General features: G+C 48.6%; 108 protein-coding genes, 1 pseudogene and 3 riboswitches (2 of these 112 cut by a window edge). Of the genes and pseudogenes, 82 read left to right on the top strand and 27 right to left on the bottom strand.

Annotated features, from left to right (window positions below):
• The 3 genes in view from MKY41_RS12455 to MKY41_RS12445 are tightly spaced (at most 31 nt apart) and all read right to left on the bottom strand, a layout consistent with a single transcriptional unit that may run on beyond the window.
• On the bottom strand, positions 1-452 hold the 5' portion of the coding sequence (locus MKY41_RS12455; RefSeq protein WP_340745316.1) for an ABC transporter ATP-binding protein. The gene continues 325 nt to the left of window position 1, outside the view; the window shows 452 of its 777 coding nt (coding positions 1-452); it begins with the start codon at positions 450-452; its stop codon lies off the left edge, out of view.
• Positions 449-1537: a FecCD family ABC transporter permease gene (locus MKY41_RS12450; protein ID WP_340745315.1), complete on the bottom strand. Its 1089-nt coding sequence runs from the start codon at positions 1535-1537 to the stop codon at positions 449-451. The genes MKY41_RS12455 and MKY41_RS12450 overlap by 4 nt, the downstream gene beginning before the upstream one ends.
• 31 nt (positions 1538-1568) lie before the next feature.
• Positions 1569-2522 carry an ABC transporter substrate-binding protein gene (locus MKY41_RS12445; RefSeq protein ID WP_340745314.1) on the bottom strand — a complete coding sequence of 318 codons (954 nt, stop codon included), beginning with the start codon at positions 2520-2522 and terminating at the stop codon, positions 1569-1571.
• A gap of 272 nt (positions 2523-2794) precedes the next feature.
• A riboswitch (cobalamin riboswitch) is annotated at positions 2795-2976 on the bottom strand.
• 128 nt (positions 2977-3104) lie between these two features.
• Positions 3105-3289: riboswitch (cobalamin riboswitch) on the top strand.
• Positions 3290-3945: 656 nt separating this feature from the next.
• Here MKY41_RS12445 and ltrA (MKY41_RS12440) point away from each other — a divergent pair.
• From ltrA (MKY41_RS12440) to MKY41_RS12410, 7 genes are all read left to right on the top strand, one after another.
• Positions 3946-5232 (top strand): group II intron reverse transcriptase/maturase, encoded by a 1287-nt coding sequence (gene ltrA, locus MKY41_RS12440; RefSeq protein WP_445683318.1) that lies wholly within the window; start codon positions 3946-3948, stop codon positions 5230-5232.
• A gap of 599 nt (positions 5233-5831) precedes the next feature.
• Positions 5832-7118 carry a group II intron reverse transcriptase/maturase gene (gene ltrA, locus MKY41_RS12435; RefSeq protein ID WP_445683318.1) on the top strand — a complete coding sequence of 429 codons (1287 nt, stop codon included), beginning with the start codon at positions 5832-5834 and terminating at the stop codon, positions 7116-7118.
• Positions 7119-7522: 404 nt separating this feature from the next.
• Positions 7523-8656 (top strand): ABC transporter substrate-binding protein, encoded by a 1134-nt coding sequence (locus MKY41_RS12430; RefSeq protein WP_340745313.1) that lies wholly within the window; start codon positions 7523-7525, stop codon positions 8654-8656.
• 3 nt (positions 8657-8659) lie between these two features.
• Entirely contained in the window at positions 8660-9718 is a 1059-nt protein-coding gene (locus MKY41_RS12425) for a FecCD family ABC transporter permease (RefSeq protein ID WP_340745312.1), read from the top strand.
• A 12-nt stretch (positions 9719-9730) separates the two neighbouring features.
• Complete coding sequence (locus MKY41_RS12420) at positions 9731-10519, top strand: ABC transporter ATP-binding protein (protein ID WP_340745311.1); 789 nt, start codon at positions 9731-9733, stop codon at positions 10517-10519.
• Positions 10516-11355, top strand: a complete 840-nt coding sequence (locus tag MKY41_RS12415; RefSeq protein WP_340745310.1) for a class I SAM-dependent methyltransferase — start codon at positions 10516-10518, stop codon at positions 11353-11355. The genes MKY41_RS12420 and MKY41_RS12415 overlap by 4 nt, the downstream gene beginning before the upstream one ends.
• Position 11356: 1 nt before the next feature.
• Entirely contained in the window at positions 11357-11743 is a 387-nt protein-coding gene (locus MKY41_RS12410; RefSeq protein WP_340745309.1) for a (2Fe-2S) ferredoxin domain-containing protein, read from the top strand.
• A gap of 134 nt (positions 11744-11877) precedes the next feature.
• Here the strand turns inward: MKY41_RS12410 and MKY41_RS12405 are convergent, their stop codons facing one another.
• The gene (locus MKY41_RS12405; protein ID WP_340745308.1) at positions 11878-12873 is read right to left on the bottom strand and encodes a M28 family peptidase; all 996 of its coding nucleotides are present in this window, start codon (positions 12871-12873) and stop codon (positions 11878-11880) included.
• A 532-nt stretch (positions 12874-13405) separates the two neighbouring features.
• Here MKY41_RS12405 and MKY41_RS12400 point away from each other — a divergent pair.
• Entirely contained in the window at positions 13406-14854 is a 1449-nt protein-coding gene (locus MKY41_RS12400) for a serine hydrolase domain-containing protein (RefSeq protein ID WP_340745307.1), read from the top strand.
• Positions 14855-15448: 594 nt separating this feature from the next.
• Positions 15449-16657, top strand: a complete 1209-nt coding sequence (locus MKY41_RS12395) for an MFS transporter (RefSeq protein WP_340745306.1) — start codon at positions 15449-15451, stop codon at positions 16655-16657.
• Between the two features lie 59 nt (positions 16658-16716).
• Here MKY41_RS12395 and MKY41_RS12390 read toward each other — a convergent pair whose 3' ends face one another.
• From MKY41_RS12390 to MKY41_RS12370, 5 genes are all read right to left on the bottom strand, one after another.
• The gene (locus MKY41_RS12390) at positions 16717-17349 is read right to left on the bottom strand and encodes a response regulator transcription factor (RefSeq protein WP_340745305.1); all 633 of its coding nucleotides are present in this window, start codon (positions 17347-17349) and stop codon (positions 16717-16719) included.
• Positions 17324-18373: a sensor histidine kinase gene (locus MKY41_RS12385; RefSeq protein WP_340745304.1), complete on the bottom strand. Its 1050-nt coding sequence runs from the start codon at positions 18371-18373 to the stop codon at positions 17324-17326. The genes MKY41_RS12390 and MKY41_RS12385 overlap by 26 nt, the downstream gene beginning before the upstream one ends.
• Positions 18370-19071, bottom strand: coding sequence for a cell wall-active antibiotics response protein LiaF (liaF, locus tag MKY41_RS12380; RefSeq protein WP_340745303.1), 702 nt, complete (start codon positions 19069-19071; stop codon positions 18370-18372). The genes MKY41_RS12385 and liaF overlap by 4 nt, the downstream gene beginning before the upstream one ends.
• Positions 19072-19148: 77 nt before the next feature.
• Positions 19149-19787 carry a PspA/IM30 family protein gene (locus MKY41_RS12375; RefSeq protein ID WP_340745302.1) on the bottom strand — a complete coding sequence of 213 codons (639 nt, stop codon included), beginning with the start codon at positions 19785-19787 and terminating at the stop codon, positions 19149-19151.
• A gap of 16 nt (positions 19788-19803) precedes the next feature.
• Positions 19804-20151 (bottom strand): lmo0954 family membrane protein, encoded by a 348-nt coding sequence (locus tag MKY41_RS12370; RefSeq protein ID WP_340745301.1) that lies wholly within the window; start codon positions 20149-20151, stop codon positions 19804-19806.
• Between the two features lie 535 nt (positions 20152-20686).
• On the opposite strand from MKY41_RS12370, the gene MKY41_RS12365 reads away from it, so the two are divergent.
• The 4 genes from MKY41_RS12365 to MKY41_RS12350 all read left to right on the top strand — a co-directional run bounded on the left by MKY41_RS12365 (position 20687) and on the right by MKY41_RS12350 (position 25668).
• A complete protein-coding gene (locus MKY41_RS12365; RefSeq protein WP_340745300.1) occupies positions 20687-21844 on the top strand; it encodes a thiolase family protein in 1158 nt (385 codons plus the stop codon).
• Between the two features lie 54 nt (positions 21845-21898).
• Positions 21899-22669: a 3-hydroxyacyl-CoA dehydrogenase gene (locus MKY41_RS12360; RefSeq protein ID WP_340745299.1), complete on the top strand. Its 771-nt coding sequence runs from the start codon at positions 21899-21901 to the stop codon at positions 22667-22669.
• A 19-nt stretch (positions 22670-22688) separates the two neighbouring features.
• Positions 22689-23837: an acyl-CoA dehydrogenase family protein gene (locus tag MKY41_RS12355; protein WP_340745298.1), complete on the top strand. Its 1149-nt coding sequence runs from the start codon at positions 22689-22691 to the stop codon at positions 23835-23837.
• A gap of 211 nt (positions 23838-24048) precedes the next feature.
• Positions 24049-25668, top strand: a complete 1620-nt coding sequence (locus tag MKY41_RS12350; protein ID WP_340745297.1) for a long-chain fatty acid--CoA ligase — start codon at positions 24049-24051, stop codon at positions 25666-25668.
• 358 nt (positions 25669-26026) lie between these two features.
• Here the strand turns inward: MKY41_RS12350 and MKY41_RS12345 are convergent, their stop codons facing one another.
• A complete protein-coding gene (locus MKY41_RS12345) occupies positions 26027-27751 on the bottom strand; it encodes a globin-coupled sensor protein (protein WP_340745296.1) in 1725 nt (574 codons plus the stop codon).
• Positions 27752-28263: 512 nt separating this feature from the next.
• Between MKY41_RS12345 and MKY41_RS12340 the strand changes: the two genes are divergently transcribed.
• Positions 28264-28875 carry a DedA family protein gene (locus MKY41_RS12340; protein WP_340745295.1) on the top strand — a complete coding sequence of 204 codons (612 nt, stop codon included), beginning with the start codon at positions 28264-28266 and terminating at the stop codon, positions 28873-28875.
• Positions 28876-28882: 7 nt separating this feature from the next.
• Positions 28883-29710 (top strand): undecaprenyl-diphosphate phosphatase, encoded by an 828-nt coding sequence (locus tag MKY41_RS12335; RefSeq protein WP_340745294.1) that lies wholly within the window; start codon positions 28883-28885, stop codon positions 29708-29710.
• 55 nt (positions 29711-29765) lie between these two features.
• On the opposite strand, the gene MKY41_RS12330 is transcribed toward MKY41_RS12335, so the two are convergent.
• Entirely contained in the window at positions 29766-30497 is a 732-nt protein-coding gene (locus MKY41_RS12330) for an MBL fold metallo-hydrolase (protein ID WP_340745293.1), read from the bottom strand.
• A gap of 156 nt (positions 30498-30653) precedes the next feature.
• Between MKY41_RS12330 and MKY41_RS12325 the strand changes: the two genes are divergently transcribed.
• The 6 genes from MKY41_RS12325 to MKY41_RS12300 all read left to right on the top strand — a co-directional run bounded on the left by MKY41_RS12325 (position 30654) and on the right by MKY41_RS12300 (position 37100).
• The gene (locus MKY41_RS12325) at positions 30654-30890 is read left to right on the top strand and encodes a glutaredoxin family protein (protein WP_041072860.1); all 237 of its coding nucleotides are present in this window, start codon (positions 30654-30656) and stop codon (positions 30888-30890) included.
• Positions 30891-31176: 286 nt separating this feature from the next.
• Positions 31177-31878: a response regulator transcription factor gene (locus tag MKY41_RS12320; RefSeq protein ID WP_041072862.1), complete on the top strand. Its 702-nt coding sequence runs from the start codon at positions 31177-31179 to the stop codon at positions 31876-31878.
• Positions 31868-33226 (top strand): sensor histidine kinase, encoded by a 1359-nt coding sequence (locus tag MKY41_RS12315; RefSeq protein ID WP_340745292.1) that lies wholly within the window; start codon positions 31868-31870, stop codon positions 33224-33226. The genes MKY41_RS12320 and MKY41_RS12315 overlap by 11 nt, the downstream gene beginning before the upstream one ends.
• Before the next feature lie 37 nt (positions 33227-33263).
• Positions 33264-33959: a PepSY domain-containing protein gene (locus tag MKY41_RS12310; protein ID WP_340745291.1), complete on the top strand. Its 696-nt coding sequence runs from the start codon at positions 33264-33266 to the stop codon at positions 33957-33959.
• Positions 33960-34110: 151 nt separating this feature from the next.
• On the top strand, positions 34111-36216 hold the full coding sequence (locus MKY41_RS12305; protein WP_340745290.1) for a methyl-accepting chemotaxis protein: 2106 nt from the start codon (positions 34111-34113) through the stop codon (positions 36214-36216).
• 86 nt (positions 36217-36302) lie between these two features.
• Positions 36303-37100, top strand: a complete 798-nt coding sequence (locus MKY41_RS12300; protein ID WP_041072867.1) for a PepSY domain-containing protein — start codon at positions 36303-36305, stop codon at positions 37098-37100.
• Between the two features lie 249 nt (positions 37101-37349).
• Here the strand turns inward: MKY41_RS12300 and MKY41_RS12295 are convergent, their stop codons facing one another.
• The 7 genes from MKY41_RS12295 to MKY41_RS12265 form a co-directional block, all read right to left on the bottom strand.
• Positions 37350-37625 (bottom strand): hypothetical protein, encoded by a 276-nt coding sequence (locus tag MKY41_RS12295; RefSeq protein ID WP_340745289.1) that lies wholly within the window; start codon positions 37623-37625, stop codon positions 37350-37352.
• Between the two features lie 372 nt (positions 37626-37997).
• Positions 37998-38705 carry an ABC transporter permease gene (locus tag MKY41_RS12290; RefSeq protein ID WP_340745288.1) on the bottom strand — a complete coding sequence of 236 codons (708 nt, stop codon included), beginning with the start codon at positions 38703-38705 and terminating at the stop codon, positions 37998-38000.
• Positions 38702-39550 (bottom strand): ABC transporter ATP-binding protein, encoded by an 849-nt coding sequence (locus MKY41_RS12285; protein ID WP_340745287.1) that lies wholly within the window; start codon positions 39548-39550, stop codon positions 38702-38704. The genes MKY41_RS12290 and MKY41_RS12285 overlap by 4 nt, the downstream gene beginning before the upstream one ends.
• A gap of 211 nt (positions 39551-39761) precedes the next feature.
• Positions 39762-40781: a LytTR family transcriptional regulator DNA-binding domain-containing protein gene (locus tag MKY41_RS12280; RefSeq protein WP_340745286.1), complete on the bottom strand. Its 1020-nt coding sequence runs from the start codon at positions 40779-40781 to the stop codon at positions 39762-39764.
• Between the two features lie 137 nt (positions 40782-40918).
• Entirely contained in the window at positions 40919-41812 is an 894-nt protein-coding gene (locus MKY41_RS12275; protein ID WP_340745285.1) for a glycine betaine ABC transporter substrate-binding protein, read from the bottom strand.
• Positions 41812-42465, bottom strand: coding sequence for an ABC transporter permease (locus tag MKY41_RS12270; RefSeq protein ID WP_041072877.1), 654 nt, complete (start codon positions 42463-42465; stop codon positions 41812-41814). Before MKY41_RS12270 ends, MKY41_RS12275 begins: the two co-directional genes overlap by 1 nt.
• Positions 42462-43592 (bottom strand): betaine/proline/choline family ABC transporter ATP-binding protein, encoded by a 1131-nt coding sequence (locus MKY41_RS12265; protein ID WP_340745284.1) that lies wholly within the window; start codon positions 43590-43592, stop codon positions 42462-42464. Before MKY41_RS12265 ends, MKY41_RS12270 begins: the two co-directional genes overlap by 4 nt.
• Positions 43593-43859: 267 nt before the next feature.
• Between MKY41_RS12265 and MKY41_RS12260 the strand changes: the two genes are divergently transcribed.
• From MKY41_RS12260 to MKY41_RS20775, 6 genes and pseudogenes are all read left to right on the top strand, one after another.
• Positions 43860-44537, top strand: a complete 678-nt coding sequence (locus MKY41_RS12260) for a response regulator transcription factor (protein ID WP_041076375.1) — start codon at positions 43860-43862, stop codon at positions 44535-44537.
• Entirely contained in the window at positions 44534-45571 is a 1038-nt protein-coding gene (locus MKY41_RS12255; protein WP_340745283.1) for a sensor histidine kinase, read from the top strand. Before MKY41_RS12260 ends, MKY41_RS12255 begins: the two co-directional genes overlap by 4 nt.
• Before the next feature lie 102 nt (positions 45572-45673).
• Positions 45674-46450: an ABC transporter ATP-binding protein gene (locus MKY41_RS12250; RefSeq protein WP_340745282.1), complete on the top strand. Its 777-nt coding sequence runs from the start codon at positions 45674-45676 to the stop codon at positions 46448-46450.
• A complete protein-coding gene (locus MKY41_RS12245; RefSeq protein WP_340745281.1) occupies positions 46428-48380 on the top strand; it encodes an FtsX-like permease family protein in 1953 nt (650 codons plus the stop codon). Before MKY41_RS12250 ends, MKY41_RS12245 begins: the two co-directional genes overlap by 23 nt.
• A 297-nt stretch (positions 48381-48677) precedes the next feature.
• Positions 48678-49190: pseudogene (locus MKY41_RS12240) on the top strand (transposase); the annotation flags it as partial.
• Positions 49135-49254, top strand: a complete 120-nt coding sequence (locus MKY41_RS20775; RefSeq protein ID WP_445683309.1) for a hypothetical protein — start codon at positions 49135-49137, stop codon at positions 49252-49254. The pseudogene MKY41_RS12240 and the gene MKY41_RS20775, both read left to right, overlap by 56 nt.
• A 162-nt stretch (positions 49255-49416) precedes the next feature.
• On the opposite strand, the gene MKY41_RS12235 is transcribed toward MKY41_RS20775, so the two are convergent.
• Both MKY41_RS12235 and MKY41_RS12230 read right to left on the bottom strand, forming a co-directional pair.
• Entirely contained in the window at positions 49417-49986 is a 570-nt protein-coding gene (locus MKY41_RS12235) for a uracil-DNA glycosylase (protein WP_340745698.1), read from the bottom strand.
• A gap of 39 nt (positions 49987-50025) precedes the next feature.
• Positions 50026-50259, bottom strand: coding sequence for a hypothetical protein (locus MKY41_RS12230; RefSeq protein WP_340745280.1), 234 nt, complete (start codon positions 50257-50259; stop codon positions 50026-50028).
• 222 nt (positions 50260-50481) lie between these two features.
• Between MKY41_RS12230 and MKY41_RS12225 the strand changes: the two genes are divergently transcribed.
• The 15 genes from MKY41_RS12225 to MKY41_RS12155 all read left to right on the top strand — a co-directional run bounded on the left by MKY41_RS12225 (position 50482) and on the right by MKY41_RS12155 (position 67628).
• Positions 50482-50679, top strand: coding sequence for a hypothetical protein (locus MKY41_RS12225; RefSeq protein WP_340745279.1), 198 nt, complete (start codon positions 50482-50484; stop codon positions 50677-50679).
• Positions 50680-50809: 130 nt separating this feature from the next.
• Positions 50810-50991: riboswitch (cobalamin riboswitch) on the top strand.
• Positions 50992-51157: 166 nt separating this feature from the next.
• The gene (locus MKY41_RS12220) at positions 51158-53380 is read left to right on the top strand and encodes a ribonucleoside-diphosphate reductase subunit alpha (protein WP_340745278.1); all 2223 of its coding nucleotides are present in this window, start codon (positions 51158-51160) and stop codon (positions 53378-53380) included.
• Positions 53365-53817, top strand: coding sequence for a flavodoxin (locus MKY41_RS12215; protein WP_340745277.1), 453 nt, complete (start codon positions 53365-53367; stop codon positions 53815-53817). Before MKY41_RS12220 ends, MKY41_RS12215 begins: the two co-directional genes overlap by 16 nt.
• Positions 53763-54824, top strand: coding sequence for a ribonucleotide-diphosphate reductase subunit beta (locus tag MKY41_RS12210; RefSeq protein WP_340745276.1), 1062 nt, complete (start codon positions 53763-53765; stop codon positions 54822-54824). The genes MKY41_RS12215 and MKY41_RS12210 overlap by 55 nt, the downstream gene beginning before the upstream one ends.
• A 302-nt stretch (positions 54825-55126) precedes the next feature.
• A complete protein-coding gene (locus MKY41_RS12205) occupies positions 55127-58804 on the top strand; it encodes a nitrate reductase subunit alpha (RefSeq protein WP_340745275.1) in 3678 nt (1225 codons plus the stop codon).
• On the top strand, positions 58794-60395 hold the full coding sequence (gene narH, locus MKY41_RS12200; RefSeq protein ID WP_340745274.1) for a nitrate reductase subunit beta: 1602 nt from the start codon (positions 58794-58796) through the stop codon (positions 60393-60395). The genes MKY41_RS12205 and narH overlap by 11 nt, the downstream gene beginning before the upstream one ends.
• On the top strand, positions 60388-60957 hold the full coding sequence (narJ, locus tag MKY41_RS12195; RefSeq protein ID WP_340745273.1) for a nitrate reductase molybdenum cofactor assembly chaperone: 570 nt from the start codon (positions 60388-60390) through the stop codon (positions 60955-60957). Before narH ends, narJ begins: the two co-directional genes overlap by 8 nt.
• Positions 60950-61630: a respiratory nitrate reductase subunit gamma gene (gene narI, locus MKY41_RS12190; RefSeq protein ID WP_340745272.1), complete on the top strand. Its 681-nt coding sequence runs from the start codon at positions 60950-60952 to the stop codon at positions 61628-61630. Before narJ ends, narI begins: the two co-directional genes overlap by 8 nt.
• 44 nt (positions 61631-61674) lie before the next feature.
• Positions 61675-62139, top strand: a complete 465-nt coding sequence (locus MKY41_RS12185; protein ID WP_340745271.1) for a GAF domain-containing protein — start codon at positions 61675-61677, stop codon at positions 62137-62139.
• A 5-nt stretch (positions 62140-62144) separates the two neighbouring features.
• The gene (locus MKY41_RS12180) at positions 62145-63221 is read left to right on the top strand and encodes a sensor histidine kinase (RefSeq protein ID WP_340745697.1); all 1077 of its coding nucleotides are present in this window, start codon (positions 62145-62147) and stop codon (positions 63219-63221) included.
• Positions 63199-63846: a response regulator transcription factor gene (locus tag MKY41_RS12175; protein ID WP_340745270.1), complete on the top strand. Its 648-nt coding sequence runs from the start codon at positions 63199-63201 to the stop codon at positions 63844-63846. Before MKY41_RS12180 ends, MKY41_RS12175 begins: the two co-directional genes overlap by 23 nt.
• A gap of 13 nt (positions 63847-63859) precedes the next feature.
• The gene (locus MKY41_RS12170; protein ID WP_340745269.1) at positions 63860-64387 is read left to right on the top strand and encodes a hemerythrin domain-containing protein; all 528 of its coding nucleotides are present in this window, start codon (positions 63860-63862) and stop codon (positions 64385-64387) included.
• 88 nt (positions 64388-64475) lie between these two features.
• A complete protein-coding gene (locus MKY41_RS12165) occupies positions 64476-65990 on the top strand; it encodes a nitrate/nitrite transporter (protein WP_340745268.1) in 1515 nt (504 codons plus the stop codon).
• Positions 65991-66076: 86 nt separating this feature from the next.
• A complete protein-coding gene (locus MKY41_RS12160) occupies positions 66077-67096 on the top strand; it encodes a ThiF family adenylyltransferase (protein ID WP_340745267.1) in 1020 nt (339 codons plus the stop codon).
• 16 nt (positions 67097-67112) lie between these two features.
• Positions 67113-67628 carry a MogA/MoaB family molybdenum cofactor biosynthesis protein gene (locus MKY41_RS12155; RefSeq protein WP_340745266.1) on the top strand — a complete coding sequence of 172 codons (516 nt, stop codon included), beginning with the start codon at positions 67113-67115 and terminating at the stop codon, positions 67626-67628.
• A gap of 3 nt (positions 67629-67631) precedes the next feature.
• On the opposite strand, the gene moaC is transcribed toward MKY41_RS12155, so the two are convergent.
• A complete protein-coding gene (moaC, locus tag MKY41_RS12150; protein WP_340745265.1) occupies positions 67632-68123 on the bottom strand; it encodes a cyclic pyranopterin monophosphate synthase MoaC in 492 nt (163 codons plus the stop codon).
• Positions 68124-68194: 71 nt separating this feature from the next.
• On the opposite strand from moaC, the gene MKY41_RS12145 reads away from it, so the two are divergent.
• The 25 genes from MKY41_RS12145 to MKY41_RS12025 all read left to right on the top strand — a co-directional run bounded on the left by MKY41_RS12145 (position 68195) and on the right by MKY41_RS12025 (position 89806).
• Positions 68195-69451 carry a molybdopterin molybdotransferase MoeA gene (locus MKY41_RS12145; RefSeq protein ID WP_340745264.1) on the top strand — a complete coding sequence of 419 codons (1257 nt, stop codon included), beginning with the start codon at positions 68195-68197 and terminating at the stop codon, positions 69449-69451.
• Positions 69448-69960: a molybdopterin-guanine dinucleotide biosynthesis protein B gene (mobB, locus tag MKY41_RS12140; protein WP_340745696.1), complete on the top strand. Its 513-nt coding sequence runs from the start codon at positions 69448-69450 to the stop codon at positions 69958-69960. Before MKY41_RS12145 ends, mobB begins: the two co-directional genes overlap by 4 nt.
• Positions 69947-70390, top strand: a complete 444-nt coding sequence (locus tag MKY41_RS12135; protein ID WP_340745263.1) for a molybdenum cofactor biosynthesis protein MoaE — start codon at positions 69947-69949, stop codon at positions 70388-70390. The genes mobB and MKY41_RS12135 overlap by 14 nt, the downstream gene beginning before the upstream one ends.
• Positions 70387-70620 (top strand): molybdopterin converting factor subunit 1, encoded by a 234-nt coding sequence (moaD, locus tag MKY41_RS12130; RefSeq protein ID WP_340745262.1) that lies wholly within the window; start codon positions 70387-70389, stop codon positions 70618-70620. Before MKY41_RS12135 ends, moaD begins: the two co-directional genes overlap by 4 nt.
• Positions 70617-71189: a molybdenum cofactor guanylyltransferase gene (mobA, locus tag MKY41_RS12125; protein ID WP_340745261.1), complete on the top strand. Its 573-nt coding sequence runs from the start codon at positions 70617-70619 to the stop codon at positions 71187-71189. The genes moaD and mobA overlap by 4 nt, the downstream gene beginning before the upstream one ends.
• A 5-nt stretch (positions 71190-71194) precedes the next feature.
• A complete protein-coding gene (gene moaA, locus MKY41_RS12120; protein ID WP_340745260.1) occupies positions 71195-72205 on the top strand; it encodes a GTP 3',8-cyclase MoaA in 1011 nt (336 codons plus the stop codon).
• Positions 72206-72298: 93 nt separating this feature from the next.
• Entirely contained in the window at positions 72299-73747 is a 1449-nt protein-coding gene (locus MKY41_RS12115) for a sensor histidine kinase (protein WP_340745259.1), read from the top strand.
• Positions 73722-74291: an ANTAR domain-containing response regulator gene (locus MKY41_RS12110; RefSeq protein ID WP_340745258.1), complete on the top strand. Its 570-nt coding sequence runs from the start codon at positions 73722-73724 to the stop codon at positions 74289-74291. Before MKY41_RS12115 ends, MKY41_RS12110 begins: the two co-directional genes overlap by 26 nt.
• Before the next feature lie 126 nt (positions 74292-74417).
• Positions 74418-75722, top strand: coding sequence for an ethanolamine utilization protein EutH (gene eutH / locus MKY41_RS12105; RefSeq protein ID WP_340745257.1), 1305 nt, complete (start codon positions 74418-74420; stop codon positions 75720-75722).
• A 30-nt stretch (positions 75723-75752) separates the two neighbouring features.
• Complete coding sequence (locus tag MKY41_RS12100; RefSeq protein ID WP_340745256.1) at positions 75753-76094, top strand: BMC domain-containing protein; 342 nt, start codon at positions 75753-75755, stop codon at positions 76092-76094.
• A gap of 13 nt (positions 76095-76107) precedes the next feature.
• Positions 76108-76605 carry a EutP/PduV family microcompartment system protein gene (locus MKY41_RS12095; RefSeq protein ID WP_340745255.1) on the top strand — a complete coding sequence of 166 codons (498 nt, stop codon included), beginning with the start codon at positions 76108-76110 and terminating at the stop codon, positions 76603-76605.
• A 184-nt stretch (positions 76606-76789) separates the two neighbouring features.
• Positions 76790-78226 (top strand): ethanolamine ammonia-lyase reactivating factor EutA, encoded by a 1437-nt coding sequence (locus MKY41_RS12090; RefSeq protein ID WP_340745254.1) that lies wholly within the window; start codon positions 76790-76792, stop codon positions 78224-78226.
• A gap of 16 nt (positions 78227-78242) precedes the next feature.
• Entirely contained in the window at positions 78243-79607 is a 1365-nt protein-coding gene (locus tag MKY41_RS12085) for an ethanolamine ammonia-lyase subunit EutB (protein ID WP_340745253.1), read from the top strand.
• A gap of 12 nt (positions 79608-79619) precedes the next feature.
• Positions 79620-80582, top strand: a complete 963-nt coding sequence (eutC, locus tag MKY41_RS12080) for an ethanolamine ammonia-lyase subunit EutC (protein ID WP_340745252.1) — start codon at positions 79620-79622, stop codon at positions 80580-80582.
• Between the two features lie 16 nt (positions 80583-80598).
• Positions 80599-81246: an ethanolamine utilization microcompartment protein EutL gene (gene eutL / locus MKY41_RS12075; protein ID WP_340745251.1), complete on the top strand. Its 648-nt coding sequence runs from the start codon at positions 80599-80601 to the stop codon at positions 81244-81246.
• 17 nt (positions 81247-81263) lie between these two features.
• A complete protein-coding gene (locus MKY41_RS12070) occupies positions 81264-82766 on the top strand; it encodes an acetaldehyde dehydrogenase (acetylating) (protein ID WP_340745250.1) in 1503 nt (500 codons plus the stop codon).
• 19 nt (positions 82767-82785) lie between these two features.
• A complete protein-coding gene (locus tag MKY41_RS12065) occupies positions 82786-83073 on the top strand; it encodes a BMC domain-containing protein (RefSeq protein ID WP_041072938.1) in 288 nt (95 codons plus the stop codon).
• Positions 83074-83106: 33 nt separating this feature from the next.
• Positions 83107-83958 carry a phosphate propanoyltransferase gene (pduL, locus tag MKY41_RS12060; RefSeq protein ID WP_340745249.1) on the top strand — a complete coding sequence of 284 codons (852 nt, stop codon included), beginning with the start codon at positions 83107-83109 and terminating at the stop codon, positions 83956-83958.
• A gap of 16 nt (positions 83959-83974) precedes the next feature.
• A complete protein-coding gene (locus MKY41_RS12055; RefSeq protein ID WP_340745248.1) occupies positions 83975-84277 on the top strand; it encodes a EutN/CcmL family microcompartment protein in 303 nt (100 codons plus the stop codon).
• A complete protein-coding gene (locus tag MKY41_RS12050) occupies positions 84252-84608 on the top strand; it encodes a BMC domain-containing protein (RefSeq protein WP_041072944.1) in 357 nt (118 codons plus the stop codon). The genes MKY41_RS12055 and MKY41_RS12050 overlap by 26 nt, the downstream gene beginning before the upstream one ends.
• 21 nt (positions 84609-84629) lie before the next feature.
• Positions 84630-85571, top strand: a complete 942-nt coding sequence (gene mdh, locus MKY41_RS12045; RefSeq protein ID WP_340745247.1) for a malate dehydrogenase — start codon at positions 84630-84632, stop codon at positions 85569-85571.
• A 91-nt stretch (positions 85572-85662) separates the two neighbouring features.
• A complete protein-coding gene (locus tag MKY41_RS12040) occupies positions 85663-85899 on the top strand; it encodes a hypothetical protein (protein ID WP_340745246.1) in 237 nt (78 codons plus the stop codon).
• Positions 85900-86486: 587 nt separating this feature from the next.
• Positions 86487-87449 carry a 2-hydroxyacid dehydrogenase gene (locus MKY41_RS12035; RefSeq protein ID WP_340745245.1) on the top strand — a complete coding sequence of 321 codons (963 nt, stop codon included), beginning with the start codon at positions 86487-86489 and terminating at the stop codon, positions 87447-87449.
• Between the two features lie 89 nt (positions 87450-87538).
• Positions 87539-87949, top strand: coding sequence for a VOC family protein (locus tag MKY41_RS12030; protein ID WP_340745244.1), 411 nt, complete (start codon positions 87539-87541; stop codon positions 87947-87949).
• Between the two features lie 54 nt (positions 87950-88003).
• The gene (locus tag MKY41_RS12025) at positions 88004-89806 is read left to right on the top strand and encodes an SEC-C domain-containing protein (RefSeq protein ID WP_340745243.1); all 1803 of its coding nucleotides are present in this window, start codon (positions 88004-88006) and stop codon (positions 89804-89806) included.
• A 148-nt stretch (positions 89807-89954) separates the two neighbouring features.
• Here MKY41_RS12025 and MKY41_RS12020 read toward each other — a convergent pair whose 3' ends face one another.
• Both MKY41_RS12020 and MKY41_RS12015 read right to left on the bottom strand, forming a co-directional pair.
• Positions 89955-90755, bottom strand: coding sequence for a TIGR00266 family protein (locus MKY41_RS12020; RefSeq protein WP_340745242.1), 801 nt, complete (start codon positions 90753-90755; stop codon positions 89955-89957).
• Between the two features lie 71 nt (positions 90756-90826).
• Entirely contained in the window at positions 90827-91729 is a 903-nt protein-coding gene (locus tag MKY41_RS12015; RefSeq protein WP_340745241.1) for a TetR/AcrR family transcriptional regulator, read from the bottom strand.
• Between the two features lie 215 nt (positions 91730-91944).
• Here MKY41_RS12015 and MKY41_RS12010 point away from each other — a divergent pair, with 215 nt between their 5' ends.
• From MKY41_RS12010 to MKY41_RS11990, 5 genes are all read left to right on the top strand, one after another.
• Positions 91945-93498 carry a DHA2 family efflux MFS transporter permease subunit gene (locus MKY41_RS12010; RefSeq protein ID WP_340745240.1) on the top strand — a complete coding sequence of 518 codons (1554 nt, stop codon included), beginning with the start codon at positions 91945-91947 and terminating at the stop codon, positions 93496-93498.
• Positions 93499-93674: 176 nt separating this feature from the next.
• A complete protein-coding gene (locus tag MKY41_RS12005) occupies positions 93675-94742 on the top strand; it encodes an SEC-C metal-binding domain-containing protein (protein ID WP_340745239.1) in 1068 nt (355 codons plus the stop codon).
• Between the two features lie 143 nt (positions 94743-94885).
• Positions 94886-96364 carry an aldehyde dehydrogenase family protein gene (locus tag MKY41_RS12000; RefSeq protein WP_340745238.1) on the top strand — a complete coding sequence of 493 codons (1479 nt, stop codon included), beginning with the start codon at positions 94886-94888 and terminating at the stop codon, positions 96362-96364.
• A gap of 70 nt (positions 96365-96434) precedes the next feature.
• The gene (locus tag MKY41_RS11995) at positions 96435-97601 is read left to right on the top strand and encodes a saccharopine dehydrogenase family protein (protein ID WP_340745237.1); all 1167 of its coding nucleotides are present in this window, start codon (positions 96435-96437) and stop codon (positions 97599-97601) included.
• A 69-nt stretch (positions 97602-97670) separates the two neighbouring features.
• The gene (locus tag MKY41_RS11990; RefSeq protein ID WP_340745236.1) at positions 97671-98861 is read left to right on the top strand and encodes an acyl-CoA dehydrogenase family protein; all 1191 of its coding nucleotides are present in this window, start codon (positions 97671-97673) and stop codon (positions 98859-98861) included.
• Between the two features lie 47 nt (positions 98862-98908).
• Here MKY41_RS11990 and MKY41_RS11985 read toward each other — a convergent pair whose 3' ends face one another.
• Complete coding sequence (locus tag MKY41_RS11985) at positions 98909-99778, bottom strand: LysR family transcriptional regulator (RefSeq protein ID WP_340745235.1); 870 nt, start codon at positions 99776-99778, stop codon at positions 98909-98911.
• 127 nt (positions 99779-99905) lie between these two features.
• Here MKY41_RS11985 and MKY41_RS11980 point away from each other — a divergent pair, with 127 nt between their 5' ends.
• From MKY41_RS11980 to MKY41_RS11970, 3 genes are read left to right on the top strand one after another with little or no spacing between them, the layout of a single operon-like run.
• Positions 99906-101120, top strand: coding sequence for a trans-sulfuration enzyme family protein (locus MKY41_RS11980; protein WP_340745234.1), 1215 nt, complete (start codon positions 99906-99908; stop codon positions 101118-101120).
• Positions 101117-101860, top strand: coding sequence for an L-2-amino-thiazoline-4-carboxylic acid hydrolase (locus MKY41_RS11975; protein WP_340745233.1), 744 nt, complete (start codon positions 101117-101119; stop codon positions 101858-101860). The genes MKY41_RS11980 and MKY41_RS11975 overlap by 4 nt, the downstream gene beginning before the upstream one ends.
• Positions 101857-103083, top strand: a complete 1227-nt coding sequence (locus MKY41_RS11970; RefSeq protein ID WP_340745232.1) for a Zn-dependent hydrolase — start codon at positions 101857-101859, stop codon at positions 103081-103083. Before MKY41_RS11975 ends, MKY41_RS11970 begins: the two co-directional genes overlap by 4 nt.
• Positions 103084-103137: 54 nt before the next feature.
• On the opposite strand, the gene MKY41_RS11965 is transcribed toward MKY41_RS11970, so the two are convergent.
• From MKY41_RS11965 to MKY41_RS11955, 3 genes are all read right to left on the bottom strand, one after another.
• A complete protein-coding gene (locus MKY41_RS11965) occupies positions 103138-104397 on the bottom strand; it encodes an Nramp family divalent metal transporter (RefSeq protein WP_340745231.1) in 1260 nt (419 codons plus the stop codon).
• A gap of 93 nt (positions 104398-104490) precedes the next feature.
• A complete protein-coding gene (locus MKY41_RS11960) occupies positions 104491-105129 on the bottom strand; it encodes a helix-turn-helix transcriptional regulator (protein WP_340745230.1) in 639 nt (212 codons plus the stop codon).
• A 108-nt stretch (positions 105130-105237) separates the two neighbouring features.
• Positions 105238-106176, bottom strand: a complete 939-nt coding sequence (locus MKY41_RS11955; RefSeq protein ID WP_340745695.1) for an agmatinase family protein — start codon at positions 106174-106176, stop codon at positions 105238-105240.
• A gap of 258 nt (positions 106177-106434) precedes the next feature.
• Between MKY41_RS11955 and MKY41_RS11950 the strand changes: the two genes are divergently transcribed.
• The 7 genes from MKY41_RS11950 to acnA form a co-directional block, all read left to right on the top strand.
• Positions 106435-107601 carry an aminotransferase class I/II-fold pyridoxal phosphate-dependent enzyme gene (locus MKY41_RS11950; protein ID WP_340745229.1) on the top strand — a complete coding sequence of 389 codons (1167 nt, stop codon included), beginning with the start codon at positions 106435-106437 and terminating at the stop codon, positions 107599-107601.
• A gap of 127 nt (positions 107602-107728) precedes the next feature.
• Positions 107729-108298, top strand: a complete 570-nt coding sequence (locus tag MKY41_RS11945; protein WP_340745694.1) for a TetR/AcrR family transcriptional regulator — start codon at positions 107729-107731, stop codon at positions 108296-108298.
• 69 nt (positions 108299-108367) lie between these two features.
• A complete protein-coding gene (locus MKY41_RS11940; RefSeq protein ID WP_340745228.1) occupies positions 108368-110569 on the top strand; it encodes a YhgE/Pip domain-containing protein in 2202 nt (733 codons plus the stop codon).
• Positions 110570-111124: 555 nt separating this feature from the next.
• Entirely contained in the window at positions 111125-112261 is a 1137-nt protein-coding gene (locus MKY41_RS11935) for a PrpF domain-containing protein (protein WP_340745227.1), read from the top strand.
• 18 nt (positions 112262-112279) lie between these two features.
• Positions 112280-113677, top strand: coding sequence for an MmgE/PrpD family protein (locus tag MKY41_RS11930; RefSeq protein WP_340745226.1), 1398 nt, complete (start codon positions 112280-112282; stop codon positions 113675-113677).
• Positions 113674-114573 (top strand): methylisocitrate lyase, encoded by a 900-nt coding sequence (prpB, locus tag MKY41_RS11925; RefSeq protein ID WP_340745225.1) that lies wholly within the window; start codon positions 113674-113676, stop codon positions 114571-114573. Before MKY41_RS11930 ends, prpB begins: the two co-directional genes overlap by 4 nt.
• Positions 114574-114604: 31 nt before the next feature.
• Positions 114605-115343: the beginning of an aconitate hydratase AcnA gene (gene acnA, locus MKY41_RS11920; RefSeq protein WP_340745224.1), read on the top strand. The gene runs 2009 nt beyond the window's last position; the window shows 739 of its 2748 coding nt (coding positions 1-739); it begins with the start codon at positions 114605-114607; the stop codon falls past the right edge of the window.

Here is a 115343-nt window from a genome sequence, read left to right as displayed (position 1 = left end):
CTGGCAATGAGGACTCGCTGCTTCTCTCCACCCGACAGTGTGGCAAATCCTCGTTCCCTTTTATCAATAAGTCCGACTTGCATCAGCGCATGATCGACGATGTCTCTGTCCGACCGGCTGTCCAAGTCGAACCATTTTTTATGGGGAGCCCTTCCCATCAGCACCATTTCCTCGACGGTAAAGTCAAATGACAAAGTTCCTTCTTGACTGACTACCGCCATCTGCTTTGCCAAGCCTTTTGCCGAGAGGGAGGAAATATCCCGGTCATCGATGCTAATACTTCCGCTTTGATGGGGGAGGGCGCGATAAATCGATTTCAAGATCGTGGATTTCCCACTGCCATTTGGTCCGATGATACCGATGAATTCACCTTCCCGTGCGTCGATTGAAATATGACGGGCAATCGGGATTTGATTAATGCACGTTGTCAAATCATCTACGAGAACACTCAAGATCCATCGCCTCCAAAAGAATAATCACTTTTTCTCAATAGCCAGATGAAGAACGGTCCGCCGCATAATGCGGTGATAATTCCGATGGGCAGTTCTTCGGGAGCCACGGCAATCCGGGCGAAAACATCCGCCCAAATGATGAAGATGGCACCTACCAATGCGCTGATCGGCAACACTTTCCGATGATCTGCTCCGATTGCCAGACGGACGAGGTGGGGAATCATCAATCCGACAAACCCGATCGCCCCGCTGACCGCAACGATGACTCCCGTCAAGAGGGCTGTGACTACGATCAGTTCTTTTCGGAACCGATGCACGCTGATTCCAAGAGTGCCCGCCGTTTCTTCGCCGAGCAACAATAAATTGAGGGCCCGAAACCTTGCCAGCAGGTACAGTAGGCCGGCAAGCACCATTGGCGCAGGGATGACTAGATAACTCCACTTCGCTCCCGCCAGGCTTCCCATCATCCAAAACATTGCATTGCGGATCCCTTGTTCATTTGGCGCGGAAATGACGATATAACTGGTGACCGCCGATAAAATCATCGATACGACGACTCCAGCCAATAAAAGTCGTGTCGTTGTTAGACGGCCTCCCACATGGGCAATAAAATAAACGAAAATGATTGAGAGCAAAGCACCTCCGAAAGCGGCAACCGAAAGCGCATATTGGCCGAACATACTGAACGCCCCGAACAAGATGACGACGGTAGCCCCGACGGAAGCGCCGGAAGAGACGCCCAAAATATAAGGATCCGCCAAGGAATTCCGGACGAGTGCCTGTATTCCGACCCCGACGACCGCAAGCCCGGCCCCGACGACTCCACCAAGCAACACGCGGGGAAGGCGGATATCCCAGATGATCCGTTCTTCGGGCCGACCCCAGTCGACGTCAAATAATGGCGAGGAAAGCGGCAGTTGATTCAGTACGATTTTCCAGACAGTCAGAGGGTGGATGGAAACAGGCCCGATAATAACGGCCAATGTGATGGAGACCAGCAGGAGGATGAATAGAGCGATAAAGACCGGCACAATGGCGACGGTCTTGGAACTGGCTGATTTGGATGTTTGTTGCACTCGTGACATAGGATCCGTCCCTTTCCGGTCTTATTCGCAATTAGTTAGATGGGTGATAAAAGCCTTCGACGAGCGTTTCCAGAGCCATTGGAATCCGTACACCCTCCGCGGCTGCGGAGAGAGGGACCACGACAAAATGCTGATCTTGGATAGCGGTCGTATCGGCCAACATGGATACGCTATTCAGAAAATCGATTTTCTGGTCAACGGTTGTATCGCCATAGTCGATGATGACGATAATTTCTGGATTTCGTTCCACGACCTCTTCCCAATTGACTTGTCCCCAATTCTTCTCAAGGTCGCTGAAAATATTTTCGCCGCCTGCGATCGTGATAAGTTCATTCAAGAAATTTTGTCCGACGGTGAGGGCAGATGTATCGCCGCTATCAAAAACAAAGACCCGCTTCTTTTCATCAGAGGCCGGGATGGTCTGTTTGATCTCCTCGATCTGCGACTTCATGTCTGAAATCAATTTGGCTGAGCGATCCTCGACTCCGAAAATTTTCCCGATGTTGTCGATATCCGTGAAAATGTCATCAAGCTTGGGTCCGACAATCGTCGAGGACTGATGTAAATATGGAATGATTCCTTGCGCCAGTAGCTCTTCTTGCGTCCCCAGGCTGTCTTCTTTGAATGCACTGGCCCATCCGGCGTAGGCAAAGTCCGGATCCGCACCGAGAAATACTTCTTTGGACGGGTAGGCATCTGCCAGAACGTCAATCTTCTCATAGGCCGCTTGGTATTCAGGCAGGATTTCATCATCAAGATACGCGGTGCCCACCATGTGATCTTCCAGACCGAGCGCCAACATCACTTCCGTGACATGCTGGTTCAGCGTCACTGCGCGTTGCGGGACATCGGCAATCGGCAGCTCCACTCCGCTATTTTCGATGGTCAGCGTCTCTTGTTCGGCAGATGGAGTCTCCTTGTCCGCACACCCACCGACCAGCAGCAGAAGCAATAATCCCAATACACCTAGTTTTTGTTTTATCATATTTTCGAGTCTCCTTCGCCTTGCGTATTTATGCCAATCGAACAGCGAATCGAACAGCGAATCGAACAGCGAATCGAACAGCGAATCGAACAGCGCAGGGTTCGATTTGCCGTATTTCTGCGTTCTTTGCAGAAATTAAGGCACCTTCATGCTGTTCCGCGGAATGAAAATAAAAAGCGTCTCTAACCGAAAAAGGGTTAGAAACGCTGGTGGATTCCATACAAAAAGTGGATGAGCCGTCTTCTAACACTTCCCCATTTCCCGTAGGTCAAGCAGTGTCGCTAGAAAAGGCAGGTCTCCTGACTTATGGCCATGGCTTTTCGCTCCTTCCCATCTTGGCAGACAGTGGATGTTTGCAAAAAACGGCCAGTTCACAGTGGCGGGACCGTGCCGGTTTTGCACCGGGCTTCCCTTTTAAACACGATGATCGTGTACCTTTTCCCATATCGTCTATTCGGTTTGGCAATCTATCAACAGTATTCAGAACTGCACGAGAAATGTCAATCCCTAAAATATGAAGCTTGCCTTTCTGTGAACGGTCCGGCTATAATAAACCCAATTCATTGGATCCGATTGAAAATTGAATAACGATGAGATGTCAGGCGCTAATCCATAGCTTAATAGGGAATCCGGTTCAAATCCGGAACTGTCCCCGCAACTGTAAGTGTCGACGAAATGAGGAACACCCACTGTGCCACTGTGCATGGGAAGGGCTCAAAGTAGGAGGAAGCACAAGTCAGGAGACCTACCTGCATCTCGAAGTTTCAAATCTCCGGGGGGTGAGAGTGGGACGATACATACTGACCGATTGCGTCTCGTGAGGACGCGTTCAAGTGAAACTATTTTGTGTCGTTAAGCAAGCCCTTTTCCGTTAGTGGAAAAGGGCTTTTATTTTGTGCGCCCGGCATGGGCTATAACTTGGTGGTGAAAGTCCACTACAGGCTTGGCAGTAGGAACTGTTAGCTTAAGGCAAGGGTGTCCATCGTGAGGTGGAATCTGAAGGAAGCCGGCGGCAAACTCCCGAACCGACGGACAGAAACCGCATATAAGGCTGAATTGGAATGGATGAGTTTGCAAATCAAAACGAAGTCCAATACTGCCCGAGTTCCATACAGTAAATGCGGCGGTTACATGGGAGGAAGGTTATAGCTCTTACCCGGGGAGGTCTTACAGGGGTTCCCGACAAGAGGGATGGAATATTCCACAGGAACAAATCCGTCAGTGATGGCAGGTTGAACTGTAAGAAGTCAGCAGAGGCCATAGTAGTCCAACAGGATGAAGGGCCGAACAATAACAACCCTGAAATGAAATGGAGGTAAGGACAGTGCAGAGACCACAGAAAACATCGGCAGGTGGCTGGCCGCAAAGAGATAGGTTGGAAACCGAAGGGTATGCGGGAGCGTGCAGCCCTGTCTTTACGAAAATGGAACAACGGGGTGGTATCAGTTTGATTGACAAAGTGGTGGATATCAACAATCTCTTCAATGCCTGCAAGAAAGTGAAGGCAAATAAAGGGGCGCCCGGTGTTGACGGAATGACAGTAGAGGAACTCTTTGGTCACGTCGCCAAATACCGCGACCATCTGATTCGGAAACTGAAAGACGGTTCGTACGAACCATTGCCTGTCAAACGGGTGGAAATTCCGAAACCGGATGGGTCAAAACGGAAATTGGGTATCCCTTGTGTTCGTGACCGAATGGTTCAGCAAGCAATCTATCAAGTGATTGGCAAGGTAATTGACCCGTACTTCTCCGATATGAGTTTCGGATTCCGTCCAAAGAGGAACCAGCATCAAGCCATCAGGCAAACCATCGCGTACTACGAACAAGGGTACAAAATTGTGGTTGATTGTGACCTGAAAAGTTACTTCGACACCATACATCATCAGAAATTGATGGAATACCTCAAAGAGTTCATCAGCGATAAGATTGTCCTGAAACTGATTTGGAAATTCCTCAAGAGCGGCATCTTGGAAGGCGGGCTTATCAGTCCGACAGAAGAAGGTGCTCCACAGGGCGGTGTTCTTTCTCCACTTCTTAGCAATGTCTACCTGAACCAATTGGACAGGGAACTGGAGAGAAGGGGACACAAATTCGTACGATTCGCAGATGACTTTTGTATTTATGTCAAAAGTAGACGGGCTGGGGAACGTGTACTGGGGAATGTCTCCAAGTTTCTCGAAGAAGACTTGAAACTAACCGTGAATCAAAAGAAGAGTAAAGTCGGTTCTCCAGTCAAACTGAAATTCCTGGGTTTTTGTCTACATTCCACCGCTAAAGGAGTCGGATGTAGACCACACCAATCTGCCAAGAAACGGTTCAAAGCCAAACTAAAAGGCATCACGAAACGGAATCGCGCGGGTCACTTCGAACAGATTGCCAAAGAACTAAATCAAGTGACAGTGGGTTGGATCAACTACTATGGAATTGGATTGATGAAACAATTTATCCGTTCCATGGCACAATGGTTAAACCATCGATTACGTCAATTGATATGGAAGCGTTGGAAGAAGACGAAGACGAAATACAGTCAACTACGCAGGCTTGGCATCTGGCACGAGGAAGCCTGGAAAGTGGCAAATTCCCGAAAGGGATATTGGCGAGTGTCCAAAAGCGAAACGCTCCACAAGGCAATCAAAACAGAAACGCTCAAAAAGTGGGGTCTGAAAGACCTGAACCACTTATATGAGCGTCGATACTTAAGTTATTGAACCGCCGTATACGGAACCGTATGTACGGTGGTGTGAGAGGTCGGGAGTTAATCACTCCCTCCTACTCGATTGTGCGCCCGGCATGGGCTATAACTTGGTGGTGAAAGTCCACTACAGGCTTGGCAGTAGGAACTGTTAGCTTAAGGCAAGGGTGTCCATCGTGAGGTGGAATCTGAAGGAAGCCGGCGGCAAACTCCCGAACCGACGGACAGAAACCGCATATAAGGCTGAATTGGAATGGATGAGTTTGCAAATCAAAACGAAGTCCAATACTGCCCGAGTTCCATACAGTAAATGCGGCGGTTACATGGGAGGAAGGTTATAGCTCTTACCCGGGGAGGTCTTACAGGGGTTCCCGACAAGAGGGATGGAATATTCCACAGGAACAAATCCGTCAGTGATGGCAGGTTGAACTGTAAGAAGTCAGCAGAGGCCATAGTAGTCCAACAGGATGAAGGGCCGAACAATAACAACCCTGAAATGAAATGGAGGTAAGGACAGTGCAGAGACCACAGAAAACATCGGCAGGTGGCTGGCCGCAAAGAGATAGGTTGGAAACCGAAGGGTATGCGGGAGCGTGCAGCCCTGTCTTTACGAAAATGGAACAACGGGGTGGTATCAGTTTGATTGACAAAGTGGTGGATATCAACAATCTCTTCAATGCCTGCAAGAAAGTGAAGGCAAATAAAGGGGCGCCCGGTGTTGACGGAATGACAGTAGAGGAACTCTTTGGTCACGTCGCCAAATACCGCGACCATCTGATTCGGAAACTGAAAGACGGTTCGTACGAACCATTGCCTGTCAAACGGGTGGAAATTCCGAAACCGGATGGGTCAAAACGGAAATTGGGTATCCCTTGTGTTCGTGACCGAATGGTTCAGCAAGCAATCTATCAAGTGATTGGCAAGGTAATTGACCCGTACTTCTCCGATATGAGTTTCGGATTCCGTCCAAAGAGGAACCAGCATCAAGCCATCAGGCAAACCATCGCGTACTACGAACAAGGGTACAAAATTGTGGTTGATTGTGACCTGAAAAGTTACTTCGACACCATACATCATCAGAAATTGATGGAATACCTCAAAGAGTTCATCAGCGATAAGATTGTCCTGAAACTGATTTGGAAATTCCTCAAGAGCGGCATCTTGGAAGGCGGGCTTATCAGTCCGACAGAAGAAGGTGCTCCACAGGGCGGTGTTCTTTCTCCACTTCTTAGCAATGTCTACCTGAACCAATTGGACAGGGAACTGGAGAGAAGGGGACACAAATTCGTACGATTCGCAGATGACTTTTGTATTTATGTCAAAAGTAGACGGGCTGGGGAACGTGTACTGGGGAATGTCTCCAAGTTTCTCGAAGAAGACTTGAAACTAACCGTGAATCAAAAGAAGAGTAAAGTCGGTTCTCCAGTCAAACTGAAATTCCTGGGTTTTTGTCTACATTCCACCGCTAAAGGAGTCGGATGTAGACCACACCAATCTGCCAAGAAACGGTTCAAAGCCAAACTAAAAGGCATCACGAAACGGAATCGCGCGGGTCACTTCGAACAGATTGCCAAAGAACTAAATCAAGTGACAGTGGGTTGGATCAACTACTATGGAATTGGATTGATGAAACAATTTATCCGTTCCATGGCACAATGGTTAAACCATCGATTACGTCAATTGATATGGAAGCGTTGGAAGAAGACGAAGACGAAATACAGTCAACTACGCAGGCTTGGCATCTGGCACGAGGAAGCCTGGAAAGTGGCAAATTCCCGAAAGGGATATTGGCGAGTGTCCAAAAGCGAAACGCTCCACAAGGCAATCAAAACAGAAACGCTCAAAAAGTGGGGTCTGAAAGACCTGAACCACTTATATGAGCGTCGATACTTAAGTTATTGAACCGCCGTATACGGAACCGTATGTACGGTGGTGTGAGAGGTCGGGAGTTAATCACTCCCTCCTACTCGATTGAATTGGGAGCTGCTTGACTGGATTGGCGGACAGGCGGTTGCGTTCGGTAAGGGATTGCTTGCATTCGGAGGTTGTTTAGCTTGCAAGTTGTCGCGACTTACTTGCGCTGGACTACTGTTTGCTTGCAATTGGGGTCTTTTTAACTAGGGGCGGGAGTGGTGCTGTGCCAATTTCCGCGCGAAAGGCGAAGATGTTTCGGTTTTAATTCGAGGTGTACGGGTTTTTGCCCGTGGGTGTGTGAGTTCGCTTTGTGGATATGTCAGATTCCACGTAGGATTGCCGGATTGGCGATCCTTGTCGAACTATAAATTTTTAGGAGGATTTGATTTAGCATGAAGAATTATATAAAACTATTGTTCGCTTGCGTATTGCTGCTTGGCATCGGGACGGCTTGTTCCAACGCCGCGACGACGCAGCCGGCTGCTGTTGCGGAAGAGAAACCGGAAGTGCCGGAGACGATTACATTCGAAGATTCGACAGGGAAGGAGTTCACTCTCGAACTGCCGCTGGAACGGGTCGTGGTCATCAATCGCAATACGGCCGAGGCGTTGAAAGTCTTAGGAGTGGACAAAGAGATTATCGCCACAGGAGATACGACGCTTGAGAATAATCCGTATCTTGGTTTCGAAGATCGCCCGGATGTCGGGAAAACAAATGAAATCAATTTTGAATCGATTCTTAGTTTGAATCCGCAAGTCGTTTTTACCTTTACGAACCGGCCGGATTCCACGTTGGAAGAGAAATTGGAGCCTGCGGGAATTCAAGTTGTCCGGATTAATAATTACCTTCCAGAATCAATGGATGAAGAACTGCAATTGCTCGGGAAGTTATTCGGCAAGGAGGAAAAGGCTGCGGAATTTTTAACCTGGAAACATGGAATTGAAGAGTTGCTGGAAAAACGGGTCGCGGACATTCCAGATGATGAAAAGAAAACAGTCATGGCGCTTTCGGTAGGGGCTCTTAATTCTCAAGGGGCTTATCAAGTGTTTCCGAGTCAGTCATTGGACGGAAAACCGGGTGTCGGGGAAGGCGTTGCCACGTTGCTGGCGGGCGGTATCGATGCCGCAGACTTACAATGGGATCCGAGTGAAGCATCGACAACCATCCGTGTCGATGAAGAATATGTACTGGAACGGAATCCAGAAGTGCTGACTCTCCACGGAACATGGCTGGGCGGTTATGAAACGACTGATTTCACAGAGTATGAAGAAGTCTATCAGCATTTGCTGAACACAACGTCGATCCCAAAACTGTCAGCGGGGAAGACGGAGGATGTGTACATTTTCCATACAAATATTATCGGATCGGATAAGCGATTTATCGGAACTCTTCAACTGGCAAAATACTTATATCCCGAGCGCTTTGAAGATATCGATCCCGATGCTTACTTGAAAGAGTACTTTGAGAAATGGCTCGGTGTTGAGAATCAAGGGATCTGGTACTACACACCAACTGAAAAGGATTAAAAAATGAAGGAAGTAACAGTTGTTGCTCACTATCAGCATTCTGTAAAAAGAAAGGTTTTAGTATTAGTTTTGCTGACGGCTATATTGCTTTGCTCCGTCCTCTACTCTGTAAGCGTCGGAACTGTTTCCATTCCCCTGAAGGAATTGATCGGGATCGTTACACAGAGCGGCGAGGGATCGATGAATGCGTATATCGTCTATGAAATCCGCCTGCCCCGCATTGTCATGGCAATTATTACAGGGATGGCCTTGGCAAGTGCGGGAGTGATCATGCAGGTTTTATTGCGGAATCCTTTGGCGAGTCCGTTTACGCTTGGCGTATCGAGCGGAGCTTCGTTTGGAGCGGCGCTTGCCATCGTGCTTGGCACAAGCTTTTTCGGAATAAATTTGACGGCAGGAAATCAATGGATGATTGCGCTCAATGCGTTTGTCTTCGGCTGTTTGTCCGTCTTTCTCGTGTATGGAATTTCCCGGATGAAAAGCGGTTCTACGACTGTATTATTGTTGGCGGGAGTGGCGATCGGTCAATTGTTTTCTGCTGGAGTTTCTGCTCTGAAATATTTCTCGAATAACGAGGCACTTAAGGATCTAGTTGTGTGGTTGATGGGCGGCTTTTGGGGATCCAATTGGCAAGTAATTCAATTTTTAGTGCCTTTGGTTTTCGTGTCATTCCTCATTCTCCTGAAGTTTTCCTGGGATTTGAATGCGCTCAGTTCGGGAGAGGAAGTGGCGAAGACGTTGGGGGTCAATGTGAAGAGACTTCGCATTGCCGCGTTGTTCCTCGTCACGCTCGTTGCTTCTGCCACGATCGCTTTCACCGGCATCATCGGGTTCATCGGCCTGGTGGCGCCGCATATCGGCAGGATGATTATCGGGGTGGACAACCGGTATTTGCTGCCGTGCGCCTGCTTAATGGGGGCCATCATCCTGCTGTTATCCGATACATTTGCGCGTACAGTCCTGTCCCCGATTGAAATCCCGGTCGGCATTATCACATCCGCAATCGGGGCGCCGTTCTTCATTTGGCTGCTTGTTCAAAAAAGAAAGGATTATTGGGCGTAAGGGGGAAGCTTCGTGACTTTAAAAATCAATAATTTATCGATGTTCCTTGGGAAGCGGCAAGTGTTGAAAAATATTAGCGCCCAATTTAATCAAGGGGAGATTGTCAGTATCATCGGCCCAAACGGCGCTGGCAAATCCACTTTGCTCAAATGCCTCGCTACTATTTATAAAACAGCAAAAGGGGCCATTACGATCAATGGCCGGGATATTGCGACTATCCCATCCAGAGAACTAGCCACTTTGATTGGCTTCGTCCCCCAGCATTCGACAAGCCATTTTCCCTTGACCGTCATGGAAACGGTCATGCTCGGGAGGAAGCCGTACATTAAATGGGGCGTCCAACCTCGCGATTTGGAGGCAGTCGAAGCAGTGATGAAAACGCTGCATATTGATTCGATGAGTGCCCAATTTTTGGATGAATTAAGCGGAGGGCAACGGCAAAAAGTACTGTTAGCCAGGGCATTGGCGCAAGAGCCGACAATCCTGATGCTAGATGAGCCGACTTCGGCATTGGATATGAAGCATCAATTGGAAGTGCTGGAATTGGTCAAGCAGTTTGCAGAGGACCAGAACCATTTGATCATCCTGGTGCTCCATGACCTGGAATTGGCCTCCCGTTATTCGGATGTCCTTGTTTTATTGAAAGAAGGGGAAATTCACACAGTTGGGAAGCTGGAAGATGTATTGACTGTCGAAAATTTGGCATCGGTCTATGGCGTTGAATCCAAAATTGAGAAGGACGAGTATGGACATAAAATTACGGCGATCCAGCCGATCAGTGAGGGGGCTCTCTCGGTATGAAAATTGATGTGACAGGTAAAGTCGATTTCGCAGAAATGTGGCGGGAAGGCATTAAAGATTGGAACGGCAATATGCCGGAGCGGATGGTCAATGACGAAGCGGAAGAGACGTTTTGGGAGCAGTTAATGGAGCGGAAGTCGGGTGTCGATCCGTACAGCCGGGCGATCAGCGCGGAGTTATGCACACTGATAAAACCTGAGGACGAGGTGCTGGAAATCGGACCGGGATGGGGGAACTACACATTTTCATTGGCAGAGCATGCCCGGCATGTCACCTGTGTGGACAGCTCCGCTAGTGTCCTTTCGTATTTGAAAGATGAGAGCGGGAAAAAAGGACTTGCCAATTTGTCATATCTTCATTCCAAATGGGAGGATTTTCAGCTGGCGGATGGTTATGACGTTGTTTTCGGAATGAATTGCTTCTATCGGATGTTCGATATTGCAGGAGCGATGCGGACGATTGATCGGTCGGCCAAGCGGTTGGCGGTCGTCGGCATGACATCGGGTCCTCTTCCGCCGCATTATACGGATTTGCAGCGGACAGCGGGGGTTGAACTGAAAACGCCGAGGCGGGATTACATTCATTTAATCAATGTTCTATATGAGCTTGGCATTTATGCGAATTGCCGCATCATCCCGCTGACAAGGACGAAGACGTACGAGACTTACGACCAATTGCTCGCAGCGAATCAAGGAAAATTCCGCAACGGACCGCTCGATCATCAAAAGCTTGGAGAGGCGCTGGATCGATATGTAGTCTACGAGGACGGCAACTATGTATATTCTTATCCATTCCACAGCGCATTAATTTATTGGACACCGGGAAGGGGAAATTAAAATGGCGACATGGGATTTATCGACAACTTGTGCACATGTGTTAATTTGCAACGGTTCGAGTTGTTTGAAGAAGCAGGGAGAAGAAATGACAGTGGCCATCCGGGAAGCTTTGACGGAGCAAGGATTGGATGATCGGGTGCATACGGCGCGGACAAGATGCCAAGGCCGGTGCAAAGACGCGCCGACCGTCATCGTCTATCCGGAAGGGACCTGGTATCAGAAACTGACGCCGGAAGAGGCGGGCCCTTTGGCAGCGGCGATCGGCAAGGGAGAACGGTTGCTTGAAAAGGTGAGCCATACGTTCAATGGCCTAGGTTTCGACCGGCATAATGAGGCACCGATAGGGATTAAAAAGACGGAAGAGAAATTGAAGGCTGTATCGAAATAGGTGCTGCCGGGTACTTTTCTTGAACATTCCTTGCAGAAAGAACAGAAGTGTCCAGAAAGTCGAGGAGACAACTTTCTGGACACCTCTCAAGATTTGGACGTGAACAAATTCAATATTTACGATGCTAAGATCGGTTACAACGGTCGGTTTTCAAATGGTGGTTCGACTGGTTGCGGTGCGACATTGGAATTTTCAAGGGCTGGCGTCTGTTTCCTTGCAAGTTGATAAAGTGCGGCGGCTACAGTTTTCGCAACGTTGTCCATTTTTTCTTTGCTGATTTTGTCGATCGTATCGGTTGGCTTGTGGTATTCGGGCTCAAGCGGTGCATAAGAAAACACTGCTGAAGGAATGCCAGCATCATGGAACGGTTGGTGATCGCTTCGACCAACTTTACCGTAAGTCAGCGGCTCGTACACTCTTAAACTTGCGGAAGCGCCTGTATTTGTAATGATATTTCTTTGGCCATCTACAGTAAACATAATCATTTCGCCTGCATTTTTACTGCCAACCATGTCAAAGTTGAACATACCTACCGAACGCGACTTTTCATCTTCAGTTAAGGTAGATACATAGTGCTTGGATCCTAATAATCCAAACTCCTCCGCACCGAACGTCAAGAAGCGGATCTCTGTAGTTGTTTGCATATTACTAATGACGCGAGCAATCTCAAGGTTTACTCCGACGCCGGACGCATTGTCGCTGGCGCCCGGTGATCCAGGAACGGAGTCATGGTGGGAACCAAGATAAAGAATTTCCCCTGTCGCATGATTTTTATGCGGCTTTTTAGTTGCAATGACATTTTGAGAGGTAAATGTCACGAGTTCACCATCGATCCTTCTTTGAAATTCAAAAGGCTGAATTTCCACATCCAAGCCATATGATTCATATTGGGATACGATATAGTCAACAGCTTGTTTTTCTCCTTCCGTTCCAGCGACACGAGGACCGATATTTACAGATAACTCATGCACATGGTCATAAATTTGTTCTTTATCAATCTTTTTAACGATTTTATTATCCATAGCTTGTGATGCTTGTTGGTTCGCTGGAGCCGCATTGGCTGCAGCAGGCAAAAACATGAACGACACAGCCATAAGTAAAGACAAAAGCAACTTCGAAGATTTTTTCATCTAATTCCCTCCAATTATTATGATAGACAAACACCTAAATAAGTAGGTAAATTAAATCTATCATAAATATAATTATCAGAAAGATGAGAAAAGTAATGCTGGTTTTATGCAGAATCTTACTGAAGGTTGCCGAACATTTGAATACATATAATAAATAGATTCCAAACAGGTAATTTTAATCCTATAAATGGAATTTAACTAATCCTATTAGTTGAAATCTTGTGAGAATCGACCTGTTTTTGGTTGTTTTGAATCTTTTAACAAAGGTAATGCTGAACACATTTGTTAAATGCTTTTCGTTTCTAAAATGGTTTTTTTTACAGTAAGGTGGATTGGAATATGTGACTTAAACTTATTTCCGCAAACGGACTAAATTAAAGGGGGAGGGAAGCAATTAATAAAAAGCTATTTTCACGCCTTTGCTAATACTAAGGTTTATTTTTCCCACAAAGTCGGCTTTTGCTTATTTTATTGCACCATAGAAAAGCTACAGCTTGAATAATAAACTTGAATTTAGAATGGGGTATGGCATATGGAAAAGAAACTAGGCATTGTTTTTCTAATAGCAATTATTTCATTCAATTTATTGTACAATCCTATCGGGGTGCAAGCTGCAAAGTCGTTTGATACAGCGGATGTTGATAGATTTGTTTCGAAGTATCTCGAACGAAATGGACTGCCGGGTGCTTCCATTGTAATTGTAAAAAACGGAAAAACGATTTATGAAAAAGGGTATGGCCACGATTCTGATGGGAAACCCATAACAGAAAAGTCATTAATGAGAATCGCTTCTGCGTCAAAACCATTCACAGCATTTGCTATTTTACAACTGGTGGATGAAGGGAAAATTCAATTAGATGATCTAATAGTGAAACATCTGCCGGAAGTTAAACTGGATGATCCCAGGTGGAGGGATGTTACAATACGCCAACTATTGAGTCACACTTCCGGAGTACCGAATCCAATAATAGTAGCTCCAGCGAATACGTTAAAAGAAGGAGTGGAACGTGTTTATGGTTGGAAACTGCAATCAGCACCTGGGGAGAAATATGCTTATAGTAATGCCAACTATTGGATTTTGGCTTATTTGGTAGAAAGAGTGACCCATATCGGGTTCCCTGATTTTCTCCAGCAAAAGGTGTTCTCTCCACTAGGAATGGACGACTCGCTTACGGCCATAAACTCCGGGGATCCTGTACAGGGTTTGCCCAAAGGATATATAACAGCATACGGAACTGCATTTCCATGGACAGAGCTTGAACAAATGTTTGTGGGTGCAGGAGGAGTCATAGCAACAGGGTCGGATATGGGCAAATGGCTTGCTATGCTGACAAACAAAGGGAAAAGTGAACTAGGTGAACAATTGTTATCAAAAGAATTATTGGAAGAATTTTTTTCACCACAGCTTGGGAATGAAAAATACGGACTCGGCTGGTCATTCAGTTCCCTAAATGTTAAACCGGCACGTATATCAAAAAGCGGTGTATTATCGACTTATCAAACTCAACAAGACATCATACCAAGTAGTGGTTATGCCGTTGCGGTTTTACTGAATAGTTTTACCCCTACACTAGAACATGCTTATGAGATTAGTAATGGGATAATTCAATTGACCGAAGGACACGAACCTGAAATGAAAGCTCCAGTACCTACCATAATTGATTTATCACTTGGTCTTATCACATTGCTATACCTATTCTTAGGAATCAAAGGAATGATTCGAAGTAAAAAATGGTCTGATCGCAGGGTGAAACATCCGGCTTGGAGATTTATTCTTCGGTTAACACCTCAATTGGTTCCGTCATTATTATTAGGTTGGTTATTCTTTATTGTCCCAACTTTACAAAACAATAGTTCGACAACAATCGATGCGCTTGGTCTTTACCCAGCTGCAATGGTTCTATTGTCCATCGTTTTCATCACGGGGTTAGCTCTCACAACTTTAAGAGTATATTATCGAATAAGATTAAAAGTAAAATGAGCAGTGGTAAATTAAGGCGACAAGTATACAGGGGTAACCTCTTCGTTAGTCTGCAGCCGGTCCTGAGATATCCGACCCACGGGGCTAGTTGTCCAATGAAACAGGGGAGTTGTCCAACCAACGCCTGGTGGTGTCCAATGAAACCGGTGAGATATCCAACCAACGGGACTGGTTGTCCAGCGAATCTTCGGCGTCCGTTGCCTGTCACTTTATTTTCTTTTGAGCTTGTCACTCAAAATAGTCAATAAAATATGAGAAATAGAACATTTTATTTCGCTATAATTTCCAGTAGTAAATGAACACGCCTTTCTGCTAAAATGTAAAAAAATACTTTAAATCGGTCCTGTGAGGCCGAAAAGAGTAGCGGAATAGCGGTGTTTATTTGAACTTGGGAATGGTGGGTTGAAGGCCATTCGTTTTGTTCATCTTGTTCCTCCATGCCCTTTTGTCCTTACAGACGGAAGGGTATTTTATTGCCTCAAAATCAGGCAGCTCTTTTTAAATCGGTTCTGTGAGGCCGGTAAGGGGAAGTGGATCCATCCATTCTTTCAAAAAGAGACGCAGTTCATCAAGAAACTACAGGAGGAATGAAGAATGGATTATCGGAAGAAGACAGTGGTGGCGTCCGTTGCAGGATTGACGCTTGAAGGAATGGACATCATGTTCATTTCGTTTGCCATGTCATTGATCATCGCGGAATTTCATATTGACCTCGCAACAGGCGGGTTGATTTCATCCATTACGAATATGGGCATGCTTCTCGGCGGCATCGTGTTCGGAGTCTTAGCGGATAAATATGGCCGGGTTAAGGTGTTTACGTATACCATTATTTTGTTTGCGCTCGGTACGGCGCTGACTGGACTTGCGACGAGCATTGAGCAAGTGTATGTGTTCCGGTTCATCGCCGGCATTGGTGCAGGCGGCGAGTATGGAATTGGAATGGCGCTTGTTGCGGAAGCATGGCCGAAGAATAAACAAGGCAGGGCTTCTTCGTATGTGAGTGTCGGAGCGCAGTACGGAGTTATTTTGGCGGCATTGCTTAGCGCAATGATTTTGCCGGCTTTTGGCTGGAGAGCACTTTTCTTTGTCGGAGCTGTACCCGTGATCTTTGCCTTTATCGTTAGAAGGAATCTGGAAGAGTCGCCGGAGTGGGTGGCCGCGCAGAAAAGCAAGACTACGGTCAAGGCGGATAAAGGGAAGCTGCTTCAGTTGTTTGAAACGCCGCGGACGGCATGCACCACACTTGCATTGATATTGATGGCGACCGTCCAAATTGCAGGCTATAACGGTTTGATGATCTGGTTGCCTTCCATGTTGCAGAAGTCGCAAGGACTGTCGGTTTCCGGCTCGGCGCTTTGGACGATCAGTACCGCGGTCGGCATGATCATTGGTATGCTGACGTTTGGCCGGATTATGGACCGGTTCGGGGCGAAGCGTGCGTATGGCGCCTTTCTGCTCGCGTCCGCTTGTGCCGTGTTCTTGTATGCGAGTGCGACAGGAGCGGTCGGTGTCCTTGTTGGCGGTGCCATTGTCGGTTTTTTCTCGAACGGTATGTTCGCGGGCTACGGTGCCTTGATTGGCAGTTTGTATCCAGTCGAAATCCGGAGTACGGCGACCAATACGATTTTCAATATCGGACGCGCGGTTGGTGGTTTTTCGCCGATTGCTGTCGGCTATCTTTTACAAAGCTTTGATATGAAAGTGGCGATGCTGTATTTGGCGGGCTTGTATTGCATTTCCTTCCTGGTCATGTTGACGATCAAGAGGAAAACCGCTGTGGAAATAACTGAAGCAGTCGCGTGAATTAGTGCCAGGCACCCAAACAATTGCGAATGTTCCCATTCGTTCGGGTGCCTGGTACTTTATTTAGCGAGTTCATGTTGAAAAGCGTAGATGACCGCCTGGGTGCGATCTTGCACTTCCAACTTCGACAACAAGTTGCTGACGTGGGTCTTCACCGTTTTCAGGGCAATGAATAATTCATCTGCGATTTCCTGGTTTGTTTTTCCTTTCGCTAGTAGAAGCAGAATCTCCATCTCTCGTTCCGTCAGGTCATCATGAAGGGCGTGTTCGTTCCCCGACCGCATTTTCTGCATCATCTTCGTGGTCACTTCGGGTTCGAGTACGGTTTGCCCTTTTAAGGTTTCCCGTATGGCTTCTGCGATCCGCTTGGCATTTGATGTCTTCAATATGTAGCTGATGGCTCCGGCTTCGAGGGCGGGGTACACTTTATCGTCATCTAGGAAACTCGTGACGATGACGATTTTCGCTTCCGGCCATTCTCGGATGATGGCAGCAGTCGCTTCCGCTCCGTTCATCTCGGGCATCACCATATCCATTAAAATAATGTCGGGGCGCAAGGCGAGCGCTTTTTCCACGGCTTCCCGCCCATTGACCGCTTCTCCGATGACTTCCATATCCGGCTGAATCTGCAAATAGGCGGATACTCCGATGCGCACCATTTCATGGTCATCCACTAACAGAATCCGAATCATATGCCTCTTCTTCCCCTTTCCTTGCAGGTATTTTCACTTCCACAATCGTTCCTTGAGAAGGGACAGATACGATTTTGCACGTACCCCCGATTTCAATGGCCCGCTCTTTGACGTTTTGCAACCCGTAGGACCCGCCTTTCCCGTCATTTTCCTTAAAGCCGACTCCGTTATCCTGCACCCGGAAAATGGCAAGATGATCCCGTTCGATGAACAGCACATCGACTTCGGTTGCTCGAGCATGACGGAGCGTATTGGATAGTGTTTCCTGCGCGATGCGGAATAAATGATCTTCCGCTCCTTTCGACAAGGTGACTTCCTCCAGACGGTAGCGGATATTGAAATTTACTTTCTCTTTTAATTCGACCAATAGTTCTTCCAAACCTTCCGCGAGCGATTTGTCGTTGAGCGCAGCCGGGCGGAGATGAAGAAGCAATGCCCGCATCTCGAGTTGAGCCTGTTGGACGATTCGCTCCACTTGGCGAAGCGGCTTTTGAGATTCGTTGTCTTCCTCCTGTTCTGTGAGAGCGGATAGCAGCATCGATGCGGCAAATAATTGTTGGGACACGGAATCATGCAGTTCCCGGGCGAGTCGTTGCCGTTCCTGTACAATCCGCTCCTGAATCAGTTTGTCTTGCGCTTCCGCCCGTTCGTCGGTAATCCGCTGCAAGCTTTTTCGCTGTGATTGGAGGACGGTGGACACCGAATCGATAGCCCGGTCGATCCGCGGCGTAAACGTTTCGTTCTGTTGCTCGCCTTGTTCATTTTCGAGCAGTCGGGTTAGCCGTTCCTCCATCGCTTTTTCTTTCGAACGTCCCAACACTCCTGTCCAGAGGGCGATGCCGAAGCCGAGGAGGAGTGTGGTCATCAAAATCCACCAACCGAGGGGAACGTCCGCGAACTGCATTTCATAAAAAGCGAACCAGCTATCATGCAATGGCAAGTCGAGAAGAAAATAGATATAGACGGCTGTGATTCCGGTCAATAAAACAGACAGGAACAAGCCGCGGCCGATGATTGCCTTCATTTTCGATTCACCTCGATATCCCCGATCCAGGTCGACAACGTGATGATCAGTTCCGCGTCATCATCCCGTTTCCCTTCATAACTATCTTGCATGCGAAGACTTTCATTGATTAAACGCTTCTTATATAAATCAAAAATCCGCGCATCCCCGAACAGGGTCGTGTAGTGGATGCGGACCGGGATTTCATAAGGGAGATCGATCTTGATTTTCCCAATGCCTTGTCGGACTGAAATGAAGGAAGTCCTTTTTGGCAGTACTGTATCCGTCACATCGACGTGGATATCCCCGAATACGCCTTGGATATGGATATCTTCCCATTCATATGTGGAGAACGGGGACGATTGGACAGAAAATAATTTATTCTTCCAGATGCCATTCGGTGTTTCCCTTTGAAATTCCTTTAGGGGGCGGATGATTTCTTCGGAAGGCACGCCCATCCATAACTTCCGCAGCACATATACGAGACCGACGAATATGAGCAAGCGCAAGCTCCAGAGGGTGAGGAGCGCCATGGCGATGAAAAACAGACCAAGGATAACCATCCATTTGGAACGTTTGCGCATCCCGTAATAGAGAAGTCCGGCTCCAAGAAGGACGAACATAATATTTCCATTGTGGAAAAACGCCGCTTCGACAAAGACGAAGAGGAGGAAGAGAAATCCCCAAAATGTGATTTTACTTGTGTCGATTGAATTCATTTTGTGTTTCCCCCTTCTTGATGTCGGACTTAGTAAGAGGAAGGCGGATCGCCTTCCTCTACAATTCTCTTCTAGTATTACACAATTTCCGCTTCTTTTGTCGTATTTTTTTCCAGTGACTCCAGGCGGCGTTCCATTGACGAGATTTCAAATTCCTGGTCGATTTTCCCACCGAGGTCCTCGATATATTTTTTCATCTCGGCAGTCGAGCCCATTCCGCTCTCTTGCGTGCCAGGTGAGATGAATTGGTCCATCCGCCGGTGGGCGCGTGTCACATTCTCTTTACCCATCAATTGGAGTTGGCGCACTTTCATATCTTTCACTTTATGTTTCATTTCCTCGAATTTCCATTCTAATGACAATAATTCATAGGTTGTTTCGGAGATGCTTTCGGAAAGCTCCGCCGCCCTTGTTTCGTAGGCGAGTACTTCATCTTCTGCAAAGTCGACTAAGTCTGCTTCGCCAGCCGCTTTTGCAAGTTCTAGTTGGCTTCGGCGTTTTTCTGTCATGTTTTCGGCTTCTTCTAACTCCTTCTGAAGCGCCGTTTTCAACTTGCTTTGCCGTTCGAGTAATTTGCCGATGGATTCCGTCTGTTTTTCCGCTTCACGAAGATATTGGTTGAGCATGGCAATGGGGTTTTTGTTTTCCTTCTTGTCGAATAAAGTATGAAGATCCGCTTGCACGGAATATTTGAATCTGTTCCAAAGTGAATTCATCTGATGTTTCCTCCTCTTATTTGATAATTTCTTTCCATTGTTTTTCGAAGTTATCGAACGGATCACTCGTTTCTGCAATTACGTTGCTGTTCTCGGAACCTTTCCATTTGCGCCAAACGTAGAGGACGCCGATGAGGGCGATGATTCCGAAGAAGGCTGGAACGTTTGTGATAGCTGTCAACAGACCGATCAGCAGGACGCCTCCCCAAAACAGTTTGGATAGGGTGGATTCGCTTTTTTGCAGATAGTGAAATCCGGCGTAGGCGATCAGCACGGAAAAGGCGAGGCCGAGCATCGATCCAAGATTCGTTAGGACGACAATCCCCGCAATGATGCCGAGGACGATGAGACCGAATTTTTTCATGTGTAGTACCTCCTTTTGTTTATACTTCGATAATACCGGGTTCTCAAAAATCCATGAACGGGCGGAAAACGGATTTTCCACTACGTCTTAAGGCTGAGCGTACTCTAAGAAAAAAATTATCAATTACGCCTCGGCGTAATTGCGTCCAGATTTTGAATCGAGCTTGCTCGATTGACTCCTATCAAAATCTGTGACATCCGCCGGAGGCTTGGGCCAGCACGATGTTGGTCATGCAGGTGTTGCCACAGGAGGTGGCGACCTTAGCCTGCGTCCTACTATTATTCAGCAGGAGTATGGACAACCGATGAACGGTAAATAAAACCGCATTCATCTCTCCACCTATAAATTAGTACAAAAGCATTTGCTGAATAAAGATAAAATATCTATAAATTATGATAATTTACTTGTTTTTCAGAGGAAAAACGGGAGGAGATGCCGAAGAAGGGAGAGGGAAGATGCATCTGCAAAGCCGATGTGTAAGAATGTATAATCTTTATGAGTGAACAGTCATTCATTTCAGGAGGTCGATGGAGAAATGAGAGAAGTTGTCATTGTCGAAGGAGTCCGAACCGCGGTTGGCAGAAGGAAGGGAAGCTTTGCCGGTTATCGGGCTGATGAATTGGCCGCGATTGTCTTGGAGGAAGTCGTCAGACGGGCCGGTGTGGAGAAGGGGGACGTGGAAGACGTCATTTTGGGCTGTGTCACGCAATACAATGAACAAGCGATGAATATTGCACGCACTGCCGCTTTGATTGCCGGATTTCCAATCCATGTGCCGGGTGTGACGATTGATCGTCAGTGCGGCTCGAGCCAGCAGGCGGTCCATTTTGCATCCCAGGCCATTGCGTCCGGGGATATGGATATTGTCATCGCAGGCGGTGTCGAGAATATGACGCGCTCGCCGATGTTTTCCAATATGGCAGAAGCCAAACCGAGTCCGAAGCTGACGGAAAAACATGAAATTATCAATCAAGGTAATTCCGCCGAGCGGATTGCGGAGAAATGGGGATTTTCACGTGAAGATCTGGACCGCTTTTCGATGGAAAGCCATAGACGGGCGCTGGAAGCAATTGCGGAAGGCCGTTTTCAAGATGAAATCGTGCCAGTTGAAGTCCCACAAGAAGACGGGACGGTTCGTACGATGAAAGTTGATGAAGGGCCACGCGAAGGCTCGACGCTGGAAGTGCTGGGTGGATTGCCGACTGTGTTTGATGATGAAGGTGTCATCACGGCAGGGAATGCGAGCCAGATGAGTGACGGGGCTTCGGCCGTCCTGCTCATGTCCCGTGAAAAGGCGGAAGAGCTCGGCATCAAACCGCTCGCCCGCATTGTGGCCCGTTCGGTCGTCGGTTCCGATCCGACCTTGATGTTGACTGGGCCGATTGAAGCGACGAAGAAAGTGTTATTGAAAGCCGGCTTGACAATCGCGGATATGGATACGTATGAAGTGAACGAAGCTTTTGCGCCTGTGCCACTTGCTTGGCTGAAAGAAACGGGCGCCGATCCGGCGAAATTGAATCCGAATGGCGGTGCTATTGCACTCGGGCATCCGCTCGGGGCGACCGGAACACGAATCTTCGTTTCCATGCTAAATGAGTTGAAGCGGACGAACGGGCGATATGGGTTGATTGCCATATGTGAGGGGATGGGCATGGCGAACGCCACAATCATCGAGCGTCTGGAGCGGGAATGAAGGTTTGATTGGCTAGCAATAGCACGGAAGTAAACAAAGAGGGGGAGATTTCATATGGAAATGAAAGAGATCATAGCGATTGTAACCGGTGGGGCTTCAGGCCTTGGGGAAGCGACAGTCAGAAGGATCGTTGCCGCCGGAGGGAAAGCCGCCATCTTCGACATGAATGAAGAGCGGGGCCAGACGCTTGCCGAGGAGCTCGGGAATGACCGGGTCGTATTCCTGAAAACGGATGTGGCGGATGCCGGAGAAGTGGAAGCGAATGTGGCAAACGTCAAAGAGACGTTTGGGAAAGTTAATGCCGTAGTTAATTGTGCGGGAATCGCGACGCCAGGGAAGGTGCTATCGAAGCGTGGCCCGCTCGACTTAAGTCAATTTGAGCAAGTGATCCGTGTCAATTTGACCGGCACATTCAATGTGATCCGTCTCGCGGCCGACGCGATGCAGGATAACGAACCGAATGAAGAGGGGGAGCGCGGCGTCATCGTCAACACCGCATCGGTTGCAGCGTACGAAGGGCAGATCGGACAAGCGGCGTATAGCGCTTCGAAAGGAGGCGTCGTCGGATTGACGCTGCCGATTGCACGCGAACTGGCATCGAGCGGCATCCGTGTCATGACAATCGCTCCGGGGCTTGTGGAAACACCGCTTTTCGCAGGCCTTCCGGAGGCGGCTCGTGAATCGCTCGCTTCAATGGTACCGTTCCCGCCAAGGCTCGGTCGTCCGGAAGAGTATGCACAACTGGTGGAGAGTATTTTCACCAATGTCATGCTGAACGGAGAAGTGATCCGTTTAGACGGCGCCATCCGGATGCAGCCAAAATAAGGAGTGAGGGGAGACACAGATGAGAAGATATCGTTTCGAGACGGATGAGCATGTACTATTCCGCGAGTCGTTGCGCAAATTCCTTGAAAAAGAAGCGGTTCCGAATTATGAGACGTGGGAGAATGAACGGCTCGTCCCGGTTGCTTTCTGGAAGAGGCTTGGGGAGATGGGGTATCTCTGTCCACAGGTCGATGAAAAGTACGGAGGTTTGGATCTGGATTTCAGCTTCGGCGTCATCATCGGTGAGGAGATGGAACGCGTCGGTGCGGGGCTGACCGGTGTCGGCCTACATAATGACATCGTCGTTCCCTATATCGAATCGTATGCGACGGAGGAGCAGAAAGCGCGCTGGCTGCCGGGCTGCGTCACCGGGGACTATATTACTGCGGTCGCCATGACGGAACCAGGAACGGGCTCGGATTTGGCGAATATCAAGACGACCGCCATCCGGGACGGGGATCACTATATCATCAACGGCCAGAAGACGTTCATTACGAATGGCATCAATGGGAATCTCGTCCTCGTAGCTGTCAAGACGGACCCCGAAGCGGAACCGAAGCATCGCGGCGTCAGCTTGCTGGTAGTCGAGGAAGGGACGCCGGGTTTTACGAAAGGACGGAAACTCGATAAGGTCGGCCTCCACTCGCAAGATACGGCAGAGCTGTTTTTCGAAGACTGCCGGGTTCCGGCGACCAATCTGCTCGGGGAAGAAGGGCAGGGCTTCCGCTATTTGATGGAGAAATTGCAGCAGGAGCGGCTCGTCGTCGCCCTTGCCGCGCAGATTGCTTCCGAAGATATGCTGGAAATGACGCTCGATTACGTAAAATCCCGGGAGGCGTTCGGGAGACCGGTCTCTTCATTCCAAAATACGCAATTCAAGCTGGTGGAAATCGCGACGAAAGTGGAAATCGGGAAAGCGTTCCTCGAGTCGCTTATCGAAGATCATCTTGCCGGAAAGGACATCGTCACGAAAGTCTCAATGGGCAAATATTGGCTGACCGAAACGGCTCGGGATATTTCGGTCGAGTGCATGCAGCTGCACGGAGGCTACGGTTATATGGAAGAATATAAGATTGCAAGGCGATATCGGGATATTCCGGTAACTTCGATTTACGCGGGGACGAATGAAATCATGAAAGTCATCATCGCGAAGAATATGGGATTGTGAGCTAGGCATATTGGCACCATTTCATTCATAGGATTGTTCGTGATCATGCTTATTCAGCGGGGTCTGTACTTTAACTGAATAAGCAGGAAGCCTCCGGCGGCCATAACTAGCCGAGGTATAATTAATGGAAGGAGTTTGTCGCCTTTTCGGGACATGCGGCAATGAAGGTCGTGTTTTACCATTCATAACTAATTCAAAGGGAGCGATTATTATGATGCAAACACCACTCAATTTATCTTCATTCGTCAAAAGGGCGGAACAATTTTTTCCGAATAAACTCATCATTTCACGTACAGGTGAAAACACGATCCATCGGATTCCTTATGGAGAATGGGCGAAGCGGACGAGGAAGCTGGCCACCGCTTTGACGGCCCTCGGCATGAAAAAGGGGACGAAGGTAGGGACATTCGCTTGGAACCACCATCGTCATTTGGAAGCGTACTTCGGTGTGCCGTGCACAGGTGCCATCCTGCATATGATCAATATCCGCCTGTCGCCTGAGCATATTGCCTATGTAATCAATCATGCGGAAGATGAAATTTTGCTAGTCGATGATAATCTGTTCCCGCACTTGGAAAAGCTGGCTCCTCTGTTGAAGACGGTAAAACATTATGTCATTATGGGGGATAGCAAGGAAGTTCCGAAGTCATCGCTTCCAAACGTCCACTCCTACGAAGCATTGCTGGAGGAGGCGGAGGAATACGAATTCCCGGAAGATCTCGATGAAAATACACCGGCGGGTATGTGCTACACATCCGCGACGACAGGTAATCCGAAAGGGGTCGTCTATACGCATCGGGGCCTTGTTCTGCATAGTTTTGCGCTCGGACTGGCGGATGCCATGGGACTTCGCGAGAAGGATGTCGCCATGTCCGTCGTTCCGATGTTCCATGCCAATGCGTGGGGAATCCCGTTTGCGGGCGTCTTCTTTGGGACGACCCAAGTGTTGCCGGGGCCGGGCTTCAATCCGGCATTGCTACTGGATTTGATTGAACAGGAAAAAGTGACGCTTACAGCCGGAGTGCCGACGATCTGGCTGGCAGCATTGAAAGAGTTGGAGCAGAATCCGCGTGACTTGTCTTCCTTGCGGGCCATCGTCTGCGGCGGCTCCGCCTCGCCGAAAGGGTTGATCCGGGCCTTTGAGGAGAAGTTTGGCATTCCGTTCATCGTAGGCTACGGCATGACGGAGACATCGCCATTAGTCAGTTTGTCCATCTTGACCTCTAAAATGGAAAATCTCTCAATGGATGAACGGGTCGAGGTCCGCGCCTTGCAAGGGCTGGTCATGCCAGGGTTGGAAGTCCGTGTAGTCAATGAAAACGGTGAAGTGCCGTGGGACGGAAAGACGATGGGCGAATTGAATGTGAGAGGACCGTGGATTGCAAGCGAGTACTACAAGGATGAACGGACCGCGGAAGCATTCAAAGACGGCTGGCTCTACACAGGCGATATCGCCGTCATGACGGAAGACGGTTATATTAAGTTGATGGACCGGACGAAAGACCTCATTAAGAGCGGTGGGGAGTGGATCTCTTCCGTCGACCTGGAAAATGCCATCATGACACATGAGGCCGTATTCGAAGCGGCCGTCATCGCCGTGCCGCATGAAAAATGGATGGAGCGCCCGGTCGCCTGCGTCGTATTGAAGGACGGGAAGGCGGCGGATGAGGAGATGAAACAGGCACTGCTGACGTATTTGGAAGGCCAGTTTGCCAAATGGTGGGTTCCAGATGACGTCGTCTTTTTGGAAGAAATTCCGAAGACTTCGGTCGGGAAATTTCTGAAAGCCGCGCTCCGGGAGCAAATGAGCGGCCATTTCCAAGGGGTTTGATTCTAATGAAGTGAAAAAGGGATTGCCGGGGAGCGGCAATCCCTTTTTGAAGTGAGAGAGGAGAATAAAATTTCTCGAGATCCGCGTGCCCAGAACTTCGGCTGCACGATTATGAGGAGCTCTGCGCTCATACCCTAAGGCATCGCGCTCATAACTTCCGATCTGCGCTCATACCCTAGGTCCCGCGCCCATAACTTTCGTTCTACGCTCATATCCCCGTGCTCCGCGCTCATAACTTTCGTTCGGCGCTCATATCCCACCTCCGCGCTCATAACTTCCGATCCCAGGTCTGTGCTCCGCACTCATACCCCAGGTCCTTGCTCTTATAACTCAGGCTTTCGGGCAGCCTTTCAATTTATCAGGAAGTTCTGTCGGCCTCAATATGGCGAATCAGTGAGTTGAGAAGGGCGATCACTTTGTGGGAAGCGGCTTCGATTTGCTTCAGTTCGTCTTCCGCAGCTGGGATGTTGCCGTTCTGGTAATGTTCGGCGGCATTTCGTGCGGCCAGATGGACTTTCGCATGGTGCCCGTCCAATTCCTTGTACTCGGACAGATGGCCAAAGGTGGTTTTCGTATACTCCATTTGATACCATTTCCCCAGTCGACAGTCCAAATGGGACGTAACGGCTTCGGGCTGGACTTTTTCCAGTCCGAGGAACATATTATAGATTTTCCACTTCCATAAAATATGATCCGCCTTCGACAATTGCAATAATGCTTTCGAAGAAAGATGAACATTGTTTTCCTCGATGATGTCCAGGCGCAGCCGGTTGATTTCTGAACTTAATTCATAAACGGAGGCGGATGTGCTCTCGCCCAACGTCCGGATATCATCTTGGAGATGGGACATCTCGACGAGTCGGTTCGAAATTTCATCGATGGAAGCGGCTTGCTGCTCAGAGATGGCGGCCGTATTGGTCACGTCCATATTGATCTCTTCAATGGAGTCGACGATGGCGGATAATAATGGCAGCGCCTCCTTCGCTTCTTCAGTCGCCTGTTTAATGATTTCGGTCGTCTGGCCGATCGAGTGGGACACATTACTGGAGTAGGATTTCAGGTGGCGGACGTTCTCGGATACTTCGTCCAGGGCGGACACCGTGTTTTCTGCCAACTTCCTCACTTCTTGGGCGACAACGGCGAATCCTTTGCCGTGCTCTCCTGCCCGGGCCGCTTCAATCGAGGCGTTCAACGCAAGCAAATTCGTCTGAGCTGCGATGCCGTTGATGAGATCGACTACATTTTCAATATCGTCGACGCGCTTTTGCAGCTCGGCAAACGTATCGACGATGGAACGGAATGTCTCTTCCGTCTTGAAGATTTCGTCCAACGTACTCTCAATCGTTTTCTGACTATTGGCGGCATAGGTGACCGAGTCATTTGTTTTTTCCGAGATTCGTGCCGAGGCCTGTGCCACTTCGACGATCGAGGAAGTAATTTCCTCGGTGGCCGCGCTTGAGGACCGGAGTTCGTGCGATTGTTTGTCCAAGCTGTAAATCAAATCTTTCATATACATGATCTTCGCGTTCGTATCGATGAGCGAAGAAACTTCCGTGACGATATGTTCCAGCATTCTCTCAGTCAGCACTTCAATCAGAATCTGCTGGTCGATGTTGACGGCCGATTGCAGTGATTTCATGAGAGAGAAGGCTTTTGCCGGACGATAACCGAAATGGTGGAGTAAGTGGGTCGTTATATAAAACGCGAATTGGTTGAATAGCACAAGCGTTTTACCCGGTTCGTATTTATTATCCCGAAGCAGTCCAAAGAATCTTATAATCTTTTCAATATATGAGTGATCCCGCGGTTGGGTGAAAAACAGATCCAAATAATCTTGGATCGCTTTCTGGGAAATGGAGTGGCTTTTTCCGTTTGGAGCAATCTCCGTCAAATAACGATTGAAAATCTCCGAAATGTCCGGTTGAACGTCTTTCAGTTTTCCGTAGAGTTCCTGTAAATTCTTGCAATCCTCCATCTGAAAGTGATTATAATGCAGCGTTTCCCGAAAACGTCCTGTAATATCAATGTCTGTTCCTCGTTTGAACAATTGGTCCATATCCATTTTTGGTCTAATTGTCGCCAAATTTTTCAGCTCCTGTGAGAAAAGTAGTGGTTAATGCTAGTATACCGTGACATATGGAATAATCAACCATGTAAACAATGATAGAAAAGGTCTTTTCTCACATAATTAGGTCGTCTTATCCACAATTTAGAGCTGGTCGATTTAAAATTCTGAAATTATAAACATTTTTCACAAGTTATCCACATGATTTTGTGAATAACTCGGCTGGTTATAAAGATATCCACAACGCTTCGTAGGAAAAAAATGAACATACCCCATACGAAAAACACGTATAATGAAAAAGGGAGATTCGGAACTTCTCGAGGGAAATTACGTCATATGTTTGAGCTATCATTAACCGAAATTAGTAGGAGTCCCCACTATAAGGGGCCACAGGAATGCTAAGACTGTCCAAATTCAGTTAAGTTTCCGGCGGGTGTCAAAGAATTATAGAGGAGCTTTCGAGCAAGTCCGAAGTAATCTGGGTGCAATTACGCCAAGGCATAATTGAGTAAAGCGAGCGGAGGATACTATTGGAAAATTGGATTACGGAATTTATGAGCCAATTTGGTTATTTTGGCGTACTTGTCTTGATATTACTGGAAAATATTTTTCCGCCGATTCCATCCGAAATCATTTTGACTTTTGGCGGGTTCATGACGACATATTCCGGGATGACGAAAACTGGGGTCATCCTGGCCGCAACGATTGGCTCTGTGGTGGGGGCGATGGTACTTTATTGCATCGGATTGCTTCTGGATGTGGCACGATTGGAAAAGTTGGTGGATCGTTGGGGTCACTTGCTGCGTTTGACGAGGAAGGACATTCATCGGGCGGATGCGTGGTTCGATCGGTATGGACCGTGGACAGTTTTGTTTTGCCGGCTGATTCCGCTCGTTCGAAGCCTAATTTCCATTCCGGCGGGCATGTCGAATATGAATGTCCTGTTGTTCATTTTCCTGACGACAATCGGAAGCCTCATTTGGAACACCGCGCTCGTTTCAATTGGGGCAGCGGTAGGGGAGAATTGGCATTCCATCGTTGGGTATATGGACATTTATTCAAACATTGTGTACGTTATTATAGGAATTAGCGGTTTGGCGGTTTGCCTCTGGTATATCCGATTCCGCAGAAAGCGAGCATAAGAGACTTATGGAAATTATCGAGCTAATCAAAGCGTTGATATTGGGATTTGTAGAAGGGATGACGGAGTTCGCCCCGGTTTCTTCGACAGGACACTTGATCATCGTAGATGATATGTGGTTGAAGACGACAGAATTTCTTGGAGATCGTTCGGCGTTCACCTTTAAGATCGTCATTCAATTAGGTTCTATTTTAGCTGTCATTGTCGTCTTTTGGAAACGATTATTCAGCTTGGTCGGCCTGTACAAAATTGATGGACAAAAGATGAATTCTCGGTTCAATTTGGCCCATGTTATCGTGGGCATGCTGCCAGCGGTGATTGTCGGGTTTGCCTTGAAGGATTATATTGATGAACAGTTATCGGGCGTGGAAACGGTCATTTTTGCATTGATTGCTGGGTCCTTCCTCATGCTGGCGGCCGATAAATTCGGTCCGAAGAAACCAAAAGTGAACACGCTGGATCAGATTACATATAAGCAGGCTTTCACGGTCGGGCTTGTGCAATGTCTATCCCTATGGCCTGGTTTCTCCCGCTCCGGAGCAACGATTTCGGGCGGTGTATTGTTCGGAATGAACCACAAAACCGCGGCCGATTTCACGTTTATCATGGCCGTGCCGATCATGGCGGGCGCTAGTCTCGTTTCCGTCATGAAGAACTGGGAAGAGCTCTCGATGGATGATTTGTCTTTCTATATTGTCGGGTTCGTCAGTGCGTTCATTTTCGCATTGATTTCCATTCGATTCTTCCTGAAATTGATCTCCCGCGTCAAACTCGTACCATTTGCGATTTATCGGCTTGTATTGGCCGCGGTGTTGGCCGTTATCGTGTTTATGTAAAAATGAAAAGACTGCAATGGCAGAATGCCGGTGCAGTCTTTTTCGCTATCTAGGGTTAGAAATACACTTTCCCCACTTCCGCAATCTCCACCGGCCCCGAGTAAGTCGAACTTGCCGCTGATAAAATCTCCCGTATTTCCCCGTGGTGCGGCAAATGTGTTAGCAGCAATTGTTTCACTTGTGCCTGTTCCGCAAGTTTTCCCGCTTCGCTACCACCCATATGCCCCGGTGCTTTGCCGACATGTTCTTCATATAAATTCGCTTCACTGATCAATAGATCGGCGCCTTGCGCAAATGGTACAAGATCATCGCACCATTCCGTGTCCGCGGTCAGGACGATGCTGCGGCCGCCCGATTCGAACTTCGTCGCGAGGCAATAGACGGGATGGACCGTCCGGCAAAACGACACCGTGAAGGGCCCGATGGAAAGAACGTCTGCTTCCGTAATTCCGACGCCCATCGTCTGTTCTTTGTACGTCAGCTTCGCAAATTCATCTTCGTCATAGACGTGGCCATAGATTGGCAAGATAGAATTTTGTGCCCCGAGATAAAACTGGATAAGCCGGCTATATTGCAGACTGCCGATATCTGCAATATGGTCTGCATGATAATGGCTGAGAACGACCGCGTCTAACTGATCGAGCGGCAAATAATTTTGCAAGGAAGCCAGCACTCCGCTGCCGCAGTCAATGAGACAATGAAACCCGTCATGCTCAATCAGGAACGACGATGTCGCACTGTTTGCCTTTGGATAGCCGCCCCAAATGCCAAGTGGGGTGATTTTCATTCGAACCCTTCCTTCCGATTTCTTTATTTTACGATATTGTACATGAAAAGAAGCGGGAGCTGTTCATTTTGGTTCGGGCAAAAGCATTTGATTTGACCATAATACCATCAGGGGTATACTATGTAAGTATTATAAGAATGGAAGGAGAATGGGAGTATGGCAAATGTTGCGACGGTATACACGACCTCTACATGTCCGTACTGCACGATGATGACCAATTATTTACGGGAACAGAACATCCCTTTTAAAGAAGTGAACGTGCAGGTGGACCAAGAGGCGGGACAGCGACTCGTTGAAACGACGGGGCAAATGGGCGTACCGCAAACCGAACTGAACGGCAAGTGGATCCTTGGTTTCGATCCGGCGGGCATCCAGCAAGCGCTGAAAGGATGAGGAAACCGACCTCCTCTTTATTTTGCAGATCATGCAGTATCCAGACGCCCGAAGAGATGGAACAAGAATTGAACCGACGGCTGTTTCCCCGCATTTGCATTGGCCATGTCGCGTTGTTCCTGACAGGTGTTGTTCTGGTGTTACTTGAATTATTCGGCTAGGCAAAACTTCTCACCCACTAAGGGTGGGAAGTTTTTTGCATATTCTATAACAGATCTTCTGCTAAAATTAAGAAAATGAATGGAATGCTTATTCAATAAGGAATTCCAAATGGCAGGTGGACAATGTGAACGAAAGAATACTGATTATTGAAGATGAAGAAAATATTGCACGAGTCCTTCAGTTGGAATTGGAGTTCGAAGGCTATGTTACCGGCGTGGCACATACGGGAACGGAGGGGTTGATCCAGTATAGGGAGCAGGAGTGGGACCTCGTTTTGCTCGATCTCATGCTGCCCGAGCTGAATGGGTTGGATGTCCTGCGGCGCATCCGGGCGACAGAAATGGAAACACCCGTCATTTTATTGACCGCCAAAAATGATGTCGCGGATAAAGTCGCCGGCTTGGATCTGGGGGCCAATGATTATGTGACAAAGCCATTCGAAATCGAGGAATTGCTGGCGCGCATACGGGCCAATCTCCGTTTTGCCAGAAAGCCGGCGGAACAAGCGGATACCCATCTTCACCAATTCGCTGGATTGTCCATACAGGAGCAGACTCGCGAGGTCATTCGGGATGGAGTCCCAATTGAATTGACCCCGCGGGAATATGATCTTCTGCTTCATTTGTTAAAGCATCCGAACCAAGTGTTGACGAGAGAGCAATTGCTGGACGCCGTCTGGGGCTACGACTATTATGGGGACACGAATGTCGTGGATGTCTATATCCGGTATGTCCGGAAGAAAATCGACAATGGAGACCCGCAGTCACTCATCCAGACGGTCCGTGGCGTCGGGTACGTATTGAAGGAAGCGAATCATGAAACTTAAGACGAAGATTCATTTGTTTTCCACGATGCTCATGCTGATCATATTGGCATTGACGAACATCGGGATCTATTTTCTTTTCGAAAAGATGGTGCAGGATACTGAATACCGTCAATTGCTGACACGATCGAAGGAGTTGACAGCCGCGCTGAGCCAGACGACGCCTGAGACGGACGTGGCGACCGTTTTGCGGGCGTTCCTTCCACCGAATGGGGCCGTCCGGGTTTCGAAAGTAGCAGGAAAGGAAGTAGTGGCCCAATCAACTGATGAGTGGAGGTCGTTCAAGGGGAAGATCAACTCCGATGAACCCTACACGATTAGCCAGTTCGACGGCGCGGATGTGATGGCCATTCAAGTGCCTGTCATCTTGGCGACCGGGGAAGTGGGACAGCTGACAGTGATGGAAAAAATGGAGATGGCTGGCCATAATCTGCGACTTCTTAAATTCATCCTTCTGTCGGTGACGGTGCTTGCGATGATTCCGATCTTGGTGTCCAGCGTCACCTTGGGAAGGATCGTGACGCAGCCGATTGAGAAATTGATTGCTGCCATGTCGGCGAGCCGGCAAGCTGGAACTTACGAGAAAATCACGGTTACGAATGAAGGGAAAGATGAGTTGGCCGAAATGGAGCGGACATTTAATGGCATGATGGAGCAGCTGGAGCAAAACTATCGGAAACAGGAGCAGTTTGTGTCAGATGCTTCCCATGAGCTAAAAACACCGCTGACGGTCATCGAAAGCTACGCGCGCCTTTTGTCAAGGCAAGGGTTTGGGAATCGTGCGGTTGCCGAAGAAGCGGTCGGCGCCATTATCGGTGAAGCGGGACGGATGAAAGGAATGATCGAGCAAATGCTGGACTTGGCGAAAAACCAAGGAGCCCTGACATTCCAAATGGCGGAGACTGATGTGTTTTCAATAGTGGAAGCGACCGTGCAAACGATGAGCCGATCGTTCGGGCGTGAAATCTCACTTCATGGAAAGGGGCCTGTTAGGGTGCGGACGGATGAAGATCGGTTGAAGCAACTTCTTTTCATTCTCCTGGATAATGCCCGGAAGTACAGCGATCGGGAAATCAATACGTCTGTAGAGAACAGAAAAAGTGGAGTTGAAATCATGGTCCAAGATTTTGGCAGAGGTATCCCCGAATCCCATCTGCCACATATTTTCGACCGTTTTTATCGCGTGGATGAAGACCGCAGCCGGAAAACTGGCGGAACAGGGCTGGGCCTTGCCATCGCGAAAGAAATAGCAGATGGTCTTGGCGCCCGATTGTTGATCGAAAGCAAGGTAGGAGAGGGAACGACAATCCGTTTGATCTTGCCGAAGGACGGGACTCTCATTGAATTCTAATGTACAGGTTCTATGATGGAACAAAGGAGTGAAATCAATGAAGTTTGTGAAGAAACCGTGGTTTATTCCCATTCTATTGGCCATTGTCATTCTCGTTGTGGGCAATATATATACAAATCGCATGCTTTCCAAAGATGAGCCGTTGCCGGAGCAGGAGGTGCGGACGCAGCTGGAGTCGATGTACGGGGCTCAGGTCGGACCGCTGAAGCAAAACGGCTCGGTATATGAAGCGGAAATTTCCCGCGAGGGTGGCATCTATCGCGCTGAAATCGACGCAGTAACCGGGAAAGTGCTCGCCCTGATCCAAACGAAGGAGACGTCGCCGCTTGCGACCGATACCGAAAAGGAAGCGGCGTCAACACCCGATCAAGGACCTGCCCAGGATCCGGTAACACAGAAGCCGGAAGAAAAGCCGGCCGCCGGGACTTCTCAGGGCAGTCAAGCTGAGGCAGCCAAAACCTCTGCTCCTGCAACTCCGCAGCAATCAGCGCCCGCTCCGAAACAGGAGAAGCAGACCGTGCTCATCTCTGAAACGCAAGCAGGGAAAATTGCGCTCGGCCAGTTGAATCGGGGCGCATTAGCGGAAGTCGACGACGTCGAATATGTGAAATCGACGGATGGCGGCTATTACCTCGTTGAAATCGAAATCGATACCGATGATGATATGGATGAGGTCACGTACCAAATCCATGCAATCTCAGGAAAAATAATGTCTGTTACATGGGATGAGTAGCCACTCATCCCATTATTAATTGGTTAGAGTAACTTGCATGCCTGAGTAGGCCTATTTGATTATTTTACTAGAATTCCCTTGAGAAAGTTTATAGTACCTTAGAGGTGTGCCGATATGAAAGTAGTAGAATAAAAGAATGGAGATGGTAGGATTGGCTTCTAAGAAGAGCATCGCTTGGAAATTATCAGCACTGATCATTGGCCTGTTTTTAGTATTATTTATTTTTTATACAACCTTGACAAGTAATATCTTACATGGGAAAAGCATCACGGACGCAGAAGAGTTTGCCGTTGAAAATACAAAGTTGAATGCTACGTTGCTGAGTGAACGTTTTATGAAGACTGAGCAGATGCTTCAGACGACGAAACATATAGTTGAAACGCTGCAAGCGGAGGAGACGTTGACGGCGGATGAAGTGATCCGCATTATTGAAAACAATTTGGAGAAAAACCCGGATGCCATGGGAATGGCGGCTATCTTCGAGTCGGGAACCCTCCCTCTGGATGGAACTGACGGACAACTCGTTGACTCCCAAAAACGGTTCATCCCGTATCTCTATAAAGACGGGGAGAATATTCAAATGGAAGGGGTGGGTGGATATGAAACGCAGGGAGAAGGAGACTGGTATTTAATTCCGAAGAATGAAAAGCGAGCGACTTTGACGGAGCCGTATGAATATGACACAGGCGGGCAGACAGTCTTGATGACGACCATTTCCGTGCCGCTTCTCACGCAATCTGGCCAGTTTTTCGGCGTGTTGACGACGGATCTATCCATCGACTTCCTGAACGATCTGGTCACGTTCATTAAACCGGAAGGCGGATATGCTTCCATCATCACCGACCAAGGATTCCTGATTGCTAACAGTATTAAAGAAGAAATGAACGGAACGAATATGCAGGATGCCATTGATTGGAAAAGCGTAAAGACGGATATTGACCAAGGCCGCTTCTCCACGCTCTATGTCGATTCAGAAAGCTTGGGAGAGAAGTCTTTCAACGCATTCGCCCCCATCACGCTTGAAAACATCGAAGAAGTATGGACGGTCCAGACCGTCGTTCCGAAATCTGAAATACTTGAAACGTTCAATGCGATTCTCTGGTTGACCATCGTGGCAGCCATTGTCATGGTTCTTCTAATGGCAGGGGTCACTCTTTGGTTTATCTTCAAACAACTGAAACCACTCGCCGCGCTGCAACAGTCGATTGAAACGGCTGCACAAGGGGATTTGACGCAATACGTCGACGAATCGACCGTCAGGCGTGATGAAATCGGGGCGGTTGCTATGGCGTATAACCATATGCTGCACCAGACCAATCATGCTATTTCTACGGTGATGGACTCTTCTTCCCGGCTTAATGTATCATCCAACCAGGTTCATCAAGTGTTCGAAGAAGTCGTCGCGTCGAGTCAGGAAGTGTCCGTTGCAGTGGAGGAAATCGCGCAAGGTGCCTACAAACAATCGGAAGATACCGAAGAGACGAGCCATCGGATGGTTGACTTGGCGGATCAGTTGGACCAGCTCGCACTTCTGTCAACGAAGATGAATGAGTTATCCGAGCAAACGGTGGAATCTACCGAAAAAGGCATGGCCGAAGTTGAAAAACTGCGTAATCACAACGAGTCGGTAAATGAAATGAATCAAAACGTGCAGCAGCAAATCGATGCTCTGACCAATAAAATTTGGAACATCAACCAAGTTATTTCATCGATACAAGATATTACGGCACAAACGAACTTGTTGGCGCTGAATGCCAGCATTGAGGCTGCTCGCGCAGGAGAACATGGTAAAGGCTTTGCGGTCGTTGCAGAGGAAGTCCGGAAGCTTGCAGAACAGTCCCGCGTCGAAACGGAAGTGATTCAGAATACGGTGCAAGAAATTATGATGGAAACACAGCAAACGGTTGCGGTCATTGCGAAAAACGTCGAATTGATGGAAGGGCAAAATGAGTCGGTTTCGAGCACGGAATCATCTTTCAATCGAAATTTCGAATTGACGGAACAGATGAGCCGAACCATTGTAGACCTTTCCGCAAAATTGTCACAGATGATGGCCCATAAAGATCAAGCGTTACTGGCGATCCAAAGTGTCTCTGCCGTGTCGGAGGAAACGGCAGCTTCCGCTGAACAAGTGAGTGCTTCTGCCATTTCCCAGCAACAGGAATTGGAACGGGTTGCCGAATCGACAAGCCAGATGAATCAAATTGCAAACGAATTGCAGGAAATCGTCCAGCGTTTTAAATTATCTTCGGATTAATCGACCATTCTCATCAATTTCTAATGAAGGTCTTCCGGTTCTCTCATCTTCCGTGGATATAGTAGATGTAGAAGGAGGGAACAAGAATGAATAAATGGATGATCATTCCGGCGTTGGCAGGTACAATTGCCATCGGTGGTGTAGCAATGGCGAACAGCTCAGACGCCGAGGCGCAGGTTTCTTCGCAAAAGATGTTGACGCTGCAGGAGGCGAAAGAGATCGCCATCCAACAGTACGGCGGGCATGTAACGGAAATTGAGTTGGAAAAGAAGAGAGCAGGCTATGTGTATGATGTGGAGTTAATCTCCAAGGGCATGGAATATGACTTGGACATCAATGCGAAGACAGGTAAGATTACACTGGATGACCAGTCAACCACGAATGCAGACGGCAAGTTGCTCACAGAAGAAAAAGCGATCCGCATTGCGAAAGAAAAGGCGGATGGAACGCTGAAGAAAATTAAATTGGATGACGATGATGGTCGGGTCGTATACGAATTGGAAATCCGGGACGATCAATTTGAATATGATATCGAACTGGATGCTGTTACGGGCGAAATCGTGAAATTCGAAAAAGAACGTGAGTACAAAGCCAAAGCAGCTGCCAAACCTACGACAACGGCCGCACCGGTGGAGCATACGTTGACTGTAGCAGAACCGAAGAAGTCGGATAACAATGCAGCTGTCAAGACCAACCAGAAATCATCGATGATTACGATGGAACAGGCGGTCGCCATTGCGAAACAAAAGGCTGCCGGGAAAGTGACCGACAGCGAATTGGACGACGGCGTCTATGAAATTGAAATCGAAAACGGCGACACTGAATACGATTTTGAAATCGACGCTTTTTCAGGAGCAATCCTGTCTTTTGAGCAAGACGATTGATCTAGGCATGATGAAAAAAGCATAAAAACACAAAGCACCCGCCATCCGGCCGTCATTCCGGTTGGCGGGTTTTTTGTGTTTTAGATTCGTTTTTTCAGTCAACCATTCGTTTTCGGTAAGAATGAATGTTGTTGCAGAAACGGCAATGTTAATTAAGAAAGGACAGAAAGTTAGATCATCTTTTTAGGATTATAGTTCCTAGGCTAAATGACAAAGTGAGTTGAAACGATTCCCTTATGCAGGGACCATTTATGAAGTCTTTATATTGATCTGAAACTTTTTTAAATCAGGTTTAGATAATTCCTTCTCTAAATACTTTCGAACGTCTTCCTCATTTTCTCCTTCAGCAATCTCTACCCAAATTATAGGATCAGACACCCCTATTTGAAAACTTTCCAGTTCAAATTTGTCCCATGCAGATTGAAGAACTTTTTCTGTACTATATGGTTCTTTTTGTGCATAACCAATAAATGCAAATATAACTACAAACAACAATACAAATATTCCCCATTTAACCCTATTCATCATTCCACCTCCATTTCTCCAATCAAAAGTAATTAACAACACCTTAGCATAAATTCATATTTTTACCAATCGGCATATTAATAAAGTTCTTTCCTGTCCTTTGATACACTCAGAAAAAGTTCTCTTTTCCGGTGAATAACGAAAGATCATCCATGCTATTGTTATCGCACAGAAAAGGTGAACGGTGAAGTGACCGATTTGGAGCTGGATGATGCGGTGTAAGAAATAACCGAAAACGGCCACATTGAATATGGCTACGAAATTAACGCATTTACGGGGACCAACCTGTCATTTTGAGAAGACTGAAATGGACAAGAGGAAAAGCATAAAAACGCAAAAACCCGCCATCCGGTTGGCGGGTTTTTGCGTTGTTCAGTCAACCATTCGTTTCCGATAAAGAAGAAACGTTGCTATAAACACGACGATTCCCCAAAGTAAAATCCATCCTAAAGGAAGGAGAACATCGGAGAACTGAGCCCCCGCTTCCACTTTAGTTGCGATTTCAATCAATTGAATGTTCGGCAAATAATTTGCCGCTTCTAAGACAGGGTAGCGGTCCGCTAAAGAGGTGATGGAGGAGCCGAATGAAAAAAGCAACATCACCGGTAAAATGTATACGGAGGCTTCCATGACCGATTTGGCAAAGAGGCCAAGTAAAGTTCCGAGTCCAATATAAAAGAAGGAAGAGAGCAATAGTGCAATCCCGATGATTCCGATGTTGGCAGGGTGATATTCTGCAAGAAATGCACTGAATATAATGACCAACGCAGTAGAAAGAAAGGACAGCAAGCTTTTGCCGCTTAAGATTTCCAACGTACTGGCAGGGGATAACATGAGCCCTCGCAAAGTGTTCTTTTCCTTTTCTTCCGCGATTAAACAGCATTGGACGAAAGTCGCTACCATCGTGAAACTCAAGTTAAAAAGCATGAAGAAGGTATCAATCGATTGGACGCCCATCCGACCGTAAAAGGCAGCGAGCAGCAAGGGCATGAAGATGACGATCGAAACCGCCATATTCCGTGAAAAATCCTTATAATCTTTGATGAATATTGCGCTTACCCGTTTCCAAGAAAATGTCATGCCAGTTTCCTCCCTGTCACTTTTACAAAAATATCACCTAACGTCGGCTCGTTGGAGTGGATTGCTGCCACCTGATTTGTCTTCATCAGATCAAACAGTGGCTGTGCACCATCCGTGCCTGCCGGCAGTATGATTTTTTGATCATTTGTCAATTCCACGGTAATAGTGGAGTCTGAGTACCGTTTTTTCAATTTGTCAGGAGTATCCAGTAATTGGATTTTTCCTTTGTTTAAAAAGGCAACCCGATTACAAAGCGTCTCCGCTTCCTGCATGTCATGTGTCGTGAGGAAGATGGTCGTCCCCCTGGCATTCAACGCACGCAGCCCTTCATAAATATGAAGCGTATTGGTCGGGTCGAGGGCGGATGTCGGTTCATCTAAAAACAACAGTTCAGGCTCATGAAGCAAAGCGCGTGCCAATGTCACCCGTTGCGTCATCCCTTTGGATAAGGTCGATACCCGCTTTTTCTTGTCTTCGTTTAAATTGACAATGTCCAGCACTTCGCTAATCCGGGCAGTGGGAACTCCGTATAAATCGCAATAGAGTGATAGGTTGTCATAAATTGACAACCTTCCGTACAAGCCGCTATTATCGGTCAGTACGCCAAACCGTTTGCGGTATTCCGTTTTTTTCATATTAGCCACAGGCACTCCAAACACTTTCGCTTCACCGTTTGTTGGATGTAACTGCCCGGTCAATATTTTAATCGTTGTCGTCTTGCCTGATCCACTCGGTCCAAGGAAGCCGAAAATTTCTCCTTTTTTCACTTGGAAGTCGACACTTTCGATTGCAAGCTGATTGGCAAACAGTTTTGCCAAGCCATTCACCTCAATAATATGCTCCATTTTTCATCCTCCTGAAATGTTTGCTGTTTGTATGTCTATCCTTAGATTACAAGCTACAGATAGAGTCGACATTATTTCTTGGATGAATAGAGTCATTCAGAAGGTAAGTGGAGTATATCGAGGGTTCAGTGGATGCAATATGTTACGGGAATTCGTCCTTATTGTTGAAATCAATCGATTTATTTCCGGGGAAATAATCGCATTTTCCCCATTATTTGATCCCAAGCATCTCTTTCAGTTCGGCCATCTTGGATTTCGACAGGGGAATTGTCGGTTTTTGGGCATCTTCCAACACAAGGCTATAACTATTCCGTGTCCACGTGATCACTTCCCGGACTTTCTGCAAGTTGACAATATAGGAGCGATGACAGCGGAAAAATCCGAAAGGCAATAATCGTTCCTCCAACTCCGCCAAAGTAAAGACACTCGGGAAGGACTCACCTTTTATATGAAGGTAAGATTGACCGTCATTACTTTCGATATAATCGATTTCCGGAGGGTTGAAGAGGACAATCTTTTCATTCACCTTTGTTGGAATCTTCTCGAAACGGACAGGCTGGGATAATTCAATTTCTTTTCCCAATTCGCTCAATTCCTCCAAGTCTTCATTGGTTTCCATCTGAACAGGGAGCAGCCCGCTGTCGTCCAATTTAAACACTTTGTCGGCAGCTGTAATTGCGCTCTCCAAATTGCCTGTCAATAGTAAAACCGCTTTGCCCGAATGTCTAAGTTGTTGCAACAAGGAAAGATAAATTCTCTTTGATTCCAAATCAAGGTTCTGATCGGGTTCCTCCAATAGATAGACGGTCGGGTTCTGCACAAGCAGACAAGCAAATTGGACCCGTTTCGTTTCCGAGTAGGATAGTTGTCTGATTTTCACTTTCCGCTTCTCTTCCAGATGCACAGCTTGCAAGATGGCTTGAATGGATTCTGTTGAGGAGTGGAGGCGCTTTGTGAATTGAAGGGTTTCCTCTATCGTAAGCCGTTCATAAAGTCCTGTCTGAAGAAATAAAAAGCCGATATCCTGATTTCTACCTGGATTTCCGCCATTAATGCGAATTTCCCCTTGGGATAATTTCATGTTGCCCAGAAGCAGGGCGATCAGTTGCTCGCGCACATTGACGCTGGAATGTAACGCGATTACTTGGCCTTCCTCAACCGATAAATTGAAAGCCGGGAAAACTAGCATGTCATGAATCCGCTTTTCTGCTTCCTTGAATTGTAGAACCATAACCGATCCTCATTTCCTCATATCTATGTAGTTGTATTATAGCAGGTAACGAGGAGCGCCAACGAGAAGTTTTATGGGTCTTAAATAGAAGACACCCCTTCCGCACGTTACGAAAGGGGGTGTCTTATCTGAAGCATTTAGCTTGCTTTTCCAATCAGACCGGATTCCTCGAGAAATTCTTGGGCGACGCGTTCGACCATCATGCCTTCGTTATCGACTTTAGCATTCATTTTCTGCATCGCTTCTTCGTCGATCATCCCTTCGAGCTGTCTGAGGACATCTTCAATTTCAGGGTAATCCTTCAACGTTTCCTTCCGTACGAGGGGAAGTGCATGATAAGGCGGGAAGTATGACTTATCATCTTCCAGGACGCGCAAATCATAATCTTGTAACTGTCCATCCGTCGTGTACGAGTTGATGACATCGACTTCCTTAGCGCCGATGGAGCGGTACATGATGCCGTGGTCCATTCCTTTGACATCCTTGAATTTCAGCCCGTACTCTTCCTGAAAACCGGGCAAGCCATCCGGCCGGTCGATGAATTCAAAGACCGCCCCCAATGTGAAATCCTCCGAATAGGCGGCGAAGTCACTGAATGTATGGACATCGAGCTCTTCGGCTTTGGCTTCATCGAGCGCGAGGGTGTACGTATTGTTGAAGCCGAATGTGTTGAAGGCGATGATGCCATCCCCGTCCACGAGGCGCTTTGTCGTTTCAAGCGTCTCCTCCGCAGTACCGGGATCCGCGTGGTAATAGTTGACGACGATCGTCCCTGTGTAATCCGGGATGACGTCGATATGGCCATTGACCATCGCGTTCCAGACGACGTTGGAGCCGCCCAGATTTTCCTTATAGATCACCTTGATATCTGTCTTGTTTTCAATTATTTGCCCCATTACATGGGACAAGATGATGCTTTCCGTATTGTTTCGCGAACCGAGCGTCAGGGAGTCTTTTTCAATGAGGATGCAACCCGACAGGATACTTGTAATGAGTACCACCAGGATGCCCATCCGTATAATCCTCTTCATCATCTCAACCCTTTCGGCGTCGTCCAGCGTTCCACTCCACCGAAGAACGTCTCCAGTAGGATCGCTAATAGTGCGGCTGGGATTGCTCCGAGGAGGATCAAGCCGTCTATCCCGCGTGTGATGCCAAGGAAGATGAAGTCTCCCAGTCCGCCAGCCCCAATGAACGCGGCGAGTGTTGCCGTACCGACGTTGATGACAGCGGCTGTCCGGATTCCGGCCATGATGACGGGAATTGCGAGTGGCAGTTCTACTTTAAACAGGATTTGCCGACTCGTCATACCCATGCCCTTTGCCGCTTCGGTCGTCGCTCGGTCAACGTCTTTGATTCCCGCATACGTATTGCGGATAATTGGCAACAGTGAATAAAGGAATAGTGCGGCAATGGCGGTTTTTACGCCGATTCCGAAGATGGGAATCATGAAACCTAATAGCGCCAGGCTTGGAATCGTTTGCATAATACCCGCCCCACCAAGGACAAAAGTCGTCAGTTTCGGAACGCGGGTGATCAGGATGCCGAGGGATACGCCAAGCACAATGGCGATCAGCATCGAGAAGAACACGAGCTGGATATGGACGGAAGTAGCTTCAAGCACTTCTTTCCATCGCATCTGTGATTGTTCTAGGAGTTGGTCCCATATGGAAAGGTTATTCATTGTGCTACCTCCGCTTCCGTCCACTGGCTCGACATGGCGGATAAGAGGGAACCGCGCGTTACAAGGCCAACCAATTTAGATGCTTCATCCACTACCGGAATCATGCCGAATGTCGTTTCTTCCATCAGTACGATGGCATCTTTGGCCGTTGCGGTGGATGGCAGGGCGGGTTGTGCTGGTAACATGATTTCATCGATTTTCTTTATGCTGTCCAATTTCTTGATAAGATCGTATGCAGAGACGATTCCTAGCAAGTGATGGCCCTCATCCACCACGATCAGGTTGGTGATTTTGCGTTGTCGGATTAAAGAAAGTGCTTTTTCAGGAGAACGATGAGGAAGAGATGTGATGACCGATTCCGACATGATATCCGTGACTGGCATCAATTCCGGATTTTGGATGATCCGGTGTTTTCCGATGAATTCCTCAACAAAACCGTGGGCCGGTTCATGAAGTAATTTCTCTGGAGTGTCCAACTGAAGTAATGTACCGTCTTTCATAATAGCGATGCGATCGCCCATTTTTAAGGCTTCATCCATGTCATGTGTGACAAACACGATGGTTTTATTCAATTTTTTGTGAAGGGAAATCAGTTCGCCTTGTAATTGATCCCGTGTCAATGGATCCAGCGCGCTGAACGGTTCATCCATTAGTATGATGTCGGGATCTGCTGCCAGTGCCCGTGCAATACCGACCCGTTGCTGCTGCCCCCCCGATAATTCTTTCGGATAGCGGGTTGCGTAGAGATCTGGATCGAGATCGACCAATTCCAGCAGTTCGCGCACCCGAGGTTTGATCTTTTGAATGTCCCAACCTTTCAATTGGGGCACGGTCGCAATATTCTTTTCAATTGTGTAGTGGGGGAATAACCCGATCTGTTGGATGACATATCCGATACTTCGGCGCAGCTCGGCTGCATTATAAGAATTGGTATCCTTTCCGTTGATGGAAATCATACCGCTGCTGTGAGGTTCCATCCGGTTGATCATTTTCATCGTCGTGGACTTCCCGGAACCGCTAGGCCCGATCAGGACTAGAAATTCACCTTCCGGTATGTCGAAGCTTACGGATTTTACAGCTTGGAATCCGTCTTCGAACGTTTTACTTACATTTTCAAACTTAAGCATGTGTACCTCCTATAGTTTTTTACAAAGTTTTTTTCTTCGAATGTTAAATGAAAAAATAACTGGAAGAAAATAAAAAATAAGACATGGGGGCAACCGAAGTACCAGTTGCAAAATGTCTTACTCCAATAGTATACCATAAACAATTCAGAATTTCAGGGAAGTCTGTAAAGGCTGACTATTTTGGGGTGGTGAAAATGCACTCTCATTGTCCGAAGGTATCTATTTCCAGTACAATCGATTAGGAAAGGATGTGCGCGGGAAATGACTATGAATATTTTTATTGTGGAAGACGACACGGCGATTTTTCAATCCTTAAAGGAGCGTTTGGAACAATGGGCTTTCCGAGTGTCGGGGCCGGTTAATTTCCAGGATGTCATGGGGGCTTTCGTTGAAAATGAACCGCATCTCGTCATTTTGGATATCCAGCTTCCGGCGTATGACGGTTTCCATTGGTGTCGGGAAATACGGGCCGTATCGAAAGTGCCGATCATTTTCCTCTCTTCCCGGGATCATCCGATGGACATGGTCATGGCGATGAATATGGGGGCGGATGATTATATCCAGAAACCATTCCACACGGATGTCATGCTTGCGAAAATTCAAGCGGTTCTTCGAAGGACGTATGCGTACGGGGAAGAGGCGACGGATTTATTGGAATGGAACGGCGCGGTCATTGATTTGAAAAAAGGTATAATCCGGATAGAAGGCAAGGAAATTGAATTAACGAAAAATGAATTTTTCATTTTGAGCATATTGGTGGAATCCAAAGATGAAATCATCTCGCGGGATGAACTGATTCGCAAGCTGTGGGATGATGAGCGATTTGTGAATGACAATACATTGACGGTGAACATTACGCGATTGCGCCAGAAGCTTGCGGATATCGGGTTGGGGGATGCCATCGTGACGAAAAAAGGGATGGGTTATATGGCGGTCACCTTATGAAAAGGATGGAAATGTTCGGTGGATACCTCAATGATCGGAAAAGTTGGATTCTCTTTTTCGTTGGTTCGCTTGCATTTACTGATATTTTAATTTGGATTGACAAAGGGCTGGCGGTGAAGCCGGGTTCCATTTTATATTTAAATATCCTGCTTATCAGCGCCTTTATCGCGTTCTTTCTATGGCGTTTTATAAAAGAAACAAGATTTACGAGAGAATTAGGGGCTCTATTGGAGGGGCCTATCGCGGATTGGCAAACGGCATTGCCGGATCCACAATTCGTTCATGAAGACAGGATCAATGAATTGCTGCAGCAAGTAGCGGAGGAGACCAATCGGAAACTAGCCAAGATTCAGACAGCGACCATTATGGAAAGTGATTATACCGCGGCTTGGGTGCATGAAGTGAAAGCGCCGTTGACGGCGATGAAAATGACGATTGATGCTCATCGCCAAGACCCGGCCATCCGGAAAATCGAAGCGGAGTGGCTGCGTGTGCATTTGCTCATCGATCGTCAGCTATATATAGCCCGCATGCCGACGCTGAGTGCGGATTATCTGTTGGAGAAAGTCGAAATTCGGGAGCTGCTCAATCCCGAAGTTCGGGAACTGCGGTCTTGGTGCATTGAGAAAAATATTGCGGTCGATTTTGACGGGGAGGACACTTTCGTCGTCACCGATAGAAAGTGGTGCCGGTTCATCATCCGGCAAGTGTTGACGAATGCGGTGAAATACAGTCCTGTCGGCGGCACGATTTTCCTGTCAGCGAAAACAGCATCAGACGGACATATCAGATTGACCGTGCAAGATGAAGGACCCGGCATTCCTGCTCGTGATCTTCCGCGCATTTTCGACAAAGGATTTACAGGCGGTACGGGAAGGCTCCATAATGCGGCGACCGGGCTCGGTTTGTATCTAGCTCGGCAGGTAGCGGAAAAAATCAACATTTCAATGACCGCGCAATCCGAACTGAATAGAGGAACCGCTGTGCACCTGACATTCCCGAACGAAAACGTCTTCGATGCTACACGAACGTGACAACAATGTCACATTGCATGCCCTATTTGTCATTCGAATCAAACGACCGGAATAGATCGGCACGGTAATATGAAGACATAGCAAACAGGGAGGCAAAAAATTATGGAGTCAACCAATACTGTGTTACATGCACAAAATGTCCGTAAGTCGTTCGGGACGCGGGGGAATGTGCAACCCGTTTTAAAAGGGATCGATCTGCGCGTGATGGAAGGCGAATTTGTCGGGATTATGGGACCTTCCGGGGCTGGGAAGACCACCTTATTAAACGTCCTTGCGACGATTGACCGCACAACGGAAGGATCGATACTTATCGGAGATTCTGATATTTCGAAGATGAAAGATCGGGAACTCTCCGCATTCCGCCGCGATAAATTAGGGTTCATTTTCCAAGATTATAATTTGCTCGATACACTGACCGTGAAAGAAAATATCCTATTGCCGGTGTCGCTCGGCAAAATGAAAAAGCGGGTGGCGGAAGATGAATTCAAATCGATTGCTGAGATTTTAGGTATTGCCGAGTTAGCGAATAAATACCCACATGAAATATCAGGCGGCCAGAAGCAACGGACATCTGCGGCACGCGCGCTTATTAATAAGCCGTCCATGGTCTTTGCGGATGAACCGACGGGCGCACTTGATTCGAAATCGGCATCGTCGCTTTTAGGTACACTGGAAGATGTCAATAAAAAACGCGGCGTCACAATCATGATGGTAACGCATGACCCCGTTGCATCCAGCTATTGCAGCCGCGTCGTCTTTTTGAAAGATGGGATGATCTATTCCGAACTGTACCGGGGCGAACAGACGAGACAGGCCTTCTTCCAGGAGATTCTGAAAGTGCAAGGCGTGCTCGGGGGTGACAGCGTTGACGCTCTTTGATCTCGTCGTCCGCAGCATGCGGAAAAATATCAAGCATTACTATTTGTACTTTTTCGCGCTTATTTTCAGCGTATCGCTTTACTTTGTATTTGCGACGCTGCAGCAAGATTCGGCGGTTGCCGCAGAAACGCTCATTTCCATGAAAATGAAGAACGCCTTTGCGGCGGCAGGTATATTATTGATAGTCATTGCAGGCATTTTTGTGATTTATGCGAATGCCATCTTTCTTAGAAGAAGAAGCCGTGAGATTGGACTGTATCAGTTGATTGGCCTGACAAAAGGAAACGTAGCCCGCATGCTGATCATCGAAAACGCATTGCTCAGTGCGGGGGCTTTGCTCGTCGGGATGGGGGCAGGCCTGCTAGTATCTCGTGTATTTTTATTGCTTCTCATGAAATTGGTTGGATTTGATGGTTTTATCAGTCTGTCGTTTTCAATGAAAGCTGTTATCCAAACGAGTATCGTATTCTTGGCGATTATTCTATTAACTTCCGCGCAAATGTTATTTGCCGTGTATCGGAATACACTTTTGGGATTGTTCAACGCCGAAAAAGCGGGAGAATATCCAAAAAAACCGAAAGCGATTCGCTCTGCTATACTCGCTTTACTTGGGATGGGGCTGATCGGATTCGGATATTGGCTCTCGGGACGAATGATCAATGCCTTGTTTTTCTTTAATATGCTCGCTGTTTTGGCAACCACGATTCTTGGAACCTATTTGGTTTTCCGGGTGACGATTAGCTGGCTGATGTACCAGATCCGGGTCAGGAAAGACGGCCACCTCGGATTGTATAATAGTCTGTCCTTGGCATCCCTGATGCACCGGATGAAAGGAAATGCGAATTCCCTCACGATTATTACGACGTTATCCGCAATGACCTTGGCGATGCTGGCGGGAGCTTATTCGCTTTATTACTCTACGGAAAAGGATTCGCGCAAGATGATGCCTTATGATTTCATGTTCAGCGACGAATCCAGCAAATTCAAGGAATTGAGCGGACAATTTCTCCAAGAGCTCGATAGCAATGGGGTTTTATTCACCACAACACCGATTGAGATGGTACCCGTGGCGGGGCAATTTGAGGGATTGCCGAACTGGTTTGGCGATAAACAACACTCCGTCATCGTAAATGCCAAACAGCTTCGGGAGGCGGGACTGGACATCGGGGTGAAGGGCGTGGATACGGCAATTATCCATGATTCCTCTCTTGAGTGGATGCTCAGCACTTTGAAGCCGCCTTTTGAAATTACATTGTCGGAAGACCTGGTTACGGATGAAGGGCAGAAGGAATTCCGGCTGATCGCTGAGGAAGTGGGAAGCGGGAACGTCCTCAATTACCCGGCACCGGGCGTCCAGATTGTTGTAGAGAATGCTCTTTTTGAGGAATTGCAAAAGGATTTCTTGGCGGCTGGAGAAGAATCCGGGATGATTAAGAAACTCGCCGTGAAATTGAAGAATCCCGACCAACTTGAAAAAGCGGCTGACATTTTGGCTCAGCAGAAGTACAGTGAATTGCCGAAGGGCTATTATACGCTTTATCGCAATCAAATGGAGGACAATGGTCTTCTTATTTTCATTGCTGGATTCCTTGGTTTGGTTTTCCTTATCTCAACTGGGAGTATTCTGTATTTCAAACAAATGACAGAAGCGGAGCAGGAGAAACGGAGCTATGCGACGTTGCGCCAATTAGGATTCACGGTGCAGGATATTATGCGCGGCATCATCCGTAAGCAAGTGTTTGTATTTGGATTGCCGTTGCTAATTGGTTTGATGCACTCCATTTTCGCCATCAAGTCCGCGTCGTTCATCTTCATGTCGGATATTACCATACCGGCTGCAATCGCGATGGGGTTGTACGTGCTAATTTATCTGATCTTTGCATTCCTGACGGTCGGCTATTACCGGAAAACGGTGAAAGCGGCGTTATGAGCGGACGAAGCGCCGGCATAAAGAAAAAAAGGGATTGTCCAAGCGGGACAATCCCTTCAGACTGTAGACAAACTCCAGAAATTTTGGAGTTTGCCTACAGTCTTTTTTCTTTTACAATGGAAGTAATCTTAGGAAATGTTGATTTCCGCTGCGGATGGACGCTTTCCGCGGGCACGGCTTCAGCCGCTTCCCTCGCTGCGCTCAGTCCAGGGTCTTCCGCTCGTGCTGTTCCCGCTGGAGTCGCCATCCTCCGCTCCAATCAACAGTTTTTCCTTCAAACTTACAGAGGTGATGGATATGATGACGAAGAATCAAATGAACCAACGAGAACAGTTGGAAATGCTGACTATTGAACAGTTGGTGCCCCAGGATCATTTGGTACGTAAACTGGATGCAGCCATTGACTTCGCGTTCATCTATCCATTGGTGGAAGACCTGTACTCGACAATCGGGAGACCCAGTATCGACCCGGTGGTACTGATCAAAATGACATTCATCCAATATACCTTCGGCATACGATCCATGCGCCAAACGATCAAAGAAATTGAAACGAATATGGCATACCGCTGGTTTCTCGGCTTTGGCTTTCATACAGAGGTGCCCCATTTTTCCACATTCGGGAAGAACTACATTCGCCGTTTTACAGATACGGATCTATTTGAACAGATCTTCTATCGGGTGCTGAAGGAGGTCGCAGATCGTGGGCTTCTTAGCCCGGATCATGTCTTTATCGACTCCACCCATGTGAAAGCGGGTGCGATGGACAACCCTACGAGGGCTAAAAAAATTGTCCATGCAAGCGATGCTTACGTTTGCTGCTTTGAATCTTAAGAAGTTGGCCAGCTGGACGTGGAAAGCGCCAGCCACGGCGTAATAGAAAGAAAAATAGAAGAGTGGTAGGGCTCATTTCCCTAAAAAAACACTTAAAACAGGAAAAGGGTTGGAAATCAAATCGATTTCCAACCCTTTTGTCTACAGTCTGAAGGGATTGTCCAAGCGGGACAATCCCTTTTTCTCAAAATCCGCATCTGGAACTTCATTTCTCCAACTCTGCCGCCACAAACTTCAAATCCTCCGCCAACAATGGATATAAATTCGGCCGGCGTCTGGCGGCCAGCGGATGATAGGCGACGGCGGTCCGATAGCCCCGGACATCATGCCAGCTGCCTCGCAATTGTTTGACCTCCGCTTCGGGGTTTTGGAAAAATGACTGTACAGCAACATTCCCTAGACAAAGGACAAGCTCGGGTTGCTGTTCTTCCAACTGCCTTACCAAATGGCGGATGCAAATATGCCGCACCGTTTCTTTGTCATAGGCGCGAATCGGCTTTCGTTTCAGCACATACGTGACATAAAGGGAATCCTTCGATAAGCCCGCCTCAAAAGCGGCCTGCTGCAATGTTTGTCGCGTCCCGCAGACCATCGGCGTCCCTTCACGATCCTCCCGCGCGCCTGGATTATCGAGGACAATCATTATAGGAGCTTTGGGATTTCCCTCTCCCCAAATCATACGAGTTCCTTGTTCATAGAGCCCGCATTCCTTACAATTTTTCTCGGAAGGAGGCGTCGCGTCTTCGGGCCAAATTTCCGGGCAAAACGAATTCAACATTCTCACGCTCCTTGCGATGAAAACCGATTTTTTACATTATCGGACAAAATTCGAACCGAACTCCTGCATAATGCGGTCCACTTCTTCCACATGTTCCGGCTTCAAAAGTGCTTTCATGCGAGGCATGAAACTCGTTAAGTAAGCTTGATCGAAAGTGCGGTCCGCTTGCTTTTGAAAACTTTCCGCGAGCAAGTCCTCCGCTTCTCCGATTTTATCCTCTTGCACTCTTTCCAAAATAAAGGATTGAAATTTTTGCTGTCCTGCATTCATGCGATCTCCTCCTAAATTGTTCATTCCGTAAAATTATTTCACACATTATAAAAAATAGACAGATTTTCGATTGTCAGTTGTTTCATGGCGTTCCCGCTTCATTTCATTTTACTTTCTTTGGCAATTGAAAAGATGAGTGAATTTCTAGAAAAGGGACAGTATAGAGGTTGTAAGTGAATTTATGAATTCGCTTAACAATAACAAAAAATGGAGAGTGTTCAAATGAGGGACAACAACCAAGATCGTCAACGTCAAGATCGTCAAAATCGCAATAACAATAACCAAGATCGTAACCGGGAATTGGATAACTTGGAATTTGGTCAAGACTTCTTGGACGACATTCCACAGCGCAACGATAATAATCAAAACAACCGGGATAACCAAAACCGCAACCGAAACAATAATAACCGCAACCGTTAAGTGAGTATGAAATCCTGTATTGCCTTAGGGTGATACAGGATTTTATTTTTTATACGTAAATATTTTTACCTATTTACGTATCGTATACAACATGTTAGGGTGGAAGAGGTGTTAATACACAACATATAGTAGTATCTAACGATTGGATGGTACCAGATTTGGTTTAAAAGGGAATCCGGATGCAAACCGGAGCTGTCCCCGCAACTGTGGTCGCTGACGACCGCCTCGATAACCACTGCAGCAAAGGCTGTGGGAAGGGAGGCTGGAAGGATGAAGCGCAAGCCAGTATACCTGCCGCCTATCGTCTGCGACACTTTCTTCGGGGGTTGAGAGGTGGGGGCAAGCGGCTTTTTGCTAATGACTTTTTAGGCGAAATGTGTATCGTTTGTTTCTACATAAAATCCTGAGCGATGGCTCCTACCGGAAGAGGTGGAGGCCATCGCTTTTTTGATTTATTTTTATAAAGGAGAGGAATAGGATGACAAGATTAATTGAAAAAAGTACCGTTCCCACAGTGATGAATGAACTGCAAAATGAATTTGGCACCGACGCTATTGAACCCTTGGCCCTTGCCAGTAAGAGATGGCAACGGCAACACCCGGCCGGGGATGAATCCGAGTGGACAAAAGCGATGATTTTAGAGGCGCTTAGTTTACTCGACGAAGCTGCCCCGTATTGGACGTACGTGGCGGCCCGCCTTTATTTGAAAGAAGCGTACAGGCAACAGAAAGAATTGCGCGGTGTCGACGTATACTCTAATTTTGCCGAACATGTAGCCCGCTTGGTGCGGCAAGGTTTGTACACGGCCGACCTTCTCGAGAATTACGATCCGAATGACTTAGCGGCAATCGGCAAGCTGATTGAGCCAGAACGGGATAAACTGTTTACCTACATAGGATTGAAAACGTTGATGGATCGGTATATAGCAGTGGATTTCGACAAACAACCTGTCGAGCTTCCTCAAGAGCGATGGCTCATCATCGCGATGACATTAATGCAGAATGAAACGGTCGATCGCTTGGAGAAAGTGGCTGAAGCCTATTGGGCGATGAGCGAATTGTACATGACCGTAGCGACGCCGACGTTAGCGAATGCCGGCAAACCGAATGGACAACTATCCAGCTGCTTCATCGATACCGTGGATGATTCCTTGCAAGGAATTTATGATAGCAATACTGACATAGCTAATTTATCCAAATATGGGGGCGGCATTGGCGTCTATATGGGGAAAGTTCGGGCTCGCGGCTCGTCTATCCGGGGATTCAAGGGAGCATCGAGCGGTGTACTGCCGTGGATCAAACAATTGAATAATACGGCTGTCAGCGTGGATCAATTAGGGCAGCGCCAAGGGGCTATTGCTGTATATCTTGATGTATGGCACCAAGATATAGTGACGTTCCTTGACTTGAAGCTGAATAACGGAGACGAGCGGTTGCGAGCCCATGACATTTTTACAGGGGTTTGTTTGCCGGATCTGTTCATGGAGCAGGTCGAAAAGCGGGGAGAGTGGTATTTGTTCGATCCGCATGAAGTTCGCACGGTGATGGGGTATTCCTTGGAGGATTTTTATGATGAAACGAAAGGTGCTGGGTCGTTTCGTGATAAGTACGAGGAATGTGTAAATCACCCGAAATTAACGAAAGAAACCATACCGGCAATTGAAATTATGAAACGCATTATGCGCAGTCAGCTCGAAACGGGGACGCCTTTCATGTTTTATCGTGACGAGGTAAACCGCACGAATCCAAATCGGCATGAGGGGATGATCTATTCCTCTAATCTTTGTTCGGAAATCATGCAAAATATGAGTCCGACAAAGTTTGAATCAGTTGCATTGGAAGATGATCTTGTCGTCACCCGATCAAAACCAGGTGATTTTGTTGTTTGTAATTTATCTTCCATTAACCTTGGAAAGGCAATCCCAGCAAACGTGTTGGACCGTTTGATCCGCATTCAAGTCCGCATGCTAGACAATGTCATTGATTTGAATGAAATTCCAGTCGTTCAAGCGCAGCGGACCAATGCACGCTATCGCGGAATCGGTCTTGGTACATTTGGCTGGCACCACCTATTGGCATTGGAAAACATCCAGTGGGAATCGGAGGAAGCTGTTGAGTACGCTGACCGTCTTTATGAAAAGATTGCGTATGCGACGATTCAAGCATCAATGGAACTGGCAAGAGAAAAAGGAGCTTATCCACTATTTAGAGGTTCGGATTGGCAATCAGGCGATTATTTTGTGAAGCGCGGCTATGATTCAAGCGCTTGGCGGGAGCTGCGAATTGAGGTGGCGGCATATGGCGTGCGAAACGGCTACTTAATGGCCGTAGCGCCGAACAGTTCGACATCAGTGATTGCTGGCTCCACGGCATCAATCGATCCGGTCTTTAAACCGTTCTATCATGAGGAAAAGAAGGATTATAAGTTGCCGGTCATCGCGCCGGACCTCAATCATCATACGTATGATGTATACCGCCGTTCCGCTTATATTGTAGATCAGCGGTGGTCCATTAAACAAAATGCGGCCCGGCAGCGCCATATTGACCAGTCGATTTCGTTTAATCTCTATGTGCCGAATAATATACGCGCATCGGTGTTGCTTGGCCTCCATCTCCAAGCATGGCAATCCGGTATGAAAACGACCTATTACACCCGTTCCACCGCATCGGATATTGAGGAGTGCGAATGGTGTCATTCTTGATCGCCTATGCGTCTTGGAGCGGCAATACCGAAGAAGTAGCGGAACTGATTGAGGAGACGCTTCACCAGGAAGGGATGAATGTCACCAAACATCGGATCGGGGGAGGGGGACCCATTCCGAATCCTGGCGAGTATGATGCCATGCTCATCGGTTCCTTTACGTGGGACCAAGGGGCAACCCCGGACGAGGTGAAAGACTTCGTTGCGGATATCGGCTATAAGCCGGAGCCTGTCTATGTATTCGGGACAGGGGACACGCAGTTTGGGGGAGATTTGTTATTTTGCAATGCGGCAGTGAAATTGGCGCGTTTTTATCAATCGGCCGTTGCACCGTTGAGGATTGAACAAAGCCCTAGAGGCGTACAGGAAAGCAAAGTGATGGAATGGTCGAAAGGAGTTTTGGAACATTGGAGACACTTACACGAGTTAAAGTGCTGAATCCGGCACATCCCAATAAATCAACCGCAATCTTTGGAGGAAAAGCAAGCGGCATCTTGAATTGGAACGACCTCGCTTATCCGCATTTTTACACAATGCGTCAACGGATCCGTTCCTTGTTTTGGACAGCAAATGAAGTGGATATGACACAGGATGTTAAACAGTTTCCCACATTATCATCGGCAGAACAGGAAGCGTTTCTAAAAATCATTGGCCTTTTAGCGACATTGGATGGTCCGCAAACAGTCATTGCGATGAAAATCGCTGACTTTACAACCGATCCTTCCGTGAAATCGATCATGGCCACGATTGCGGACCAAGAAAGCGAGCACAATCATAGCTATGCGTATGTCCTTTCCTCCGTAGCCCCCTTGTCGAAGCAAATGGCCTCTTTTGAAATGGGCAGGACAGATTCCGTACTTCTGAAACGGAATGAGCGGATTGTCGAAGTATACAATGAATTTGCAGAGCATCCGACGATTGAGACCGTATTGAAGGCGATGGTTTATACGACTTTATTGGAAGGGCTATTTTTTTATAGCGGATTTGCTTTTTTCTACAATTTGGCGAGGCACCAGAAGATGGTCGGTACGTCCACGATGATATCTTACATTAACCGGGACGAACTGCAACACGGAAAAGCCATCAGCGACATCTTCCGAGCAGCCTTGGCGGAGCATCCGGAATATAATACAGATGAATTCGCTTCCTGGATCTACAATCAATTCCGCCACTCGGTCGAGCAAGAGGTCATCTGGAGCCGGTATGTCTTAGGGGAAATAGAGGGAATTGACCTCGAGCAAATGGAAGGCTATATCAAGTACCGTGCGAATAAAATGTTGAGAATGCTTGGCTTAAGTGAAATTTATCCGGAACACACCGAAAATCCGATGAAATGGATCCGTGCGTATGTGGATAATTTTGATGACACCAAAACGGATTTCTTTGAGCAGACATCCCGACAATATGTCAAAACGAGCGACTTAAACGGATTTGATGAGTTGTAATGATTAGTATAGAGGCGGCAACTCAATAAGTTCTAACAGGAAATTAGACTGTCCAGAAAGCAGTGAAAACTGACTTCTGCGACAGTCTTTTTTTTACAGCAAAATTTCTAAAGCGTTCCGGGAAACTCCTTCATTGTACTACTCAGCGTTGTTTGCCATGGAAAGCCAAAGAAATTAGGTGTTTCCCTAATAGAGGGTTTATGGAATAAGTTTTAGAATAAAGGGTAAGAGGAAGAAGAGGGTATATATTCATCAAGTAGTATTAATTTGGAATAAAAATAAAAAGGAGCGTGTCGTATCATATGAAAACGAAATTCGGTTTAAATTATTTTAAACCCATTGAACGATACTCCGGCAACTGGTCCGTTCTTGAGGAAAAAAGCCGGGATTGGGAAAACATGTATCGGCAGCGTTGGTCTCATGACAAGGTGGTCCGTACGACACATGGAGTGAACTGTACCGGATCCTGCAGTTGGAAGGTTTTTGTGAAGAACGGGATCATTACATGGGAGAACCAGCAGATTGACTATCCTTCATGCGGCCCCGATATGCCGGAATTCGAACCACGCGGCTGTCCACGTGGTGCTTCGTTTTCTTGGTATGAATATAGCCCGTTGCGAGTGAAATACCCGTACATACGAGGGAAGCTCTGGCGTATGTGGACCGAAGCGATCACGGAACATAAAGATCCGGTGAAAGCTTGGGCAAGCATCGTAGAGGATCCCGAAAAGACAGCTGAATATAAGAAGGCGCGTGGGAAAGGAGGGCATATCCGTGTCGATTGGCGGGATGCGACCGTCCTGATTTCCGCACAGCTCATTTACACGATCCAAAAGTATGGACCGGACCGGATTGCAGGCTTCACGCCGATCCCGGCCATGTCCATGGTCAGTTACGCTTCCGGAGCCCGCTTCCTTTCATTGCTTGGCGGAGAAATGCTCAGTTTTTACGATTGGTACGCTGACTTGCCGCCGGCTTCCCCGCAGATTTGGGGAGAGCAGACGGATGTTCCGGAATCGAGTGACTGGTTCAATGCGGGCTATTTGATCATGTGGGGATCGAACGTCCCGCTGACTCGTACACCGGATGCTCACTTCATGACGGAAGTGCGCTACAAAGGGACGAAAGTCGTTTCTGTCGCACCGGATTACGCGGAAAGTGTTGTCCATGCCGACGACTGGATCGGTGCGGAACCCGGCACGGATGCAGCCGTCGCTCAAGCGATGACGCATGTCATTTTGGATGAATTCTATGAGAAGCGGCAAGAGCCGATGTTCCTGAATTATGCGAAGCAGTATACAGATATGCCATTCCTTCTCATGCTGGATGACTTTGACGAAGGGGCGTTCAAGGCAGGACGGTTCTTGCGCGCGAGCGACCTCGGCAGCCAAGCAGAAAACGGAGAATGGAAACCTGTCATCCTCGATGAAGTGGCGAATGAAATCATCGTCCCGAACGGCACGATGGGACAACGATGGGAAAACGAAGTGAAATGGAATCTGATTCTGGAGAACGAGGATGGATCCCGCATCGAACCTGCCTTATCGCTTGTCGACCATGGGGCGGAATGGAAGGAAATCGTCTTCCCGTATTTCGACAATACGTCCAATGGCACGTTCAGAAGACCGATTCCTGTCAAGAAGATCGCTATGAAAGACGGGACGGAAAAATGGGTGACGACCGTCTATGACCTGATGCTGAGCCAATACGGCATCAGACGAATCGGCAGTGACTTGGAAGCGAAGGGCTATGACGACCCGGACTCTTTCTACACACCGGCTTGGCAGCAGAAAATAACAGGTGTTAAACCGGAATTGGTCACACAGATTGCGCATGAATTCGCACAGAATTCAATCGATACGGGTGGGCGTTCGATGATCATCATGGGGGCCGGCATCAACCACTGGTTCAACAGCGACACGATTTACCGGTCGATCCTCAACCTTGTCGTACTCACCGCATCCCAAGGAGTGAACGGCGGCGGATGGGCGCATTACGTGGGACAGGAGAAGTGCCGCCCGATTGAAGGCTGGAGTTCAATCGCCTTCGCACGGGATTGGCAAGCACCGCCGCGGCTGCAGAACGCTACGTCCTTCTTCTATTTCGCGACGGAACAATGGAAATATGAAGAAGCGGGGATCCAGCCGCTTCTGTCACCGACAGGAGGCAAAGCGAAGTATGATCATCCGGCTGATTATAATGTCCTGGCTGCAAGACTCGGCTGGCTCCCTTCCTATCCGCAGTTCAATAAAAACAGCCTGTTGTTTGCGGAGGAAGCGGCGAAATCCGGTGCTGCGACGACGGAGGAGATTGTCCGACATACGGTTGAAAGGCTGAAATCAGGAGAAGTCAAATTTGCCTGCGAAGACCCGGGCGCACCTGAAAACTTCCCGCGCACGATGTTTGTCTGGCGCTCGAATCTCGTCTCGAGTTCCGCCAAAGGGCAGGAATATTTCATGAAGCACCTCTTCGGGGCGTCGGATGGACTGCTCGCTACGCCGAATGATGATATGAAACCGGATGAAATGGTATGGCGCGAAGACGTGGAAGGGAAGCTCGATCTTCTCGTCGCACTCGATTTTCGCATGACGGCTACGCCGATGTATGCCGATATCGTATTGCCGGCGGCCACCTGGTATGAAAAGGTGGATCTGTCCTCCACGGATATGCACCCATTTGTCAATCCGTTCAATCCAGCGGTCGATCCGCTTTGGGAGTCGCGATCCGACTGGGACATCTATCGGACGATCGCCCAAACGTTTTCCGAAATGGCGAAAAAGCATTTGCCTGGGGTCTACAAGGATTTGGTCACGACACCGCTTGCCCATGATTCCGCGCAGGAAATCGCACAGCCATACGGGGAAGTGAAAGATTGGAAGAAGGGCGAAGTCGAAGCGATCCCAGGCAAGACGATGCCGGGCATGGCGATTGTCGAACGGGACTACACGAAAGTGTATGACAAATACATTACCCTAGGACCGTTGCTGTCGACAGGAAAAGTCGGGGCGCATGGCGTCAGCTTCCCTGTCGCTGAAGAATATGAAATGCTGAAGAGCATCAATGGCGTTTATTTTGATGAATCAATTAAAAACGGTCTTCCGAAATTAAATACTGCAAAGCAAGCGGCAGAGGCGATCTTGGCGCTTTCATCCGCCACGAACGGCCGGGTTTCCCAGCGAGCGTTCGAAGCGGCTGAAGAGTTGACGGGGGTCGAATTGAAGGACATTTCAGCCGACCGGGCAGCGGAGCGGTTTACATTCGCCGCTATCACGGCACAGCCGCGGGAGGTCATTCCGACGCCGGTCTTCAGCGGATCGAACAAGCTTGGTCGACGCTACTCGCCGTTCACGACAAATATTGAGCGCCTCGTGCCCTTCCGGACATTGACAGGTAGGCAGCATTTTTATATCGACCATGAATTGTTTTTGGATTTCGGAGAAGCACTGCCGGTCTATAAACCGACATTGCCGCCGATGGTATTCGGACCGCGTGACAAGCAAATTGTGGGCGGACAGGATTCCTTGGTACTCCGTTATTTGACGCCGCACGGAAAGTGGAATATCCATTCGACGTATCAGGACAATCAGCATATGCTCACATTGTTCCGGGGAGGGCCGACTGTCTGGATTTCGGACCTGGACGCGAAAGAGCATGGCATCGACGACAACCAATGGCTGGAAGTGTATAACCGGAACGGCGTCGTGACAGCCCGTGCGGTCGTCAGCCACCGGATGCCGAAAGGGACGATGTTCATGTACCACGCCCAGGATAAGCATATCCAAGTACCTGGATCAGAGATTACGGAACAGCGCGGGGGCAGCCATAATGCGCCGACCCGCATTCATATGAAACCGACGCAAATGGTCGGCGGATACGCACAACTTAGCTACGGATTCAATTACTATGGGCCGATCGGGAACCAACGTGATGAGTACGTGGCGGTCCGTAAGATGAAGGAGGTCAACTGGCTTGAAAATTAAAGCGCAAGTTGCAATGGTTATGAATCTGGACAAATGTATCGGGTGCCACACTTGTAGTGTGACGTGCAAAACGACATGGACGAACCGTGAAGGCGCGGAGTATATGTGGTTCAACAACGTGGAGACAAAGCCGGGGATCGGCTATCCGAAACGATGGGAAGACCAGGAAGTGTACAAAGGCGGCTGGCAAATCAACAAAAAAGGGAAATTGGAGTTGAAGTCGGGCTCCAAGCTATCCAAGATCGCCCTTGGGAAAATCTTCTACAATCCGGATATGCCGGAGATGAAGGATTTTTATGAGCCATGGACGTATGATTATGAAAAACTGACGATGGCCGGCGACAGTAAACATACACCCGTCGCCCGTGCGAAGTCGATCGTGTCCGGAGAATATATGGATCCCGAATGGGGTCCGAACTGGGAAGATCAGCTAGCCGGGGGGCATATTACGGGGCCAACCGATCCGAATATCGAAAAAATCGAAGAGGAAATCAAATTCAATTTCGAACAAGCCTTCATGATGTATTTGCCAAGGCTTTGCGAACACTGTCTGAACCCGAGCTGTGTCGCTTCCTGCCCGGCAGGTGCCATTTACAAGCGCGATGAAGACGGAATTGTCCTTGTCGACCAAGAAGCATGCCGAGGCTGGCGTTATTGTACGACCGGCTGCCCTTATAAAAAAGTGTATTTTAATTGGAAGACGAATAAAGCTGAAAAATGTACATTCTGCTTCCCGCGCATCGAATCCGGATTGCCGACAGTCTGTTCCGAGACATGTACAGGCCGGATCCGTTACCTTGGCGTATTGCTCTATGATGCAGATCGTGTATTGGAAGCGGCGTCCACTCCAGAGCCGACAGATCTATACGAAGCACAATGTGACTTATTCCTGGACCCATATGATCCGGAAGTGATCGAACAGGCGAGAAGGGACGGCATCACGGAAGAATGGATCGAGGCGGCCCAGAACTCACCGGTCTACAAGCTGGCCATCGAGTATCGCCTGGCATTCCCGCTACATCCGGAATACCGGACACTTCCGATGGTCTGGTATATTCCGCCGCTTAGCCCGATCATGAACTATTTCGAAGGGAAAGATTCCATCAACAATCCAGATGCAATCTTCCCGGCCATCGAAGAAATGCGGATTCCAATCCAATACCTTGCAAATATGCTGACGGCAGGAGATGCGGCTACAGTGAAAGGCGGATTACAACGGATGGCGATGATGCGCTCCTATATGCGCGCCATTTCCTCAGGCAAAGAGTTTGATGAATCGAGATTGGAGCGGGTCGGGCTGACTGCCCATCAGACGAAACAGATGTATCGTCTATTGGCGATCGGCAAGTACGAAGAGCGTTTCGTCATTCCGACTTCCCATAAGGAAGGGCATATGAATGCGTACCGCTCCCAAGGTTCCGCCGGATTTGATGGGATGGGCGATTATAGCATGGGCACGGCACCAAGCCAGTTCAGCTACTCCGTCATGGGGTCGGATGGCAACTGTGATGGCTGCGGTCCCGTCAACCCGGTGAAGACAGGGAAGGAAATCTATGAAGAGAACTTCTACGGGGGGATTTGGCGTGATTGATCTCAACCGATTGTACGAAGTGAAACAAGCGGCCGGATTCTTCGCCAACCAGTTGACGTATCCCAAGAAAACCACCTTTCATCCATCGGTTCTGGAAGGATCCTTTGACCCTTCAGACCCGGCCTATGAGGATATTGCGACCTATTGGCGCCTTATGCATGAATACAGCATGGATGAAATACAGGAGATGTACACCTCTACATTCGATTTCCAGAAAGTGACCACGTTATTCATGACGTACATCAAGTACGGGGATTCGAAAGAGCGAGGACAAATGCTGGCCAAACTGAAGGTGCTCTATGAAATGTTCGGTCTAGATATGCCGGATGGCGAATTATCCGACTTTCTTCCCCTTATGTGCGAATTCATCTATGCGGCGGAATGGAGGGGCGATCCAAGAGCTCCACAAAGCTTCTCTTTGCTGCTTGCAGTCATCGAGGACGGTTCCTTCCATTTGATGAAGGCGCTCGAAAAATTCGAGAGTCCATACTTCTATTTGATTAGAGGAATGAGAGAAACGTTTAAAACCTGTATTCGACAGGAGGCGTCTGCAAATGAGTGAACAATTTCTGTGGGTCATTTTCCCTTATGTCTGTATGGCGGTATTCATCGTCGGCCATATTTTCCGTTACCGAAATGACCAATTCGGATGGACGGCCAAGTCGAGTGAGTTTATCGAGAAAAAGCAATTGATGATTGGGAGCCTGCTGTTTCATCTTGGAATCATTCCGGTCATCCTTGGTCATGTTGCCGGCTTGGGTATCCCGAAGACGTGGACCCGGGCACTCGGCATCAGCGATCATATGTACCATATGGGGGCTGTCTGGGGCGGTGGATTTTTCGGAGTGGTGACATTGATCGGGATGATCATTTTGACGTCAAGGCGACTCACAAATAAAAGTGTACGGCAATTGTCGTCCGCTTCCGACATGATTGTCAACACGCTACTTCTTTTCATCGTTTTCATCGGGGTGTACAGTTCCCTTGTGACTAATAATTTAAATCCGGGCTTCGATTATCGGGATTCAATATCGGTCTGGTTCCGATCCTTGCTCATCTTCCGCCCGGAAACGGCGTATATGACTGTCGTGCCGCTCGCTTTCAAATTGCATATCTTGACGGGGTTTTTAATATTCGCCATGTGGCCTTTTACAAGGCTCGTCCACGTATGGAGTGTTCCTTTGAATTATGTGGGTAGAAGCTATATCCTTTATAGAAAGAACAGTCCAAATTAAGTCGGGATAGAGGCGCCTGCCTCGCCCGGATGGGAGAAATTGAGATGAATGGACAGCAGGATTTTGATTACCAGCAGGAAATAGAATCGCTGCGTGATAGGTTCAAATTTGATTTCATCGGGTTGGCGCTCATCCAAGCGGCCGACCAACGTTTTGAGCATAAATGGACGTATGTGTCGGGGAATCTGAGTGACCGTTATAAGCGGATCGTCCTGCAATCGGGAAAAGGGGTTGCCGGGAATGTCATCAAGACAGGAAAACCGACTCTCGTGGAAGACGTGGCGCAAGGTTTTTCGGCGGACGAACTGTTCAATTATCCGATTGTCGTAGCGGAGAAACTGAGTAGTTACGGTGCAATTCCGCTTTATAAAAATAACCGTGTGCAAGGAGTACTGCTAGTGGCCTATCGGGAAAATCGCCGGCTGACTCCGCAGCAGTTCAAGGAATTCAAGGATGCGATCGGCCCACGATTTGGCCCTTATTACAATATGGAGATGGTGAAGCTTTGACGCGCATGGAAGGTTTTCAATTGACGGATTTGCTATTGAAAATGTACGACAATGCATCGGAAGCCATCTTCTTTTTTAATCGGGAAGGGCAGGTTATTGCGTTGAATGAAACAGCCCGGTTGATCGTGGAGCCGGAAGTTGTCCATCAGATGATCGGGGGCAACCGGAACGCCATTTGCCTGACATGCAAAGGGTATACGAGCAGTCAGGAGCTCCGCACTTGCGATGGCTGTTATCTATCAAATCCGGAAGAGAATATTAGCTCTTTTCAAGTGTATTTGGAGACTCGGGGAAAAGGCGTTGTGCCCTATACTGCGAGTTTCCAGACGGTTGATGAAGAGAACGGGCTCCGGGTACTGATGCTCCGGGACTTGACGAAGCAGTTCAAGACGCAGGAGTCGTTGAATCAGAAAATCATGGTGAAACGGATCATTGAAGCGCAGGAGGATGAACGGAAGCGGATCTCCCGGGAGCTTCATGACAGCGTCGCCCAAGAGATGCTCAGCACGCTGGTGGATATCCGCTTGTTGAAGTATATGAACATCGAAGGGGAAGCACTGGATAAGGTTAAGGAAACGGAAATCGAATTAATGCGGTTACTGGATGATATACGGCATCTGTCCGTTGAACTTAGACCTGCCACGCTGGATGATCTCGGTCTGGAGGCGGCCTTCCGCACCCATTTCAAGTGGTTGGAGAAGAACTATGGCCTTGTCGTGCATTTCACGGCCGAATTGGACTCGAAGCGGTACGAAGGGGAAATCGAAACGGTCGTCTACCGGATATGCCAAGAAGCGATCTTCAATGCGTTGAAATATGCGGAAACTGATGATGTGGCCGTCCGTTTATTTGAAAAAGAAGGGACCTTGATCCTCCATGTCATCGATGAAGGGGTCGGCTTTCATGTAGATCATCCGGACGCCAAAGGGACCGGGCTCGGGCTGTATGGAATGAAAGAAAGGGCCGAGCTCGTCAATGGACAATTGACGATTCTGTCCGAACCGGGGAAAGGGACGGTCGTCCAATTGGAGGTCCCGTTAGTCAAAGGGGGAACTACGAATGAAAATCATCATAGCGGATGATCACGCCGTCGTCCGCAGCGGCTTCATGCACATCTTGAACTTCCAAGAAGATATGGAAGTGGTCGCGACGGCGGCGGATGGGCTGGAAGCTTATGATCAAGTCGCTTTACACCGGCCAGATGTCTTATTGATGGATCTGAGCATGCCGCCTGGGCAGAGCGGACTGATCGCCACGGGGAGGATCAAAGAAGAGTTCCCGGAAACGAAAATCCTCATTTTGACAATGTACGATGATGAAGAATACTTATTCCATGTCTTAAAGAACGGTGCTTCCGGTTATGTGCTAAAAAATTCGCCCGATGAGGAACTGTTGGCGGCCATTCGTACGGTGCATGCGGGTGGAATCTATATCCAACCGACGATGGAGAGCCCGCTCGTCCGGGAATTTCTTGAAAAGGACATGGATGGCGTCGAAACCGATCCGTATCGAATTTTGTCGAAGCGGGAGATTGAAATTCTGCCCCTAGTCGCGAGAGGGTATGGAAATAAGGAGATTGCGGAAAAGTTATTCATCTCCGTCAAAACGGTAGAAGCACATAAGGCGAAAATCATGGAGAAATTGCAGTTGAAAGGAAGGCCGGAACTCGTCGAGTATGCCCTGAAAAAGAAGTTGCTGAACTTCTGAAGGAGGTTTTCCAATGGTGTCAAATCAAAAATTCAAGTTCGACCTGCCTGCCTTACGCGTTCTTGAGAATGAACATCAGTACCTCTTGTATATGATGGACGGCTGGCATTCGATTGTCCTCGGATTCGAACGGGATATCTATACGGAGGAAGAGGCAAGGGAAGCGCTCGGAACACTGCGAAAACAGATTGTGGAGTTCATCGAGCCGTTCAAAAACCATACCGATAAGGAAGAGGAATTCCTGTTCCCGATGTTGGCCCGCTATGTGGGAGACGAGCAAGGTCCGGTAGCGGCCACGGAAGAAGAACACGGGGAGATCGATGCGTATATCGGCCATTTTCTTCATCATACGCTTGGCGACTTGACGCAATTATCCCTCGCGGAGATGAAAGAAGTGGTCCGAGATGCAGGAGAGGCTTTCGAAGTGATCACCATTCATTTTATCAAAGAGGAATCCATCCTTTATCCCATGGTGAATACAGTGTTACGCAAGGAGGAGCAGGAACAGCTCTTCAAGGAATTATATACCCCTCTCGTATGATTCATGTTTCTTCCAGTTCAGGAAGGGGAAATCAAAGAAGCAATGAATCGAATGCTTCATTCAAAATTTCAGGATGGGAATGATTTGAATGATCAGGAAAATGCAATTGCCTCTACAAACAGCAAACTTGGTCGTCGGCTTCATGGTATGGGTGCTCATATCCTCCTTGTTGCCATTCATCACGGAAGATATCACAATTCCGGCTGAACGGCTGGCCATCGTGACAGCGATTCCGGTCGTCCTCGGATCGATCTTACGAATTCCACTCGGTTATTATGCGAATATCTTCGGAGCGCGGATCATCTTTCTCGTAAGTTTCATCTTGCTTCTTTTTCCGGTGTACTACATAAGTGAAACGTCTTCGGTCGCCGGTCTGATCATTGGCGGAACCTTCCTCGGGATCGGGGGAGCGGTCTTCTCCGTCGGGGTCACCTCCTTGCCGAAATATTTTCCGAAGGAGAAGCATGGGCTCGTCAATGGGATCTACGGGATGGGGAACGTCGGGACGGCGATTTCCACATTTGCCGCTCCTGTTCTAGCTACGAAGTTTGGCTGGTCGACGACCGTTAAATTCTATCTGATTTTACTGCTCGTGTTCGCCGTGTTGAACTTCCTGTTCGGGGACCGGAAAGAAGCGAAAGTGAAAACATCGCTTGTCGAGCAGATCAAAGGTGTCTATAAAAATGAGAAACTTTGGTTTTTCTCGTTATTCTATTTCATCACATTCGGTTCCTTCGTCGCCTTTACGGTCTTCCTGCCGAATTTCCTCGTGACGTATTTCGGCTTGGAGAAGGTGGACGCCGGAATGCGGACAGCAGGTTTCATTGCCGTCGCCACGTTCATCCGTCCAGTCGGCGGCTGGCTTGCGGATAAATTCCAACCGTTGTTTCTGCTCATGGGCGTGTTTGCAGGATTTACATTTGCGGCAGTGATCCTCGCTTTTTCTCCATCCATCGGACTTTACACGGTGGGGAGTATGATCATCGCCATCTGTGCGGGTCTCGGAAACGGGGTCATCTTCAAATTGGTGCCGATGTATTTCAACAAACAAGCGGGAACGGCGAACGGGATCGTTTCGATGATGGGAGGACTTGGTGGCTTTTTCCCTCCGCTGCTTCTGGCGACCATCCATTCCATGACCGGCTCCTATTCGATCGGCTTCATGGCATTCTCGCAAGTCGCCTTGGCTAGTCTTATCATGGTCATCTGGCTGTATTATATGGATCGTCTGTCATTGCAAAACGAAGTGTTCAATTCGACAGCCCAAGGAATTCTGGTGACGGATACAACAGGACAGATCAAAGCAGTCAATCCTGCCTTCACCCGATTGACAGGGTTCACGGAAGAAGAGGCGCTCGGCAAGAATCCGAATATGCTCAGCTCCGGCAGGCAATCCCCGGATTTTTACAAAGATATGTGGGAGATGCTTGGAGAAGAGGGCAGATGGCAAGGCCAATTATGGAATAAACGGAAAGACGGAAAAGAGTATTTGGAATTGCTCACCATCGCTGCCGTGAAAGATGGCTCCGGGGATACGGTCCGATACGTCGGGACGTTCAACGACATTACACCACGCCAGGAAGAGGGCAATCGATCGGAATGATCGGTCGCCCTCGACGTGTTTTCAAAGCTATGTTCAATGGTAATTTATATAATAGAGAAAAAGCCTTTTGGAAAGGAGGCGAAGAAGTGGACGATCGTTATTCAAGGCAGACTTTATTCAAACCGATCGGGCATGCCGGGCAGGCGAAGTTGGCGGAGGCGCATGCGTTTCTGGTCGGTTGCGGTGCTCTCGGATCGTCGATTGCGGAAACGTTGGTGCGTGCGGGTATCGGGAAATTGACCATTGCCGACCGTGATTATGTCGAAGCGACCAATTTGCAGAGACAGCAGCTCTTCACGGAAAACGATGCGGAGGGCGGAGTCCCGAAAGTGGTGGCTGCCGAAAAGCGGTTGCGCCAAATCCGGGCCGATGTAGAAATTGTGACGGTACTTGACCATATCGATGGACCGCTCCTGGAACGGTTGGCCCCCGATGTCGATATTCTGTTAGATGCAACAGATAATTTCGAGACCCGGCTATTGCTGAACGATATGGCATGGAAAAAGGGGATTCCTTGGATTTACGGGGCATGTGTCGGGAGTACAGGCGTCGTTTTTCCGTTCATTCCGGGACGCTCCGCCTGTTTTCGCTGTCTATTGCCCGTCCTTCCAGCGGTGAATGAAACTTGCGATACGGCTGGAATCATCGCCCCGGCCGCTCAAATTGCAGCAGCCCATCAGAGTGCGGAGGCGCTGAAATGGCTGACGGGAAACGAAGCGGCCATGCGAAAGAAAGTGCTGCATTTTGACATTTGGAACAATACATATGTGGAGGCGGGGATTTCCCGGATCCGGCACGAACAATGCGAAACTTGTGGAAAGGCACCCACGTATCCCGCTCTCGAACGGACGGAAGGGACCGGCTATGCCGTCTTATGCGGCCGGGATACGGTGCAGATCGTACCGGAGGAGGGCCGTACTTTGACGATTGAAGACGGGGAGCGGGTGGCCATCCGTCTGGGAGAAGCGTATAAGAAGACGCCGTTTTTCATCCAATTCCATGCAGACGAATACCGTTGCGTGTTATTCGGAAACGGCAGGCTACTCATTCACGGCTTGCGAGATATAAGAACGGGCCGGAAACTGTACCATCAATTATTTGGTTGAATAGGGGGAGCGGTCATTGTCACATTTGGAGGAGTTGGATCGGGAGCGGTCATTGTCGGTTTGTGTTTTGACGATCAGCGATACGCGGATACCGGAAGAGGATACAAGCGGAATGGTCATCCGCCGGAAGTTGGAGGAGGCTGGACATCTAGTCGCGGAAACCCGAATTTGCCGGGATGATCCACATCAGATTGCTGCAGCGCTCGTCCATTGGTTCGAAAACGACGATATTGATGGAATCATTACAACGGGCGGAACGGGCATTAGCCATCGCGATGTCACGATCGAAACGGTGTCACCTTTTTTTACGAAAACATTGGACGGTTTCGGTGAACTGTTCCGTTATGTCAGCTACACGGAGGATGTCGGATCAAAGGCTTTATTAAGCCGGGCGACCGCGGGCACCGTCCAGAACCAGGCGGTCTTCGTTCTGCCCGGTTCCTCGAAGGCGGTTGCCTTGGCGATGGAGAAGTTAATCTTGCCGGAAATCCATCATATTGTGCATGAATTAAAAAAGCATCTTACGGAATAGGACTTATCCTTCCCGTTGGAAATCGCCATTTTTGCCGCCAGTCTTTTTCAGCAGCATCGTCGGGCCGATGATCATTTCTTTGCCCGCAGCTTTACACATATCGTAGATGGTGAGCGCCGCAACTGAGGCTGCTGTGAGGGCTTCCATTTCAACCCCGGTCAAGCCTTTCGTTTTCACCTCGGCTTGGATCAGGACTTCGAAGTGCTTGGCATCTTCATCAATTTTCCAATCAAACCGGACGTCGATCCCTGTCAATGGCAGCGGATGGCACATCGGGATGATGTTCGCCGTGTTTTTGGCCGCCATGATGGCCGCCACTTGGGCAACCGCGAAGACGTCGCCTTTCTTGTTCGTTCCCTCCGTTATTTGGGAGTGGATCGTTTCATTGACGATGATGGAGGATTTGGCGATGGCCGTACGTGCCGTGACCGCCTTGTCCGAGACATCGACCATTTTAGCGCGGCCTTGTTCGTTGAAATGGGTAAGTTCAGACATCGTATCGCGTCCTTTCTGCTAATGGTAGTTTGTGTAGATACAGTATAACAGATGGAAGTGGGGGGATTTGCATGGTTGAATTGAGGAAGCCTATCCCGGTAGCGGAGGCTGTGCGCCGGGTGATGGACAACGTACAGCCGATCGGGACGGAGAACGTGCCTTTGGAAGATACATACGGAAGGATCTTGGCGGAGCCAATCATTGCAAAACATGATGTCCCGCCTTTTGACCGATCGCCATACGACGGATTTGCCATTCGCGCCGAAGATTCGACTGGCGCTTCGGGAGAGGAGCGGGTGGCGTTTTCCGTCATCGGCGAAATCGGTGCGGGCCATGTGGGAGAAAAAGCGCTTGGGGCGAATGAAGCCTACCGGATCATGACGGGGGCGCAAATACCGCTCCAGGCAGATACCGTCGTCATGCTGGAGCAAACCGTTGAACAGGGGAACGGCTTTACAATCCGAAAAGCGTTTGCTCCGGGGGAGAATATTTCATTTCAAGGGGAAGATGCGAAAGAGGGAGAAACGCTCATTGAGGCGGGGACCCTTATCCATCCGGGGACAATCGCCCTGCTTGCCACGTTCGGCTATGCCGAAGTGAAAGTGGGGAAACGGCCGGTAGTCGGGATTTTATCAACGGGAACTGAATTGCTTTCCGTCTCGGACGAGCTGGTGCCTGGAAAAATCCGCAATTCGAACGGCCCGATGGTGGAAGCCCAATTGAAACAGATGGGAATTGAGTGCCGATCCTACGGCGCCATGGAAGATGATTTGGATGCTTGCACTGCTATCGTCGAACAGGCCCTTGCGGAAACGGATGTCCTGTTGACGACCGGAGGCGTGTCCGTCGGCGACTATGATTATTTGCCGGCCATCTATGAGCGGCTCGGTGCGAAAGTGTTATTCAATAAAGTGATGATGCGTCCGGGCAGTGTGACAACAGTGGCGGTGCTGGAGGGGAAATTATTGTTCGGATTGTCCGGGAATCCGTCCGCTTGCTTCACTGGGTTCGAATTGTTTGCACGGCCGGCCATTCTCGGTATGATGGGAGGAACAGCGCCGTATATGCCGCGGATGAAAGCGAAACTCGGTGAAGATTTCACGAAACCGAACCCGTTCACGCGTTTTATCCGAGCCGTTTGGGAACTGGCACCAGAAGGGCTGATCACAGTGCCTGCCGGTTTCAATAAATCAAACGCCGTGTCGTCGATTGCACGGGGGAATTGTCTTATCGTACTGCCGAGCGGGACACGGGGGTACGAGAAAGGGATGGAAGTCGATATTTTGCTGATCGGTGCTGAACAGGGTGTCCGTGATTGGGTATTATGAAGACGCTCCATATCGTCGGCTTCAAAAATAGCGGGAAAACGACATTGATCACTAGATGGGTCCACCTTTTGAAAGCACAAGGGAGGTCGGTCGCCGTCCTGAAGCATCATGGGCATGGCGGAACGCCCGCGATGCCCGATGACGGGACGGATACGATGCAGTTTTGGAATAGCGGAGCGGACATGACGGTCGTGGCAGGGGGCGGAGCCGTGCAATTGCTTTGGAATGAAGAGCCCCCCTTTGACCAATTGAAGGCCTTGTCCGCAATGGGACATCCGGATGTACTTCTCATTGAAGGGTATAAGGGTGAGACGGGAGAGAAGGTCGTCCTTCTTCGGGGAGTAGAAGACTGGAGTCCTCTTGGAAAAGTGACAGACATCCGGCTCGTCGTCGGTTGTCCGGAATTGGAGTTGGACATGCCGCATATCCAGTCACGGGACAGCGTTAGCGAATTGGACGATTGGTTTACCAAATGGCTAGTAGAGGAGGATGCAAATGAAACCTTTTGAAATCGTGGAAACGCCGATAGAAATTCAGAAATATATGGATTATGTCCTTCATCCATCGGCTGGCGCGGTGACGGTATTCACCGGCAATGTGCGGGAATGGACGCATGGCGTTCGGACATTGTACTTGGCTTATGAGGCGTATGTGCCGATGGCGGAGAAGAAGATGGCGGAAATCGGTGCGGAGATGGAAGAGAAGTGGCCGGGCGTGAAGGTGGCGATTGTGCATCGGATCGGCGAGCTGCATATATCCGATATCGCGGTGCTTATTGCTGTTTCCTCCCCCCATCGGAAAGCGGCGTATGAAGCGAATGAATACGCGATCGACCGCATTAAGGAAATTGTCCCAATCTGGAAGAAGGAGATTTGGGAAGACGGGGAAGAGTGGATCGGCGCACAGAAAAAATATCCGGAGCAGGGGGTGCAGAATTGATCCGAGTGAATTATTTTGCTAGGCTTCGTGAGTTGACGGGTAAAGGAGAAGAGACGATCGATCGTGAAACGATGACGGTTCAGGAATTGCTCGATTGGGCGGAAGAGACGTACCCCGGCTTTGGGGCGACTCCTGTCCACGTGGCGGTGAATGAAGAGTACGCCTTGAAAGAGGATATCATCCAATCGGGAGATAGTTGCGCATTCATCCCGCCGGTGAGCGGGGGATGACGAAGACGGTCGGCGTCGTACTGGCCGGAGGGCTATCTCGGCGGTTCGGGTCGCCGAAAGCATTTGCCCGGTTGGATGGCCGGCCGTTTTACCGGATTGCAATGGACGCGCTGGACGGGCTGTGCAGCGAGATGGTCATCGTGGCGCGGCCGGAGCTACTCGCGGGATTTCCGGAAACGGCGACAGTTATCGTAGATATGGAAGAGTTTAAAGGGCTCGGTCCGCTTGCAGGGATTCTGTCGGCGATGGAATTTGTGGAAGCGGACCGCTATGTCATATTGCCATGCGATATGCCTTATATTAGTCGTTCGGTTATGGAGGGGTTGATTCGCCAACATCGATCCGGCGTGACGGCGGTCCGGGCGGAAGATAGGTTTCACCCGCTCATTTCCATTTGGGATCGGGATTTGAGACAGGCACTGCGAACCGCCCTTGAAAAAGAACAACTGCGCGTAATGGAAATTCTGTCATCGGTTGGTGTGACGTGGGTGGACGGCAATAGATTGGCAAAAAACGATAAGCGGGCGTTCCGAAATGTGAATGACCCCAGCTTACTGGAAAGGGATTGAGGACAATGGAAGCCATCTTAGACAAGCTCGGAAGGCCGATCCGGGATCTGCGGATTTCGGTGACGGACCGTTGCAATTTCCGCTGTTCCTACTGCATGCCGAAAGAGATTTTCGGCGATGATTATGTATTCCTGCCAAAGGGGGAACTGCTCGCATTCGAAGAAGTGGAGCGGTTGGCCCGTCTCTTTGCCTTGCTCGGAGTGAAAAAATTGCGCCTGACTGGCGGGGAACCGCTTTTGCGCCGAGGTTTGCCGGAGTTGGTCGGAAAATTGATGGACGTTCCGGGAATTGAGGATATCGGGTTGACGACGAACGCGGTTCTGCTCCGTCAACATGCCCGTCCGCTATATGATACGGGGCTTCGACGCCTGAATATCAGCCTGGATGCCCTCGATTCCGTCATTTTTGGCGAAATCAACGGCCGGGGTACCGGACCGGAATTGATTCTTGAAAATATTGACTATGCGAAAGAAGTCGGATTTGATGTTAAAGTGAATATGGTGGTCCAAAAAGGGGTCAATGAAACGGAAATCCTTCCGATGGCCGCTTATTTCAAGGAACGCGGAATCACACTCCGCTTCATCGAATTCATGGATGTCGGAAATGACAACGCCTGGAGTTTCCGGAAAGTCGTGACGAAGAAAGAGATTTTTTCGATGTTGAATGAAACGCTTGATCTGGAACCGGTCGATGAGGATTATTACGGTGAAGTGGCGAAGCGTTACCGCTATGCGGATAACGGGGCAGAAGTCGGGTTCATCACATCCGTATCGGAATCGTTCTGCTCCACTTGTACCCGTGCCCGGCTATCTTCCGACGGTAAGTTATACACATGTTTATTCGCATCGGAAGGGTTCGATCTGCGGGAATTAGTCCGCAGCGGACAATCGGATGAGGAGTTGTTGATGGCCATCACGGAAGTATGGAACGGCCGGACCGACCGATATTCCGACGAACGAACCGAACAGACGGCGAAAAATCGGAAGAAAATCGGGATGAGTTATATCGGTGGGTGACAAAACGTATTGACCTGTCCGACTGGGTTATGTATAATTTAACAAACTACTTATTTCTGACAATTCCGACAAAAGGGAGTTAAAGTGACAATAATGTTGGAGAAATTATGTGATTTATATACTGATTTACAGGCCGATGATATCGAAATACTGAAAAACATTGCCTCTACTCTGCAATTATATGCTGATTTATCCGAAGCTTATATGTTCATTGATTGTAAGATGAAAGACAATGAGCATGCGATCGTAGTGGCAGAGGCTTTTCCGAAGACGGTGGATTCGGTCTATGAAAATTCGGTAGTGGGGAAAATCGTTTTTGATTCCTTTGAGCCGGGTGTCTTTTACAGCTACCGGAAAGGGCAGAAATCGGTCATTCGCCGTGCAGTCACGCAAGAGGGCAAGTCCGTCGAGCAAAGCGTTGTCCCCATTAAGAATGCTTCGCATCAAGTGATCGGCGTGCTGATTCAAGAGAGGGAAGTCGACTCTCCGGTAGCCCCCCCTTATGATTTGCGGAGACTTTCACTCGGTCAAGAGCCGATCGATTATGTGATGGGCGGAAAAAGTAGTAGCGAAATGCCGATAGTCTCTGACTTGTTGATGGAAATTTTCCTTCTGACGGATAATGAAAACCGGCTGATCTATGCGAATCCGGTGGGCGTCAAATTCGTGATGGAAATGAGCAGGACAGAGCAGATTTTGAATAAAAACATTGTGCAGCTGATGCCTTTTGTAAAACCGGTCTATGAGCAAAAAGACGATGTTTTCGTTTTTGAACTGACGTTGGACCAAAAAAATCTTGTCGTCAAAAAAGTTAGGTTGCGGCAGAAAAACAAGACGAAAGGCACCTTGCTTATCATCCAGGACTTGACGGAACTGCGCATGAAGGAAAAAGAGCTGATGATGAAATCGGTAGCGATCCAGGAAGTGCATCATCGTGTGAAAAATAATCTACAGACCGTCGCCAGTTTGCTGAGGCTGCAAATGCGGAAAGGGGTTCCGGAGGATAGCCGGCCCTATTTCGAAGATACATTAAATCGGATTTTTAGCATATCCTCTGTGTATGAAATGATTCTAGCGAATGAAAACGCGGAAGACGACGATATAAACATAATCGATCTGACGAAAAAAGTCTGTTCTGCCATGGTATTAAGCGGACTTCCAAAAAAAGTGGACTTGATTATTCGTTCAAATGGCAATACAATATTAACATCATCACGGAAAGCGGTTTCAATAGCTCTCATTGTAAATGAGCTAGTTCAAAACTCATTGAAGCATGCGTTCCCTGAAGATGTGCCGGGCGAAATTATTGTCAATTTCTTTTCAAAAGAGGAATGCTTGGAACTCCATATTATCGACAACGGCGTCGGAATCGGAGAGCGGAAAGCATCACTTGGTTTGGATATTGTCAACAATTTGGTCGTCAACGACTTGAACGGGAAGTTCGATTATGTGCCGGAAGAGATCGGAACACATGCGATCATCACGTTTCCAGTAAGTCCGGAGGTTATTATTTATTATGAGAAAGAGAATACTGATAGCTGAAGATGAATCTCTCATCCGGATGGATATTCGGATGATGCTGGAGGATGCCGGTTACGAAGTGGTGGCCGAAGCAGGAGACGGAGATCGGGCAATTGAGCTCGCATTTCAGCATAAACCTGATTTGATCCTGATGGATATTAAGATGCCGAAGATCAATGGATTGCAGGCAAGCCAGATTATCGGAAAACAGTTGGATTTGCCTATTTTGATCATCACGGCGTATAGCCAAAAGGAATTTATAGAAAAAGCCCAATTGGATAATGTCGTAGGCTATCTCGTCAAACCGATTGCGGAAGCGAATTTGATACCCGCAGTTGAAATCGCCTTGCATCAGTCCGCTAAGACGAAGCGACTGAAAGAGGAAATCAATACGGCAAAACGAGAAGTCGAAAGACGGAAATTGATTGAACGGGCGAAAGGTATATTGATGGAGGCGGAACAGTTGACGGAATCCGCCGCATTCAAGAAAATGAGAGATACTAGCATGTCTCGGCAAATGACAATGGAGTCGCTTGCCAATGAGATCATTTCAACATACAAGTAAATATAAACAAGCAAAGGCGCTTAAAGAGACTTTTCTTTAGGCGTCTTTTTGTTTTTGGAGAGGGGGACATTTTCAAAGATTGCAAGCCACGTTTTTGAAAATGAAATTTAGAGGGGGAACTCTACTATGGAAATGATCGGTACAGTAATAGTGTATATAATTATGGCTTGTGCTGTCGTAGGCGCTTTTGCTGCCATCAAGAACCCAGAAGATGGGTTGGGAAAAGAATTCATGTCCGGTCTCCACGCTGTCGGTCATATTTTCGTACCCGCAGCCGGAATCATGGCATCCATTCCGTATTTAACATGGTTCATCAGTAAATTCATCGGTCCTATTTTTGATAAGATCGGCGCGGACCCGGCTATTGCAGCGACGACCATTCTGGCGTCCGACATGGGTGGCTATCAATTGGCCGACGCGTTGAAGACATCGTATGAAGGGTGGATCATGGCATTGGTCGTCGGCTTCATGGCGGGTGCTACGATTGTATTCTCCATACCGATGGGACTTGCTATGTTGGATAAACGGGACCATAAATATATGGCGCTTGGCGTCATGTCAGGTGTATTGACGATTCCGATCGGTGCTTTGATTGCATCTGTTCTAATTGTTTTATTTAATACCGATGTCCGGGATGTCATTAGTACGACATCAGATTCTACATATGAATTTGTCATAAGTTATGGACAGATTCTGATTAATCTGTTGCCGCTCTTCATCTTTGTCATATTGATTGCCGCGGGGCTTAAATTCTTCCCGCGCGGCATGATCGCCGGCTTCATGTTATTTGGTCGAGTGATGGATGCGGCCATCAAGTTGGTCTTGGTCTTCTCCATTGTTGAAATTTTTACAGGCGTATTCAGTACGGTATTCGGAGCATGGGGCTTCGACCCGATCATGGCGGATGAGAAGGATCAATTCCGCGCGCTGGAAACAGCCGGTTATATCGGAATCATGCTGGCAGGAGCGTTTCCGATGGTATACTTGCTACGGAAATACGCTGCGAAACCATTGGAGGCAGGAGGGCGCAAGCTCGGTCTTTCCTCAGTGGGAAGTGCTGGTATCTTAGCTACGATGGCTAATATCTTAGCGATGTTCTCTCTCATCCGCTATATGCCGCCGAAAGATAAGGTCATCAACATTGCATTCGGTGTTTGTTCGGCATTCTTGCTAGGGGACCATCTTTCATTCACGGCAAACTTCCAACCGACTATCATCTTGCCGGTCATGCTTGGTAAGTTTTCTGCGGGAATCATAGCGATTGCGATCGCCTATTGGATTTCCGTTCCGACAGCCCGTAAATTGGAGGAAAAAGACCGTGCGGATGGTACGATCAAGCCGGGCGAGTATTTGGAAAATGCACCAACCGCGCCAGAGCAGGCAGAGAAACTGGAAGAGGAAGTAAAAGAGTCCGTCCCGGCGAATTCGTAAGCATGTGCTGCGAAGGAAGGAGGAGGCAACATGAAAGAGGAAAAACAACGATTTATCCAAGAATTTGTACCAGGTAAACAGATTACGCTAAGTCATTTAATTGCAAACCCTGATCCCGATATGTTTCAGAAACTGGGCATTCAACAGGCGGGAGCATTGGGAATTATGACATGTACACCGAGCGAGACCGTCATCATTGCGGGGGATTTAGCTACAAAATCGGCGAATGTATCAATCGGTTTCTTGGATCGGTTCACGGGAAGTCTCGTCATTGTCGGAAGTGTTTCGGAAGTGGATATGGCCATGAATGAAATCAACCGATTTTTGTCGGAGATGTTAGGATATACGCCATCCCCCATTACGAAGTCATAAGGATGTGTGTGACATGAAAAACCGGGTTATGTTGATCGGGGCGATCGGAGCGGGCAAGTCCACGTTGACCAATGCGCTGTTAGGGAAACAAGTGGATGCGGTTAAAACACAAACATTGATTTACTATGACTGGATAGTGGATACGCCTGGCGAATATACCGAGAATCCTTTATTTTATAAAAATATTATGGCGACTTCGTTGGAAGTGACGCATGTTTGTTATTTGCAGGATGCGACGAGCGGGAAGTTGATTTTCCCGCCGGGCTTCAGTACCGGGATTTCCAAATTGCCGATTGGGGTAATCACGAAATGCGATCATCCGGAGGCTGACATCGAGCGGTCATTGAATTTTCTTCGTTCCGTCGTCGTACAGGGAGGCCCCATTGTATTGACGTCTGCCGTTCAAGGAGTGGGAATTGCTCATATTCAGGAATTGGTGAAACTGAATGATCAGGCTTCCATGAAAGCATACGTAGAAGCGATGGACGACGATCGTCTGCTGTTCATCTGACTTTCTTTACACGTGGGAAAGTTCTTGCTATAGTAGAAGTATCGAATAGTACATGTGCATACATGAGGCAATGGCGCCTTTACAACTCGAAGAGAATTCTTTGGGCTTGTAAAGGCGCCTTTTTTTCTTTAGTTTTCATTCCAAATCAACATTCGAACTTTCCGTGGGGGAGGGAGGTGTCTGCATGCGAAAAAAGGAAACGATGATCAGCGCAGGAATTGATATTGGTACGAGCACGACCAAACTTATTATTAGCCGTTTTTCTTTAATGAACGTAGCGGGGACGACACATGTGCCCCGGATTGAAATTACGGACAAAGAAGTGCTATATAAAAGCCCGATTTTCCGAACACCCTTAGCCGATCCTGTCACGATTGATGTGGTGGGAGTGGAGAAGATTATCCGCTCGCAGTACATAGAAGCCGGCATCGAGCCCGCTCAGATTGAAACTGGGGCGGTCATCATCACAGGGGAGACGGCGACGAAGCGAAATGCCCGGGAGATGCTCCATTACTTATCCGGAGAGGTCGGCGATTTTCTGGTCGCCACGGCCGGACCGGATCTGGAGGGCATTATTGCGGCCAAAGGTTCGGGTGCCTTTGAGCAGTCCAGTCGCAGCAGGAAAGTGATCGCGAATATTGATATCGGCGGCGGCACAGCCAATGTGGCCGTTTATCGGGATAAAGAGTTGCTTGGGACGTGCACGATGCACATCGGCGGCAGGTTGATCGAATTCGAGAACGGGAAAATCCGATCGATTTCATCCCCCGTCCAACGCCTGTTAGATGAACACGAAATTACGCTGGGAATCGGTGATTCTTCTACATCGGACGGAGTAACCTTCGTCACTCGCTTCATGGCGGATTCGCTTGCCAGGATGCTTCGAAACGAGATGCGGGAGCAAGATCAGGCCCTATTGCTTGGGCATTCGCCGAATTGGAAAAGTCCGATTGATGTCATCGTATTTTCGGGCGGCATTTCGGAATGTATGTACCGGCATGAGTCGGAGGGTGAATCGACCGCAAAGTACGATGACATTGGAATCCTGTTGGCAGATGCGCTGCAACGGAACGCCGAACTTCAAGCGTTCGAGTGGATGGAACCCGTGGAAACGGTGCGGGCGACCGTCCTCGGTGCGGGTACGCAAACAACGGAGATCAGCGGCGCTACCATTCAAGTTGCTCCGGATGAGCTGCCGTTGAAAAACTTACCGGTTTATCATTATTCATTCAACTCCGATCTCCAGCGAGGGTTGGATGAATTCCCATCGGCCATTACAACCGCCATTGAAATGTTTGACGCGACAATGGAAGGCCAGAATTTCGCACTCTATATTTCGGAACTTCCGTATATGGGCTTCCGGGATATTCAGCGACTGGCAGAGGTGGTTACTGAAGCGATGGAGCAACGGCCTGTGCCGGATCAGCCGATCGTGTTGGTTTTGCAGTCTGATCACGCCAAGGTGTTAGGACAGACGTTGTTGGCTATGAAGGTCAAGCAGAGCGTCGTTTGTATCGATCAGATCCGTGTTGAACATGGGGATTATTTAGATATCGGAAGAGCACTCGATTCGGGTGTCGTTCCGGTAGTCGTGAAGACTTTAACATTTCACTCGTCATGAAAGAAGGTGTTGACCATTGAAATTACAAACAGCGTTAGGCGGAGTCCAATATCAATTTGCCGACTTGAAAGAAGTGATGGCGAAAGCCAACGAAGAAAAGTCGGGTGATCGACTCGCGGGTGTTGCGGCCGAAACGGTCCAAGAGCGCATCGCTGCCAAGACCGTCTTAAGCGAAATCCTTTTGAGCGATATCCGCAACAATCCTTTGGTCCCTGCCGAGACAGATGAGGTCTCCCGGATCATAGAGGAAGATTTGAATGAAAAGATTTATGGTGAGATTCAAAATTGGTCTGTCGCAGAGTTGAGAGAATACATTCTGAGCAATGAAGTCGGCGACCGTGAACTGAAGCGGATCAGTCGAGGTCTGACATCCGAGATGATCGCCGCTGTTGCAAAATTGATGTCCAATCTAGATTTGGTCCATGCGGCCAATAAAATTGAAATCCTGACAACTTGCAATATAACAATCGGCCATAAAGGGACCCTTTCCTCGCGTCTCCAGCCGAACCACCCGACGGACAATGTCGATGGGATGATCGCTTCCCTGAAAGACGGGTTGTCTTACGGGATCGGGGATGCCGTGATCGGGATCAATCCGGTCGATGACTCTGTCGAAAGTGTCAAACGGCTGCTCCACGCGACGAAGGATTTTATTCAGGAATGGGAAATTCCTACACAAAACTGTGTATTGGCCCATGTGACGACTCAAATGAAAGCTGTTGAACAGGGTGCTCCGGCTGATATGATCTTCCAAAGTATCGCGGGGACGGAGAAGGCGAATCGCTCCTTCGGCATCTCGGCGGAGTTGATCGCGGAAGCCCGGGATCTGGCTATGAAGCAAGGTACTGGCACGGGGCCACAGGTGATGTATTTCGAGACGGGGCAAGGCTCCGAATTATCGGCGGAAGCGCATTTCGGTATCGACCAGATGACGTTGGAAGCCCGGAATTATGGATTTGCCCGCCATTTCGACCCATATATCGTGAACACGGTCGTCGGTTTCATCGGTCCGGAATACTTGTACAACAATAAGCAAGTCATCCGCGCCGGATTGGAAGATCACTTCATGGGGAAAATGCACGGTATCCCAATGGGAGTGGACATCTGCTATACAAATCATATCAAGGCGGATCAGAATGACATCGAAGATTTAGGTGTATTGCTTTCCGCAGCAGGTGTGAACTTTATCATCGCCACGCCAATGGGCGATGACGTCATGTTGAACTATCAATCCATGAGCTATCACGATGTGGCTACACTATTGCAGACGTTTGGGAAGACGCCTGCGCCTGAATATGTAACATGGCTTGAGAAAATGGGGATCTATGAAAACGGTCGTCTGAGTTCCCGTGCGGGAGACCCGACGATCTTCACACGTTAGGAGGTGGTTGCCGTGAACGAACAACTCATTGAGAAGATAACGAAGATGGTTGTAGAAAAATTGCAGACGAATCAAGCAGGGGCGAAGGAAAGCCGGATGCCTGTCCAGATTTTCAATGAAACCCCGGTTGGAAACCGTGCAACGGAAGAACGGCCTCACCAAGCGGCTGCCGGAGGTGTGAAGTTTCACAATACGGTGGTGCGTGAAAGCAAGGCGGACCATCGCCCTCAGGCTCTTCCGAAGAACTCTTCGAGTGAGCAGGAGAAAGACCATGATCAGTTGGCAGACCTGCGGAAAAAAACGCCTGCCCGGATTGCGGTAGGACGCGCGGGCTCAAGACCCAAAACGTCGACATGGCTTCAATTCCGATTTGACCATGCCGCTGCGGTGGATGCTGTGTATGGGGAAGTGCCCGAAGAAATTTTGAATCGTCTCGATTTCTTCCAAACCCATTCCAGAGTGCAGGACAAAGAGGAGTATATCCGGCGCCCCGATTTAGGTAGGCGGCTTTCGGATGATTCCAAGAGATTGGTAAAAGAAAAATGCAAGCATGCCCCGACCGTCCAAGTGGTTGCTTCGAATGGCCTCAGTGCGAAGGCGCTGGAGGAGAATTTGGAAGATGTCTATCTTTCATTGGAACAGTCACTGAACAATCTGGGAATTGAGATGGGTACGACCTTTTATGTCGATAAAGGGCGGGTTGCCTTGATGGATGAAATCGGGGAAATCCTGCAACCGGACGTCGTGATCATTTTGATCGGCGAGCGGCCGGGACTGGTATCGGCGGAATCATTAAGTGCGTACATCTGTTACAAGCCCCGTATCGGCACGATCGAGGCGGATCGGATGGTCGTGTCCAACATCCATAAGGGAGGCATTCCACCCGTGGAAGCGGGAGCCTATCTCGGGACGCTCATCCAGAAAATATTGAAATACGAGGCGAGCGGCGTTTCACTCGTCCAGAAAGAAGGATAGGAGGCGGCAGCACAGCATGAAAAAAATCTTTGCAGATCTACTCTCCATGCAAGTCATTCCCAATGTGGATGAAGGGTTGGTCAATCAGTTTCAACTGAAGCCATATCAACGCAGCCTCGGACTTTTCACAACGACAATTGACGATGTCGGCTATACGGCTGCGGATGAGGCGACGAAGACATCGGATGTTGAAGTGGTCTATGCAAAAAGTTTTTATGCCGGATCAGCCCATCCTTCAGGTCCTTTATCGGGAGAATTCATTGGCATCATCGCAGGACCTTCTCCTGAAGAAGTGAAAAGCGGGTTGGATTCCATCCGGATCACAATTGAAAACACCGCTTATTTTGAAGCGATCAATGATAATCCGAATCATGTCTTATACGCCCATACCATCTCGAGTTGTGGAAGTTATTTAGCGAAAGCGGCTGGGGTGGCGGAAGGGCAGGCGCTTGCCTATTTGATCGCTCCGCCGATCGAGTCGGTCGTTGGGTTGGATGCCGCCTTGAAAGCGGCGGATGTCCGGATTTGTGAATTTTTCTCACCGCCTTCTGAAACGAATTTTGGCGGCGGGTTATTGACGGGAAGTCAGTCCTCTTGCCAAGCGGCTGCCGATGCGTTTAGGGAAGCGATCCAGCTGATGGCAAGAAGGCCATTGGATTACTGAGAAAGGAGAGGGTAGAAATGGAAGTTGCAATGGATGCGGATTTACTGGCATTGCAGGAAATGCGCTCAGCGGTAAAAGCCGCAAAAGAAGCGCAGCTTGCCTATATGGCTTATACGCAAGAACAAGTCGACCGAATTGTCCAAGCAGTGGCAAAAGCGGCTTATGAACAATCCGAGCGCCTTGGGAAAATGGCGGTCGAAGAAACAGGCATGGGCGTGGCAGCCCATAAGAAGATTAAAAACGAAGTAGGTTCCCGGGATGTCTATGAAAGCATCAAGGATTTGAAGACAGTGGGGATTGTCGGAGAAGACAAGGTCAATAAAGTGGTGGAAGTGGCTGCGCCGTTCGGTGTCGTCGCGGCGATCATCCCGACGACGAACCCGACGTCCACCGCATTTTTCAAAACGCTGATCGCACTGAAAACGCGCAATTCGATCGTCGTCAGCCCACACCCTTATGCGGTACAATGCACGAAGGAAGCACTGCAAGTTTGCGATGCGGCAGCTGTCGCGGCGGGCGCACCTAAAGGCCTGATCCAATGTTTGACGATGGCTTCGATGGATGCCACGCAACAGCTGATGACACATCGGGACGTCAACCTGATCTTGGCGACGGGCGGCGGCGGTTTGGTGAAAGCTGCTTACAGTTCCGGCAAGCCGGCTTACGGGGTAGGCCCGGGGAATGTTCCCGTCTATATTGAGCGTTCGGCAAAAATCGACAAGGCCGTCAAAAACATCGTGGACAGTAAGTCTTTTGACTATGGAACGATTTGTGCGACGGAACAAGCGATTGTCGTAGACCGCAACATACAGGATCTCGTTATGCGTGAGTTGAAGAAAAACGGCGCTTATCTGTTATCAGATGAAGAAAAACGGATCATGGAAAAAGTGGTTTCCCCGACACCTGGGAAAGTGAATCCTAAGATTGTCGGAAGAAGTCCACAAGCGATCGCGAAGTTGGCGGGGATTTCATTGCCTGAAGGAACTCGGGTAATCGTTGGGATGGAAACGGAAGTAGGAAAGCATATTCCGTTTTCATTGGAAAAGCTCTCTCCGGTCTTTGCGATGTATGTCGCAAATGATGTCCAGCATGCGAAGGAAATTTGCATGTCTTTGTTGAATCTAGGAGGACGAGGACATTCGCTTTCTATCCATACTGAAACGGATGCCATCGCGCGGGAGTTTGCGCTGGAAATGCCGGTCTCCCGTATTCTGGTCAACACAATGTCTTCCGTCGGTGCGGTCGGTGGAACGACTGGACTTATGCCGTCCATGACGTTAGGATGCGGAACGTTCGGAGGCAATATTACATCCGACAATGTGACCGCCAAGCATTTATTGAATATCAAGCGGATGGCGTATGGCATCAAGGAAGTCGACCTTCCGAAAAACGATATGCCGTCCGGCGGGGAAACTGAAGACCAGGTCGTATCCCAAGTGCTGCAATCGATAGATGCAAGTGTCGATGAAGCAATGGTAAAGAATCTGGTCCATGAAATTGTAAAACAATTATCCAAATAAATGACAGGAGGAAACAATTATGAATAGAGAAGGTACAGCATTAGGAATGGTGGAAACAAAAGGATTGGTTGGAGCGGTTGAAGCAGCGGATGCAATGGTGAAGGCAGCTAGCGTCAATCTTGTTGGAAAAGTACATGTTGGTGGAGGAATCGTGACGGTTATGGTACGCGGTGACGTAGGAGCGGTGAAGGCTGCCACAGACGCGGGTGCAGCGGCTGCACAACGAGTAGGCGAATTGCTATCGGTCCATGTAATTCCAAGACCGCATAACGAATTGGAAATGATCTTACCTAAATTGGATAACTAATAGTTGTGCTTGTAACGGAAAGGCGGTATCGAGATGGATCAGCAATTAATTGAACAGATTGTCGGAGAAGTCCTGGGCCAATTGGCAAAAGGACAACAGGAACTGCCCGCCAATACGATTCCGATTGCCGTTTCTGCCCGTCATCTTCATCTGTCCCCGCAACACGTGGAAACCTTGTTCGGGAAAGGGTATGAACTGACACAACGATCGGAGCTTTCCCAGCCCGGCCAGTTCGCGGCGAATGAAACCGTCGTGATTGCCGGACCGAAAGGAAGCATTTCTAACGTCCGTGTGCTTGGACCGACCCGACCGCAGACACAAGTGGAAATCAGCTGGACGGATGCCATGAAAATTGGCGTACGTCCACCGATCCGCGAATCAGGGGATATAAAGGGTTCGGCGCCGATTACGATCATTGGGCCGCAGGGAAGTCTCTTTTTGGAAGAGGGGCTCATTATTGCCCAATCCCATATCCATATGTCGCCATCCGATGCAAACCGGTTGGATGTCCAAGATGGTGAAGTCGTGACTGTGGAAGTGGACGGCATCCGACCGATTGCCTATCGGAATGTGAAAATCCGGGTTTCCGACCGTTATCGATTGGAAATGCACATTGATACGGACGAAGCGAATGCGGGTTTCATTTCGAAAGGGGCGAATGGCCGGCTTGTAAAATCCGGCCAACCGTCCGTTGCGGCAAACGTCGAACGGTCCGTTTCCACTCCAACGAAAACAGTTTACGAGTTCGGCAAGAAATTGCTGACAAATGATGATGTGAGAGCCATTGAAGAACCGGATATTCTTTTGGAAAAAGGGACGATCGTAACTGCCCTTGCCCGGGATACGGCTCGAGAACTCGGCAAATCTATTTCGTTTAGAAAATAGAAGAAGGTGAAGCGGCATGCGAATGGGGAAAGTTATCGGCAATATTTGGGCGACCCGGAAAGAAGAAGGTTTACAAGGCTTGAAATTACTGGTCATTCAGCCGGTGGATGGATACGGCCGACCGATTCGCACACATTTTGTTGCTGCCGATCGCATCGGGGCAGGAATCGGAGACCATGTGTTGGTCACGAGCGGAGGCTCTTCCCGGTTCATCGATCGGGATAATCCGGTTCCAATTGATGCGGTAGTTGTAGGAATCATTGATTCAACCGAAGTGGAGAGAGGTGAGTCTGATGAGTCAAGCGATAGGAATGATTGAAACGAAAGGGCTGGTCGGTTCGATTGAAGCGGCGGATGCCATGATCAAAGCGTCCAATGTAAGACTGGTCAAGCAGGAATTTATCGATGGAGGCCTTGTTACAGTCATTGTACAAGGGGATGTCGGTGCGGTCCAAGCTGCAGTGGATGCCGGCCGGGATGCGGCGAATCGAGTGGGTGAACTAGTTGGTTCCCACGTCATTCCCCGTCCGGATGGAACGGTCTATGACATGGTGAAGCCGTCGGATCCGGCACCGCCACAAATCGAGAAACCACAAAAAGCGAAAGCGGCCGTCAAAAAGGATTCGGCTCCAAAGAGTCCGGAGGCTTAACGTTGGAAGGGGTGAACCTCATTGGCTTTTCGAAGACCTAAAATCGCGGTGATCGGCGCAGGATACACCGGTGCAACGGTTGCGCTGCTCGTCGCTCAAAAAGAACTAGGGGATGTCGTGCTCGTCGATATTCCGGAACAAGAAGGACCTGTTAAAGGTAAGGCGCTGGATATGCTTCAAGCGGGAGCGGTCCAACGATTTAATTCGAAGATTACCGGCACGTCCGACTATGGGCAGATTCAAGATGCCGATATGGTAATCATTACAGCGGGCATTGCGAGAAAGCCGGGCATGAGCCGGGACGATCTCGTCAATACGAATGCGAAAATTATGCGGGCTGTCTCGGAACAGGTGCGCCGCTATGCTCCGAATAGTATTATTCTGATTCTAAGCAATCCGGTCGATGCGATGACGTATGTCTGCTATAAAACGACAGGATTTCCCAAACATCGCGTAATTGGACAATCGGGCGTTTTGGATACCGCCCGTTTCAATACCTTTGTCGCAGAAGAGTTGAACATTTCGGTAGAAGATATTTCAGGATTTGTGCTAGGCGGACACGGGGATGATATGGTGCCCCTTGTACGGTATTCCTACGCAGGCGGAATTCCGCTGGAAAATATCATACCGAAAGAACGGTTGGATGCGATTGTGGCACGGACCCGAAAAGGCGGTGGCGAAATCGTTTCGCTATTAGGGAACGGCAGCGCCTATTATGCGCCGGCCGCGTCACTCGTGGAAATGGCGGAAGCGATCATCCTGGATAAAAAGAGGATCCTCCCAGCCATTGCCTACCTAGAGGGTGAATACGGCTATTCGGATTTGTATGTAGGCGTTCCGACAGTCCTGGGCGGAAATGGGCTCGAAAGCATTATCGAGCTGCCGTTAACGGAAGAAGAAAAATCATCCTTCGCCCAATCGGTAGAGTCGGTGCGGAGTGTTATTGAGATTTGTAAGAATTGACAATTTAAGTAATGGAAATAAAGTAAAAAGTCTCTAAGTTATGATTAACTTAGAGGCTTTTTTACGTTCTGATTTCAAGAGGGGGGCTGAGATGAATTCAATCAAAATTAAAGTTTTGTTAGTTTACCTGCTTTCATTTCTGCTGTTATCAGCATGCAGTGAAAAAGTTGAAACAGAATATGTAGATGCGCAAAAAGCTGCAAAACTGCTAAGCAAATACTTGGATGATCCAATTAATGAAGTTAAACGGGAAGGAATCGTAGTAACTGAAATAGGGATTGATGAAGAAAATAATGTTCTCGAGGTAGGTTTCTTTGAGTTGAGTTGAATAGGAGGATGAAAAAAGTTTAAGGCTATTTTGTTTGAAGATATATTGCATCAAGAGGTTAGGTTGAAAGTATTTCAGGGAGAACTTGGTGTAGCAGATTGAGGTTGTCGGACCTCCCCGTTTCATATTAGCCATCAGAAATCCGACTTATTGAAGTAGTACAAATAAAGTGAAAGAAGGGAGTCTCTGGGTTAGGATTGACTTAGGAGTCTCTTTTTTATTGATTCTTTAATTATGGGCGGCATTTTCTACCTACTTGTTGGCGGAGGTGTCCAACGAAGTCGTGGGGTTGTCCAACGAACGGGGGAAGCTGTCTAACAAAGTTCAAGGTTTCCAACCAACTGGCAAGGTAGTCCAACAAACCGTCGGAGATGTCCAACAAAGTCGTGGAATTGTCCAACGAACGCGTCGAGTTGTCTAACAAGGGTCAGGGTTTCCGACCAACCGGCAGGGTTGTGCAACGAACCGTTGGAGGTTTCCAACGAATTTGCGGAGTTGCCCAACGCCGAGACAAGTTGTAGGTCCGCCCCACCCTCGACTAGCGGGTAGTCCAACGCCAACAGTACTAACTAAGGAGATGAGTGCGAATGAAACCTATTGTATACATAACAAGAAAACTTCCGGCGGAGGCGGTTACGCCGCTTCAGGATCAGTTCGAGGTGCGGATGTGGGAATCTGAGAGTGAAGCAGTCCCACGCACCGTGCTGTTGGAGGAAGCGGCGAAAGCGGATGCTCTTTGGACGGTCATCACCGATACGGTCGACGATGAGTTGCTTGCGGCCGCGCCTCAACTGAAAATTGTCGCCAATATGGCGGTCGGCTACAATAATATTGACACCACAGCGGCGCAAGAGCGGGGCGTGATCGTTACGAATACGCCGGGCGTTTTGACGGAAACGACGGCGGATTTAACGTTTGCCTTGCTGCTCGCTACGGCGCGCCGATTAGGGGAAGCGGAGCAGGAATTGCGCGCAGGGAAATGGACGTCTTGGACACCGATGGGCTACACCGGGATGGATGTCAGCGGGGCGACGCTTGGCATCATTGGCATGGGAAGAATCGGAGAAGCGGTCGCGCGGCGGTCGAAAGGATTCGACATGCGGGTACTTTATCATAATCGGAGCCGGAAACCGAAAGCGGAAGCCGAGTTTGGTTTTGAATATGCTGAACTGGATAAACTATTACAAGAGGCCGACTTTGTAGTCACGTTGACTCCTTTCACGCCAGAAACAGCGGGGTTGATCGGCACGCGAGAGTTGGCGCTTATGAAGAAGACCGCGATTCTTATCAATTCATCCCGCGGAGGCGTTGTCGATGAAACGGCGCTTTACGAAGCATTGAAAAATGGGACGATTTGGGCGGCCGGTTTGGACGTCTTTGAAACGGAGCCAGTACCTGTGGATCATCCGTTACTGTCGTTGCCGAACGTTACGGCGTTGCCTCATATCGGAAGCGCTTCTGTTAAAACGCGCCTAGCTATGATGAATTTGAATGCGCAGGCCATCCTCGATTTTTTCGAAGGTCAAGAACCGAAAAATCGAGTAGTCTGATAATGTTCTCACTTCATTTAATTAAGATCCCCAACTTCCGTAAATGGCGGGATGGGTCGAAACGCAATTGATAGAAAAGAGGGGATTACATGAAGGGTTGCATTATACCTTATTTGACATTTCATGGAGAGGCGCGGGAAGCGGCTGCATTTTACGCGGATTTATTCGGGCTGACGAATCTTGGCATTCAGTGTTATGGTGATGCGGATTTTCCATCCCCACCGGAAGCTGCGGATCTGGTCATTCATTGCCATTTGCAAAAAGGGGATTTTCAGCTGATGCTTGCGGATTCGACGGAGGAGCGGACGCAGGATATGCAGCACGGCTTGTCATTGACTGTATTATGTGAAGATGAAGAGGAAATTCAGCGATTGTACGATGGTCTTCTTGCGGAAGGGACAATGCTCATGGAGTTGCAGGAGACATTCTGGGGTGCCAAATATGCGAAAGTACGGGACAAGTACGGATTCATCTGGGATTTGAGTGCGGAAAGAGAGTGATAGACAGACAAAAATCCATTCGTTGCAGAATGGATTTTTTAGGAGGGGAATGAAATGGTAAGACGAAATGACCCATGTCCATGCGGCAGTGGGAAAAAGTACAAGCGATGTTGCGGTTCACAAGGGACGGATCTTGTCGAACTCGTTGTGAATGAAGAACTGGATCGGATCCTCTCCAGCTTTTTCAATGAACATCCGCAAGGGGCCGATCGGCAGGCTATGCAGCGCTTGATGCGGGAGTGGAATGAGCGTCTGTCCGGCAGTTGGAGCCAGGAAGATATCGAGGAAGCATCCGGTGAATATTATTTATTCATCAAGAAGCCGGATATTTGGCGGACCTATTGGAGACGCCAACTTCAGGAGACAAAGCGGGAATCTGTCCTATCGGTCTTACGGGAGTGGGATCAGCCGTTCCTGCTGCTCGGTGAAATGACTGGTGCCACCAATGCTTCCGTTCAAGTGGTCGAACTGTTCGGCGGCCAGTCGTATGAGTTGCGGCGTATTGAAGGGATGCCGGTGGAAGAGGGGACGCTCGTTTTCGGCATCGTTCTAAGAGATCCGCGGCAAGGCGCTGATGCCGTTGCTCCGGTGTCTTCGATGATTTTTCTCGCAAGATGGAGCAAACAGACGAAATCTTCCATATTGGAACTGAGGGAGCGGGAACGGGAGAAGTCGGATGATCAATTCATCGCAGACCATGCACTCGATATTTATGAGCTGTTCATTAAACGAAGTGTTGCCACGCTGAATGAGATGGTCGAGGAGGTGCTGTTGCCTTCCCAGCTGCAGGCCCTTTCCGCCCTGGATACCGTTCTCCGCGATTCGGCGCAACCTGCGGAGACAAGAGAAATGTTACATAAGCTCGCGGTCGCCTATTTTATGAATGAACCGCAGGACGTGAAAATCGAAGACGATTTCTTGATGGCCATCGTGAAGCTCGGCGCGGAAATTGGATTGTTGGAAGGAACAGCAGGTGTATTTAAAAATAGGGAAGAAACGGAGCAAGGCATCCGCTATTTCGAGGAATTGGCATCGCTATATTCCGAAATGCTAGGGAGCGCGGAAGAACCGGACGTTACTCGGGAGTATGAGATCGGCACGGACCCTCGCCCGACGGAAAAAGGCCTCTGGGAAACCGCGATGACGACAGGCGGTGTTGTGGAGCCGGGCCGCAAGCCGGGAGTGGACGGCAGCCGTGCCCAACTGCTTGCGTACGAAGCGTGTGCGGCAGAGTCGGAAGAACAGCGGATTCAATTGGCACTGAGCGCCGCCACCATCGACCTTTCCTGCCCGGATGTTCTTCTATTGCAAGCTGAACGGGAATCCGATTCCGCCGAAGCGTCCAAACTCTATGAAAAAGCGATCCAAGAAGCATCCCGTGTGTTTGAACCGGGCGAAAATCCATGGATGAACATCCCGAATCGTCCTTTCATGCGTGCGGCTTTCGCGTATGGGGCGCATTTATTCGGAAGAAAGGAGTTCGACGAAGCGGCTGCCATATTCATGGACTTGCTAAAGATGAACCGGACGGATAATCAAGGCGCCCGATATGAAGCGGTCGCTTCCCTAATCCATGCAGAGCGATATAGGGAAGCAGCGGAAATCATGGTCCGTTATGAGAAGGGCTCCCGGAACGATGCGGCGTATTTGTATCTTGATTGGAAATTGGAGCACGAAGCGTCTGGCGGGAAATCCGAATCGGCGGAGGAGATGCTGGAGCTGGCCAAGCAGGCGAACAGCCATGTGATGCACTTGATGCTGTTCAAAGCAAAGACCATCCCATATCCGAGACATATGAAGATCACCCCGGGCGGTGAAGAGGAAGCCCGATATATTTGGATGTTGCTGAAGGGATGATGTGATTGCGTGAAAGGTGCCAGGTGCTGCCACAATTCGCAAAGGACGCGGATGGTGTCAGTACTTGGCACCTACCGACGTCCGTGCAAAAACTGACGGATAAAAAAAGCACCGGCTCCCCTGCAAAAAAGGGATTCCGGTGCTTTTATCATTTTCCGCCTAATAGATTGAATAGTCCGCCTGCAACACTGCCTTCGTCGCGGGAACCGCCTCCTGGAGTTTGCGGAGCTGCTGCGAACACCCGGCTGGCGAGTCTGGAGAATGGCAACGATTGGATCCAAACGGTTCCCGGTCCGCGCAAGGTGGCGAAAAACAGGCCTTCTCCGCCGAATAATGCGGTTTTCACGCCTTTCACCATCTCGATATTATAATCGACATCCCGGGTCATGGCGACGAGACAGCCGGTATCGACGCGCAGCGTCTCGCCCGGAGTAAGCCGTTTCTCAATAATCGTGCCGCCCGCGTGGACGAACGTCATGCCATCGCCTTCCAGCTTCTGCATGATGAACCCTTCTCCGCCGAAAAAGCCCGCTCCCAATTTACGCTGGAACTCGATTCCGACGGATACACCCTTCGCCGCTGCCAAGAACGCGTCTTTCTGGCAAATGATCTTGCCATCGTATTGGCTTAAGTCGAGAGGAATGATCTTCCCGGGATACGGGGAGGCGAAGGAGACATGTCTTTTTCCTGTCCCTGTATTCGTGAACGTTGTCATGAAAAGACTTTCCCCGGTTAACAGCCTTTTTCCAGCCCCCACTAATTTCCCCATCAGTCCGCTGCCGCTGCCACCTGAGGAGCCGTCGCCGAAAATGGTTTCCATTTCAATGCCGTCTTCCATCATCATGAGCGCGCCGGCTTCTGCAACTACCGTTTCATGGGGATCCAATTCGACTTCGACGAACTGCATGTCATCCCCGTAAAGTTTGTAGTCAATTTCATGATTGTTCATATGCTTCCTCCCGTGTACTTTATTTTCCAACTACTTAGTATACGTGGGGAATGTAAAAAAGCTTCATAAAATTACGTTGACAAGGCATCTTTTTTTACTAGGTCTAGATAGTTCCATAAATACGAAATGAGCTCATTCGCTTCCGGTTCATGCCGGGTTTCGTTAAAAGTTTCCCGGAAGGATCGGGCAACCGTCTCCAGAATGTACAAACGGGGATGCTCCGCTTTGATTTCATCCAGCAGGAAGCTGGTGTATTGAATTTCATCTTGCCGAGACTCGTCCGTCAAGTTATGGAGGAACCCGGATAATTGTTCGATCAGCCGGTTTTTGACCGTCTTCACATTGTCATTCGGGTGGCCTGGTTCTTGTAAAAATCCGTTGACGATGAGATGGTCGTCTGTTTCTTGCATCCCTTCCATGATTGCCTCCAGGCGGCGGATGCAAAAGGAGACGAGGTTGCCTGTGTCCACGTCTTGGCAATGACTGCTGGACCAGTATTGGAGATAATGCTGCATCATGCCGACCAATATGACGGTGCCGTCGCTTGCGTAAGGCGCGGTCTGCTCACCGTAGACATCGACCAACCGCTCCGCGATCCAGCGCAGCTCCATCAAATGGAGTTTCCGGATGAAGGCACGCAGGTCCTCATCCCGTGAGTGAAAAACTGCCTCGTAAATGGGCAACAGATTATGTTCCTTGTTCACGACGAGACGGACGGAGATCTGTTTGGCCAGGATGTCTTTGTCGCTTTTATCCTGTCCGATCAGCAATTCCTTTCGTCGTATCGCCGATTCGATATGGGCCTGTTCCAAGATAGCGATGAGGCATTCATTCTTGGATGAAAAATAATTGTAAAAAGTTCCTTTCGATATTTTGGACGCATCCAGGATATCCTGAATGGAAGTGGTGTTGAACCCTTTCTCTATAAAAAGCCGTTGCGCCGTCAAAAGGACTTGGCGTTTCCGTTCGTTCATCTTTATCACCTTGTTGTCAGTTTGTCTTTCAATGAAGAAATTGAACTATAAGTATAATTTTAATTTTAAACGATAGGTGTTGATATAGCAATGAAACAAATTTTTTTGAAGAGAAATGATCATTTATAATTGATTAATTTGGACTCTGGGTATAAACTGTTTATTAGATTGTACAAAGGGTACATTTTTTATACAGTATGTATGGGAGGATATATATGAAAGAAAGTATAGATGTAAAAAAGCTGCATGAGAAACCGCCATACGGCATGATTGCGATTTTGTTCATCGGAGCGTTTGTTGCATTGCTGAACAATACGTTGTTGAATGTCGCCTTGCCGACCATCATGACGGAATTCGATGTGAAGCCGTCGGTCGTTCAGTGGTTGACGACTGGCTATATGTTAGTGAACGGGATTCTTATCCCAGCCAGTGCCTTTTTTATTCAGAAGTTTACGAACCGCTCCTTATTCCTGACGGCGATGATACTATTTTCGCTAGGGACTTTGCTGGCCATTTTTGCACCGGCATTCTGGGTGCTTGTCGCAGCCCGGATGATCCAGGCGGCAGGCTCCGCCATGATGATGCCTTTGCTGATGAATGTCATGTTGACGGCTTTTCCGATCGAGCGTCGCGGTACCGCCATGGGGCTGTTCGGTCTCGTTATGATTACAGCGCCTGCGATCGGACCGACCTTATCCGGCTGGCTCGTTGAAAACTATTCATGGCGCATGCTCTTTATCATTGTATTGCCGTTTGCGGTTCTGACACTCATTTTCGCGTTTTTTAAACTGCGGAATATCACGCCGAACCGTGACATTCAATTGGATGTATTTTCATTGATCCTATCCAGCATCGGGTTCGGCGGCCTGCTTTATGGCTTTAGCTCGGCAGCAGATGCGGATAAAGGATGGGATTCACCGCTTGTCTATGGAACTATCATTCTTGGTGCACTCGCTTTGATTACATTCGTTGTCAAGCAGCTTCGCATGTCCGATCCGATGCTGGATTTCCGGATTTACAAGCATCCAATGTTCGCTTTGGCATCGGTCATTTCTGTCGTCTTGTCGGTCGCCATGTTCTCAGGGATGATCTTGACACCGCTCTACGTCCAGACGATACGAGGCATCTCGCCATTCCACTCGGGATTGCTCATGCTTCCGGGGGCGATTGTAATGGGGATCATGTCGCCGATTACAGGGAGACTGTTTGATAAGTTTGGCGCACGTATCCTTGCCATCGTCGGGCTGACCATTACGACGATTGCGACGTTCGATCTCAGCCGACTTGGAATGGATACGGGCTATTATTATTTGATGTTCGTTTATACATTGCGCATGTTCGGGATTTCTATGGTCATGATGCCGATCATGACAAATGGGTTGAACCAATTGCCGATGCAATCAAATCCGCACGGTACCGCCATCAATAACACATTGCAGCAAGTGTCCGGCGCGATCGGTTCCGCTATTTTGTTGACGATCATGACGAAACGTTCTGAAAGTGAAGGCGCCCGCCTATTTGCGGAAGCCCAAGCATCCGGCAACGTTCCGACCACAGCGGAAGGATTGGCGCAGCTGGAACAGACACTCGGCGCACAGGCGATGCTGGAAGGGATCAATTTCTCGTTCTTCATTTCCACGATCGTTACAATCGTCGCCCTAGTGCTCACCTTCTTTGTGAAACGGGTATTGCCGCCGACTTACGAAGCCCCGGCAGCTGACGGGCAGCAAGCAGCTGATAGACATAACGAAAAACCGGTAGCGGAATGATTGCCGTCGCTGAAGAGCCGGGACAACACAATGTTGAATAAAGATAAACTCCGTACGGGCATAATACCTAGTACGGAGTTTTTTTACGTTGAAGGAAATTTTAGAACTTTCACGAATATGGAATAAAGGAGCTCAAATGAAATGACGAGTGTAAATTGATAAGGGATGTGAGTCGGATGATAGGTCGGAATGATCCATGTCCATGCGGGAGCGGGAAAAAATATAAGAAGTGTTGTGCTCTCAAGGAAACGGATCCGGTTGAAGCCCTTACAGGAGAGGAGCTGAACCGGATTATTACAAGTGTCTACGAACACCCTCCAACTCCCGCGGATATGGCGGAGTTCGAGAAGTACAGGAGACAATGGTTGAACCGATTGGATAAGTCTTGGGGCAGGGAAGAGATCGAGGAAGCAGTCAGCGAATATTTCTTGTTCATCGCTCGGTCGGATATATGGAAACGCCATTTGGTCCGGACATCGAATAGCCCTATCCGGGAAACGGTCCGTTCGGTTCTGGATGTTTGGAAAAATCCGTTCGTCCTCTTCGGAAAAGTGATTGGAGAACAGGAAGGATTTCTAGTGGTGGAAGAGATTCTTGGCAACGATATGCACTTCTTGGATAAAGAGCCGGGTATGCCGTTCCGTGACCTGACGGAAGATCTCCTCGTATTCGGTATCGTGTTGCCGGACAATCGCAAGATCGAAAACGGGATCTATGTCATATCCTCATTGGTATTCATGCGGGATCAGATAGATGTGATCCGCAATGAAATCATCGCTTTGGCGGAAAAAAGCGGCTATGAAACGAGCTTAGAATTTTACAAGGAGCATATGGTCGATGTGTATGAAATTCTGATGGACCGGGAGTCTCCTTCGGTTGACCAAGTGACGGAAACCTTGACTCCTCTTCAACAGGATGCGGTCTTAAAGTTGGATGAAGTGTTCGATTCGGAAATTGACAACCCAGAAGTGAAGTTCGTGTTGAAAAATATTCTAGTTTCCTACATTGTGTTGCAACAACCGAACTTTAGGAAACCGGAAACTTTAGCGGCCGCCATGTTCCAAGCGGCATATGATATTGGAATCATCCCGGATGAAATGTATACCAAGTCCCGGATTGCCAAGTTATTCGGTGTCTCCACCGCTTCCATGACGAAACATGCCGATGCGATTTTCGACTATGTCCTCGAATCGATGGCAGAGGCGGAACAAGCGGACACAGTCATCGCGACGGAGATGGACTAAACACATAGTGGCACCCCTGAATCAATGCAGTATCGATTCAGGGGTTTTTCATATTTAAAAAGCGGCAGGAATATGATAATAGCTAGCGAATGGACAAGATAAAGGGATTTATCGGAAATTGGTGGAGGAAGGAGCGGTTTGGAATGAAATTGAATAATTTTATCAATGGTGCATGGCAGGAGGACAATGGCGCAGATTTTGCACCGGTGCTTAATCCGGCGAACGGGCAAGAGTTGGCCAAGGTGAGGTTGTCGACGAAAGAGGATGTGGATGGGGCAGTGGCGGCTGCAAAATCGGCCCAACGGCAATGGGCGCTCGTCCCGGCTCCGAAACGGGCGGATTATCTCTACGAAATTGGCAGGCTGATGAAAGAAAAGAAGGAGCATCTCTCCCGGGTATTGACGAAAGAGATGGGGAAAGTGATTGAGGAAGCACGCGGGGAAGTGCAGGAAGGGATTGACATGGCCTACTATATGGCGGGCGAAGGTAGGCGTTTGGTCGGAGAAACCGTGCCGTCCGAGCTTCAGAATAAATTCGCGATGAGTGTCCGGGCCCCGATCGGTGTCGTCGGCCTAATCACGCCGTGGAATTTCCCGGTCGCCATTGCGACATGGAAATCCTTTCCCGCCCTCGTCGCAGGGAATACGTTCGTCTGGAAACCTGCGAGTGAAACACCGATGATGGCCTATGAAATGGCCTTGATTTTCGAAGAGGCCGGCCTGCCCGCGGGAGTGGCCAATATTGTGTTCGGCACCGGTGCGGAAGTCGGCACGGCGTTAATCGAGCATCCGGATGTCCGGGTCATCTCCTTCACTGGTTCGACGGAGACCGGTCGCCGTGTGGCGGAACTGGGTGGGCGTCATTTGAAGAAAGTGTCGCTTGAAATGGGAGGGAAAAATGCGGTTATCGTCATGGATGACGCCGATTTGGAGCTCGCTGTCGAAGGAATTTTATGGAGCGCTTTTGGCACGGCTGGTCAACGTTGCACCGCATGCAGCCGGGTCATCGTGCATAAAGATGTGAAAGAGGAGCTGGAGCAGAAACTCTTGGCCTCTATGGAAGGACTCACAATCGGCGATGGATTGGACGAAACAGTGAAAATCGGTCCGGTCATCAATCGGCAGGCGTTGGAGAAGATTACCCGCTATATCGCTATTGGACAAGAAGAAGGTGCCAAGCTGCTAGCGGGCGGGAAAGTGGCGGTTGAGGGAGATTTGTCGGAGGGGCATTATATGGAGCCGACGCTGTTCACCGATGTGAAATGGGATAGCCGATTGGCTCAGGAGGAAATTTTCGGACCTGTCGTTTCACTGATTACGGTGGCGGATCTGGATGAGGCGATTGAAGTGAACAATAGTGTGAAATACGGATTGTCCAGCTCCATCTTCTCACAGGACGTCAATAAAATCTTCCGGGCGCAGCGCGATTTGGATACGGGAATCGTTTACGTCAATGCAGGGACTACAGGAGCGGAAATCCATCTGCCGTTCGGCGGGACGAAAGGGACCGGAAATGGCCATCGGGACTCGGGGGTTGCGGCATTGGACGTATTTACGGAATGGAAAAGCGTTTACGTGGACTTCAGCGGGAAATTGCAGCGTGCGCAGATTGATACGGAATAAACGGACACAGGCCTCGGCTTCCGAGTGAGATTGTGATGCAGACATCTTATAGCAGTGAGGGGATGAGCGTGTGAAAGTGGTCGTGCTTGGTGCGGGACTTATGGGGAAGGAAGCAGTCCGGGATTTAGTGAAGAGCGATGCCGTGCAAAAAGTGTATTTGGCGGATATCAACGTCCGGCAAGCGGAAGCTTTTGCTGAACAATTGATGTCCGACAAGCTGGATATTTTATTGTTGGACGCCTCTAATGATCTTCAATTGCGCAACGTCATGGCACTGGGGGACGTAGTCATCAATGCACTGTTCTATGCGTTCAATGAAAAAGTGGCACGCACCGCCATCGATGTTGGCGTGCATGCCGTCGACCTTGGGGGGCATATCGGCGGTGTCACGGATACCGTGCTCGGATTGGACGGAGAGGCAAAGAAGAAAGGGGTAACGCTCATTCCGGATCTCGGAGTGGCGCCTGGGATGATTAACATTCTGACAGGGTACGGTGCGGGAAAACTGGATGCCGTGGACACAATTAAACTGTATGTCGGAGGGATTCCGCTGGAGCCGGATCCGCCGCTGCAATACAACATCGTCTTTTCGCTGGAAGGAGTGTTCGACCATTATACGGAACCGTCTCTGGTTATCCGGGAAGGAAAACGGTTGGAAGTGCCGTCTTTGTCGGAAATCGAACCGATTGCATTTAACGGCTTTCCGGAACTGGAGGCTTTTCATACATCGGGCGGCACCTCGACTTTGCCGAAATCATTCCCCCATGTGAAAACGCTCGAATACAAGACTGTCCGCTACAAGGGCCATGCGGCGAAATTCCAGCTGCTGGCCGATCTTGGATTATTGTCACGCGATGAGAAAGTGATCGTCAACGGCCAGTCGGTCAATGTCCGGGATGTGATGCGGGACCATTTGGCGAAGCGGCTTCGTCTAGGAGAAAAGTCGGATGCCGTCTTGCTGCGTGTCCACGTCGGCGGGCTAAAGAAGGGCAGTCAGGCCGCATACACTTACACGCTTGTTACGACGAAGGATACGGCGGTGGGCGAAACAGCGATGGCCCGGGCCACAGCCAATACGGTATCGGTCGTCGCACAAATGATTGGCGCTGGAATTATCACGTGGCGTGGTGTGCTGCCACCGGAGAAAATTGTACCAGGCGAATTATATATGGAAGAAATGAAAAAGCGCGGGGTCGTTATCCAAGAATCGGTGGAACCGCCTTTGGTAAATCCGTAATCCTGTCCAGGGATCGAAGCAAAGGATAAAATACAATGTCAACAACGCAAAACGAAGGGAGCGGATGGAATGGACTTCGGATTCACGGAAGAACAGGAAATGTTGCGGAAAACAGCCCGTCAATTCGTCGATGCCAAAATCATCCCGCACATCCGGAAGTGGGATGCGGAAGGGGGATTCGACCCGGTTATTTGGAAACAACTTGCGGATCTCGGTTTCATGGGTGTCTGCATTCCTGAGAAATATGGCGGAAGCGGGATGGACTATAACTCTCTCGCAATTCTATGCGAAGAATTGGAACGGGGCGATACGGCTTTCCGGACAGCGGTATCCGTCCATATCGGACTGAACAGCCTGACCTTGCTGCAATGGGGGAACGAAGGGCAGAAACAGAAGTATTTGATTCCCCAGGCGAAGGGGGAGAAAATTGGAGCATTCGGGCTGACCGAACCGGGGGCGGGATCCGACGTCGCCGCCATGTCGACAGTGGCAGTGCGGGATGGTGATCACTACGTATTGAACGGTCAAAAAACGTGGATCTCGCTCTGTGATGTGGCCGATCATTTCCTCGTGTTCGCTTATACGGATAAATCGAAGAAGCACCACGGCATCAGCGCATTTATCGTCGAACGGAATACCTCCGGCTTTTCCTCGAAAGCGATTAAAGGGAAATACGGGATCCGTGCGGGGAATACAGGCGAGCTGTTTTTCGAGGATATGAAAGTGCCAGTCGCAAACAGGCTCGGGGAAGAGGGGGAAGGCTTCAAGATTGCGATGTCCGCGCTCGACAACGGCCGATTCACTGTGGCGGCCGGCGCGGTCGGATTAATTATGGCATGCCTGGAAGAGAGCGTAAAATATTGCCGCAAACGCGAGACATTCGGCAAGGAGATAGGCAAGCATCAACTGGTCCAGCAAATGATAGCCAATATGGAAGCGGGCTATCAGATGAGCCGTCTTCTTGTCTACCGAGCGGGGGAGATGAAAAACAAAGGGCTGCGCAACACACGCGAAACGTCCCTCGCCAAATGGCAAGCATGCGATTTTGCCAATCAAGCCGCAGATGACGCGTTTCAGATCCACGGAGCATACGGCTACTCGGACGACTACCCGGTTGCCCGGTTCCTTCGCAATTCGAAAGCTCCAGTGATCTACGAAGGGACTCGGGAAATTCATACGATTATGCAGGCGGAATATGTCCTGGGATATCGGAAGGACAAAAAGCTGAACCGTATGCTGCCGGCGTGGCCTGTTGAATAATATGAAATGGGGGTAGGTGAAGCGGCAATTTCACCTACTCGCTTTTTTTATGGATTCAACCAGTTTCGTATAAAGGCAATCAACTTTTTCGCACTTGGCGACATATAGGTGAGAGACGTCGCAGCAATCCCGATTGATCGGAAATGGTTTCCTTCCAATGGAATGGCTCGAATGGTTTCTGGAAGATGGTATAAGATCATTTCGGGAAGGATGCTGAGGCCGAGATTATTCTGTACCATAGAGATGATAGCCTGATCCTCCACAATTTCGTATTGGATCGTTGGAGTGATCCGGTGCTTTTTGAAAATTCTTCTGACGTCATTATCAATGGAAGATTTCGGCATGATGAAGTCTTCGTTCCTGAGTTGTTCCACATGAATGGTGTCCCTTTCGTAAAGCGGATGGGTAGCGGGCACAATGCAAAGTAATGGGTCCTCTTTGACGGGAATGGTATCAAATGATTTGGAAACCGGAAGGGATAAAAAGCCGAAATCGATTTTCCCTTCCGCAATCCATTTGGTGATGTCATCATAATTGCCCTCGTATAATTTGATATCAATCAGCGGAAAATCTTCCCGGAACAGTTTAATGATTTGTGGAATCCAATGGATCGATACACTAGGGAAGGTGCCGATTCGGACGATTCCGGTTTCAAGCCCATTGATCTTGGCAGCCTCCTGCAATAATTGCTCGTTGGATTTTAAAATTTCCTGAATATAAACAAGCATTTTTTCGCCATTCTGTGTAAGGGCGGCCCCGGAGCGGCTTCTGATCAAAAGTGTGAAGCCGAACTCTTCTTCAAGTCCCGCAATGGCATGGCTGACCGCAGACTGGGTCAATTTGAGTGCCTCCGCCGCTTTAGATAAACTGCCGACTTCTACGACAGTCCGAAAGATTTCATACTTAATTAAAGACATGGGTGTACCTCCGTTGCATTAGTTTTATTCATATAACATATTATAAACATTCATTTGATTTATGGAACAGGTAAATTTTATAATGGAAGAAGAAACTCAATTAAGATAATGTGGAGGCGGTCTTTATATGGTAAAGCAGCGTGGATTTGATACAACATTAATTCATGGGCATCTTGAAAATAGAAGTACAGGGGCTGTCGTCCAGCCAATTGTTCCGGCTGTGGCCTATTCTTTCGAAAGTCATGAAGCCGCGGCGGAGACGGTAGCGGGAAAACGAGAAGGCGTTTATTATGGAAGATACGGCAATGCAACATTACAATCGTTTGAGGAGAGGGTGGCTCTTCTTGAAAACGGTGAGGCGGCCCTCGGCGTCAGTTCGGGAATGGCGGCAATTTCCACGGTGCTGCTTAGTCTGTTGCAGCATGGTGATCATGTTATAGTTACAAAAGATGTCTATGGGGGAACTTATCATTTTCTGAAAACGTTGGCTCCGAGATTCGGCATTACATTCAGCTTTGTGGATTGCACGGATTTTGATAGCATTAGAGAAGCTATACAAGATAATACGAAGGCGGTTTATATCGAGACGCCTTCCAATCCATTGTTGACGGTGCTCGATGTTGAAGGGATCGCAAAAATTACGCGACAACATCAGATCCCTCTTGTTATCGACAATACATTCATGTCGCCCTGCCTGCAGAAGCCGTTAGACCTCGGCGCGGATATTGTGATCCATAGTGCGACAAAATATTTGAATGGACACGGAGATGTCGTCGCCGGAGTCATCGTGGCGGATCGAGAACGTATCCGTTACATGCGGCAGCAGGTCATGGGAGACCTTGGGCAAGTGCTTAGCGCGGGGGATGCCTCCTTGCTATTAAGAGGTATGAAAACGCTTGGACTCAGAATGGAGCGCCATTGTGCCAATGCCAATGCCATCGCGGAATTCCTGGAATCTCATCCGCAAGTAGCCAGGGTTTATTATCCCGGCCTGCCTTCCCATCCCCAATATGAAACGGCTCAAAAGCAGATGAATGGGATGGGAGGAATCGTATCATTTGAAGTGAAAGGCGGCCTGGAATCGGCAACAGCATTTCTGGATGCTTTGAAACTATCCATGATCTCGTTCAGCCTGGGCGACCCTGAAACGCTCGTTCAGCATCCGGCGACGATGACACATTTCTCCTTGCCGGAAGATGTGCGGAAGGAAAGCGGGATTACAGATGGACTCATCCGTCTATCGGCAGGGCTGGAAGATGTGGAAGACATCATAGGTGATTTGTCTCAGGCGTTCGATCAACTGGACGTACAAACTACAAGAGAACGGAGCGAAATTGCATGAGTGAAATAAAAAATCTGGAACCTGTCACAATGGATACGATCACTGCGAAATTGATGACACATATCGTAGCGACGGCGACAGAACGTTTTGGTGAAGATGGAAAATCGGCTGTTCAAGCAGGCATTCAACAAGTGATCGATGAACAACAAGCCGAAATGGATGGACAGCTTCAGGAGGATTTGCTTTTTTCATTCGAAAAATTGTTCGACTCGGAACAAATCGAGGAAACTCTGCGTGCCTATAATGCCAAACGGGAAGAAGCGGACCGCGAACCTTATACGATGTTTGCGATCATGGCGAAACTGTTTGCCCACATTGCCAAAGTGATGGTGGAATCATTCGGCAAAGAAGAAGGGGAACAGGTGATGATGGATAGCGTCGGCGCATTTGGTGAAGAACGCGGTCGCGATATCGCCCGTCGTGCGGCGGCCGTCGGGAAGCCGAATACGATGGAGAATTATCTGTCTAACTATGATATGGGGCGCAGTGAACTATTCGAATATGAAACATATTTTCATCCGACAGAAATCGAACAATCCTTTACGAAATGCGCATTTGCGGAACAGTGGAAAAAAGATGGCATGGAAGACTACGGAATTTTGTATTGCCATATGATCGATCCTTCGATTGCCAAGGGCTATAACCCAAACTTTGAAGTGGTGCATGATCAATATGTTCTGCGGGAAGGGACTTGCCATTTCCGTTTTCAAATGAAGGACGAAAGCGGGACATCCGAATGATTAACCAAGAGCGGCTCTGGAATCGACTGATGGCTTTGGGGGAACTGGGCAAACAGCCAAGCGGCGGGGTGACCCGGTTTTCCTTTACGGAAGAAGAACAGCAAGCTAAGCAGCTCGTCGCTTCCTATATGAAAGAGGCGGGCATGGAAGTCCGGGAAGATGCGGTCGGCAATCTGATCGGACGGCGCGAGGGACGGCGGGCAGATGCGCCTGTCGTTTTAATCGGCTCCCATATTGACACGGTTCCGGACGGCGGTAAGTTTGACGGTGCACTCGGTGTCATTGCTGGTATTGAGGTCGTGCAAACGATGAACGAGCAACAGATTCAGCATGATCATCCGATTGAGGTTATCGCATTTACCGATGAGGAAGGCAGCCGCTTTGGATTCGGCATGATCGGCAGCCGGGCCATTGCGGGAACGTTGACAGAGGATCAGCTTCAGCAGGACGACAAAAATGGTATAACCATTGGGGATGCGATGAAACAGTTCGGGTTAGATCCCCAACATATTGGGGAAGCGAGGAAAGAACCATCAACTGTGAAAGCATATGTAGAACTGCATATTGAACAGGGACGTGTCCTCGAAAAGCACGAAATTCCCGCCGGTATCGTATCGGGCATTGCCGGTCCGCTTTGGACGAAATGGATTCTTTCCGGCGAAGCGGGGCATGCCGGTTCGACTCCGATGGACAGTCGGAAAGATCCATTGATGGCAGCAGCGGAAATTATGCAGTTTATTGAAGAGGAAGCGAAACAGTATCCACAAACCGTTGCGACAATCGGGCAGATTTCCGTGAAACCTGGCGGCGTGAATGTCATTCCGGGGGAAGTCGAATTTACTTTGGATCATCGGGCGATCGATGAGGACATTCGCAATGAGGTGGAAAAGAAGATCCAGGCCCATGCGGAGCAAGTATGCGTGAAGCGGAATGTGGAGCTGGTCATTGAGCCGTTGCAACGCGTTACGCCTGTTCCATGTTCGGAGTTCATTCAAAACGTGATCCGGGAGGCATGCCAAAAAGCGGGCGTCGAACCGCTGACTCTTCCAAGCGGGGCAGGGCATGACGGCATGCAGTTCCACAGTACCTGGCCGATTGGCATGATTTTCATTCGATCGGAAAACGGCATCAGCCACAATCCGGCTGAGTGGAGTTCGAAAGAAGATTGCGGAACAGGTACACAAATCTTGTTTGAGACAATATGTGAACTTGCAACTAAGTGAAAAAAGAGTGTCGGATTCCTCACAAGGGAGAATCCAGCACTCTTTTTTTATGAATCAAGCACCTAAAAATGCTTTAATTGCGTCAATCAAGCTGTAAAGGCCTAATCCTGTACAAATCAGGGCGACAATGCCGCCGATGACATTCATTTTGACACTGTTGACGTATTTGCCGAGACGGTTTTTATTGTTCATAATAATCAATAGCAAGATGGAGATGACAGGCAGGAGAATCCCGTTCAATGCCTGAGCAAAAAGAAGTACGTCGAGTGGTTCGAAACCTAGACCGGATGACAGGATACCGATTATCATCACGATAATGAACACCAGTTTAAACTTCTTATTTTTCATTCCATTTTCCCATCTCATCACACTTCCGATTGTAACAGCCGCCCCAAGCGGAGAAGCGAGGGCAGATGAGAAACCAGCCGCAAATAATCCAACACTGATGAAAACTTTAGCCCATTCACCGAGTAGCGGTTCGAGTTGAAGGGACAGATCCGCGACACTTTTCACTTCGAGACCATAAATCATTGTTCCAGATGTGATTAAAATAGCTGCTGTAATCAAACCGCCAATACAGATGGAGATCGTCGTATCCAACCGTGCCTCTTTCAAATCGGAGGGCTTCGACCATCTTTCTTGGACCATTGTCGAATGGATAAAGAAGTTATACGGTACGACAGTCGTTCCAATTAAAGCAATAATCATTAAAATAGAGCCGGTCGGGATTGTTGGGAGGAATGCGCCTTGGAATACAGCACCAAAGTCAGGTTTGGCCACAATCATCGTTGTGATGAAGGTAACACTCATTACAGCAATGAGTACAACCATAACACGTTCAATCAGTTTGTAACTGCCGCTGATTCCGAGAAGTAGAATAACAACTCCGAAAATTGGTCCGAGAATATTGGAAGGAATTCCGGTCAACGTGGAAATCCCGAGTGATGTACCGAGAAGGTCCCCCGCAATATAAGCGGCACAACCGATTCCGACCGCTATCATGACGAGCCACATCGAACCGAACTTTAAGATGGGATTAGCAAACTGTTCACGGATTGCTTCCCCTAATCCTTTTTTTGTAATTATCCCAAGTCTGGCTGACATCTCTTGCAAAACGATCGTCGCAATAATCGAGAATACAACGGCCCATAAGATGGCATATCCGAATGAAGCCCCCGCTCGTGTTGCAGTTGTCACGGTACCTGGACCAATAAATGAAGCAGTAATAATTGCACCTGGCCCAATGACTTTGAGTTTATTTTTCAATGACGTTTTTTCTGTTGTAGTAGTATCTACTTCTTTTTGTGTTGTCATTATTTTCCCCGCCTTTCAATAAATGTTATTCCGTTTGAATATTCCAAATTTTTTAGGTAAGAAATACCCGGGATAGGGGAGGGTGTCATCCGCCTATTCCAAGTAATTATAGATCGTTTGCTTTGAGACGTTGAGAGCGTTTGCAATCTTTTCAATAGAACCTTGGATTAAAAATGTTCCCTTCTCTTCCAAGCTGCGAACAAATTGAATCTTGCCTTCTCGGGACATCTTTGAAATGGGAATCCCGATTTCCTTCAAGGAGCTATTAATTAGTTGATCAAACACTTCATCAATATTTTTCGCATACGATTCCTCCATCGGGGAATCGAGTTGATCCAAATCAGGGGTAGTGGAAAAATCTTTGATAATCTGATTAACTAAAGAGAATGCGGTAATATCAAAATTAATCCCGATAAGGCCGATCACTTTACCGCTTTCATTCCGGATAAATGAACTGGAAGTCTTTACGAACTTCCCGTCTCTCGTCCGTGACGTCAGACCGAGCAAATCAGGCACGGCATCCCCGTGTTGCCGCAACTCTTTTAAGATCACTTCTGTCGTTGGGGCTCCCAGTGCTCTTTCCGTAACACTGCCAGCTATATAGACGAGTGAGGAATGGGTGTCCGTAAAGTCATGGATGACCACTTCGCAATTTCGTCCAAATGTTGCGGCGATCATATCAGCCACCGGTTGGTAGCGCTTTAATATTTCTGCACTTTCTTTATTCGCCATACGAATCACCAGTCTTCCGAAGTTATTTTCAAGAAGGCTTGCTTCTTTACTATGGGCGTCCTGCTTCCGTTGTTCGCCGGAAACAGGACATCCAAAGTAGATTATAACTTATTTTTTGCTCGCAATGACCCCTGCAAGTGCATATAAAATGACTGTTGAAGCAAAGTGAGCCGAAAGCTGGGTCGGATCTTGTTGTGGATAGATTTCCACGAAGTCCATTCCAACAACGCCTTGTTTACAAATCTCATGAACTAGAGTTAATAGTTCGTGGGAAGTCAATCCATTTCCATCAACCGGACCGCCTGGGTTGAACGCAAAGTCCAATACGTCACTGCAAATGCTCAAGTAGACGACATCGACATCTTTGCTCGCCATTGCATAAAGCTCGCCCGCCAATTCTTTCAAATTGGAATGGTTGCGAATATCATTGATCGTTACTGTAACAGCGCCTGCTGCTTTTGCGTTGCGTCCACTTTCCGGAATGTTTCTCGGTCCGTGGATTCCTGTGTGAATTATGCTCTCGTTGCGAACACCTTCTTGCTCGTATAAGCGAGCAAACGGGCTGCAACGTGCATATTGGTCGCCATTATGGGATGGCAAGTTGTCATAGTGAGCATCCAGATGGATAATCCCGACTTTTTTGCCTTGCTCGGCAAGCGCTTTCACGATCGGAAAAGTAATGCCGTGATCTCCTCCGAGTCCGATGAGGAATTTTCCGCTCTCCCATAGCTTGCTTGTGAAGTTGGTAATTCGATTCATTGTTTCATCGACATCTGCTGGTACTACGTCAATATCGCCGATATCTCCGAGTTTCATATGTTCAAACACATCGATATGATCCAACTCTGGCAAATAGCCGCTATATCTAGCTGATGTTAGGCGCATCACTTTTGGACCAAGTTCACAACCGGTATAGTCTCCCCAAGTTACCGCACCTTCCCAAGGTACTCCGTACACAACTGCATCTATATCTTCAAGTGACTTACTAGCAGAAATATTCTTTGCTCCAAGGAAGCAAGGTGTATTGCCGTAGATGTTTGTCATGATTCGTCATTTCCTTTCGAGCTTATATTTAAAAAATTTGAAGCTTTAAATCAAATATAGGGCCTGTTTTAAATAAAGTCAAACTATTTTTGATAAAAATTAAAATTTTTTAAAGGCAACCGTAAGTTTTATTGAAATAAAATAAAAGAGAAAGTGAAAACGAGTGATTGACAGAAAAGTTTGTTTGTCTTCTACTCTGACATTTCGACTTATGATAAACTGAAACTCTACATTCATCTTTCACATAAGGAGTGCTTTCTCTTGAATATTCAACCGTCTAGTAAAATGTCGATTTTCGCCCCCGCAATTTTTGGAGATTTAAAAGCAGCCGCGGAGAAGAGAAAGGCAGCCGGGCATGCAGTCGTCGATTTAAGCTTGGGCAGCCCGGATTTGCCGCCTGACGCCAAAGTTCGGCAGGCGCTATCGGAACAAAGCGCACTGGCGAGCTCCTACGGATATACACTGGGGGGAATCAAGCGTTTTAACGAGGCGGTTGCCAATTACTATAAAAGACGTACCAATGTAAGGATCGACCCAGAAACGGAAGTCCTGCAGACGATGGGTTCCCAGGAGGGACTTGTCCATCTGCCGTTCGCTTTTTGCAATGAAGGGGATATCGTCCTAAATACGAATCCAGCTTACGTGGCGTACGAGGCGGGCATTAAACTTGCCGGGGCGGTTCCTTATGATATGCCGCTCCGTGCGGAAAACGACTTTCTCCCCGACTTGGATGCCATTCCGGCCGATATTGCGGAAAAAGCGAAGCTGCTCCTATTGAATTTGCCGGGCAATCCGGTTCCGGCAATGCCGGACGCCGCCTTTTTCGAGAAAGTAGTGGCATTCGCTAGGAAGTACAACGTCATTGTCCTGCATGACGCCGCCTATTCGGAATATTATTTCACAGGCGACGCCCCGATCAGCTTCCTATCCACGCCGGGAGCGATGGACGTCGGGATGGAAATCAATTCCTTATCGAAAAGCTTCAGCTTGGCCGGTGCCCGCATCGCTTATATAGTAGGAAATGCAGAAATGCTGGCGATTGTGAAACGGTTAAAGTCGAATCTGGACTACGGGATTTTTGCACCGATCCAAGAGGCTGCCGCGGTGGCGTTGGATCATGCGGAGGAAATCACGGACCGGCTGCGCCAAGAATTTTCCGAGCGGCATCGCGTATTAATGAAAGGATTGGATGAGCTCGGCTGGACGGCAACCCCGTCACAAGGCGGCATGTTCGTCTGGGCAAAATACCCGTCGGACATGAATGATATCGACTTTGTCTTCAAGGCGATCGAAGAGGCCGGCGTTGTTATGGTACCCGGAAGCATCTTCGGTTCCGCGGGAGCAGGATATGTCCGGATAGCACTCGTTCAGAAGCCGGAATTGTTGGAACAGGCGATTAAGCAGTTGAAAGAACTAACTTATTCATGAAAAGGGGAAGGACTGTACTTTGGTCCTTTTCTTTTTTTATATCGCACTTGCAATCTACAAAGGAGCGGTGTATTATAATGACTGGATGACCGTTATTGTGTTTTGGTCAATAAAGGTGGGTGAAGAAGTGGATCGGAGACAGGAAATATTGGATGCCGCGGCCAAGTCATTTTCGCTGTTTGGATACAAAGCGACAACAATGGATCAGGTCGCCAAAATAGCGAACGTTGGAAAAGGGACCATCTACACATTCTTTGCAAATAAAGAGGAACTCTTCAATGCCATTGTCATGAAAATGATCAACGAGATGCGGATGGAAGCTGACGCGGTTTCGGTCGAGGGAGCTTCATTCGAAGAAAATGCTCATGCCCGGTTGATGCAGATGCTCAAATTCCGCAAGACGCATCATTTATATGCAAAATTGGTGAATGAGGAAAAGGAATTGCGCACTCCTGCTGTCAAAGAAGTACTTGAGACGATCGAGAATGAGATTGTCGCCTATATCCAGGAAAAAATGGAGCGTGCCATTGCGAAAGGCGAATTGAAGCCATGCGATACGGAGCTGGTCGCGTATCTTTTATTCAAAGCGTATTTGGCCCTGATTGTCGATTGGGAACAGACGCATGAGGAAGAGTTGTCTGAGCAGCGCATTATTGATTTGCTAAGCGGGACCCTTTTTAAAAGTCTCTTAGTATGAGACTCCTTTTTTTATTTAAAAATGACCGAAAGACTGAAATGGTCAATTGGTTTAGGAGGAAAGAAAGACATGAAAAAGACAATGACGTGGGCGGAATGGAAGCAGTTGCTGCGCACGCGGAAAATGATTGTCCCGATGGTGGCTATTTTGTTCATTCCTGTGTTGTATGCAGGGATGTTCCTTTGGGCTTTTTGGGATCCGTATGCGAATATGTCCTCCTTGCCCGTAGCGATTGTCGATAACGACGAGGGAGCCGAGCTGGAGGGAGAACAGTTGGCGCTCGGCCGGGAATTAACGGATAAGCTGATCGAGAGCAAGCAGTTTGATTTTCAAGAGGTTTCGCAGGCGGAAGCGGAGCAGGGGTTGAAAAACCAGGACTATTACGTTGTCATTGAAATCCCTGAAAATTTTTCAGATCACGCCACAACGTTGTTGAATGAAAATCCGGAAAAATTGACGATCGTCTATAAACCGAATGAAGGATTCAACTTCCTGTCCGCCCAAATCGGGGAAACTGCGATGGACCGAATTCGCGCGGAAGTGAATGAAAAAGTGGCTTCCACCTATTCGGAAAAACTGTTCGCCTCCATTTCTGAGATGGGGGAAGGTTTTGGAGAAGCGGCCGAGGGAGCTGGCCAGCTTGATGAAGGGGCTGCCGAGTTATCCAAAGGCGCCACGGATTTGAAAGGCTATCTCGAACAGTTGGCTTCGAGCACGGTCACCTTGGCCGACGGGTCCGATCAGTTAGCGAAAGGAACCCGCGAAGCGGCAACCGGTGCAAAAGATTTGAATGAAGGCATCGGGACACTCGCAACGGGAGCCGCCGAACTCCGGACGGGAGCAGAACAAGCATCGGCAGGAGCAAGCGAATTACAATCCGGTATCGCCCAATACACAGAGGGCGTCGGCAAGCTTGCCGACAGCTACGGACAAATTGCTCAAAAAGAAAAGGAATTCAACGCAGCCATCGGCAACTTACATGAAAAAACAGCATCCGTCAGCGGGGCGGCTACCGATTTAGCTGGCGGGGCCCAACAAGTGAACTCCGGAGTCAAATCACTTTCCGAACAATTGGCCCCGATCCTCGCCTCATTACCCGAAGAGCAACAAGCCGGGGTGAAGGCCGCACTTGAGGAATTAAAGCAAGGAAGCACCCAAGTGGCGGGAGGCATGCAGGAGCTATCTGCCGGAACTTCGGCTTTGGCGGATGGCGCGGCCCAATTGAATGGCTCCGCCAACCAACTTGCCACGGCACGCAGCCAAGCATTGGCCGGTTTGAATGAATTGAACAGTTCCTCGACCGCCTTGGTAAACGGCGCCGATTCATTGGCCGGTGGAAACGGAGCACTTGCGACCGGATTGGCCAAATTGGCAGACGGCGCCACAGCAGCCCAGAAAGGTTCTTCCGATTTGTCCACAGGGCTGGCGAAATTAACAGAAGGGACCGGCACATTGACGGCCGGAACCGGCACGCTCGCCTCCAAATCACAAGAATTGGCGGAAGGCTCCGGTAAATTAGTGAACGGTCTTGGGGAATTGAAAGAGGGCACATCAACGCTTCAAGAAAAATTGGCCGAAGCGAACGAAACCGCAAGCGGAGTACAGCCGTCAGAAAAAACATTCGAAATGGCTGCCGCCCCGGTCTCTGTTGACAAAGAAGGCATCAACCACGTGCCGAACTACGGTACCGGCTTCGCTCCGTATTTCCTATCCCTTGGATTATTCGTCGGCGCGTTGCTGTTATCCATCGTCTTCCCGCTCGTCGAACCAGCCATCAAGCCGACCGGACCGTTCCGCTGGTTCGCCAGCAAAGTATCTGTCCTCGCGGCAGTTGGTTTGATTCAAGCATTGATCGCCGTGATGGTCGTCAAGTTCGGGCTCGGCATGGAAACCGAGAACACGTCGCTCTTCATCTTGACGGCGATTATCACAAGCTATACATTCATCGCGATCGTCCAGATGTTCGTCTCCCTCTTCAGCGACGCGGGTCGATTCATGGCTATCCTCGTGTTGATCTTGCAACTGACCACAAGCGCGGGCACATTCCCGCTGGAATTGATTCCGGAACCGTTGCAGTTCTTCAACACATTGTTGCCGATGACCTACTCCGTCCAAGCATTTAAAGGCGCCATCTCGACAGGTGACATCGGATTCCTTTGGGCGAACAACGGCATTCTGCTCGCCTTCACAGGAGCATGTCTCGCCATCACATTCGGCTACTTCGCCTTGATGTTTACGAGACGCTATTCAAGAGAAACGGCTGAAGCTTGAGGGTACCCCTTGCCATGATTGGATGTGGCAAGGGGATTTTTAATTATGAAATCATGGATAATCTTCTAAACCTTGCGTTCCCGTCCAGATCCAGATGCTATCCCCTTGAGTCGCTTCGGTTATGCAAAACATTTTTCCTATACTTTGAAATAAAGTATCACTACTTTGAAACGAATCCTCGAAACATTGAAACTTTCCTGCTAAACTTCGAAATGAATCCAGTAGAATCTGGAATAAATCTACAGTTTAAACATATATTTTGAACTTCGATACAAAATTCATCCACCTTCAAACGTACCTCTAAAAGCTCGAAATGTTCTTGGTGAACTTGGAGAAGTCTACATTAGTTCAAAAAATTTGCCAGTCCAAAACGTTTCCCTTTGACTTCAAAAGCAAAACCCACTCAAATCAAAACGAATCCCCATAACCTTGAAACCCAATTGTCCCAATTCAAAACAAACCTGCAATAGTTCAAAATCCACCATCTTAAAAAAATATTTGAAATAAATTGTTTAATTGTATACAATTATACAGGAAGAGGGAGGGGAATTAAAAATGAGTCAGTTTTCCGTACCTTGCGTCGTATACAGGGGGGGGACAAGCAGGGGATTGTTTTTCAATGAAAAGGACTTGCCTGCCGATCCTGAACAGCGAGACAAGATATTCATGGAAGGGGTCGACTGCTATAATCCGTCCCAGATCAACGGTCTCGGGAGCGGGACGTCTCATTCAAGTAAAGTGGTGGTCATTGGGCCGGCTTCCGTGCAAGGGGCACAGATCGATTACACTTTTTATCAAATCGGCATCGGGGAAGAGGTTGTGGACGACAAAGGGACGTGCGGCAACTTAATGGCTGCTGTCGGGGCGTACGCGGTGGATGAGGGATTGATCGATGTCCGGGAAGAAGCCGGTTCTTGCACCGTTTTCGCATACAACACGAATATCGGGAAAATCATCAGGCTACAAGTTCCGCTTTCTCGTGGAATGGCCAAGGTGCAAGGCGCGTACCAACTATCGGGCTTGCGCAAGCCGGGTGCCAAGTACATTGTCGACATTTTGCAGCCAGGTGGAGGCAAGCTGGGCCGCACTTTGCCGCTCGGACCGGTCACGAAGCTGTTGGTCGATGACGAGATCATAGAGGTTTCGGTCGTGGATGTCGTCAATCCATTTGCTTACGCGGCTGCTGAATCACTCAACCTGTCATCCGAAGAGGTGTTTACGGACCTATCCGCCAATGGCAAGCTCCTAGCACGTCTGGAGAGGATACGGCAAGAGACATCCATCCGCTCCGGATTGACCAACAATCAGGAGGAAGCTGTGCAGGCGCCTGCCATTCCGAAGGTGGCAATTGTCTCACCGCCGATGGACTATAAGACTTTATCCGGAATGGTCATTCACAAGGAAGAAGTCGATATTACCGCAAAAATGGTATCGATGGGACGTTTCCACCGGACATTTGCAGGCAGCGGGCTATATAATCTCGCGGCCGCGGTGTTGCTCCCCGGCACTGTCGCCAATGCCTGTTCAGGTTTTCACGTCTCACCCGGCGAACATGTCGTCCGGATCGGCCATCCAGATGGCATCGCAGAAGTGCGGGTGCGCCTATCCACTGATGGACAGGACGTGGAATATGTCGGATTGGATCGCACCGCAAGGCGGATCATGAAAGGCGTTTTATATATAACAGAATGAAAAAGAGGAGGAATTTGTATGTCAGATCGTATTACTGCATCATTGGCTGAGTTTGTTGGAAATGTAACATATGAAAATTTATCGGAATCCGTTGTGAATGAAGTGAAGAGAAGGGTGATTGACACATTTGCCTGTCTGCTGGCCGGTTTTGAGTTCGATGCTTCGACTTACGCCCGGAAGCTTGCCGAGCTGTCAGCAAGTGAAACCGGGGCCTCCGTCATTGGTACGGATAAAAAAGCCCCTGTCGAATACGCCACATTTGCCAATGGCACCGCCATCCGCTATCTGGATTATAATGATACGTATTTATCTGTGGAACCGCTGCATCCGAGTGATGTCATTGCTCCTTTAGTCGCATTAGCCGAGGAAAGGGGATTGCCTGGCAAGAAATTGATTGCTGCAATTGCAGTTGCCTACGAAGTCGGCGTCAATTTCTGTGATGAAGCAAGCTTGAAGTCCAATGGCTGGGACCATGTCAATTATATTACCGTCGCTACTGTCGCGGGAGGCGCTAACTTGCTTGGATTTACTAAAGAGCAGACGGAACAGGCTTTTGCACTGGCGGTTGTTCCCCATGGAGCAATGCGACAGACGAGAAATGGTGAAATTTCCATGTGGAAGGCGGCTGCGGCTGCCAATGCAGCGCGCAATGCCGTGTTTGCCCTACGTCTCGCTGAAGTTGGGATGAAAGGGCCTTTTGAACCATTCGAAGGAACGATGGGCATGAATTATCAAATGCTTAATCGAATGCTCGATGCTGACTCAATTGCCCAAAAGTTCAAGGGCGTCACGAATCCTACTCACATTTTAAAAACATATGTGAAAAACTGGGCAGTCGAGTATATGACGCAAAGTTCGATTGAAGCGGCGCTCTCTTTACACAAAAGAATAGGTTCGGTGGACGAAATCGAGTCCATCCATATTGATACGTTCCAGATGGCGTATGACATTTTGGCTAAAGATAAGGAGAAGTGGGCACCAGAGACGAGAGAGACTGCGGATCACTCTTTGCCTTACATCGTCATGGCTGCATTGGAAGACGGCCATATCGACATTGATACTTTCTCGGCGGAACGGCTTGCCGATCAGCGGACTTTGGAGCGCATCCAGAAGCTCATGACGATTCAGGTGACGGATGAAATGAATGCTGGATATCCAGACGGCAATCCAACGAGAATCACGGTATCATTAAAAGACGGAGGCCAACTGCAGGAAAGTGTGGTCCATCCTGCTGGCCATAGCGGCAATCCTTTTACAGATGCACAGGTTGAAGAAAAATTCATCCGGTTGACGAAGAAATTCATTTCAAAAGAGCAACAGCAAGCTGCGTTAAAAATACTGAATGAGTTAGAGGACCTTCAGGTGTATTCCGAACTGGTGAAATCGTTGGAGACGAAGAGCGGGGTGACAATATGAGCTGGCTCGTTCGGGAGCAAATGGAGAATCCGATCCAACGGCTGCGCCGCTTATTGGAAAGTGAAGAAGGGATCCTTCAAATTCCAGGCTCCCATGATGCGATGGCTGCCTTATTGGCGAAAAGGCAAGGATTCCAAACCTTGTATTTATCGGGAGCGGCCTTTTCAGCCAGCTTGGGCCTTCCGGATCTGGGCCTCATTACTTTGACGGAACTCGCCGCGCGGACGAAAGAAATTACCCGGGCGACAGGCTTGCCGCTTCTCGTCGATATCGATACGGGATATGGAAGTGTATTGAATGTCACGAGGACTGTGTATGAACTTGCAGAGGCAGGAGCAGCGGCCATTCAGATAGAAGATCAAGAACTGCCGAAAAAATGCGGTCATTTGAATGGGAAAAAGTTGGTGTCGATTGAAGAAATGGTGCAAAAAATCATGGCGGCCCGCAAAGCGAATGCAGATATCGTCATCGTTGCCAGGACGGATGCAAAAGGCGTCGAGGGCATTGATGCCGCTATTGAAAGAGCGCAGGCTTATGTGAAAGCGGGAGCAGATGCAATTTTCCCGGAAGCCCTCCAAACTGAAGAGGAATTCAGACGGTTTGCAGAAGAAGTGAGAGTCCCCTTGTTGGCAAATATGACCGAATTCGGCCAGACGCCATACTACACGGCAGACCAATTTGAACAATGGGGATACAAAATGGTCATTTATCCGGTCACTTCTTTGCGGATTGCATCGAAAGCAATTGAGCAAGCGTATCAATTAATTGCGGAACAAGGGACGCAAAAAGAGGCGTTGGACGATATGCAGACACGGAAGGAACTATACGACACGATTCAATATTTCGATTACGAAAACTTAGATAATTCAATAGCCAAAACAGTTTTGCCTGATTGAGCCCCGATCTAGATAGGAGGTGCAACACAAAGTGAATTTTTCTGAAGTGAGAGAAGACATTCGAAACCAAATGATCGTGGACGGCGCAAGTTATGAATATTTTGATCTGTCCCGGTTGGCTCTTTATGAAGACTATAAGCATGCAGAAAATCTGCCGTTCTCCATAAAAGCCTTGTTGGAAAGTGCCATCCGCCAATTTGACGGAAAATATATTACGGAACGGCATATCCGCCTGCTCGTCAATTGGCAACAGACCCAAGCGAGCAAAGAAGAAATTCCATTCAAGCCCGCCCGGGTCGTTTTGCAGGATTTCACCGGAATCCCGGCCATTGTAGACTTAGCTTCGATGCGGAATGCGGTCCATGAAGCGGGGGGCCAGGTAAAAGACATCAATCCCCAAGTTCCCGTCGACCTCGTCATCGACCATTCGCTCATCGTAGAGAAGTCGGGCACCGATGAGGCTTTCGAGTATAATCTTGATTTGGAATATGAGCGGAATGAGGAGAGATATCGATTTGTCCGATGGGCTCAACAGAGCTTCGATCATTTCCGAGTCGTTCCACCCGCCTCGGGCATCGTTCATCAAGTCAATTTGGAGCATTTGGCGACTTCTGTCATAACAAAGAAAGAAAATGAGTCTGCTGCGATCTTTTTGGATACTGTCATCGGAACGGATTCTCACACGCCGATGATTAATGGATTAGGGACGATTGGCTGGGGAGTGGGGGGAATCGAAGCGGAAGCGGCTATGCTTGGGAAGCCGCTCCATC

Source organism: Sporosarcina sp. FSL W7-1349 (assembly GCF_038003045.1).
Taxonomy (GTDB): Bacteria; Bacillota; Bacilli; order Bacillales_A; family Planococcaceae; genus Sporosarcina.
The sequence above is the reverse complement of the archived record's forward strand: the minus strand, read 5'-3'. Positions and strand labels throughout refer to the sequence as shown.

Bases quoted from the DNA above. Each gene is read 5' to 3' on its own strand.
- MKY41_RS12030 (WP_340745244.1), top strand. From the start codon at position 87,539: ATGAAGGGTTGCATTATACCTTATTTGACATTTCATGGAGAGGCGCGG.
- MKY41_RS12355 (WP_340745298.1), top strand. From the start codon at position 22,689: ATGAGAAGATATCGTTTCGAGACGGATGAGCATGTACTATTCCGCGAG.
- MKY41_RS12310 (WP_340745291.1), top strand. From the start codon at position 33,264: ATGAAGTTTGTGAAGAAACCGTGGTTTATTCCCATTCTATTGGCCATT.
- narI (WP_340745272.1), top strand. From the start codon at position 60,950: ATGAGTGAACAATTTCTGTGGGTCATTTTCCCTTATGTCTGTATGGCG.
- MKY41_RS11940 (WP_340745228.1), top strand. From the start codon at position 108,368: ATGAAAAAGACAATGACGTGGGCGGAATGGAAGCAGTTGCTGCGCACG.
- moaC (WP_340745265.1), bottom strand. From the start codon at position 68,123: ATGTCTGAACTTACCCATTTCAACGAACAAGGCCGCGCTAAAATGGTC.
- MKY41_RS12335 (WP_340745294.1), top strand. From the start codon at position 28,883: ATGGAAATTATCGAGCTAATCAAAGCGTTGATATTGGGATTTGTAGAA.
- MKY41_RS12005 (WP_340745239.1), top strand. From the start codon at position 93,675: ATGATAGGTCGGAATGATCCATGTCCATGCGGGAGCGGGAAAAAATAT.
- MKY41_RS12040 (WP_340745246.1), top strand. From the start codon at position 85,663: ATGAATTCAATCAAAATTAAAGTTTTGTTAGTTTACCTGCTTTCATTT.
- MKY41_RS12070 (WP_340745250.1), top strand. From the start codon at position 81,264: ATGGAAGTTGCAATGGATGCGGATTTACTGGCATTGCAGGAAATGCGC.
- MKY41_RS11975 (WP_340745233.1), top strand. From the start codon at position 101,117: ATGAGTGAAATAAAAAATCTGGAACCTGTCACAATGGATACGATCACT.
- ltrA (WP_445683318.1), top strand. From the start codon at position 5,832: ATGGAACAACGGGGTGGTATCAGTTTGATTGACAAAGTGGTGGATATC.
- MKY41_RS12375 (WP_340745302.1), bottom strand. From the start codon at position 19,787: ATGAATTCACTTTGGAACAGATTCAAATATTCCGTGCAAGCGGATCTT.
- MKY41_RS12315 (WP_340745292.1), top strand. From the start codon at position 31,868: ATGAAACTTAAGACGAAGATTCATTTGTTTTCCACGATGCTCATGCTG.
- MKY41_RS12250 (WP_340745282.1), top strand. From the start codon at position 45,674: ATGGAGTCAACCAATACTGTGTTACATGCACAAAATGTCCGTAAGTCG.
- liaF (WP_340745303.1), bottom strand. From the start codon at position 19,071: ATGAATTCAATCGACACAAGTAAAATCACATTTTGGGGATTTCTCTTC.
- MKY41_RS12390 (WP_340745305.1), bottom strand. From the start codon at position 17,349: ATGATTCGGATTCTGTTAGTGGATGACCATGAAATGGTGCGCATCGGA.
- MKY41_RS12145 (WP_340745264.1), top strand. From the start codon at position 68,195: ATGGTTGAATTGAGGAAGCCTATCCCGGTAGCGGAGGCTGTGCGCCGG.
- MKY41_RS12220 (WP_340745278.1), top strand. From the start codon at position 51,158: ATGACAAGATTAATTGAAAAAAGTACCGTTCCCACAGTGATGAATGAA.
- MKY41_RS12025 (WP_340745243.1), top strand. From the start codon at position 88,004: ATGGTAAGACGAAATGACCCATGTCCATGCGGCAGTGGGAAAAAGTAC.
- MKY41_RS12395 (WP_340745306.1), top strand. From the start codon at position 15,449: ATGGATTATCGGAAGAAGACAGTGGTGGCGTCCGTTGCAGGATTGACG.
- MKY41_RS12270 (WP_041072877.1), bottom strand. From the start codon at position 42,465: ATGAATAACCTTTCCATATGGGACCAACTCCTAGAACAATCACAGATG.
- MKY41_RS12115 (WP_340745259.1), top strand. From the start codon at position 72,299: ATGTTGGAGAAATTATGTGATTTATATACTGATTTACAGGCCGATGAT.
- MKY41_RS12400 (WP_340745307.1), top strand. From the start codon at position 13,406: ATGGAAAAGAAACTAGGCATTGTTTTTCTAATAGCAATTATTTCATTC.
- MKY41_RS12210 (WP_340745276.1), top strand. From the start codon at position 53,763: ATGGTCGAAAGGAGTTTTGGAACATTGGAGACACTTACACGAGTTAAA.
- mobB (WP_340745696.1), top strand. From the start codon at position 69,448: ATGAAGACGCTCCATATCGTCGGCTTCAAAAATAGCGGGAAAACGACA.
- MKY41_RS12350 (WP_340745297.1), top strand. From the start codon at position 24,049: ATGATGCAAACACCACTCAATTTATCTTCATTCGTCAAAAGGGCGGAA.
- MKY41_RS11960 (WP_340745230.1), bottom strand. From the start codon at position 105,129: ATGGCGAATAAAGAAAGTGCAGAAATATTAAAGCGCTACCAACCGGTG.
- MKY41_RS12100 (WP_340745256.1), top strand. From the start codon at position 75,753: ATGAAAGAGGAAAAACAACGATTTATCCAAGAATTTGTACCAGGTAAA.
- MKY41_RS12300 (WP_041072867.1), top strand. From the start codon at position 36,303: ATGAATAAATGGATGATCATTCCGGCGTTGGCAGGTACAATTGCCATC.
- MKY41_RS12050 (WP_041072944.1), top strand. From the start codon at position 84,252: ATGAGTCAAGCGATAGGAATGATTGAAACGAAAGGGCTGGTCGGTTCG.
- MKY41_RS12370 (WP_340745301.1), bottom strand. From the start codon at position 20,151: ATGAAAAAATTCGGTCTCATCGTCCTCGGCATCATTGCGGGGATTGTC.
- MKY41_RS12405 (WP_340745308.1), bottom strand. From the start codon at position 12,873: ATGAAAAAATCTTCGAAGTTGCTTTTGTCTTTACTTATGGCTGTGTCG.
- MKY41_RS12255 (WP_340745283.1), top strand. From the start codon at position 44,534: ATGAAAAGGATGGAAATGTTCGGTGGATACCTCAATGATCGGAAAAGT.
- MKY41_RS12065 (WP_041072938.1), top strand. From the start codon at position 82,786: ATGAATAGAGAAGGTACAGCATTAGGAATGGTGGAAACAAAAGGATTG.
- MKY41_RS11935 (WP_340745227.1), top strand. From the start codon at position 111,125: ATGAGTCAGTTTTCCGTACCTTGCGTCGTATACAGGGGGGGGACAAGC.
- MKY41_RS12055 (WP_340745248.1), top strand. From the start codon at position 83,975: ATGCGAATGGGGAAAGTTATCGGCAATATTTGGGCGACCCGGAAAGAA.
- MKY41_RS12275 (WP_340745285.1), bottom strand. From the start codon at position 41,812: ATGAAGAGGATTATACGGATGGGCATCCTGGTGGTACTCATTACAAGT.
- MKY41_RS12410 (WP_340745309.1), top strand. From the start codon at position 11,357: ATGGCGACATGGGATTTATCGACAACTTGTGCACATGTGTTAATTTGC.
- MKY41_RS12295 (WP_340745289.1), bottom strand. From the start codon at position 37,625: ATGAATAGGGTTAAATGGGGAATATTTGTATTGTTGTTTGTAGTTATA.
- MKY41_RS11970 (WP_340745232.1), top strand. From the start codon at position 101,857: ATGATTAACCAAGAGCGGCTCTGGAATCGACTGATGGCTTTGGGGGAA.
- MKY41_RS12385 (WP_340745304.1), bottom strand. From the start codon at position 18,373: ATGAAGGCAATCATCGGCCGCGGCTTGTTCCTGTCTGTTTTATTGACC.
- MKY41_RS11980 (WP_340745234.1), top strand. From the start codon at position 99,906: ATGGTAAAGCAGCGTGGATTTGATACAACATTAATTCATGGGCATCTT.
- mobA (WP_340745261.1), top strand. From the start codon at position 70,617: ATGACGAAGACGGTCGGCGTCGTACTGGCCGGAGGGCTATCTCGGCGG.
- MKY41_RS11990 (WP_340745236.1), top strand. From the start codon at position 97,671: ATGGACTTCGGATTCACGGAAGAACAGGAAATGTTGCGGAAAACAGCC.
- MKY41_RS12170 (WP_340745269.1), top strand. From the start codon at position 63,860: ATGGTGTCAAATCAAAAATTCAAGTTCGACCTGCCTGCCTTACGCGTT.
- prpB (WP_340745225.1), top strand. From the start codon at position 113,674: ATGAGCTGGCTCGTTCGGGAGCAAATGGAGAATCCGATCCAACGGCTG.
- MKY41_RS12450 (WP_340745315.1), bottom strand. From the start codon at position 1,537: ATGTCACGAGTGCAACAAACATCCAAATCAGCCAGTTCCAAGACCGTC.
- MKY41_RS12415 (WP_340745310.1), top strand. From the start codon at position 10,516: ATGAAAATTGATGTGACAGGTAAAGTCGATTTCGCAGAAATGTGGCGG.
- MKY41_RS12015 (WP_340745241.1), bottom strand. From the start codon at position 91,729: ATGAACGAACGGAAACGCCAAGTCCTTTTGACGGCGCAACGGCTTTTT.
- MKY41_RS12165 (WP_340745268.1), top strand. From the start codon at position 64,476: ATGATCAGGAAAATGCAATTGCCTCTACAAACAGCAAACTTGGTCGTC.
- MKY41_RS12215 (WP_340745277.1), top strand. From the start codon at position 53,365: ATGGTGTCATTCTTGATCGCCTATGCGTCTTGGAGCGGCAATACCGAA.
- MKY41_RS12280 (WP_340745286.1), bottom strand. From the start codon at position 40,781: ATGGTTCTACAATTCAAGGAAGCAGAAAAGCGGATTCATGACATGCTA.
- MKY41_RS12010 (WP_340745240.1), top strand. From the start codon at position 91,945: ATGAAAGAAAGTATAGATGTAAAAAAGCTGCATGAGAAACCGCCATAC.
- MKY41_RS12265 (WP_340745284.1), bottom strand. From the start codon at position 43,592: ATGCTTAAGTTTGAAAATGTAAGTAAAACGTTCGAAGACGGATTCCAA.
- MKY41_RS12365 (WP_340745300.1), top strand. From the start codon at position 20,687: ATGAGAGAAGTTGTCATTGTCGAAGGAGTCCGAACCGCGGTTGGCAGA.
- eutL (WP_340745251.1), top strand. From the start codon at position 80,599: ATGAAAAAAATCTTTGCAGATCTACTCTCCATGCAAGTCATTCCCAAT.
- MKY41_RS12285 (WP_340745287.1), bottom strand. From the start codon at position 39,550: ATGGAGCATATTATTGAGGTGAATGGCTTGGCAAAACTGTTTGCCAAT.
- MKY41_RS11965 (WP_340745231.1), bottom strand. From the start codon at position 104,397: ATGACAACACAAAAAGAAGTAGATACTACTACAACAGAAAAAACGTCA.
- MKY41_RS12360 (WP_340745299.1), top strand. From the start codon at position 21,899: ATGGAAATGAAAGAGATCATAGCGATTGTAACCGGTGGGGCTTCAGGC.
- MKY41_RS12325 (WP_041072860.1), top strand. From the start codon at position 30,654: ATGGCAAATGTTGCGACGGTATACACGACCTCTACATGTCCGTACTGC.
- MKY41_RS11985 (WP_340745235.1), bottom strand. From the start codon at position 99,778: ATGTCTTTAATTAAGTATGAAATCTTTCGGACTGTCGTAGAAGTCGGC.
- ltrA (WP_445683318.1), top strand. From the start codon at position 3,946: ATGGAACAACGGGGTGGTATCAGTTTGATTGACAAAGTGGTGGATATC.
- moaA (WP_340745260.1), top strand. From the start codon at position 71,195: ATGGAAGCCATCTTAGACAAGCTCGGAAGGCCGATCCGGGATCTGCGG.
- MKY41_RS12090 (WP_340745254.1), top strand. From the start codon at position 76,790: ATGCGAAAAAAGGAAACGATGATCAGCGCAGGAATTGATATTGGTACG.
- MKY41_RS12180 (WP_340745697.1), top strand. From the start codon at position 62,145: ATGGAAGGTTTTCAATTGACGGATTTGCTATTGAAAATGTACGACAAT.
- MKY41_RS12185 (WP_340745271.1), top strand. From the start codon at position 61,675: ATGAATGGACAGCAGGATTTTGATTACCAGCAGGAAATAGAATCGCTG.
- MKY41_RS12135 (WP_340745263.1), top strand. From the start codon at position 69,947: ATGAAACCTTTTGAAATCGTGGAAACGCCGATAGAAATTCAGAAATAT.
- MKY41_RS12020 (WP_340745242.1), bottom strand. From the start codon at position 90,755: ATGAACAATCATGAAATTGACTACAAACTTTACGGGGATGACATGCAG.
- MKY41_RS12230 (WP_340745280.1), bottom strand. From the start codon at position 50,259: ATGAATGCAGGACAGCAAAAATTTCAATCCTTTATTTTGGAAAGAGTG.
- MKY41_RS12425 (WP_340745312.1), top strand. From the start codon at position 8,660: ATGAAGGAAGTAACAGTTGTTGCTCACTATCAGCATTCTGTAAAAAGA.
- MKY41_RS12445 (WP_340745314.1), bottom strand. From the start codon at position 2,522: ATGATAAAACAAAAACTAGGTGTATTGGGATTATTGCTTCTGCTGCTG.
- MKY41_RS12225 (WP_340745279.1), top strand. From the start codon at position 50,482: ATGAGGGACAACAACCAAGATCGTCAACGTCAAGATCGTCAAAATCGC.
- MKY41_RS12000 (WP_340745238.1), top strand. From the start codon at position 94,886: ATGAAATTGAATAATTTTATCAATGGTGCATGGCAGGAGGACAATGGC.
- MKY41_RS12260 (WP_041076375.1), top strand. From the start codon at position 43,860: ATGAATATTTTTATTGTGGAAGACGACACGGCGATTTTTCAATCCTTA.
- MKY41_RS12430 (WP_340745313.1), top strand. From the start codon at position 7,523: ATGAAGAATTATATAAAACTATTGTTCGCTTGCGTATTGCTGCTTGGC.
- MKY41_RS11930 (WP_340745226.1), top strand. From the start codon at position 112,280: ATGTCAGATCGTATTACTGCATCATTGGCTGAGTTTGTTGGAAATGTA.
- MKY41_RS12095 (WP_340745255.1), top strand. From the start codon at position 76,108: ATGAAAAACCGGGTTATGTTGATCGGGGCGATCGGAGCGGGCAAGTCC.
- MKY41_RS12330 (WP_340745293.1), bottom strand. From the start codon at position 30,497: ATGAAAATCACCCCACTTGGCATTTGGGGCGGCTATCCAAAGGCAAAC.
- pduL (WP_340745249.1), top strand. From the start codon at position 83,107: ATGGATCAGCAATTAATTGAACAGATTGTCGGAGAAGTCCTGGGCCAA.
- MKY41_RS12205 (WP_340745275.1), top strand. From the start codon at position 55,127: ATGAAAACGAAATTCGGTTTAAATTATTTTAAACCCATTGAACGATAC.
- MKY41_RS12290 (WP_340745288.1), bottom strand. From the start codon at position 38,705: ATGACATTTTCTTGGAAACGGGTAAGCGCAATATTCATCAAAGATTAT.
- eutH (WP_340745257.1), top strand. From the start codon at position 74,418: ATGGAAATGATCGGTACAGTAATAGTGTATATAATTATGGCTTGTGCT.
- MKY41_RS12175 (WP_340745270.1), top strand. From the start codon at position 63,199: ATGAAAATCATCATAGCGGATGATCACGCCGTCGTCCGCAGCGGCTTC.
- MKY41_RS12035 (WP_340745245.1), top strand. From the start codon at position 86,487: ATGAAACCTATTGTATACATAACAAGAAAACTTCCGGCGGAGGCGGTT.
- MKY41_RS12110 (WP_340745258.1), top strand. From the start codon at position 73,722: ATGAGAAAGAGAATACTGATAGCTGAAGATGAATCTCTCATCCGGATG.